105 protein-coding genes, 1 rRNA gene and 4 other annotated features (1 of these 110 cut by a window edge) are annotated in these 106,806 nt (G+C 45.0%); of the genes, 86 read left to right on the top strand and 20 right to left on the bottom strand.

Translation table 11 applies throughout. The annotated features are described in order from the left end of the window. Positions 1–46: 46 nt before the first annotated feature. From rrf to BW944_RS10885, 3 genes are all read left to right on the top strand, one after another. Positions 47–161: ribosomal RNA gene (gene rrf, locus BW944_RS10900) — 5S ribosomal RNA — on the top strand. Positions 162–723: 562 nt separating this feature from the next. Then, a complete protein-coding gene (locus BW944_RS10890) occupies positions 724–978 on the top strand; it encodes a hypothetical protein (protein ID WP_076559587.1) in 255 nt (84 codons plus the stop codon). An 85-nt stretch (positions 979–1,063) separates the two neighbouring features. Then, positions 1,064–2,266, top strand: coding sequence for an EAL domain-containing protein (locus tag BW944_RS10885; protein WP_084193721.1), 1,203 nt, complete (start codon positions 1,064–1,066; stop codon positions 2,264–2,266). On the opposite strand, the gene BW944_RS10880 is transcribed toward BW944_RS10885, so the two are convergent. Next, complete coding sequence (locus BW944_RS10880) at positions 2,263–3,522, bottom strand: BaiN/RdsA family NAD(P)/FAD-dependent oxidoreductase (protein ID WP_076559583.1); 1,260 nt, start codon at positions 3,520–3,522, stop codon at positions 2,263–2,265. The genes BW944_RS10885 and BW944_RS10880 overlap by 4 nt on opposite strands. Positions 3,523–3,615: 93 nt before the next feature. On the opposite strand from BW944_RS10880, the gene BW944_RS10875 reads away from it, so the two are divergent. After that, positions 3,616–5,235, top strand: a complete 1,620-nt coding sequence (locus BW944_RS10875) for a putative polysaccharide biosynthesis protein (RefSeq protein WP_076559581.1) — start codon at positions 3,616–3,618, stop codon at positions 5,233–5,235. 11 nt (positions 5,236–5,246) lie between these two features. Beyond that, positions 5,247–5,975, top strand: a complete 729-nt coding sequence (locus BW944_RS10870; protein WP_076559579.1) for a pseudouridine synthase — start codon at positions 5,247–5,249, stop codon at positions 5,973–5,975. Between the two features lie 42 nt (positions 5,976–6,017). Here BW944_RS10870 and BW944_RS10865 read toward each other — a convergent pair whose 3' ends face one another. Continuing rightward, on the bottom strand, positions 6,018–6,215 hold the full coding sequence (locus tag BW944_RS10865) for a DeoR family transcriptional regulator (protein ID WP_084193720.1): 198 nt from the start codon (positions 6,213–6,215) through the stop codon (positions 6,018–6,020). A gap of 172 nt (positions 6,216–6,387) precedes the next feature. Here BW944_RS10865 and BW944_RS10860 point away from each other — a divergent pair, with 172 nt between their 5' ends. The 5 genes from BW944_RS10860 to BW944_RS10840 all read left to right on the top strand — a co-directional run bounded on the left by BW944_RS10860 (position 6,388) and on the right by BW944_RS10840 (position 11,102). Next, positions 6,388–7,425 carry a potassium channel family protein gene (locus tag BW944_RS10860; RefSeq protein ID WP_076559575.1) on the top strand — a complete coding sequence of 346 codons (1,038 nt, stop codon included), beginning with the start codon at positions 6,388–6,390 and terminating at the stop codon, positions 7,423–7,425. Then, positions 7,415–8,758 (top strand): dipeptidase PepV, encoded by a 1,344-nt coding sequence (pepV, locus tag BW944_RS10855; protein ID WP_159438230.1) that lies wholly within the window; start codon positions 7,415–7,417, stop codon positions 8,756–8,758. The genes BW944_RS10860 and pepV overlap by 11 nt, the downstream gene beginning before the upstream one ends. Positions 8,759–8,791: 33 nt before the next feature. Beyond that, complete coding sequence (thpR, locus tag BW944_RS10850; RefSeq protein WP_076559573.1) at positions 8,792–9,304, top strand: RNA 2',3'-cyclic phosphodiesterase; 513 nt, start codon at positions 8,792–8,794, stop codon at positions 9,302–9,304. An 8-nt stretch (positions 9,305–9,312) separates the two neighbouring features. Further along, positions 9,313–10,212, top strand: a complete 900-nt coding sequence (locus tag BW944_RS10845; protein ID WP_076559571.1) for a hypothetical protein — start codon at positions 9,313–9,315, stop codon at positions 10,210–10,212. 104 nt (positions 10,213–10,316) lie between these two features. Beyond that, complete coding sequence (locus BW944_RS10840; RefSeq protein WP_076559597.1) at positions 10,317–11,102, top strand: phosphotransferase family protein; 786 nt, start codon at positions 10,317–10,319, stop codon at positions 11,100–11,102. 146 nt (positions 11,103–11,248) lie between these two features. Here the strand turns inward: BW944_RS10840 and BW944_RS15155 are convergent, their stop codons facing one another. Beyond that, positions 11,249–11,407: a hypothetical protein gene (locus BW944_RS15155; protein WP_200806516.1), complete on the bottom strand. Its 159-nt coding sequence runs from the start codon at positions 11,405–11,407 to the stop codon at positions 11,249–11,251. Between the two features lie 260 nt (positions 11,408–11,667). On the opposite strand from BW944_RS15155, the gene trmB reads away from it, so the two are divergent. Beyond that, complete coding sequence (gene trmB / locus BW944_RS10835) at positions 11,668–12,309, top strand: tRNA (guanosine(46)-N7)-methyltransferase TrmB (protein WP_076559569.1); 642 nt, start codon at positions 11,668–11,670, stop codon at positions 12,307–12,309. A gap of 57 nt (positions 12,310–12,366) precedes the next feature. Further along, positions 12,367–13,212, top strand: a complete 846-nt coding sequence (locus BW944_RS10830; RefSeq protein ID WP_076559567.1) for a YtnP family quorum-quenching lactonase — start codon at positions 12,367–12,369, stop codon at positions 13,210–13,212. Positions 13,213–13,412: 200 nt separating this feature from the next. Here the strand turns inward: BW944_RS10830 and BW944_RS10825 are convergent, their stop codons facing one another. Continuing rightward, entirely contained in the window at positions 13,413–13,730 is a 318-nt protein-coding gene (locus tag BW944_RS10825) for a PepSY domain-containing protein (protein WP_076559565.1), read from the bottom strand. A gap of 148 nt (positions 13,731–13,878) precedes the next feature. On the opposite strand from BW944_RS10825, the gene BW944_RS10820 reads away from it, so the two are divergent. Together BW944_RS10820 and BW944_RS10815 are read left to right on the top strand one after the other, a co-directional pair. Then, positions 13,879–14,946 (top strand): M42 family metallopeptidase, encoded by a 1,068-nt coding sequence (locus tag BW944_RS10820; protein ID WP_076559563.1) that lies wholly within the window; start codon positions 13,879–13,881, stop codon positions 14,944–14,946. Positions 14,947–15,037: 91 nt separating this feature from the next. Then, positions 15,038–15,541 (top strand): DUF84 family protein, encoded by a 504-nt coding sequence (locus BW944_RS10815; RefSeq protein WP_076559561.1) that lies wholly within the window; start codon positions 15,038–15,040, stop codon positions 15,539–15,541. Positions 15,542–15,583: 42 nt separating this feature from the next. Here the strand turns inward: BW944_RS10815 and BW944_RS10810 are convergent, their stop codons facing one another. Beyond that, positions 15,584–16,024 (bottom strand): YtoQ family protein, encoded by a 441-nt coding sequence (locus BW944_RS10810; RefSeq protein WP_076559559.1) that lies wholly within the window; start codon positions 16,022–16,024, stop codon positions 15,584–15,586. A gap of 136 nt (positions 16,025–16,160) precedes the next feature. Here BW944_RS10810 and BW944_RS10805 point away from each other — a divergent pair, with 136 nt between their 5' ends. The 14 genes from BW944_RS10805 to motS all read left to right on the top strand — a co-directional run bounded on the left by BW944_RS10805 (position 16,161) and on the right by motS (position 29,974). Further along, positions 16,161–17,189: a PTS sugar transporter subunit IIC gene (locus tag BW944_RS10805; RefSeq protein ID WP_076559557.1), complete on the top strand. Its 1,029-nt coding sequence runs from the start codon at positions 16,161–16,163 to the stop codon at positions 17,187–17,189. A 34-nt stretch (positions 17,190–17,223) separates the two neighbouring features. Further along, complete coding sequence (locus BW944_RS10800; protein ID WP_076559555.1) at positions 17,224–17,538, top strand: thioredoxin family protein; 315 nt, start codon at positions 17,224–17,226, stop codon at positions 17,536–17,538. Positions 17,539–17,557: 19 nt separating this feature from the next. Next, entirely contained in the window at positions 17,558–18,382 is an 825-nt protein-coding gene (locus BW944_RS10795) for a DUF1444 domain-containing protein (RefSeq protein WP_076559553.1), read from the top strand. After that, complete coding sequence (ytpR, locus tag BW944_RS10790) at positions 18,379–18,984, top strand: YtpR family tRNA-binding protein (protein WP_076559551.1); 606 nt, start codon at positions 18,379–18,381, stop codon at positions 18,982–18,984. The genes BW944_RS10795 and ytpR overlap by 4 nt, the downstream gene beginning before the upstream one ends. A gap of 222 nt (positions 18,985–19,206) precedes the next feature. Continuing rightward, on the top strand, positions 19,207–21,774 hold the full coding sequence (locus tag BW944_RS10785; protein WP_076559549.1) for a DNA translocase FtsK: 2,568 nt from the start codon (positions 19,207–19,209) through the stop codon (positions 21,772–21,774). Between the two features lie 82 nt (positions 21,775–21,856). Further along, positions 21,857–22,969, top strand: a complete 1,113-nt coding sequence (locus BW944_RS10780) for a nicotinate phosphoribosyltransferase (protein ID WP_076559547.1) — start codon at positions 21,857–21,859, stop codon at positions 22,967–22,969. A gap of 175 nt (positions 22,970–23,144) precedes the next feature. Further along, entirely contained in the window at positions 23,145–24,434 is a 1,290-nt protein-coding gene (gene murC / locus BW944_RS10775; RefSeq protein ID WP_076559546.1) for a UDP-N-acetylmuramate--L-alanine ligase, read from the top strand. A gap of 198 nt (positions 24,435–24,632) precedes the next feature. Further along, positions 24,633–25,037, top strand: a complete 405-nt coding sequence (locus tag BW944_RS10770) for a DUF948 domain-containing protein (RefSeq protein WP_076559544.1) — start codon at positions 24,633–24,635, stop codon at positions 25,035–25,037. 14 nt (positions 25,038–25,051) lie between these two features. Next, a complete protein-coding gene (locus tag BW944_RS10765) occupies positions 25,052–25,426 on the top strand; it encodes a YtxH domain-containing protein (protein WP_076559543.1) in 375 nt (124 codons plus the stop codon). Between the two features lie 149 nt (positions 25,427–25,575). Further along, on the top strand, positions 25,576–25,899 hold the full coding sequence (gene ytxJ / locus BW944_RS10760) for a bacillithiol system redox-active protein YtxJ (protein ID WP_076559541.1): 324 nt from the start codon (positions 25,576–25,578) through the stop codon (positions 25,897–25,899). Between the two features lie 125 nt (positions 25,900–26,024). After that, positions 26,025–27,101 (top strand): bifunctional 3-deoxy-7-phosphoheptulonate synthase/chorismate mutase, encoded by a 1,077-nt coding sequence (locus BW944_RS10755; protein ID WP_076559540.1) that lies wholly within the window; start codon positions 26,025–26,027, stop codon positions 27,099–27,101. A 168-nt stretch (positions 27,102–27,269) separates the two neighbouring features. Continuing rightward, positions 27,270–28,268 (top strand): catabolite control protein A, encoded by a 999-nt coding sequence (gene ccpA, locus BW944_RS10750; protein WP_076559538.1) that lies wholly within the window; start codon positions 27,270–27,272, stop codon positions 28,266–28,268. A gap of 49 nt (positions 28,269–28,317) precedes the next feature. Continuing rightward, positions 28,318–29,148, top strand: a complete 831-nt coding sequence (motP, locus tag BW944_RS10745; RefSeq protein WP_076559537.1) for a flagellar motor protein MotP — start codon at positions 28,318–28,320, stop codon at positions 29,146–29,148. Next, positions 29,138–29,974 carry a flagellar motor protein MotS gene (gene motS / locus BW944_RS10740; protein WP_076559535.1) on the top strand — a complete coding sequence of 279 codons (837 nt, stop codon included), beginning with the start codon at positions 29,138–29,140 and terminating at the stop codon, positions 29,972–29,974. The genes motP and motS overlap by 11 nt, the downstream gene beginning before the upstream one ends. Before the next feature lie 31 nt (positions 29,975–30,005). Here the strand turns inward: motS and BW944_RS10735 are convergent, their stop codons facing one another. The 4 genes from BW944_RS10735 to BW944_RS10720 form a co-directional block, all read right to left on the bottom strand. Further along, complete coding sequence (locus tag BW944_RS10735) at positions 30,006–31,172, bottom strand: acetoin utilization protein AcuC (protein ID WP_076559534.1); 1,167 nt, start codon at positions 31,170–31,172, stop codon at positions 30,006–30,008. Further along, positions 31,169–31,816: an acetoin utilization AcuB family protein gene (locus BW944_RS10730; protein WP_076559532.1), complete on the bottom strand. Its 648-nt coding sequence runs from the start codon at positions 31,814–31,816 to the stop codon at positions 31,169–31,171. Before BW944_RS10730 ends, BW944_RS10735 begins: the two co-directional genes overlap by 4 nt. Beyond that, positions 31,806–32,468, bottom strand: a complete 663-nt coding sequence (locus BW944_RS10725) for a GNAT family N-acetyltransferase (protein WP_076559531.1) — start codon at positions 32,466–32,468, stop codon at positions 31,806–31,808. The genes BW944_RS10730 and BW944_RS10725 overlap by 11 nt, the downstream gene beginning before the upstream one ends. A 98-nt stretch (positions 32,469–32,566) precedes the next feature. Beyond that, positions 32,567–35,743, bottom strand: a complete 3,177-nt coding sequence (locus BW944_RS10720) for a transglycosylase domain-containing protein (protein ID WP_084193716.1) — start codon at positions 35,741–35,743, stop codon at positions 32,567–32,569. A gap of 126 nt (positions 35,744–35,869) precedes the next feature. Then, positions 35,870–36,089 (top strand) — a binding site (T-box leader). A gap of 63 nt (positions 36,090–36,152) precedes the next feature. Between BW944_RS10720 and tyrS the strand changes: the two genes are divergently transcribed. Continuing rightward, a complete protein-coding gene (gene tyrS / locus BW944_RS10715; protein ID WP_076559529.1) occupies positions 36,153–37,421 on the top strand; it encodes a tyrosine--tRNA ligase in 1,269 nt (422 codons plus the stop codon). 51 nt (positions 37,422–37,472) lie between these two features. Here tyrS and BW944_RS10710 read toward each other — a convergent pair whose 3' ends face one another. Then, complete coding sequence (locus tag BW944_RS10710) at positions 37,473–38,633, bottom strand: DUF4317 family protein (protein WP_076559528.1); 1,161 nt, start codon at positions 38,631–38,633, stop codon at positions 37,473–37,475. Between the two features lie 204 nt (positions 38,634–38,837). Between BW944_RS10710 and BW944_RS10705 the strand changes: the two genes are divergently transcribed. Continuing rightward, complete coding sequence (locus BW944_RS10705) at positions 38,838–39,206, top strand: hypothetical protein (protein WP_076559526.1); 369 nt, start codon at positions 38,838–38,840, stop codon at positions 39,204–39,206. A 53-nt stretch (positions 39,207–39,259) separates the two neighbouring features. Here BW944_RS10705 and BW944_RS10700 read toward each other — a convergent pair whose 3' ends face one another. Together BW944_RS10700 and BW944_RS10695 are read right to left on the bottom strand one after the other, a co-directional pair. After that, positions 39,260–39,571, bottom strand: a complete 312-nt coding sequence (locus BW944_RS10700) for a hypothetical protein (protein WP_076559524.1) — start codon at positions 39,569–39,571, stop codon at positions 39,260–39,262. A 67-nt stretch (positions 39,572–39,638) separates the two neighbouring features. Beyond that, positions 39,639–40,688 carry an IS1595 family transposase gene (locus tag BW944_RS10695; protein WP_076559522.1) on the bottom strand — a complete coding sequence of 350 codons (1,050 nt, stop codon included), beginning with the start codon at positions 40,686–40,688 and terminating at the stop codon, positions 39,639–39,641. Positions 40,689–40,752: 64 nt separating this feature from the next. On the opposite strand from BW944_RS10695, the gene BW944_RS10690 reads away from it, so the two are divergent. The 3 genes from BW944_RS10690 (at position 40,753) to BW944_RS10680 (ending at position 42,069) form a co-directional block, all read left to right on the top strand. Further along, positions 40,753–41,211 carry a hypothetical protein gene (locus BW944_RS10690; protein WP_143525706.1) on the top strand — a complete coding sequence of 153 codons (459 nt, stop codon included), beginning with the start codon at positions 40,753–40,755 and terminating at the stop codon, positions 41,209–41,211. Between the two features lie 132 nt (positions 41,212–41,343). After that, positions 41,344–41,478: a helix-turn-helix domain-containing protein gene (locus BW944_RS15460; RefSeq protein WP_143525705.1), complete on the top strand. Its 135-nt coding sequence runs from the start codon at positions 41,344–41,346 to the stop codon at positions 41,476–41,478. 18 nt (positions 41,479–41,496) lie between these two features. Next, positions 41,497–42,069 carry a hypothetical protein gene (locus BW944_RS10680; protein WP_076559519.1) on the top strand — a complete coding sequence of 191 codons (573 nt, stop codon included), beginning with the start codon at positions 41,497–41,499 and terminating at the stop codon, positions 42,067–42,069. A 207-nt stretch (positions 42,070–42,276) separates the two neighbouring features. Here BW944_RS10680 and rpsD read toward each other — a convergent pair whose 3' ends face one another. Both rpsD and BW944_RS10670 read right to left on the bottom strand, forming a co-directional pair. After that, positions 42,277–42,879 (bottom strand): 30S ribosomal protein S4, encoded by a 603-nt coding sequence (gene rpsD, locus BW944_RS10675; protein ID WP_076559516.1) that lies wholly within the window; start codon positions 42,877–42,879, stop codon positions 42,277–42,279. 370 nt (positions 42,880–43,249) lie between these two features. Further along, positions 43,250–43,729, bottom strand: coding sequence for a GAF domain-containing protein (locus BW944_RS10670; RefSeq protein ID WP_076559513.1), 480 nt, complete (start codon positions 43,727–43,729; stop codon positions 43,250–43,252). A gap of 97 nt (positions 43,730–43,826) precedes the next feature. On the opposite strand from BW944_RS10670, the gene refZ reads away from it, so the two are divergent. Next, positions 43,827–44,408, top strand: coding sequence for a forespore capture DNA-binding protein RefZ (refZ, locus tag BW944_RS10665; RefSeq protein ID WP_076559511.1), 582 nt, complete (start codon positions 43,827–43,829; stop codon positions 44,406–44,408). Here the strand turns inward: refZ and hisJ are convergent. Further along, on the bottom strand, positions 44,374–45,192 hold the full coding sequence (gene hisJ, locus BW944_RS10660) for a histidinol-phosphatase HisJ (RefSeq protein WP_327291140.1): 819 nt from the start codon (positions 45,190–45,192) through the stop codon (positions 44,374–44,376). The two genes, refZ and hisJ, sit on opposite strands and share 35 nt — an antisense overlap. Positions 45,193–45,348: 156 nt before the next feature. On the opposite strand from hisJ, the gene BW944_RS10655 reads away from it, so the two are divergent. From BW944_RS10655 to BW944_RS10635, 5 genes are all read left to right on the top strand, one after another. Continuing rightward, positions 45,349–47,037: a septation ring formation regulator EzrA gene (locus BW944_RS10655; protein WP_076559507.1), complete on the top strand. Its 1,689-nt coding sequence runs from the start codon at positions 45,349–45,351 to the stop codon at positions 47,035–47,037. A gap of 11 nt (positions 47,038–47,048) precedes the next feature. Next, positions 47,049–47,363, top strand: a complete 315-nt coding sequence (locus BW944_RS10650) for a hypothetical protein (RefSeq protein ID WP_076559505.1) — start codon at positions 47,049–47,051, stop codon at positions 47,361–47,363. 205 nt (positions 47,364–47,568) lie between these two features. Continuing rightward, a complete protein-coding gene (locus tag BW944_RS10645; RefSeq protein WP_076559504.1) occupies positions 47,569–48,711 on the top strand; it encodes a cysteine desulfurase family protein in 1,143 nt (380 codons plus the stop codon). A 2-nt stretch (positions 48,712–48,713) separates the two neighbouring features. After that, positions 48,714–49,922, top strand: coding sequence for a tRNA uracil 4-sulfurtransferase ThiI (thiI, locus tag BW944_RS10640; protein WP_076559502.1), 1,209 nt, complete (start codon positions 48,714–48,716; stop codon positions 49,920–49,922). A gap of 107 nt (positions 49,923–50,029) precedes the next feature. Next, positions 50,030–51,613: an amidohydrolase gene (locus BW944_RS10635; RefSeq protein ID WP_200806515.1), complete on the top strand. Its 1,584-nt coding sequence runs from the start codon at positions 50,030–50,032 to the stop codon at positions 51,611–51,613. A gap of 69 nt (positions 51,614–51,682) precedes the next feature. Here BW944_RS10635 and BW944_RS10630 read toward each other — a convergent pair whose 3' ends face one another. Continuing rightward, entirely contained in the window at positions 51,683–52,486 is an 804-nt protein-coding gene (locus BW944_RS10630) for an NAD kinase (protein WP_076559499.1), read from the bottom strand. A 160-nt stretch (positions 52,487–52,646) separates the two neighbouring features. On the opposite strand from BW944_RS10630, the gene BW944_RS10625 reads away from it, so the two are divergent. Together BW944_RS10625 and BW944_RS10620 are read left to right on the top strand one after the other, a co-directional pair. Continuing rightward, positions 52,647–53,642 carry a class I SAM-dependent methyltransferase gene (locus BW944_RS10625; protein ID WP_076559497.1) on the top strand — a complete coding sequence of 332 codons (996 nt, stop codon included), beginning with the start codon at positions 52,647–52,649 and terminating at the stop codon, positions 53,640–53,642. A gap of 121 nt (positions 53,643–53,763) precedes the next feature. Then, positions 53,764–54,957, top strand: coding sequence for an acetate kinase (locus BW944_RS10620; protein ID WP_076559495.1), 1,194 nt, complete (start codon positions 53,764–53,766; stop codon positions 54,955–54,957). Between the two features lie 46 nt (positions 54,958–55,003). Here BW944_RS10620 and BW944_RS10615 read toward each other — a convergent pair whose 3' ends face one another. Continuing rightward, on the bottom strand, positions 55,004–55,468 hold the full coding sequence (locus BW944_RS10615) for a universal stress protein (protein ID WP_076559493.1): 465 nt from the start codon (positions 55,466–55,468) through the stop codon (positions 55,004–55,006). Positions 55,469–55,679: 211 nt separating this feature from the next. On the opposite strand from BW944_RS10615, the gene BW944_RS10610 reads away from it, so the two are divergent. From BW944_RS10610 to BW944_RS10580, 7 genes are all read left to right on the top strand, one after another. Further along, on the top strand, positions 55,680–56,192 hold the full coding sequence (locus BW944_RS10610) for a DUF4178 domain-containing protein (RefSeq protein WP_076559491.1): 513 nt from the start codon (positions 55,680–55,682) through the stop codon (positions 56,190–56,192). A gap of 13 nt (positions 56,193–56,205) precedes the next feature. After that, positions 56,206–56,877, top strand: coding sequence for a PspA/IM30 family protein (locus BW944_RS10605; RefSeq protein WP_076559488.1), 672 nt, complete (start codon positions 56,206–56,208; stop codon positions 56,875–56,877). A gap of 65 nt (positions 56,878–56,942) precedes the next feature. After that, the gene (locus tag BW944_RS10600; RefSeq protein WP_076559486.1) at positions 56,943–57,605 is read left to right on the top strand and encodes a DUF4247 domain-containing protein; all 663 of its coding nucleotides are present in this window, start codon (positions 56,943–56,945) and stop codon (positions 57,603–57,605) included. A 15-nt stretch (positions 57,606–57,620) separates the two neighbouring features. Further along, a complete protein-coding gene (locus BW944_RS10595) occupies positions 57,621–58,016 on the top strand; it encodes a DUF350 domain-containing protein (RefSeq protein ID WP_076559484.1) in 396 nt (131 codons plus the stop codon). Between the two features lie 57 nt (positions 58,017–58,073). Beyond that, a complete protein-coding gene (locus BW944_RS10590; protein ID WP_076559483.1) occupies positions 58,074–59,624 on the top strand; it encodes a polyamine aminopropyltransferase in 1,551 nt (516 codons plus the stop codon). 14 nt (positions 59,625–59,638) lie between these two features. Then, complete coding sequence (locus tag BW944_RS10585; protein ID WP_076559481.1) at positions 59,639–60,319, top strand: metal-dependent hydrolase; 681 nt, start codon at positions 59,639–59,641, stop codon at positions 60,317–60,319. Positions 60,320–60,977: 658 nt separating this feature from the next. Beyond that, the gene (locus BW944_RS10580) at positions 60,978–62,291 is read left to right on the top strand and encodes a DRTGG domain-containing protein (RefSeq protein ID WP_076559479.1); all 1,314 of its coding nucleotides are present in this window, start codon (positions 60,978–60,980) and stop codon (positions 62,289–62,291) included. Positions 62,292–62,316: 25 nt separating this feature from the next. On the opposite strand, the gene BW944_RS10575 is transcribed toward BW944_RS10580, so the two are convergent. After that, on the bottom strand, positions 62,317–62,610 hold the full coding sequence (locus tag BW944_RS10575) for a YtpI family protein (protein ID WP_076559477.1): 294 nt from the start codon (positions 62,608–62,610) through the stop codon (positions 62,317–62,319). A 91-nt stretch (positions 62,611–62,701) separates the two neighbouring features. Between BW944_RS10575 and BW944_RS10570 the strand changes: the two genes are divergently transcribed. From BW944_RS10570 to BW944_RS10430, 29 genes are all read left to right on the top strand, one after another. Beyond that, a complete protein-coding gene (locus BW944_RS10570) occupies positions 62,702–63,667 on the top strand; it encodes a DHH family phosphoesterase (protein WP_076559475.1) in 966 nt (321 codons plus the stop codon). A gap of 417 nt (positions 63,668–64,084) precedes the next feature. After that, positions 64,085–67,384 (top strand): DNA polymerase III subunit alpha, encoded by a 3,300-nt coding sequence (gene dnaE / locus BW944_RS10565; RefSeq protein WP_076559472.1) that lies wholly within the window; start codon positions 64,085–64,087, stop codon positions 67,382–67,384. 150 nt (positions 67,385–67,534) lie between these two features. Beyond that, positions 67,535–68,776, top strand: coding sequence for an NADP-dependent malic enzyme (locus BW944_RS10560; RefSeq protein WP_076559469.1), 1,242 nt, complete (start codon positions 67,535–67,537; stop codon positions 68,774–68,776). 103 nt (positions 68,777–68,879) lie between these two features. After that, positions 68,880–69,530 carry a FadR/GntR family transcriptional regulator gene (locus BW944_RS10555; protein WP_076559466.1) on the top strand — a complete coding sequence of 217 codons (651 nt, stop codon included), beginning with the start codon at positions 68,880–68,882 and terminating at the stop codon, positions 69,528–69,530. Then, complete coding sequence (gene accD, locus BW944_RS10550; protein WP_076559464.1) at positions 69,531–70,403, top strand: acetyl-CoA carboxylase, carboxyltransferase subunit beta; 873 nt, start codon at positions 69,531–69,533, stop codon at positions 70,401–70,403. Continuing rightward, complete coding sequence (accA, locus tag BW944_RS10545; RefSeq protein ID WP_076559462.1) at positions 70,387–71,349, top strand: acetyl-CoA carboxylase carboxyl transferase subunit alpha; 963 nt, start codon at positions 70,387–70,389, stop codon at positions 71,347–71,349. The genes accD and accA overlap by 17 nt, the downstream gene beginning before the upstream one ends. Before the next feature lie 202 nt (positions 71,350–71,551). Continuing rightward, entirely contained in the window at positions 71,552–72,511 is a 960-nt protein-coding gene (gene pfkA, locus BW944_RS10540) for a 6-phosphofructokinase (protein WP_076559460.1), read from the top strand. Positions 72,512–72,544: 33 nt separating this feature from the next. Then, positions 72,545–74,308 carry a pyruvate kinase gene (gene pyk / locus BW944_RS10535; RefSeq protein ID WP_076559458.1) on the top strand — a complete coding sequence of 588 codons (1,764 nt, stop codon included), beginning with the start codon at positions 72,545–72,547 and terminating at the stop codon, positions 74,306–74,308. A gap of 136 nt (positions 74,309–74,444) precedes the next feature. Beyond that, positions 74,445–74,837 (top strand): FxsA family protein, encoded by a 393-nt coding sequence (locus BW944_RS10530; RefSeq protein WP_076559595.1) that lies wholly within the window; start codon positions 74,445–74,447, stop codon positions 74,835–74,837. Between the two features lie 201 nt (positions 74,838–75,038). Further along, entirely contained in the window at positions 75,039–76,157 is a 1,119-nt protein-coding gene (gene citZ, locus BW944_RS10525; protein WP_076559456.1) for a citrate synthase, read from the top strand. A gap of 72 nt (positions 76,158–76,229) precedes the next feature. Then, positions 76,230–77,504 carry an NADP-dependent isocitrate dehydrogenase gene (icd, locus tag BW944_RS10520; RefSeq protein WP_076559453.1) on the top strand — a complete coding sequence of 425 codons (1,275 nt, stop codon included), beginning with the start codon at positions 76,230–76,232 and terminating at the stop codon, positions 77,502–77,504. A 19-nt stretch (positions 77,505–77,523) separates the two neighbouring features. Next, complete coding sequence (gene mdh / locus BW944_RS10515; protein WP_076559452.1) at positions 77,524–78,462, top strand: malate dehydrogenase; 939 nt, start codon at positions 77,524–77,526, stop codon at positions 78,460–78,462. 53 nt (positions 78,463–78,515) lie between these two features. Continuing rightward, positions 78,516–78,992, top strand: a complete 477-nt coding sequence (locus BW944_RS10510; RefSeq protein ID WP_076559450.1) for a MaoC family dehydratase — start codon at positions 78,516–78,518, stop codon at positions 78,990–78,992. Between the two features lie 88 nt (positions 78,993–79,080). Beyond that, positions 79,081–79,791 carry a response regulator transcription factor gene (locus BW944_RS10505; protein WP_076559448.1) on the top strand — a complete coding sequence of 237 codons (711 nt, stop codon included), beginning with the start codon at positions 79,081–79,083 and terminating at the stop codon, positions 79,789–79,791. Beyond that, entirely contained in the window at positions 79,778–81,211 is a 1,434-nt protein-coding gene (gene pnpS / locus BW944_RS10500) for a two-component system histidine kinase PnpS (RefSeq protein WP_076559446.1), read from the top strand. The genes BW944_RS10505 and pnpS overlap by 14 nt, the downstream gene beginning before the upstream one ends. A 205-nt stretch (positions 81,212–81,416) precedes the next feature. Beyond that, the gene (polA, locus tag BW944_RS10495; RefSeq protein WP_076559444.1) at positions 81,417–84,044 is read left to right on the top strand and encodes a DNA polymerase I; all 2,628 of its coding nucleotides are present in this window, start codon (positions 81,417–81,419) and stop codon (positions 84,042–84,044) included. Positions 84,045–84,074: 30 nt separating this feature from the next. Beyond that, a complete protein-coding gene (gene mutM, locus BW944_RS10490) occupies positions 84,075–84,899 on the top strand; it encodes a DNA-formamidopyrimidine glycosylase (protein WP_076559442.1) in 825 nt (274 codons plus the stop codon). Between the two features lie 95 nt (positions 84,900–84,994). Next, positions 84,995–85,603: a dephospho-CoA kinase gene (gene coaE, locus BW944_RS10485; RefSeq protein WP_076559440.1), complete on the top strand. Its 609-nt coding sequence runs from the start codon at positions 84,995–84,997 to the stop codon at positions 85,601–85,603. 94 nt (positions 85,604–85,697) lie between these two features. Next, entirely contained in the window at positions 85,698–86,732 is a 1,035-nt protein-coding gene (locus BW944_RS10480) for a glyceraldehyde-3-phosphate dehydrogenase (protein WP_076559438.1), read from the top strand. Between the two features lie 157 nt (positions 86,733–86,889). Beyond that, positions 86,890–87,258, top strand: a complete 369-nt coding sequence (gene speD, locus BW944_RS10475; protein WP_076559436.1) for an adenosylmethionine decarboxylase — start codon at positions 86,890–86,892, stop codon at positions 87,256–87,258. Between the two features lie 70 nt (positions 87,259–87,328). Then, the gene (locus tag BW944_RS10470; protein ID WP_076559434.1) at positions 87,329–87,703 is read left to right on the top strand and encodes a cytosolic protein; all 375 of its coding nucleotides are present in this window, start codon (positions 87,329–87,331) and stop codon (positions 87,701–87,703) included. Between the two features lie 34 nt (positions 87,704–87,737). After that, positions 87,738–88,202 carry a transcriptional regulator NrdR gene (nrdR, locus tag BW944_RS10465; RefSeq protein ID WP_076559432.1) on the top strand — a complete coding sequence of 155 codons (465 nt, stop codon included), beginning with the start codon at positions 87,738–87,740 and terminating at the stop codon, positions 88,200–88,202. Positions 88,203–88,376: 174 nt separating this feature from the next. After that, positions 88,377–89,723 carry a replication initiation and membrane attachment family protein gene (locus BW944_RS10460; protein ID WP_076559430.1) on the top strand — a complete coding sequence of 449 codons (1,347 nt, stop codon included), beginning with the start codon at positions 88,377–88,379 and terminating at the stop codon, positions 89,721–89,723. Between the two features lie 5 nt (positions 89,724–89,728). Further along, the gene (dnaI, locus tag BW944_RS10455) at positions 89,729–90,667 is read left to right on the top strand and encodes a primosomal protein DnaI (protein WP_076559429.1); all 939 of its coding nucleotides are present in this window, start codon (positions 89,729–89,731) and stop codon (positions 90,665–90,667) included. Positions 90,668–90,720: 53 nt separating this feature from the next. Beyond that, positions 90,721–90,946 (top strand) — a binding site (T-box leader). A gap of 77 nt (positions 90,947–91,023) precedes the next feature. After that, a complete protein-coding gene (gene thrS / locus BW944_RS10450) occupies positions 91,024–92,973 on the top strand; it encodes a threonine--tRNA ligase (protein ID WP_076559428.1) in 1,950 nt (649 codons plus the stop codon). Between the two features lie 94 nt (positions 92,974–93,067). After that, positions 93,068–93,192 (top strand) — a sequence feature (ribosomal protein L20 leader region). A 44-nt stretch (positions 93,193–93,236) separates the two neighbouring features. Then, positions 93,237–93,782 (top strand): translation initiation factor IF-3, encoded by a 546-nt coding sequence (gene infC, locus BW944_RS10445; protein WP_200806517.1) that lies wholly within the window; start codon positions 93,237–93,239, stop codon positions 93,780–93,782. Positions 93,783–93,812: 30 nt separating this feature from the next. After that, a complete protein-coding gene (gene rpmI, locus BW944_RS10440) occupies positions 93,813–94,010 on the top strand; it encodes a 50S ribosomal protein L35 (protein WP_076559427.1) in 198 nt (65 codons plus the stop codon). A 28-nt stretch (positions 94,011–94,038) separates the two neighbouring features. Beyond that, complete coding sequence (gene rplT, locus BW944_RS10435; protein ID WP_076559425.1) at positions 94,039–94,395, top strand: 50S ribosomal protein L20; 357 nt, start codon at positions 94,039–94,041, stop codon at positions 94,393–94,395. Between the two features lie 88 nt (positions 94,396–94,483). Further along, positions 94,484–94,747, top strand: coding sequence for a DUF1294 domain-containing protein (locus tag BW944_RS10430; RefSeq protein WP_076559423.1), 264 nt, complete (start codon positions 94,484–94,486; stop codon positions 94,745–94,747). Here the strand turns inward: BW944_RS10430 and BW944_RS10425 are convergent. Then, entirely contained in the window at positions 94,721–95,116 is a 396-nt protein-coding gene (locus tag BW944_RS10425; protein ID WP_076559421.1) for a sigma-w pathway protein ysdB, read from the bottom strand. The two genes, BW944_RS10430 and BW944_RS10425, sit on opposite strands and share 27 nt — an antisense overlap. Before the next feature lie 119 nt (positions 95,117–95,235). Here BW944_RS10425 and BW944_RS10420 point away from each other — a divergent pair, with 119 nt between their 5' ends. The 5 genes from BW944_RS10420 (at position 95,236) to pheT (ending at position 101,618) form a co-directional block, all read left to right on the top strand. Further along, a complete protein-coding gene (locus BW944_RS10420; protein ID WP_076559419.1) occupies positions 95,236–95,718 on the top strand; it encodes a dUTP diphosphatase in 483 nt (160 codons plus the stop codon). Between the two features lie 66 nt (positions 95,719–95,784). Beyond that, positions 95,785–96,870: a M42 family metallopeptidase gene (locus BW944_RS10415; RefSeq protein WP_076559417.1), complete on the top strand. Its 1,086-nt coding sequence runs from the start codon at positions 95,785–95,787 to the stop codon at positions 96,868–96,870. Between the two features lie 249 nt (positions 96,871–97,119). Further along, positions 97,120–97,845: a TrmH family RNA methyltransferase gene (locus BW944_RS10410; RefSeq protein ID WP_327291129.1), complete on the top strand. Its 726-nt coding sequence runs from the start codon at positions 97,120–97,122 to the stop codon at positions 97,843–97,845. A gap of 47 nt (positions 97,846–97,892) precedes the next feature. Then, positions 97,893–98,102, top strand: a binding site (T-box leader). A 42-nt stretch (positions 98,103–98,144) separates the two neighbouring features. Beyond that, positions 98,145–99,179, top strand: a complete 1,035-nt coding sequence (gene pheS / locus BW944_RS10405) for a phenylalanine--tRNA ligase subunit alpha (protein ID WP_076559414.1) — start codon at positions 98,145–98,147, stop codon at positions 99,177–99,179. A 12-nt stretch (positions 99,180–99,191) separates the two neighbouring features. Further along, positions 99,192–101,618, top strand: a complete 2,427-nt coding sequence (gene pheT / locus BW944_RS10400; RefSeq protein WP_076559412.1) for a phenylalanine--tRNA ligase subunit beta — start codon at positions 99,192–99,194, stop codon at positions 101,616–101,618. Positions 101,619–101,657: 39 nt separating this feature from the next. Here the strand turns inward: pheT and rnhC are convergent, their stop codons facing one another. Continuing rightward, entirely contained in the window at positions 101,658–102,584 is a 927-nt protein-coding gene (rnhC, locus tag BW944_RS10395; RefSeq protein ID WP_076559411.1) for a ribonuclease HIII, read from the bottom strand. A 140-nt stretch (positions 102,585–102,724) separates the two neighbouring features. Here rnhC and zapA point away from each other — a divergent pair, with 140 nt between their 5' ends. From zapA to BW944_RS10375, 4 genes are all read left to right on the top strand, one after another. Beyond that, complete coding sequence (gene zapA, locus BW944_RS10390; RefSeq protein WP_076559409.1) at positions 102,725–103,018, top strand: cell division protein ZapA; 294 nt, start codon at positions 102,725–102,727, stop codon at positions 103,016–103,018. Beyond that, positions 103,011–103,562, top strand: a complete 552-nt coding sequence (locus BW944_RS10385; protein WP_076559407.1) for a CvpA family protein — start codon at positions 103,011–103,013, stop codon at positions 103,560–103,562. Before zapA ends, BW944_RS10385 begins: the two co-directional genes overlap by 8 nt. A gap of 69 nt (positions 103,563–103,631) precedes the next feature. Next, entirely contained in the window at positions 103,632–105,356 is a 1,725-nt protein-coding gene (gene polX / locus BW944_RS10380; RefSeq protein WP_076559406.1) for a DNA polymerase/3'-5' exonuclease PolX, read from the top strand. A 14-nt stretch (positions 105,357–105,370) separates the two neighbouring features. Beyond that, positions 105,371–106,806, top strand: partial view of an endonuclease MutS2 gene (locus BW944_RS10375; protein WP_076559404.1) — the 5' portion only. It continues 904 nt past the right edge of the window; only the first 1,436 of its 2,340 coding nucleotides appear in the window; its start codon is at positions 105,371–105,373; its stop codon lies off the right edge, out of view.

Genomic DNA, 106,806 nt, shown 5'->3' with positions numbered 1-106,806 from the left:
TGGACAATATAATAGATTTTGTCCATAGAGAACAATTCATAAAAGATCTGGTGGCGATAGCGAAGAGGTCACACCTGTTCCCATGCCGAACACAGCAGTTAAGCTCTTCCGCGCCGATGGTAGTCGGGGTTACCCCCCGCGAGAGTAGGGCGCTGCCACATTAGCTCAGACCTTGAACACTGCGTTCAAGGTCTTTTGTATATCTTATGACATAATATGTGAAATAAACTGCTGCTGCAGTAGTAAAAGGAGAAGAGTTTCTATGCCTGTTTTGGAGCGTAAGCAAAATACATATTTAAATTGGAAGTATGCATGGTGCCTTCTTTTCATCCCTCTAGGTTTTTATTTTGTCTCTCGTCAGTCAGATATCCTGCCGTACCAACACGTATTTTACATAGCAATCACTGTAATACTGGGAATAGTAGGCGTATTTGGACTTACAAGCAAGTACGGGGCCATGAAAGTTTACGGAGGGTTATACCTCCTTGTTTCCATATTATTCGCTTACATGGGGCTGGTTTTTCTTTGGTGATGATTTCGAATCTTCTTCATGATAGAGGAGACGGAATAATAATAAATGTAAAGACTTGATCAGAACCAGCTGCCTGGTTTCCTGTGGAAGTGTCACTTATCTCTTCTCAATACCAATAAATAGCAACAAAAATAGTAAACGATAAAAAAACGACTATTACAAGAGGAACTATAACAAAGAGAGTGAACAAGATGGAATTGATCAGATGGAGTTATGCAAGAAGAAAAGTAGTCCGTGCCTATTTTGATAAATATCCGGTCAGCACGTTTTATTTCAGAAAAATCCGTTCCTATTATTACTTATATAGTTCAGAATGGAATGAAAACGACCCGGTTATCACTGGAGAAGACAAAGAGCAGATGCATCTGCTGATAAATGATACGTTAGGCAGAAGGCAGGCATATGAGAACAGAAAATCAGTACAGTATAAAGAGTCCTATCCCTGAGGACTCTTTTTGTATACGGATTGTATTAGATTTATGATTATATATCAGCAATGATATAATAAGTGAGTGAAAGTGGGGGAGAATAATGGATCCTTTAGAAATTATGGAACAGTTACATAAAGTGAAGCCTATGTACCACCCTATCGTAAGCGCCAGTAAGTTTGAGGTCATTGGTCATGAATTATTCGGAATATATGAAGATAATTATCGCTTGGACGAATTTTTTATAGATGAAAATGTACCGGAGGATTTCAAAACTGAGGTCTACAACCTGCTTCTTGAAGAAGCTCTTGATTCAGAAAGCTCGAGCGAGGATGACACCTATCTGTTCATTCATCGGAGTGCGCGACAACTACTCGAAGACAGAGAAGAGCAACTGCTTCAAAATCTATTCTCCTATGAAGAGAAGGGGGTCTCGATGGAACGCCTGGTCATAGAAGTGACGGAACATGATTTTGAGGAAGATTTCGAATCTCTGCATCATCTTCTTTTATATTATAAAACGTACGGGATTAAAATTGCAGTGCACTATACAGGTGCAAGCAGTTCGAATATAGACCTCATCCGTCAATTGCAGCCCCACATATTGAAAATAGATGCGAGACTCATCAGGCATCATTATGCGGATGGATTGCAGGATATTATGTACACGCTGCAATTATTGGCCAGAAGAATCGGGGCGGCATTGTTATTCCAAAATATTGAAGAAAGTTTCGAACTGCAGATAGCCTGGAAATATGGAGCGGATTATTACCAGGGAAATTATCTCGCAGCTCCGGATAGAACTCTTCAAAAAGTTTCGTTGAAAGATGAAATAGAACCGTCTATCTCTTCGTTCATTCATAGGGAACAGAGACTCATTGAGAAACGATTGATGTTTTTGAAGAATTGGGAAACACGCACAAAAAATCTCCTCCCGAAATGGGAAGGAGAAGAAAAGGTGGATGACTTTCTCAGTTTTCTCGGAGAAGCCTTTGAGGAAGAAAGTTTCCGTTTGTTTCTCTGTAATCAACATGGACAGCAGATTTCTTCCAATTTACGTAAAAGAAATGGAGTATGGAAGAAGGAGAATAGGGAGAAAGGTTCCAATTGGGCCTTCAGACCTTATTTCCTGGAAAACGTCATGCAAATGAAGACGTGGGAATGTGGACTGTTATCAGATACATACGCTGATATCGAAACGAAAGAATTGATCCGGACGTTCAGCTTTCCGGTCAGCGAAGAGTGTTTCATCTTCATCGATCTCAGCTATTCTTTCATTTTTGATAACGAAAGTTTACTTACCTAAGCCATCCCTTCCCACGCTGCGTTCATACCTGAAACATGGCCGGTGACGAGGGCGGAAGTGATGTTATAACCGCCGGTGTATCCATGGATGTCGAGAATCTCACCGCAAAAATACAGATGATGCATCATTTTGGATTGGAGTGTATTCGGAACGACCTCCTTAATGGATACGCCGCCTCCAGTAACGAAAGCTTTCTCGATCGGCTGTGAATCATGGACGAGGACATGAAAATGCTTCAGGTTTTGCAGAAATCCATGAAATTGCTCTTTCGATAAATGGGCGTTCGTCTGCTCGGCGGGAATGTCGTTGTTTTCCATTAGATAATCGATCATTCGTTCAGGAACAATGCCTTTGATTGTATTTTTCCATGTCTTCTTAGGGTTCTCTTCTCTTTTTTTCATATAAGTCTCAGTGAGCTGCTGCAGGGTTTGATCAGGAAGAGTGTCAATCTCGATGGTAACCGGCTTATGTCCTTTCATGAATTCTTTCACCGCATACTGGGAACACCGCAGGACTGCTGGACCTGAGATTCCGAAATGAGTGAAAAGCATATCCATTTTGTGAGTGATGATCGGTTTGTTCTTCTGATTGAGTACACTTACATCTACGTCGCGAAGAGAAACCCCCTGAAGTTTCTTTTCTTTGATGAATGAATCATCAGATAGGAGAGGCACCTCTGTAGGAAAAAGGGTGGTGATGGTATGCCCGGCTGTTTTGGCCCATTTATAACCATCCCCGGTAGAACCCGTGTGAGGTACTGCTTTACCCCCGGTAGCGATAATCAACGATTTCGTATGCACCGGTTCACTATCGGATAGATGAATGGTGTGATGATTTTCACCATATTGTATACCGTCCACTTTCGTCTGTTTCCTCACTTCTACATGTAAGGTATCGAGATACGTGAGAAGAGACTGCACGACGTCCTGAGCTTTGTTGCTTGCCGGGAACATTCTGCCGTGGTCTTCCTCTTTGAGGCCGACACCGAGTCTTTCGAAAAAATCGATGATATCATAATTATTGAAAACAGAAAAAGGGCTGTAGAGGAACTTTCCGTTCCCAGGGAGATGCCTGATAACTTCTTCTTCCGGAAGACGGTTCGTGACGTTACATCGTCCTCCGCCTGAAATGGCAAGTTTGGTACCGAGTTTTTTTCCTTTTTCGAGAAGTAATACAGAGGCGCCCTGCTCCGCTGCAGCAATAGCTGCCATCAGACCGGAAGGACCTCCTCCGATTACAGTTACGTGATAGGTCATGGTTTTGTCCTTTCTTGTGGTATATATTAAGAAATCAAGTGTGATAGAATGAATAGGGTTCATTCTACAATAATTGCAGAGGAAGATAAAGGTATGTCCAAAATTTTAAAAGGCACGATGATTCTGACCGGCGCCACTTTTTTATCTAAGTTTCTGGGTATGATTTATACGATCCCCTTTGAACAGATGGTAGGGCCGGAAGGGATCGAACTATATTTTTACGCTTATACACCTTACAACATTCTACTCAGTCTTTCGACGCTAGGGGTGCCGATGGCGGTTTCTAAATTCGTTTCCAAATACAATTCTCTTGAAGACTATGAGACGAGTCGGGAAATGTTCCGGTCCGGCATGTACTTAATGGCGATGACCGGAGTTATCGCTTTTCTGGTGTTGTTTTTCGGGGCGGAAACCATTGCCTCGTTCAGTTTGTCTGATGAGGATTCAGCGGCCGTCCTGCAGGATACGACCTATGTGATCCAAATGGTCAGTTTCGCGCTGCTCGTCATCCCTTCTATGAGTATTATACGCGGATTCTTCCAGGGGCACCAGTCGATGGCCCCCACAGGGGTATCACAGGTGGTGGAGCAGGTTATCCGTATTGCTTTCCTACTTGTCGGTGTATACATAGTCTATTATGTGATGAATGGTTCTCTTGCAGAAGCGATCGGGATGAGTACGTTCGCTGCTTTCATAGGAGGCATCGCATCTCTTCTTGTATTGCTTGCATATTGGAAAAAACGAAAGCCTCACCTGGACCGTCAGCTTGCACGACAGGGGACGTCCTATAACATCCGTAAGAAAGATATGTTCAAAGAACTGCTCGGTTATGCGGGACCGTTCATTCTTGTCGGAGTTGCGAATCCGATTTACCAGCTGATCGATCAATTCACATTCAAACAGGCGATGGCGGATGCAGGCCTTGCAGATGTCGCAGGGGAAGCTTTATCAGCTATTCATGTATTGAGTCATAAATTGGTGATTATACCCGTCACTCTAGGGTTGGGTCTGGCTCTTGCCGTTTTACCTGCCATCACCAGTTCGTTTACAAAAAAGGAATTCGAAAAAATGGATGGACAGATCAACCAGGCACTGCAAATTATCGCTTTGCTGATCATTCCTGCAGTCGTCGGGTTGTCTCTTTTATCAACAGAGGCTTATGGTACGTTTTATGGGGTGGAGCAGCTCGATTATTTCGGTAATCTGTTAGGCTGGTACGCTCCGGTAGGGCTGTTTTTTGCTTTGTTCACGGTCACCTCTTCCATACTCCAGGGTATCAACCGGCAAAACTTTGCCGTCATCAGTCTCGGAGTAGGACTTCTGATCAAAATTTCAACGAACTCACTGCTGATCGGAATGTTCGGAGCCAAAGGTTCTATCATTGCTACCGGACTCGCGGTTCTGGCAGCTGTCAGTCTCAATCTGTGGAAAATTCAAAGCAGCACCGACTTCTCCTATATGAAACTGTTTAAACGTAGCGCATTGATTTCCATACTGACGGTGATTATGGCTATCGTCGTTACGATCGTCAAACTCGTGGGAGGCGTATGGTGGAATCCGCTTGAAAATCGCGCCGGAGCCCTTGCGATACTTATTCTCGGTATCGGAGCAGGCGGAATCACTTATCTCGGGCTTGCTTATAAAACAACATTACTTGAACACGTGCTTGGAGACCGGGTGAAACGTATTGAGAGGTTATTCAAGAGATCCTGAGGAGGATTCATATGAGAATCGATAAATTACTTGCGAATATGGGATATGGCACGAGGAAAGATGTAAAGACATTGCTGAAAGGTGGCACTGTCCGGGTAAACGAAACGCCTGTGAAAAACGGGAAGGTCCATGTCGATCCTGATAAAGATCTTATTACGGTAGGTGAAGAAGAAGTCGAATACCGGGAGTTCATTTATTTAATGATGAACAAACCGGGAGATATCATCTCGGCTACAGTTGATGCCAACGAATGGACGGTCATCGACATTCTTCAGGAAGAGGATCAGATTTTCGAACCTTTTCCGGTGGGGCGTCTCGATAAAGACACGGAAGGTCTTTTGCTTCTAACGAATGATGGACAGTTGAATCACAGGTTGACTTCTCCGAAGAAAGGCGTAGGTAAAACCTACAAAGCCAAAGTGGCAGGGGAAGTCACCGAGGAAGACGTGAAAGCTTTCAAAGATGGGGTGACTCTGGATGATGGGTATGTGACCAAACCTGCTGAGCTTAGCATTTTGGAATCAGGAGCTGAATCAGAGATTGAACTCATCATCACCGAAGGGAAATTCCACCAGGTGAAACGGATGTTTGAAGCAAGAGATAAGAAGGTAACTTATTTGAAGAGAACGAAGATAGGTGAACTCGAACTTGATGAGGAATTAGAGCTCGGAGAGTACCGGGAACTCACTGAAAAAGAACTTGAATATTTGATGAATATAACGAATATGGATAGTCAATAGAGTTATAAAAAAAGGCACCCGCTAAAGACGGGTGCCTTCCCTTTACGAAACTTTCACTTTCTTTTCGGTCGTTTTCCATTTTCCCCTGCAAGGACTGCACACAAGGCCGTTATATTCCAATACGCGTAAATCTCTCTGGACAGTACGATCGGTGATACCGAATTCCTCAGCAACTTGAGTAGTCGACACCGTCCCTTCCGTTTTTATGAACAGATAGGTCGACTTGATACGATCAAGCATCCGTGTTGATGGGCGATTCAATAAATCACTCCTTCAGTAATAAGTTACTTGTGTGTCATATCCCGAGGGTTATACTTATTGTACAATAGAGTAAAAATGTCTTCTACCTTTTGAGACTGATTTAACAGAAAATTCATCAAATTTACTATGCATTCATAATGGGGGGAGCTCTTTGCATTATTTTATCAGACGCTGGTTTTCCAAAATGGCTGAGATCAATAATTCAACACTTTTCATATCAAGTATCGGAATCATTATTTTATTTTCCTGGTTGATCGTATTGGTTGAACCCGAGACATTCTCCACGTACTTTGAAGGTTTGTGGTGGGTGATGACGACAGTGACGACGGTAGGATATGGTGATTATTCTCCTGTTACAAGGGAAGGTCAGATCGTCGCCATATTGTTATACATGTTCGGTATCGGTCTTATCGGTGTTGCGATTGGGAAAATTTTAGAGGTGTTCAGTTCGTATCGTCAAAAACGGATAGAAGGTGATATTGTGTTCAACGGAAAAAATCATATTATTATAATCGGGTGGTCCAAAAAAGCGAAATTTGCAGTAGAAGAGATTTTGGAGACGGAAAAAGATATTGAAATCGTTCTGATTGATGACTTGAAAGAAGCACCGATGCTGAAGGAGAATATCTATTATGTCAGAGGCGATGCTTCTAAAGACGATGTACTCATCAAAGCGAATGTAAAAAAGGCTAAATCAGTGATAGTGTTCGCCAAAGACAGAGACTTCGGTAACTACATCTCCGACGGGGAGACGCTGCTTGTCGTTTCCACCATTGAATCGATTGCTCCTAATGTACATACGATAGCCGAGATTATGGATGAGGATCATATTCGTAATTTCAAGCATGCAAGCATCGATGAGTTCATCATTTCCAATGAAACGATTTCGACCCTGGCGGTACGTTCCGCTTTTCGTAAAGGGGTGTCTCATCTATACAGTCAATTATTAAGTCGTGGTACAGGAGATGATCTTTTCCATATTCCGATGAAAGAGCAATGGAAGACCTATGAAGATGCTTTCAATGACCTTCTGGAAGAAGGTGCTACATTGATTGCAGACGGGAGCGATTTGACCATCAATCGAAAATTGAAAGAGACGTTACCGGAAGATGCTGAATTGTATGCTATCTGTGATGAGCAAACGTATGAACGAATTTCCGGACGAGGAGCGAAGAAACGTGAGAAATAATGAAACGATGACTGAATTCGAACAGCGGCTGGAAAGACTTATCCGTATCCCCAGTGTGTATAGTGACGATTCCCCCCCTTTTGGGAAGAACGTTCAGGAAGTACTCAGAGAGTTCTTGAAAATCGGGGAAGAAGACGGGTTCATGACAGAAAATACAGAGGACTATGCAGGTCATATTGAATTCGGAGAAGGAGAAGAATTATTCGGTATACTCGCCCATCTTGATGTAGTACCTGCGGGCAACGGCTGGAGTGTACCTCCATTTGAATTGACGAAGAAGAACGGTTCCTTGTACGGGAGAGGGGTACAGGATGACAAAGGACCTCTTATCGCTGCTTATATGGCTATGAAATCATTGAAAGAGGAGGGATTCGTTCCTAAAAAAAGAGTGAGACTGATAGCAGGAACGGATGAAGAGCGGGAATGGAAGGGGATTGAATATTATTTCAAGAAGCAAGAGATGCCCGACTTCGGGTTTACCCCGGACGCCGTCTTTCCGGTGATCCATGCCGAAAAAGGTCTGCTTGATTTTCAATTGAAACTCGAAGTCAGCCCAGAAACCACGGAACAAACGACCTGTGTGCAGCAGATTGAAGCGGGCGAGCGGCTGAATATGGTGCCGGATACGGCCGAAGTCACGCTTTTACATAAGGGAGAAGAGACCCTCGAGTTTCCCGAAGCGGAAAAGGTGAACAGCAATGGTGAAGAGATAACAGTCGTATACAAAGGTGTCTCCGCTCACGGAAGCACCCCTCAAAGAGGGGAGAATGCCATTTTAAAAGCGATTGATTCTCTGAGCTGTCTTTCTTTACCTTCGGCTCAAAAAGAAGCGGTGCTATGGCTGAAAGAACACCTGGTGGAAAAGGATGGTGACGGCCTTGGTATCCGTTCGGAAGATGATGTTTCAGGAGAACTGACGATGAATCTCGGAAAGCTCTTCGTCTCAGGAGAATCCTGGGAAGCCGGATTGAACGTCCGTTACCCTGTCACGCGTTCATATGACGAGTTATTGACAAAGCTTAAACGAAACCTTCCTGATTGGATAACTTTCACTGAAACCGATCATATGCCCTCTTTGTTCGTCCCCCGGGAACATGCGGGGGTGCAGGCACTGTTGAATTCATATCGGCACGTGACCGGTCGCTCGAGTGGAGTGGAGGCGATTGGAGGCGCAACGTACGCACGGGTCCTGAAAACAGGAGTGGCGTTCGGTGCAATTTTTCCGGAAAGTCCCGATACCGCCCATCAGGCGGATGAGATGGTGCGAAGTGAGGATATGAGCCAGGCAATAGAAATTTACAAAAACGCGATATATGAATGGACGAAAGAATGAGAACCTATTATTACAGATAAGAGGATGATATAATTGAAATCAACTCATTATTTTATAGGACTCCCCGTAAGAGATGGACAGTTGATCGAAAAATTAGTCGAAAGGCAGCAGCGCCTGCAGGAACATATGGACTATAAGGTGTGGCCCGCCCCGGAGGATTTTCATGTAACGCTCCGTTTCCTCGGAGAAGTGGAGGACTTCACTTACTGGAAACAGAAAGTGGAGGAGGCTTCAACTTTTTCGTCCTTCCGGCTTCCGGTCGGGGGTGTAGATTTTTTCGGTAATGGACGCACTCCAAGAGTCGTGTATCAATCTATACCCCTCACGCCAGAACTACGGCACTTGTATGACCATTTTCAGGACGGAGCGCAGAAAAGCTTTCGTCCTCATATCACGCTTGCTAAAAAGTGGAGAGATGGGGTGCTGCCTTCTCTCGATCCGGAAGAGAGTTATCCTTGGGAAGTGAATAGTTGCGCTCTTTTCCGGATTCGCCCCGGAGAAAGCCCTAAATACGAACAGGTGGCGTCCGCCGTTCTCAGGAGATAGGTGAAAAGATGGCACAATTAATAAAACTCCAGGATTACATATCGCGTTATGAATCCAATATATACCAATATTCCAGTCAGTTCATTCAAATGAAAAAAACGAACTGGGAAGGACTCCAGAGCACCTGGAGACGCGGACAGCTGCATGAACCGGTAGAAGAAAAGGAAACACCTCCTCTGAATGAGGGATGGATGAAGCGGATGTGGAATAAAGTTAAGCCCGGCGAAGAAGAGGATATGTGGGAAAGACAACAGCGTGCTCCGAGCGAACCGGCCAACGAAGAAGAGTTGAAGCATTACTTTCTTGATCAGCTCCTCTCTTTTCAACTGAAATGGGCTTCGACGACCATACATGAAAAATCCTTTCTCGACCGTACGTATGAACAGGATGCGTTGTTGAAATTTTATCTGCAGCGATTCCCCGATACGTTTCTCCTTATGTATGAACCGCAAGTAGAAATGAAACGTGCAGTGCTTGGGCTTGATCAGTTGCTGATCGGGCCTCACGAACTCGATATCATTGTACACCTTGATGTCGAAAATGGGGTGAAGATATTTCCCGAAGAAGGGAAGAGCTGGTATGTGGAAGAAAGAGGAGTGAGGAGGAAAATACCTAATCCTCTCCTACCCCTTCAACGAGCAGAAACATACGTGCGAAGTGTGTTTCATTCGTATGGTCACACCTTCCCTTATCGTAAAGTTGTTCTGGCGCCGGAAGGGACTTTCAATAAGACGACGCGCCCTTACCAGACGGACTATATAGGAAAAGAAGAGTACGAGGGATGGATGAATGATAAACGGATGTTGAGAATGCCATTAAAACATATACAGTTGAAAACGGCACAGCTATTGCTGAAACATACCAGGACCACTTCTGTACGCAGGCCTGAATGGGAAGAGACAGAATAACTTGAAAGACGAGGTCCTTATGCGTTAATGTAAGAAAGTCTATATGACAAAAAAGAGTGACCGAAGAATACTCAACAGGAATTGAGGAATTGAAGGTGAACTGGTTGGAACAATTATTAGGGGATGAATGGTCTATTACTCCGGCAGGTGGGTCGACGGGGGAAGCATATTTTGCGAAAAAACAGGAAGGGAAGCGTTTGTTTTTAAAACGAAATTCTTCTCCTTTTCTGGCTGTGCTTTCTGCAGAAGGTATTGTGCCGAAACTCGTTTGGACAAAACGTCTCGAAAGTGGAGATGTCATCACAGCTCAAGATTGGATGGACGGACGCGAACTCGAACCGGAAGAGATGTCCCATCCGAGAGTGGCAGAATTACTCAGTAAGATCCACCATTCAAAAGAATTGCTTGATATGCTTATGCGGTTGGGAAAAACGCCGTTATCCCCCACAGATATAATGACTGATATAATGAACGATTTAGCACTCACTCCTCATCTGCGGCACCATACGGGTGTAGAGAAAGCGATTGTATATCTTGAACAGCACTGTTTTACAATCGAAGATACGGACTGTGTCGTTTGTCATTGTGATACGAACCACAATAACTGGTTGTTATCCAATAACGAATACCTTTATCTTATTGATTGGGATAACGCTATGGTGGCTGACCCCGCTCTTGACCTTGGAATGCTCTTATATTTTTATGTTCCGGAGTCGAACTGGGAAGAGTGGCTTAGTTATTATGGAATACAGGCTACCGATGAATTGTTTCGGAAAATGAAATGGTACGCTATTTCCCAGCTGCTTTCTTTCATCCAATGGCATGACATGCGGGGAGAAGAAAAAGAGGTGGAGGCACGACTCTGTCTGCTTGAAGAAGTGATGGATTAGAAACTCTCTTTCTTTCGGTTCAACTTAGCCGGGAGAAGGGGAGTTTTTATAATGGAAGAAGAGACTAAAAGGCTGTTCAAACGTAACAGAACCAATAAAAAAAGCTTGCAGATTGAGTTCTGCAAGCTTTTTATGACTGCTGGATTTTATAGTTCCGGTGCATATTTCAATTTATTTTCGCGAGCTTCTGCATTCGTTTTTTCAGCCAATACTTCCATCGGATATACAAGTACGCTGTAACCGACAAATAGTACTCCGAATGTTGCAAGAACTGTAAGATCGACGATACCACTTAGTAGATTCATCATTTCATCTCCATTTGATTAATAGTTTTTGTTCAGCACATATATAAGCATAGTGCAGGAAGCGCTTACAACCCAAGAGAAGAAGTAGTCTATTTATCACCGTTCATAAGCTTAAGAGGCCGTTGTAGTTATGCATCTCCTTCATATCATTGCATTAGTGTCTATACTTCTTTATACTTCCTCATAGTTCAAAATTGATGATTAATTTTTTTAAATGGGAAAACCGTGGTACGATATTGAAAGAAAAAGGAGGAGTTTTAGTGAGAATTCGTAACAAACCGTGGGCAGATGAATTTTTTGAGGAAAACAATCATATTATTCTTCAGGACCCATTTTCATATAAGGGAAACTGGAAGGAAGCTTTCACAGATAAAAAGCCGCTTCACCTGGAAATCGGCTCCGGCAAAGGACAATTTGTAGCAGGTATGGCTGCAAACTTTCCTGAAGCCAATTTCATCGGTATTGAACGGGTGAAGAGTGTAATGGTCGGGGCGCTTAAGAAAGTGAAAGCAGCCGAGGTTTCCAATGCTGTACTAGTGAATGAAGATGCCAAAGATTTACGTGATATGTTCAGCGAAAGTGAAATCGATCATCTTTATTTGAATTTCTCCGATCCGTGGCCAAAGACGAAGCACGCAAAACGCCGTTTGACTTATGAATCCTTTCTGGAACAATATAAGGAAATTTTGAAAGACGGAGGAAAGATCACTATGAAAACGGACAACCGTGGATTATTCGAGTATTCGCTGGCCAGTTTTTCTCAGTTCGGAATGGTGATCGAGGACGTCACTCTTGATTTGCATGAGTTGGAAGAGGAGAAGAACGTGATGACAGAGTATGAGGAGAAATTTGCCGAAAAGGGTCAACCGATCTACCGGTGCATCGTAATCAATATAAAGTGATAACGCTTACACTACCTCCAGAAGCTGTGCTACTATAGTAAGTAAGGAGGGATGATTATGGAGAAATTGATGATAGGAGAAGCAGTACTGACCTGGCTTGATGGAGGAAACAATCATCTGGATGGCGGCGCGATGTTCGGAGTGGTTCCTAAGCCGTTATGGAGCAAGAAATACCCGGTGAATGAGAAGAACCAGATTGAGCTTCGGACGGATCCGATTCTGCTCGAGCTGGACGGAAAGATACTGCTTATTGATTCAGGCATGGGGAATGGAAAACTTTCCGAGAAACAGTTGAAAAATTTCGGTGTCACTGAAGAGAGCCGAATCGACGAGTCTCTCAAAAAGTTGGGATTGGTCCGGGGGGACATTGACGTCGTATTGATGACCCACCTTCACTTCGATCACGCTTGTGGACTGACGGAAGAAAAGGATGGGACGTATCAGCCTGTGTTCCCGAATGCCAGAATCATTGTCAGTGAAATCGAGTGGGGAGAAATGAAACAGCCGAATATGCGTTCGAAGAATACATATTGGAGAGAGAACTGGGAAGCTGTTCAAAATCACGTAGAGACTTTCGGGGAACGTATAGAAGTACTCCCGGGATTGGCTATGGTCCACACGGGCGGTCATAGCAATGGTCACTCCGTTATCAGTTTCGAGCGGGGAGAGGATTCCTTCATTCACATGGCGGATCTCATGCCCACGCATGCTCATCAAAATAAGTTGTGGGCCCTCGCTTTTGATGATTACCCCGTTACCAGTGTTCATGAAAAAGATAAATGGATGGAGGAAGGGTACAAAAAAGGTTCGTGGTATACATTTTACCATGACGCATACTACCGTGCTCTTAAATTCGACGAAGAAGGAAAAATCGTGAATAAAGTGGAACGGGAGCGTAACTGATTTTTGTACCTCTCTATGTAAAAGGTTCTGTTATCGTTTATTGTTGATTTTCGTCTCTTCGGGTGGAAGCATTGCCCGCGGCAAGCGTCCGCCTGAATATTTATTTTCAGGGTAGCCATGTAAAAAAGAAAAATCCGATTTATCCAACATTCCTGAGAATATCGTGGATAAATCGGATTTTTTCTTGAAAAAACTTTCTGTTAGGATGCTTCCTCGGACACATCAACGATCGTACCAGTGGCACTGTCGATGAAGAACTCGTATTGAGAAGTCTCCCCGTCCTGATTGCGGGAGATTCCTCCGCGATATACATCATAGTTGATGCCGTTTTTGTTCAGTTGCTCAGGCTTCATGTAAATCCAGGAACCGCTGATCGGTCCTTGTTTTTTGAATGCTTCTTTCGCAATTTTCAAAGCTTTCTCAGGGTTGACCCCTTTTTTCGTCGCAATTTGTTCTTTTACTACATAACCGGCCAATACTCCGGCGCCTGTAGCAAGCGCTACTTTTTTCCAATCCATTATTATTCACCTCTACTAATTATGATATGTTCCATTATACTAAAGTATCCGCTGAAAAGAAAATCTAAACTTTGAGCGGGGAATTGTAGCAACCCGACTCATCTTTCGTTAAAATGGAAAGGAGAACTTAAAAAGGGGTTGTACATATATGGATCAAGAGACGAAGCGCTTGTTTCAGACATTGACGGAACTTCCGGGTGCACCTGGAAATGAACGGGATGTTCGTACGTTTATGAAGGAGCAGTTGGAAACATATGCAGATGAAGTGGTCCAGGATAAGTTAGGCGGAGTTTTCGGTAAAAAGCATGGAGAAGGCCCTCGAGTAATGGTAGCCGGACATATGGATGAGGTCGGCTTCATGGTTACGCAGATTACGGACAACGGCATGCTCCGCTTTCAGCCGCTTGGTGGCTGGTGGAGCCAGGTTCTGCTTGCCCAGCGGGTTCAGATTATGACAGAGAGAGGAGCGATCACCGGGGTGATCGGGTCCATCCCTCCGCATAATTTGACGGAGGAACAGCGGAAGAAACCGATGGAAATCAAAAATATGCTGATCGATATCGGGGCCGACGATAAAAAAGACGCTGAAAATATCGGTGTCAAACCGGGACAACCGATTGTGCCTGTCTGTCCATTCACACCGATGGCCAATGAGAAAAAGATAATGGCGAAAGCATGGGACAATCGCTACGGGTGTGGTTTGTCCGTAGAACTTCTCAAGGAGCTGCAGGGAGAGGCACTGCCGAACGAACTTTATTCGGGAGCGACGGTACAGGAAGAAGCTGGATTGCGAGGAGCTCAGGTCGCCGCGAATATGATCCAACCTGATATCTTCTATGCACTCGATGCTTCTCCGGCGAATGATATGTCCGGGGAGAGCCATGAATTCGGTCAGCTCGGTAAGGGGGCTCTCCTGCGCATATTCGATCGTACGATGATCACCCATCGAGGAATCAGAGAATTCATTCTCGATACAGCTGAATCCAATGATATTCCTTACCAGTATTTCATCTCCCAGGGAGGAACGGATGCGGGACGGGTTCATACAGCAAATGACGGAATCCCTTCTGCAGTCGTCGGAATCTGTTCACGCTATATCCATACCTCCTCTTCCATTATTCATGTCGATGACTATGCTGCTGCTAAAGAATTGCTGGTAAAGCTTGTAAAAACTACAGACGCCAATGCACTTGAACAGATCAAAAAAGGTGTATAATTTTAAAACGCTCAGCTTTAATTGTTTAGGCTGAGCGATTTTTTTGCTATAATGAGTAAATCATACTTTAAGAATAGTGTAGGTGGACGAAATGAAAATTTATGTAGGTTCTCTGAATCCTTCCAAACTGACCGCTGTCACGGATGCTTTTCCCGAAGACACGGTAGTTGAAATGGATGTGGATTCAAAAGTCTCTTCCCAACCTTTCTCGGATGAGGAAACACTCGAAGGTGCGATTCACCGTGCCAGAGAATGTGCGATGGCCCAGAAAGCGGATCTCGGTATCGGACTTGAGGGTGGAGTGATGGAGATCGACGATGATCTTTATCTTTGTAACTGGGGAGCGCTCGTCGACCAGCAGGAAAATATATATACCGCTGCAGGGGCAAGGATTCCATTGCCTGATGAAGTGCACGAACAGATGAACAAGGGTCTTGAGCTCGGGGAAGTGATGGAGAAGTACACACAGAAAAATGATGTGCGGAAACAAGAAGGAGCTATCGGGATCTTCACGAATGGAAATATGAACCGTGATAAAATGTTCGAGCATATCGTCACCCTTTTGAAGGGGCAGTGGGAGTATCACCGATTATAAAAGCGATCACGCCGGAGGCTGTGATCGCTTTTGTTCCGTTACTCATTCATAGACATACTGTAGTACGTCTATGGCCTGGTCGATCGTTTCTACAGTCACGGTCGCCTGATTCGAAAGCTCTTTAAGCGGGTGAATCAGATTTTCGTCCCTGATAAGAATGGTCGGTTTGCCAGCCTGGATAGCGATACCCGCATCCATCGCTGTGTTCCATTGTTTATAGTTTTCACCGAAATAAATGATGACGGCGTCCGAGCGTTCCATAAGTAATTTAGTCCGGAAGTTATTGATGGCAGAGGCTTTGTCATCTTTGGTCTCTTTATTTGGTTGGGGTCCGAGGATATCCTCACCGACATCATCGGAGCGGCTGTGATTCTCCTGAGGATGAACAAATTTCGCCTGAATTCCTTTTTCATCGGCTTTTTGTTTAACCTCATCCCTCCAGTTGTCATGAATTTGACCTGCTAAATATACTCTCAGTTCCATGAAACTCCTCCTTCTGATTTTTCCTCAGATAATATACCCCACAAACCCTTCTGATAATCCCTATCTTTTTCTGTAATTTCATTTACATATGTATATACACTGGTTTAAGATAAGTAAAGCAAAAGGGGGATTGTTCATGAAAGATTTTCTGAAAAAGAAAGATATTTCTCTCTCTCCGAAAGTATATTTCATCGATGCGTTGAGTTACATGGCTTTAGGGTTATTCTCTTCACTCATCATCGGGCTGATTATACAAACGATCGGAGAGCAGCTTCCGTTGGCATTCATATCCGATCATCTCATGAGGATGGGCGATCTGTTGATGAACGTAATCGTGTGGGGAGGCGCGATAGGCGTTGCCGTAGCTTATGGGTTGAAAGCCCCCCCGCTCGTGCTTTTCGCTGCGCTTTTCAGCGGAGCAATCGGTGCCGAGACCGGGGGCCCTGCCGGAGCATTTATTGCAGCACTGGTCAGTACAGAAATCGGTAAAATCATCAGTAAGGAAACCAGTCTTGATATTATACTTACTCCATTTTTGACCATTGTAACAGGGTATACGGCGGGGACCCTGATAGGGGTTCCGATTGGTTCATTTCTCCAGTGGTTCGGGGAAGTGATCAACTGGGCGACTGTCCAGGAACCGCTTTTAATGGGAATAGTCGTAAGTGTGCTTATGGGAATCGCTTTGACAGCTCCGATTTCAAGCCTCGCTATTTCACTCATGCTCTCCCTCGATGGTATCGCCGCGGGGGCAGCCGCTGCCGGTTGTGCAGCACAAATGATTTCTTTTGCCACAATCAGTTATAAGGATAATAGCTTCGGAGGAATCGTTGCACAGGCTATTGGCACATCTATGCTCCAGATCGGTAACGTTATCCGTAAACCCATCGTTCTGATTCCGCCGGTATTGGCAGGGGCAGTAGCCGGACCGGTAGCTACAGTAGTTTTCACTCTGGAAAATAATGCGGCAGGGGCCGGGATGGGGACGAGTGGACTCGTCGGTCAGATTATGACGATTGAAACGATGGGGTGGAGCACCAGTGTAGGTATCGCTCTCCTTGTCAGCCATTTGCTCGTACCTTTCACTATAAGCGTAATAGTTGGCGTATGGTTCAGAAAGAAACAGTGGATCAAGCCCGGAGATTTGGCGATTGAATCCAAATAGTGGTATGCTACAATGGTTTTTGGAGGGGTGACATATGGAAAACTTACAATCGCACGAACAATTTCAGCAATTGATAAACGAAAGAAATGTAGTGTTCATGTTTTCTGCCGACTGGTGTCCGGATTGTCGAGTGATTGAACCGGCGTTGCCAGAGTTGGAACAGGAAAACCCGGAGTGGACATTTATCCATGTAGACCGTGATGCATTCATCGATCTATGTGCTGATCACTCCATCTTCGGTATCCCGAGTTTCCTCGCTTTCAAAGACGGGGAAGAAAAAGCGAGATTCGTCAGCAAGGACCGGAAGACACCGGAAGAAATCCAGGCTTTCATCGACGAAGCGAAATGATTACAGAGGAGTTTTACCGATGAAAATGACAAGTATACAAATGAAAAGAAAATTGGAAGAGCGTCTCGATCATGATCAGTGGCGCACTTCTTTTAATAGAGATAAAGACACTTTTCGTATAGAGTGGGAAGAATCCGGAGAAGGGATTACGATAACGGTGCCGAATGTAATCTCCAAGTGGCAGCAGGACGGAGAGAAAGCCCTGGATGAACTGGAAGAACACATTCGTGAAGCACTACGTGTCATGAATGAGACGACAGAACTGGCCGGAAAAGAGAAGCAGATTTTTCCGGTTATTCGTGCCGCTTCTTTTCCTGTCGAGACCGAAAACGGGAAGAAGTTGATCTATTCGGAGCATACTGCGGAAACGAGAATCTTTTACGCGCTCGACCTGGGCAGGTCCTATCAGCTTCTCGACGAACAGAAGCTAGCCGAGGAGGGATGGACAGAGGAACGCATAAAAGAAGTAGCTTCCTTCAATGTGCGCTCTCTGGAAGTGAACCTGCGGAAAGATACCGTGTATGGCAACGATTTTTATTTCCAGTCTCTCAATGATGGCTACGATGCCAGCAGAATATTGAATGAATCTCTACTTGAGGAGATGAAGGCTGAATGTAAAGGGGAACTTGCCATCAGCATTCCACACCAGGATGTGATCATCTTCGCTGATGTCCAGAATGACGGAGGCTACGATATATTGGCTCAGATGGCAATGAAATTTTTTGCTGAAGGTATCGTTCCGGTAACATCGCTGTCCTTCTATTACGAAGATGGCAAGTTGGAACCTATCTTCATTCTTGCTCAGAAAAAACCGAAGGAACAAAAAGGAGACGATGATAAATGAATGTTTTTTACAATACCAAAGGAGTCGGGGACGTGCTCATGATCCCTATCAAAGAAGCGGATCGTAACAATCGTATGCATGAGAACCACGGAGATATCACAAAAATCAAAGATAAGACCGATGGTTCGGTCCTCGGCTATAACATTTTTCGTGCTTCCAGTCATTTTGATGAATTGGAACACGGACAGTTCCGCATGAATGAAAGAATGCTCACAACGATGAAAGATATCTTTTCAGCCCAGGGTTTGAAAGATAATTTGGACTTTGATCTGGAGCATAAATTCGTTGTGGGACATGTGGAAGATATCGATTCGCATGAAAATGCCGATAAGTTGAGCGTATGTCAGGTGAATCTGGGAGAAGAACAGACGCAAATCGTGTGCGGCGCTCCGAATGTGGATGCCGGACAAAAGGTAGTTGTAGCTAAAGTGGGAGCAGTGATGCCGAGTGGAATGAAAATCAAGGATGCGAAATTGAGGGGAGTCGCTTCAAGCGGGATGATCTGTTCCGCTAAAGAGCTCCAATTGCCTGATGCTCCTGAAGAGAAGGGTATCCTTGTATTGGAAGATTCTTATGAAACGGGAGAAGCTTTCCACTTCTGATTCCATCCACTGCTCAAGGCTTAGAGCGGGACGATCCCGAACGGACAATTTACAGAATCTTAGATGAAGCTTTACTAAACAAAAGACAACTCCAGTTGATTCAAAAGAGCAAAGAGCAAAGAGGAACCGCCCTCTTTGCTTTTTTAATGTTTTTGAAAAACACAATCCGGTCAAAAGCTGATACAATGGAAAGAAAAGCATGAAGAGAAAGAGTGAATAATTATGTGGAAACAATTTATCGATAGATGGAAACAGCTTTTTGACTCTGATGAGAGAGAAATTGCTGAAGATGAATTCAATGAGGAACGTAAAGAAACGCCGACATATCGAAGTTCTGAAGCGAAATCGAAGATGACGTACCATTATCCGAAAACAGGATCTTTCCGTTTTCCGGTTATACCCGATACATCAGTAACGGAAAATGCTACTCCAAAGGATGCTTCGAGCAGTTCCTTGAATAAAAATGCTTCCAGAAAGCAGCACGGCAAGGAAAATAACACTTCGGAGTATCGGAAAGAGCGAAGCAACTCCCGGTCTAAGAATTCGAGCGAAAAAAAACGTCCCACACCTTCGGAGGAACCGTTTGTACCTACTGTCGTCCCTTCCCCGATCTATGGCTTTCAGCATCAGAAGGCTTCCGAGGAACATAGCGGAGACTCTGTTTCAAAAGATACGGAGGTGCTCGAGGAGAATGAACTCACAGTCACTCCTGAACCGGAGAAAAAGCCATTTCATGAACAAGAGGATGATATAAAGCATCCTTTCCCGTCCATATCCGAAGAGGAAGAAGATAAAGAAGATACCGATGATATCGTTACAGAAAATCTGCACTTGTCCATCGAACAGGAGGAGACCCGACCTGTATCCGAACCAGTGACGGATCCGGAAGAAACGGAAACGGAGGAATCTGTAGAACCTGAGACGGTCACAGAAGCTGAAGAGCTTGTAGAACCTGAGGAAGATGAAGAAGTTATAGAAACGGAAGTCGTCCCTGAAACGGAAGAAGTAGTCCTGAACGACGAAGTGGAGATCGATTCATCAGATGAAGGAAGTGAAATCAAGGATGCTCCCCTTGTCGAGGAAGAGCAGCCTGGGTCAGCACGTGTGCAGAAGGATGAGGACGAAACTCAGGAGACGGTTGTCAAAAAGAAATCGACTCCTTCCGGAAGAAAGGAAAACAAGCAGAAATCGTCCGTGCCTTTCAACGTTATCATGACTCCAAGGGATAAACGTTCGAGAAGCAGAGCGCAAAAAACGGAGGACACCTCTGAAGCCCCGGCAGAGAAGGATGAGCCCGACCCTGCTCCTTCCGTAACCTCCTCGCATGAAAAAAGGGGAGAGGCTGAACATAAACTTTCAGCCCGGACGGAGTATCAGCTCCCGCTCCACCTTTTCAATGACCGGGTGACCCAGGAAGAGAATGAAGACCATATCATCCGTGAACAGATGGAACAGCTCGAAAAAACACTGCAGCAGTTCCAGGTGAAGGCGAAGGTGACGGATGCAATGAAAGGACCGGCAGTGACGAGGTTCGAAGTACAGCCGGAGCCGGGAGTGAAGGTGAGTAAAATCACCAAACTCTCGGATGACATCAAGCTCGGAATGGCTGCAAAAGACATAAGGATGGAAGCCCCGATACCTGGAAAACAGGCAGTCGGCATCGAGGTTCCGAACAAAAAATCACAGATCGTGGGCCTTCAGGAAATATTCGAGACAGACGATTTCACGAAAAGCGATTCCCCTTTGACAGTCGGACTGGGTCTTGATATCGCTGGCATCCCTTCGGTTACGAACCTGAAGGATATGCCCCACGGTTTGATTGCAGGAGCGACAGGTTCCGGGAAAAGCGTCTGTATCAATACGATTCTCCTCAGTCTTTTATACAAATCCCATTATGAAGATGTTAAGTTCATGCTGATTGACCCGAAAATGGTCGAGCTTGCTCCTTATAACGGGTTGCCACACCTCGTGTCCCCGGTAATTACGGACGTGAAGGCTGCTGCCACTGCACTTAAGTGGGCGGTCCAGGAAATGGAAGACCGATACGAAAAATTTGTGGAGTATGGAGTCAGGGACGTAGAGAAATTCAATGAGAAAGTGAAAAGAGAAGGGAAAGAAGAGGAAAAGCTTCCTTATCTCGTCATTGTCATTGACGAACTCGCCGACCTGATGATGACTTCTCCACAGGACGTGGAAGATGCTATTTGTAAAATCGCCCAAAAGGCGAGAGCTTGTGGTATACATCTGCTTGTGGCGACGCAGCGTCCTTCGGTTGATGTCATCACCGGACTCATTAAAGCCAACATCCCTACACGGATCGCGTTCAGTGTCTCCAGTCAGGCGGATTCAAGAACGGTTCTCGACTCCGGCGGTGCGGAAAAACTGTTAGGAAAAGGCGATATGCTGTTCATAGGAAACGGAGACCGCGTTCCTAAACGAATCCAGGGAGCTTTCGTTTCTGACGATGAAATAACCAGAGTTACCAATCATATGAAGAAGATTGCGCCTGCGAATTATTTATTTGAGCAGAATGACTTACTGAAACAGATCGATTCTGAAGAAAAAACGGACGTTCTATTCGATGAAGCAGTAGAATTCGTTCTTACTCAGAATGGAGCGAGTGCTTCACTCATTCAGCGCAGGTTCAGGGTTGGATATAACCGTGCCGCCAGACTCATCGATCAGATGGAACAGCACGGAATCATATCCGAACAAAATGGAAGTAAACCGAGAGAGGTTTTATGGAGTGAAAAGAAATTCGAAGAGTGGAGACACGGAGAGACCTCTTGAAACGCTCCCCTTGTGAAAAACTGTTCAATTCATTATGATAGAAGTGAAGTGATTACGATTTATATGGATAAGGAGTAAAGTCATGAAGGAGATATCCCAAAAACTGAACGGAGAAATCAATCGTCTTACGAATAAAACCTTCAAGTTCGATGAACGAATCGGTGAAGGTTGGTTTTCTGCCGTTTATTTTTTAAAAACCAAAAAAATAGTTCAAAATCATGTAGAGGATAATGAGATCACCATACAGTTCTTCCAGAAAAACAATGCCGTATTGTGTGGAACGGATGAAGCGATTGCACTTATTCATACGTTCGCTGATAACCCTGAGAGTCTCGATATCCACTCTCTGAAAGACGGAGACCGTGTGAATCCTTTTGAATCGGTGTTGACAGTAACCGGCCGATACCAGGACTTCGGATACCTTGAAGGCATCATTGATGGTATTCTTGCGCGGAGGACGTCAGTGGCTACGAATGTCTATAATGTCGTAAAAGCAGCCCGTACTTCAGGCAAACAAAAGCCTATCATTTTTATGGGAGACCGTGATGATCACTACACTCAACAGGCCGGTGATGGGTACGCCGCATTCATCGGAGGATCTACTGCCCAGGCCACGCATGCTATGAATGAATGGTGGGGGAAAGCAGGTATGGGAACGATGCCTCACGCCCTTTTACAAATGTTCGAAGGTGATGCCGTTGCAGCTACGAAAGCTTACAAGGAAGAATTCCCGGAAGATGAACTGACCGCTCTCGTAGATTATAATAACGATGTGATTACCGATTCGTTGAAAGTGGCCCGCGCTTTCGATAAAGACTTGAAAGGTGTTCGCCTCGACACTTCCCGGACGCTCGTCGACAAATACTTTCTGAGAAATGAACACCTTATGGGAACGTTCGACCCGAGAGGTGTGAACCCTGAACTTGTTTTCGCTTTGAGGAGAGCCCTTGATAAAGAAGGGTTCCATCACGTGAAGATCATCGTCAGTGGAGGGTTTACAGAAGAGCGTATCCGCCATTTCGAAGAACGGAAGGTTCCCGTGGATATGTATGGCGTCGGGGGCAGTCTGCTTAAGATCAATATAGGCTTCACCGGTGACAACGTAATGCTTAACGGTAAACGGGAAGCGAAACAGGGGCGCAAGTATTACCCGAACCCACGTCTTGAAAAGGTCGAATATACTTTTGCGGACTGAAATAAAAAGCACGGAATGTTTCGTGCTTTTTATTCATGGGGCGGAAAAACAGTTCTCCCTTTTGATTGATAAAGGAACGTGGTAAAATAATAAAGCATTCGTCTTTGAGGAAGACAGTTTCTCGGGAATTACATATGCTTTTAAATATATGGAAACACTTACGGAGGTTCTTTTTATGACTATTTACCACTTTGTTGGTATTAAAGGAACGGGTATGAGTGCACTGGCACAAATACTTCATGATTCAGGAGAGCGGGTCCAGGGATCCGATGTCGATAAATACTTTTTCACTCAAAAATCCCTTGAAGAAAAAGGGATAAAAATTATGCCTTTTTCCTCTGAGAATATTAAAGAAGAATACGTCGTCATTGCAGGGAATGCTTTTGGCGATGACCATGAAGAAATCAAACGGGCGAAAGAACTGGGGATCGATTATTACCGGTATCACGATTTCCTCGGAAAATGGATGGAAGGATATACTAGTGTAGCAGTCACAGGAGCACACGGAAAAACTTCCACTACTGGATTGCTCGCTCACGTCCTTGAAGAGAATCACCCTACTTCTTATCTGATAGGGGACGGGACAGGCAAAGGAGGAGAGGAAAGTAAGTATTTCGCCTTCGAGTCCTGTGAGTACAGGCGCCATTTTCTCGCTTACTATCCTGACTACGCGATCATGACTAACATTGATTTCGATCATCCGGATTATTTCACCAGCATCGATGATGTCTATGAAGCTTTTCAGCAAATGGCAATGCAAGTCAGAAAAGGAATCATTGCCTGCGGGGATGATGAACATCTTCAGCACATCCATGCAAACGTGCCGATTGTTTATTATGGTTTTGAAGACACGAATGATTTCCAGGCTAAAAATATCCAGGAAACGAAAGAGGGCACGACATTCGAAGTATTTGTAAGAGGGACGTATTTCAGTACCTTCACCATCCCGCAGTTCGGTTCGCATACCATTCTGAATGCTCTTAGTGTCATTGCCCTATGTGATTATGAAGGGATGTCTCCGAAAGAGATTGATGCTCTGAAGACTTTCACAGGGGTGAAGAGAAGATTCACCGAAAAAGAATGGAAAGATCAGATACTTGTAGATGATTACGCTCATCACCCGATTGAGATAGCTGCAACCATCGATTCTGCCAGAAAAAAATACAAAGAACGTTCCGTGGTGGCTATTTTCCAGCCCCATACTTTTTCGAGGACCAAAGCTTTTCTGCAGGAATTCGCGGATAGTCTTCAAGAAGCGGATTATGTATACCTGTGTGATATCTTCGGATCGGCACGTGAAAGCAAAGGGACTTTGACCATCGGCGATCTGCAGGAGCTGATTCCTCATTCTGAAATCCTATCTCTCGAAGATACCGAGATGCTACAACAGTACAGTAGCGGTGTGCTGTTATTCATGGGAGCGGGGGACATTCAGAAGTTCCAGAAAGCTTACGAAAAAAATTGAAACGGCCAACACCGGCCGTTTCTTACATATCTTCTGAAGAATAGTATTTCAAAAACCCGGAGAAAGTGTTATTCTTTTAAAAGGACTTCTGTTGTAAATAAAGAATAGTGAGTGAATGGGTATTTAGAGTTTATGTGCTCCTTGAGTGGGGTAATATGGTATAAGTACCATTTACATAAGGATAAAGGAGTGATGGCTATGGATATTCTTACTTATGCTGCAATCGGAATCGCAGTTCTTGCACTGATTATACTCGCCGTCTATGTTTTCAAAACTCTTTCTGTCGTTAAGCGAACGAACAATAAAGCGAACGACACAATTAAAGGAGTAGAGGAGAAGACGGAGGGGATAACAACAGGAATCACTTCTCTGCAGGAAAAGGGCGATTCTCTCACAGAAAAGTTGAATAGTCATAAAGAGCTCCTGGATCAGACTTTACAGCAATTCAAAGGTCCTTCAGAAAAAATGCAGGAGCTCGACAAATCCATTGAAGACATACCTACTTCCAGAGTCCGTGCTGACTCAAGAGAGGTAAATGAAGTATTTGGATGGGTGCATGCTGTACTGGATGTGTGGGGAATTTCAAAAAAGTATAATCTTTAGAGGAGGATTTGGAAATGGATCAGAACAATCAGAACCAGAATCAGAACAACAGCAAAGACTTTATTTTAGGTACAGTTATCGGGATTCTTCTCGGTGCCGCTACGGCGCTTTTCGTTGCTCCGAAGTCAGGGAAAGAACTGCGTGAGAATTTGAATGAAAATTCCGGAGTATGGAAAGAGAAAGCAGGAGAGTGGAAAGAGCAGGCAGTTTCCACGACTTCCGACCTTTCCAAAAATGTAACTGAAAAGTCTCAGGAACTGAGCTCGAAAGTCAAAGATAAAGTTCAGGGGAACTCCGAAGAAAAAGAAGCGGAGCAGGCGGCTCAAGAAGTAGCAGAAGCTATAGAAGAAGCGGCTCGTGAACTGGAGCAGGAACAGGAAAGAGGATAAGCCAATTAATTTCCGAAAAGACGAGGGAGAGTTCCCTTGTCTTTTTTCCTATTCATGCATAAAAAAGACGATTTTCAGTAAAATGACTAACGATTAGTGAACATTTAAGATGGACAGAACAGCTTCACCCAGAAAAGGAGTGCTAACGTATGAAACAGATCGTGACCGGAGAAGGTTTTCAGAATTTGTTACAGCAGGAGAACGAATTCATTCTATTGAAACACAGTTTAACCTGCCCGATCAGTGCTTCTGCCAAGACGGAAGTAGAGGGGTTTGAACAATCGACCGATCTGGGCGTGTATCTCATTCCCATACAGGAAGCAAGAGATGTTTCCCAGCTTGTCGCTGAACAATTGGAGATATCCCATGAGTCACCTCAGGCTTTTCATATAAAGGGTGCAGAAGTTAAATGGCATGCGAGTCATTTTGATATTACTAGAGCCAATCTCTCTCAGGCGGTTTCCGAGCAATAATAAGACCGTATCCTGTTTGCTATTAAGAATTTCTGCAATAAGGGTGACAATTCAAAAAATTTCAGCTATAATTGCCCTAATTATCGTAAGCACAATACTTTACGAAGCAATAAGGGGGATAAACGATGAGTAATCAACAACTCGATCAACTACGTACTGAACTGGATGATGTAAACGTAGAGCTATTAAATTTAATCAGTAAACGCGGTGATTTGGTAAAGCGAATCGGAGAGGTGAAAGAACAGCAAGGAATGAACCGATTCGATCCTGTCCGTGAGCGCGCTATGCTGAATAAAATTTCAGAGAAAAACGAAGGACCTTTCGAAGATTCTACGGTCACTCAATTATTCAAAGAAATTTTCAAAGCAAGCCTCGAGCTGCAGGAAGATGACCATCGTAAAGCACTGCTCGTCTCCCGAAAAAATAAATCTGAAGATACAGTTATAGATATTAAGGGTGAAAAAGTGGGAGCCGGAGAATTGACTCACGTTTTCGGTCCTTGTTCCGTAGAGAGTTACGAACAGGTGAAAGAAGTGGCTCAGGCTGTGAAGAAACAAGGAGGTAAGCTTCTACGCGGAGGCGCGTACAAACCTCGTACTTCTCCTTACGACTTCCAGGGACTAGGGGAAGAAGGTCTGAAAATTCTTAAGCGCGTTGCAGATGAAGAAGGTTTGGCTGTCATTTCAGAAATCGTCAATCCGGCGGATATTGAGAAAGCCGTCGAATATATCGATGTTATCCAGATCGGTGCACGTAATATGCAAAACTTCGAGCTTCTGAAAGCAGCCGGTTCTGTCAAAAAACCTGTCCTTCTGAAGCGTGGGATGTCAGCGACAATCTCTGAATTCATTAATGCTGCTGAATACATCATTTCCCGCGGGAATGACCAGATCATCCTGTGTGAACGTGGCATTCGTACCTACGAAAAAGCGACGAGAAACACACTGGACATCTCAGCAGTACCGATCCTGAAGCAGGAAACACACCTTCCTGTCCTCGTAGACGTTACACACTCTACGGGACGCAGAGATTTACTTCTTCCTGCTGCTAAAGCTGCAATAGCTATTGGCGCTGACGGCATAATGGCTGAAGTTCACCCTGACCCGGCCGTTGCATTATCCGACTCTGCTCAGCAGATGGATATTCCGACATTCGAGAATTTCATCAAGGAAATCAACAAGCAACAGCCCGTCAAATCATAAGAATCTTAAAAAGTCAGGCCGATAACGCCTGGCTTTTTAATTTGTTAGAAATTCGTTATAATGAATAAGGATACATGAATTGCAGCAATGGTATAAATATCGTATGATTATTAGTATTGTATATGTGAGTATAATAGTGATAACGAGAGTCTAGAGGAGGAAATGAATATGAATGTAACGATATATGATGTAGCACGTGAAGCGAATGTATCGATGGCGACAGTTTCACGGGTAGTGAACGGCAACCCGAATGTGAAACCGGCCACAAGGAAGAAAGTCCATGAAGCGATCGAACGTCTTGGCTATCGTCCTAACGCTGTAGCCAGAGGGCTTGCAAGCAAGAAGACGACGACAGTGGGGGTAATCATCCCTGATATCTCCAGCATCTTTTTCGCTGAGCTTGCCAGAGGAATCGAAGACATCGCGACGATGTATAATTACAACATCATTTTGAGTAACTCCGACCAAAACAAGGACAAAGAAATACATCTCATTAATACGATGCTCGGCAAGCAGGTCGACGGTCTCGTATTCATGGGAGGAGATATTACCGAGGATCATCGCCAGGAGTTCCGCAATGCTTCCGTACCAGTGACATTGGCAGCAACACTGGATGAATCGATGGAAACACCGTCTGTGAATATCGATTTTGAAGATGCTGCGTATGAGGCAACCAATCTGTTGCTTTCCCATAGCAAACGGGTGGCATACGTGTCCGGCCCGGACAATACTATTGTGAATACAAGAAAACTGAACGGGTACAAGAAGGCGATGAAGGAACATGGGCTTGGAATAGATGATGAACTTCTGGCTACGGGTGATTATTCTTATGACTCCGGTCTCGAAGCGGCTGAACAGCTGTTGGACCTTGATGAACGCCCGAGCGGTGTGTTTGTTTCGTCTGACGAGATGGCTCTCGGTGTTATCCACGGCTTCCAGGATCAAGGAGTAAGGGTTCCGGAGGATATTGAAGTATTTGGTTTCGACAACACGAGACTCGCCACAATGATCCGTCCGACACTGTCGACCGTCGTACAACCGATGTATGATATCGGAGCTGTGTCGATGCGGCTGTTGACGAAATTGATGAATAAAGAAGAAGTGGAAGAGACAAACGTGATTCTTCCTCATCGAATCGTGGAAAGAAACTCAACGAACGCTGAATAATGACGATACGTAAAGTATAAGTCATTTAGTTCGCTGAGGAGAGAGTTGTATGAGCAAAAGAGATATATTGACACCTATCGGTATTACGTTAGGTTTCATTATGATTATGGTTGGCATCACCTTTAATGGAGGGATCGGAGGGCTCCGTTCTTTCATACAGGCTACTTCTGTATTTATCGTTCTTGGAGGTACATTAGCGGCTTTATTGGTCAACTTCAATATGACCGATATTAAACTGGCTTACAAAGCCGTCAAAGTATCTTTCAGCAAAGATTCCATGGAACTTCCTGATCTGATCAAGCTGTTTGTTAAGTTATCAGAGAGAGCAAGGCAGGAGGGGCTTCTCGCTTTGGAAGCGGAAGTGGAAGAACTTGAAGATCCTTTCATCAAGAAGGGCATTCTGCTGTCGGTTGATGGGATCGAGCCGGAAGTTATCAACGATATTATGAGCGCGGAGGTCAGTGCTATGGAAGAGCGGCACCAAAGAGGGCGTTCCATCGTGGAAAAAGCGGGAGAATATTCTCCAGCCTGGGGTATGATAGGGACATTGATCGGTCTGATTCTTATGCTTGAAGATTTGAACGACCCTGCTACACTCGGTCCGCAAATGGCTGTAGCCCTGCTCACCACCCTGTACGGAACGTTTCTCGCAAACCTCGTATTTTTGCCGATGGCCGGTAAACTGCAGAACAAAACAGACCAGGAGATCTTCAAAAAGCAGGTAGTTATTGAAGGGGTGATTGGCGTGCAGTCCGGACAGAACCCGAAAATCCTTGAAGAGAAACTTAGCGCTTTCCTCTCTGATGAAGAAAAATCACGTCTTGCTGAGGAAGAAATGGAAGAAGAGGCACCGGAAGAGGAAGAAGCCAATGAAGCTTAGAAAAAATAAATCTTCAGAGAAAAAAGGCTCTCCGCGCTGGATGACTACATATGCGGATATGGTTACACTTATTCTTGTCTTTTTTGTTTTACTGTTTTCCATGTCTCAAATCAACGAAGTGAAATTCGATGCGGTCGCCGAGTCTTTCAAAAACCGGATGATTTTTGATTTTATGCCTTCTCCCGTGGAAAGCGAAAACCCGACCGAACAGACGGAAGTTCAGGAAAGCGGTCAGGAGAGTAGTGAATTCGAAGACCCTACAGAGGCTCCTCAGTCTGTTGCAGAATCGGAAAACAATGAAAGTGACGGGCAGAGTGAAGAGGGGACCTCGGAAGATCAGCTGAGTGAAGTGGTGGAAGAGGTCGATGATTTTCTTGAGAGTAATCAACTTCAGGATATAATATCGGCGGAACGGACAGAAAGAGGAATTGTCCTCGTTTTGCAGGAGCAGCTTTTATTTGAAACCGGTGGAGCTGAAATCCTGGAGAGTGGCCGACCTTTTCTCGGTAAGCTGAGTGAATTGCTTACAACGGTTCCGAACCATGTGAAAGTGGAAGGACACACGGATAATCGTCCTATTTCTACAGAGAAATTCCCGTCTAACTGGGAATTATCCGGGGCAAGAGCGGGTAGTGTCATCCGTTATTTGTTGAGAAATAATGAATCGCTTGACCCTGTGCGATTTACTGCAGCCGCTTACGGCTCTACAAGACCTCTTGCTCCGAATGATTCCGAAGAGAACTGGCGAAAGAACAGAAGAGTTGAAATAGTAATTCTCGACCCGGAATATGAAAGCAGTGAACAGGCACCACCATCTCCTTCCTGAGGAGTGGCGGTGCCTGTTTTAATGGAGTATTTTAGTTGTAGTGAATCTGGTTATCGATCAATTGCATGGCTGCCTGCAGCATCTTTTCATTCTTTTCGGTTATTTCAGGTTTTCTCGGTATTTCTTTGTAAGCACCCTTAGGGTCATGCCATGTGCTCGGCAGAGAGAAAGGTGCTTTTGGTTCCCATTGCTGGAGCCATCCGTCAGGGATCTTTCCTTTAAATGGAGTCTGATCCTTCATGATTTTCCAGAGTTGAGCCCATGCCCTTGGAACAACTCTCCAAATATCGTATCCTCCGCCGCCGAGGGCTACCCATTTTCCATTGCAGTGTTTATGAGCAAGTTCATGTGTGAGTTCAGGAATACGTTCGTATATACTCATCGTCGAACATAGGTGGGTCAGCGGGTCGTAAAAATGGGCATCCGCACCGTTTTGTGAAACGATAATATCCGGTTTGAAATAAGCGGCCACTTTTTTGAAAGCGGATTCGTAAACATGTAAAAATGATTCATCTTCTGTGAAAGCGTCGATAGGCAGGTTGAAAGAGTAGCCATATCCTTCCTTCAACCCTCGTTCATTGACATTGCCGGTACCCGGGAAGAGATATCTTCCTGTTTCGTGGATCGACAGGGTGCAAACGTCCGGATCTCCGTAGAAAGCCCATTGAACGCCATCTCCGTGGTGGGCATCCGTATCTATATACATGACGCGTTGCTTATATTTGTTTTGCAGGTATTTGATACCTACGGCGCCGTCGTTGTAGATACAGAAGCCGGAGGCTCTCCGTTCGAAGCCATGATGAAGCCCTCCTCCGATATTCAATGTATGATCAGTGCGTCCCTGCATCACTTCATCAATGGCTGAGAGTGTACTTCCTACGATCAAAGAAGCCGCCTCGTGCATTCCATCAAACATGGGAGTATCTTCTGTACCTATTCCGAATTCGATGCCTTCTTCTTCCGGCAGTTCGCCCCGACTCGCCTTTTTGACGGCATCGATATATTCTCTGCTGTGGAAAAGTGCCAATTCATCTTCGGTAGCATATCTTGGTGAAATCAAGTCTTGGGAATCCAGTGCTCCAGCGTGCTTCAGTAAATCGTAGGTCAATTCCACCCGCATCTGGTTGAACGGATGATCATCACTGAAGCGGTATGTCGAGTAGTCTTTGGAATATACAAATTTAGAGGCACAGGTCATAAAGACATCCCCGGAGCTTTTGGCCACAGCACATCATACTCAGATTTACGTAAATCTTCGATGATCGGGTTCGGATTCATCGTTTGTACGCGAAACACGATGACTTTGAAATGATTATCTGGTTTATAAGGATAAATCAAAATAGAACTGATATTCACCTTTCTTTTGCCGACGATACTCACTACTCCCGGCAGCATGCCGGGGCGATTCGGAACCTTCACTTCAATCTGTGAACTTTGAACGTTTGTTCCTGTGAGTTGTATGAGTGTATAAAGGAGGTCTTTCTCTGTAATGATCCCTACGAGCTTTTCGTTACTGGTTACGGGAACACAAGCGATTTCGTGTTCATAAAAGATAGTTGCCACCTCTTCAACGAAATCGAGAGGGTGGACCGTAATGACCTGTGTAGTCATGATGCTTCCCAGATTGTTTTTCAGCTCATCCACCGTTTCATCCTTATGAAAAACGGACGGACTCGCATCACGCACATCTCTATCAGAGACGATACCGATAACATGGTGGTTTTCATCGACGATAGGGATGTGGCGGATATGATGATTGCTGAGCATTATGAGCGCATCTTCAATCGTATCGTCGCGGTTCAGTGTATGAACGTCTGTTTTCATCATTTCTTCAATCAGCATTGATTGATGACCTCCTTTGTTCATTTCGATGTTTTGTCAAGAAGCGAAGGCGGTCAAACTGATCAATGTCTGATCCTCCGATATTTTTTCCGATCCGTACCATCAGACAGTTAGCTGGATGAGAGATGATTTCCGGGTCGTCCGTGGGCGCGGGTTTCAAGCCGCCCGCAGCCATCATCTTCTCCATCACTTTACGGTACTGCCATATACTGAGGCCGGTGCCTTTCAAGTCCCAGTGCCAGTAATATTCCGTGGAGATCACTATGTAATTCTCCATGTATTCATCGAGCATCGATATTTCCAGCAAATGGGAGCCGACGCGGTAGCCGCGGAAGCCAGGGATCACTTCAATAGCCCCGAGTTCGATGAGGTTCTCCATCTTCCCTTCTGACCAACGTTCTAAAGGGTCCGGATGCAGATAGGTCACATAGCCGACAATGTCTCCTTCGAAACGGGCGATAATGATCCGCCCCTCGGGGAGGTCAGCTATCCCCTTGATTGCTTCAAACTGCTTTTTGGGAGGACGAAAAGCAGTCAATTTTTCGTGAAAGGAATATTGGGAAAGTTCTTCGGATGTAAGAGGTCCCTCGATAGTGAGTTCACCTGTATCCGTTTTCAATTTTCGCTGGAAAAATTTCTTTTCATGTTCCACACACCCACCACCTGTAAAGAAAGTTTTCATTCTAGTTATATTTTACCTATAAAAATACTGTTTGAAAAGAAGTATCTCTTTTCAAACAGTATCAATGATTATTCTTCTGATCCCTGGGACCCGCTTTCGGAAGTGCCTTCTCCGGAAGATCCTCCGCTTTCACCACCGGAGGAACTGCCTTCAGAGCCGCTGCTTCCTGTACCGGAACTCCCATCACTGGAAGTTCCGCTATCAGTTTCTCCACTGCCGGAAGATCCGTCGGAATCGGTGCCGCCGGAGGAACCATTGTCATTTCCGGACTCACCTCCGGTAGACCCTCCATCTCCGGAAGATCCGCCGGAATTGGTGCCGCCGGAGGAGCCACTATCATTCCCGGACTCATTTCCGGAAGATCCACCGTTTCCAGGCGCATCCTGGCTTCCGGAGTTATTGCTACCGGAAGATTCCTCATCGGAGCCGCCCTGGTTCGGAGTAGGCTCCGGCTCCGGTTCGGGAGCTGGTTCAGGCTCCGGTTCAGGAGCTCCTGGATTCCCGATAGTCAACGGACTGGATAAGCCTGACTGCTGGCCGTAGTAGTCTACTGCACGTACAGCATAAAGACCTTCACCACCTGAGAAGCTGATCGATGTTGAAGTGGTGCTTCCAAGGAATGCGAAGCCGCTGCTCGGTGTGCTTGCTCTGTAGACTCTATAGCCCACGACATCACTGCTGGCTGAGGCTCCCCAGGAAAGGGTCGATCCGCTAGCGCTGACGCCTCCTGGTGCTGAAGGTGCGCCGCCGTCACTCGGAACACTTTGTGACACGCCGGCAGCTCCACCAGAAGGTAAGGCGACGTTCGACCATGCGCCTGCGTTCGGGATGAGGTGCTGTAGTTCTTCGGCTGTGTCGTAACCATTTTCTTCGAGAAATTCAGGTTTCAAGGTTACACCTCCGCCGTTTACAATGAACTCGCTCGGTGTACTTGCTCCTGCAATAGTAAGGTTGCCTTGGACACGGACAAAGTCTCCATTCATAAGGCTATCATCTCTTTGTGTCGGTACGTGTTCAGCGTTATAGATATCACTTTCTCCGAGTCCTACGGAAGCACAAAGATCGGATACCAATAATCCTGATGTTGCGCAGTAAGAACGGTTCACGATACCGGATGGACGCTCGAAATCCTGTTCAGGCGCCATGAGTTCCGGTCTGATCTCCGTAACTGCATTGACGACGTCTGCCCATAAGCCTGTATTTCTTGAGCTGTACCCATACCGGTTCAACTGCTCTTGAAAGTCATATCCCATCCACATGCTCATCGTTACATTCGGGTTCGTAGCGACGAACCATGTGTCTTTGTAATACTGGGAGGTACCTGTCTTTCCGGCCCAATCCACTCCAGGATTCGTAAGCTGGCTCTTGAGGCCTGCTGCTGTTCCGTAATCGAGCACGTCACGCATCATATCAAGCATCAGGTAAGAAGTCTGGTCGCTGAATACTTTCGTCGTTTCTTTTTTCTGTTCGTACAGAACTTCCCCGTCTTTCGTTACGATCTTATCGATCATATAAGCATCCACATGGGTTCCCATGTTTCCGAAAGTGGAATAGCCATTTGTATTTTCTTCAATGGTTACACCGTTATCTGTAGCACCAAGAGAGGCTGAAAGGTTCTCCTTGTCCGCTTGTGTCAAAGAGTCGAAACCCATCTTCTCCAAATACTTGCCGGCCGGGTTCTGGCCTACGATTTCACTATAGGCTTTGACCGCAGGGATATTATAGGACTTGGCCAGGGCTTGTCTTGCGGAAACGAAACCGCTATAGCCTCCCCCGTAGTTGCTCAGCTCTTTACTCGTACCTGGATAGGAGTAGGGAATATCCGCAAAAACGGCACCGGGCTGAACAGCCCCGAGCTCCATACCGGGTGCATATACGAGAAGAGGTTTCATCGTACTTCCATTGGAACGTCTCGCCTGTGTGGCGTGGTTCAATTGCTGGATATCGAAGTCACGTCCTGCAATGAAACCGAGGATAGCACCTGAAGAGTTCTCCTGAAGGATACTTCCGACTTCGACAGGAATCTCTTTTTCCACTTTGTTACCTGTCTCAGGATCGTCTACCAGCACTGTTCTCCACGTATCATAATTATCATAATTGTTCTTCACGCGTTGCATAACGTCATATACTTCTTTATCGATGGTAGAGTGTACCTTCAATCCACCCGTAGAGAGGCGTCTTTCCGCCAGTGTGGTGTACTCTTCCATCAATTTTTCATCATTCTCAAGGTCTTCCATCGTGTGACCGTCATTTTTCGCAAGCTGCTCCGTCAATACTTCTTCAGCACGGTCCTGGATGTCACGTGTGAGGTACGGGTAGTCGGAGCTGGCCAATGGTTCAGGGGAAGTGAGGTTAGCAGCAAGGTTATAATCGATCCCCTTTTCATATTCGCTTTCCGAAATGTACCCTTTTTCATGCATACGTTCGAGGACTTCCCTCATCCGGCTCAAACCTGCCTGAAGATTCTCCGTTTCTTTCATTCCCCCAGAATTCTTGAAGGGGGTGTAAGTGTATGGATTCTGAGGGAGGCCTGCGATAAACGCTGCCTGAGGTATGCTCAGTTCACTTACATCACTTCCGAAAATACCTTGAGCGGCACTTTGTACCCCTGCAATGTTCTGACCGTTCGCATTTCTTCCAAAAGGTACAATGTTCATGTACGCTTCAAGGATCTGGTCTTTTTCAAAGAAATGTTCGATGCGTAATGCGTTCAACACTTCTTTCGCTTTCCGTTCGAAAGATACTTCATTAGTAAGGATCTGGTTTTTGACCAACTGCTGGGTGAGGGTACTTCCCCCTGTTTTTGTATTTGAATTGGTCACCTGTTGAACCACTGCCCGCATCAGGGCTTTTGGCACAACTCCATTATGTTCTTCGAAATTTCCGTCCTCTGTAGCCACAACGGCATTCACCAGATGATTACTGACATTGTCGAGTTGTACTTCTTCTCTATACAGATCGGACCTGACATCTCCGAGGAATTGGTCCCCCTTGAAATATAATTCCGATGTTTCTTCATAGTTATAAATACTTTCCGTCAATTCCTGCTCACTACGTATCGGTTCGTCTTCTACAAGAGAAGCGAAATAACCTGCTCCTACGCCGCCGGCGAAAAACAGACCTATTATTCCGATGATAATGAAAAATAACAATATATTCCATGCTACATCATAGGTGATACGGGTATACTTGAAGATTGTTCCGTCCTGCCATCGTTCGCGGAAATATTCTTTGTTCCATTTCATGAATGCAGACCCCCTAAAATAACAATCTATATTATACCATACTCAACGGGTGAGATATAGAATCATACAAAAGAATAATTGCTTTCATGGAAAATTTGTGATAAAAATGAATACATAATTGAATCTGAAAAAGCGAAGAACGGTTGAAGTAGGATCTGCTTATCCTTTTACAGAGAGTCGATGGCTGGTGGGAATCGACAGGGAATCAGAACCGAATTACGCCCGGGAGCATCTTCTGGTATGAATCAGGAGACGGTTGCACGTACATACGCAGTCGTTAATCAAATGAAGTGGCACATGTGTGCAACCAGGGTGGTACCGCGATGATAAAGACCTCGTCCCTTTTCCGTAAGGGGGATGCAGGTCTTTTTTATTTTCAGAAATAAGTTGAATTGGAGAGATGAAAGATATGCATATTTTAGACGATTTATCTAAACGGGGATTAGTCAATCAGGTTACAGATGAAAAGGGGTTACGAAAACATTTGGACAGTGATCAGGTGACTTTGTACTGTGGATTCGACCCGACGGCGGACAGTCTCCACATCGGGCATCTGCTTCCAATATTGATGCTGAAACGATTCCAGAAAGCAGGGCACCGTCCCATCGCACTCGTCGGTGGCGGTACCGGCATGATCGGTGATCCGAGCGGACGTTCGACAGAAAGACAGTTGAATTCACAGGAAGTCGTTAAGGGATACAGTGAACGGATCAAAAATCAGATGGCGAAAATCCTCAACTTTGATGAAGGAGAAAACGCAGCTGTAGCCAGAAACAATTATGAGTGGCTATCTGAGATGACGATCATAGATTTCCTCAGAGATACCGGGAAACATTTCGGCATCAACTACATGCTTGCTAAAGATTCTGTAGAATCCCGGATCGAAGCGGGGATCAGCTACACTGAATTTTCGTACATGATACTCCAGTCTCTCGATTTTCAGAAGCTGTATGAAAAAGAGAACTGTACGCTTCAGCTCGGGGGAAGTGATCAGTGGGGGAATATTACCGCAGGTCTTGAACTGCTGCGTCGTTCAGCTGCCGGTGAAAAAGAAGTGGAAGCGTACGGAATGACGATGCCGCTCATCACTAAAGCGGACGGTTCCAAGTTCGGGAAGACAGCGGGTGGAGCTGTATGGCTCGACCCTGAAAAGACGAGTCCTTATGAATTCTACCAGTTCTGGGTGAACGTCGATGACCGTGACGTCATCAAATTCCTCCATTATTTCACGTTCCTTGATTTTGATGAAATCGAGGAGCTGAGAAGAGAAGTGGAGGAGCGCCCGGAACAAAGGAAGGCCCACAAGCGACTGGGGGAAGAAATGACGAAAATCGTTCATGATGAAAAAGCTTTGGAACAGGCACAAAGAATCACCGAAGCTCTGTTCAGTGGAGATATCACATCTTTGAGCGCTGAGGAGATTGAACAAGGGTTCAAAGGAGTGCCGAGTCACACTGTAGAAGAAGAAGGGAAGAAATTGGTGGACCTTCTTGTCGATGCCGGAATCTCTTCCTCGAAGCGTCAGGCGCGTGAAGATATTTCGAATGGTGCTATTTACATCAACGGGGAAAGAAATCAGGAAATCAATCATGAACTCGGAGAAGCGGATAAGATCGAAGGGAAATACACCATCATTCGCCGCGGGAAGAAAAAATACTTTTTCATTCAATATAGGTAAGAAAAAAACAGAGGGAGCGGTAGTGCAATAACTACCAGCCCTCTGCTTTTTTTATTCGAAATCTTCCGGGAGCATTTTGAATCCGTCGATTTCCGCATCTTCTTCCACTTCGATCATAATATACCGCTTGCCGTCTCTGTTCACCTGCTTCACGTGAGGGAGGTCTTGCGGGCTGATGGAAATGTTTGCGACTTTCGTATTGATCTTGATGGATTTCGAATTGTATTTTGGCAATATGCTACTAGCTTTCAATTCGTAGGATTCCTCATCGGTCACTTTGTGGAAGGCCGCTTTTACTTTTTCTTCTTCCACTTCCTGTCCGTTTTTGTTGAGGAAATTTCCGATATCTTTATAATCGAGTTTCGGTGGTTCTGCGCTTTCTTTGTCTTCAAGCGTGTAATTTATATCTTCGTATACGCTGGCCAGAGTGGAGGGGGCGAGACGATCGCCGACAACATCCTTCATCACTTCTTCGAATACCGCTTTGTCTTCTTTGGCGGTCATCGTTTTTTCTCCTTCCAGCACCTCTTCCATGAAATAGGTGTCCGGTTCATTCGGTTTGCCGGCGGAGTAGAGGACTTTATTGACGTCCCCCACGCCTTCGGTGATAGCCGGAAACAGGAAGCCGCCTAAAGGTTTTTTCAAGTCGATGACAGGATCGACGTCCACTTTGTATTTAAAGGTTTTTTCGACATAATCGAATTGGATCTCTCTTTCCGGAGGTTCCGTCTGATTGATGCTGCAAAGCATAAACTGACTGGAGAGCATAGTATCCCGGTCTGAATCTTCGGTTTCCGCAGATGGTTGTGTCGTTTTCAGGTACTCTCCTTTGACGAAGGTGATTACGATATCTTTTTCGTACGCCTGTTCGTGCATGATCTTCTCCGTCATCTGAAGCATCTGCTCTGTCCATTCTTCCGTGTCATTACTGAGCAGACTCTTATGTAACAGGAGCTGCGTCGGTTCTTCGGTATCGCGCTTGAATTTCAGTTCGAACAATTTCTCATCGAGCTGGCCGGAGAGAAGCTTTTTGAAATTCTGCATGAACAGCTCCTGCTGTTCCTCCTCGAGCATGTCGAATGTCTGGTGCTGGTAGTGGAATGGTTCCGATGTTTCCTTCATGATGTATACGGTGAAAAGGTCATTTATTTTCAGTAAATCTGTATCTGTTTTCAACTGTCTGCGCAGGGCAGCGATATCTTTTTTGTCCATATAATAAGCCTCCTGATAGTATTACACACATCCATCATTATACCTTGCGAAACTGGAATCAGTAAGGTGTTTTTATTTACTTCCTTTCATTTCGGAAATTATTTGGCTCTCCCTAATCAAGTGTGCTTGACATTGAAAAAAGCAGAATCTTCCTCTAATGTTTAAAGTGACGAAACCAAAACATTGATAGTGAGGAAGATCTGCTTGTACAAACAGTTTACTACAGATATCCTGCACCTACCAACCTTTATATTGAATGATGAGGGAGAACATGCTGATGATTTATTGAATGGAAATTTATTTATGAAAAATCTAAAATACTTTATAGATCTTGAGAAGAACACAGGAGAAAAGGGGAGAGGGGATAAAAGAGAAGCAGCTCACGTTATTAGATCACAGCATGTGAAAGTTATTGATCCAAAAACTGAGAAAGTAATAGCCACAGCAAATGAAGGTGAAATAATCGAACGGTACACCAATGCACCAAAAGTTCCTGTCTTTTGTTTCACTTTATTTAAGGCTCTGTTAAATGTTGGTGTTGATATTTATAGAAAAGAAAGGTCTTCCAAATAATTGGAAGACCTTTCTTGCATATTGTCTTATGAAAATCAAAACCCGTTGATTCATTAGTCAGCTTTTTTGAATAGAAAAAAAGCCCACCATACCAACAAAAACAAATAGCCAATCACTACTAGAATTGACCATATAGCACCTTGTTGCAATTGGCTAACTAAATGTTCAAATTCATTCATTCCTCTTGCCCTACCAATGCTATTTAATAGGCTGACTGTTGGGGCTATTATAGTAATCATAATAGCTACAACGGACAAACCTATCAATTCCCTTTTTCTAATGCTGAATATTGTTGCTCCTAATGTTATCAATAAAAACAAGTAATAGATTGCCCAAAACCAACTAGGCAAAGTCTCCCAATTCATTTCGCCCCTCCTTATCTTACTTCACTATTATTCAATATGCTTGCTCACTGGTTGGAAACTGCTCTGTTTATATTGTGAACTTGGATAATCTCAACCTCTCATACGTTTCTACATTAGATATCAAGTTTCCTTTTATCAGCATCTCGTTTTTTGTCACTTCATTTCTTTGATGCTGAAAACTTTCTAATGCCTGGAACCATGCAAGATAATTATCTAGGTACTTGGTCGCTACACCATTAAATCGCTGTATCCAACCCTTGAGCCTGCTGTGGTAGTTGTTGACGTTCTGAATATGATAGAGACCCTTTGTACGAATCTTCCCATCAGATTTGAACTGATAGATATCCATGCCATTTTCAAACGCATAGCTTTTGAAGGCACGCCAAGCATCGGTGCACAAAATATTCTCGCTGGAAAGTTTAGGTCCGATAGCTTCGTCTAATTGTTCTTTTGTCAGTCTGCCTGTCCCTAACGCTCGCGAAAAGGTTGCTTTGTCACGGTCTCTTGCCACCAGCACGCATACCTGCTCGTTACTGATACCACGCTTCTTAGCTTTCCTACCGCCTGTTCTCGGTTTTCTACCTGTGATTTTACGCTTCCCCTTTTCCGAGTACAGGAAATAGGTCTCGTCCATTTCGACGATACCTTGGAAAGTAGAAGGTTCTATTTGTTTCATGGAAGTTAACAACTTGTGTCTCCAATAAAACAAGGCGACGTAACTGATATTGCCAATCAATTCTGCAGATTTACGCAGAGAATACCCTTCAACCATGCACTCGATGAACTTTATCCATTGATGAAGGCGTCGAGTTCGATACAGGACGGTATTTGTGAAGTCCGTAAATGTTTTACGACAGGCTTTGCAACGATAGCGCTGTTTCTTCACTTCGTCTCCATCCACGATAGTAGTATACGTTCCGAATCGCACCACATGTTCCGCTTCACAATCGGGACATTGATAGCCGCTCTTGTTCTTACGTTCCGAGATTTCTTCAAGTACTGTTCCGGTCGAGGAGGAAGCAGTGAGAGCATCGATTAAATATTCACGTAACCTGTGTTTCTCTGCTGGATTCAAGGTCTGAATAGCTTTAAGAATGTCAGTTGCTCTCACGCTCATCACCCATTTCTGTTATATTATCCCCATTATAGAACACCTGTTCCTGGGGATCAATATATCAACATTGGCGTTTAACAGAGCCTTATTTAAAAGTGACTATTTTAATTTTGTCAAAGAAGAGAACGGAAAATATATATATGAATGGAACTTATCAGAAGAAGAAAAACAAATGTTTAAAGATTTTGGTGATAAAGCAGTTATTTTACCTGAAGATTTTGTTCAGAAGGTCGTGAAGAAAGCCGAGGGAGCTGGGAACGCAGCCTTCATCAAAGAAGTACAATACATAGACTACGACGTAGTAGATGAAAAGAGGAAACGCAGTTTTGATAACCAAGAGATTGATTTTTTCTTTTGGAAAGATAAAAATTTTAAAAGTCAAAGAGAGGTTCGAATAATTTTACCTGGTCAGCTTGTAGAAAATCATTTGAAGTATTATGTTCCTGAACTAGATGGTGGTAGTAATATCGTAGATACGGAAAACTTATTTAACAAATTAATGATCTCGATTGAAAAGAAAAAGTAAAAGACTGCCCTAAGCAGTCTTTTTAATACAGAGGGTCCGATTCTAATGCAATGAATATGTATTTTACTTATAGAAGCTACTGATAAGGAAATGGTCTTTTGGGATAGCAAAGAATTAATGAGAAGAACGTGCATGAGTTGGAACACAATGCAAGAACACTTCTTTTTCGATGAACGTTGCCCGAAAGTAAAGATCGGATCCAAATGGTATTTTCCGGCACAAGAAATGAAAGCATTTCTTCTGGAATGGATGGAAGAACAAAAGTAAATTTAGGAGGATTCAATAATGGATGCAGAACTACTTAAATTAAGTACGACATTAGCTGGTATGGTAAGCAAACACACGTCTCAACCTATTTACGATAAAATAAGAAAGTCGAAAGCGAAAGATGATGATGAGCAGACTATAAATGAACTGGAAACGATAATTATAGAATTAATTGGGGAGAAAAATCAAATTCTACAACTTGCTCAAGAATATGATGAAAAAATAGTGGCTCAAAAATTAAAAGATGAAGATATTGAATACATAACCGAGAATGTCATTCCTCTCCTTGAAAGTTTTGCGAAGAATGAAGGAGGGGAGAAAGCTAGGGAAATGGAGGATACTTTGGAGCAAATAAAACCGCTCTTATCAAAAGAGACGGTAAACATTTTGCAGTTGCTTGGTTTCAATTTTCAAAAAGCCTTGGGGCAGCCACTAACAGACTTAATCGAAGGAATGATATCTTCAAAAAATCCAAACTCAGGGAAGGAAGAAGTTCAGTTGGAAATTGCAAAAGAACAAAGAATTACGGAATATTTTAAAATGATTAATGACGAAACGGCCTATGCCAGGCATATCGGATTAAATGGTTAAACAAATTTCACCACACTCCATCTTCTAAGGTGGAGTTTTTATGTGTTCTATCCATGTGCCCACCCCGCGCAAATCTTGCCCGTTTCGTGCCCGTTTGAGGTTCATTTTCGTGCATTTCCCTGCATGACAGAAGATAAAAGAAAAAGCCTGAAAACACTGATATAACAGCATTTTCAAGGCTTTGTGTGTGTATTCATCCCGAATCTATTAACGGGAGTAGAATTCAACGATAAGTGCTTCGTTGATTTCAGACGGAAGTTCATTACGCTCAGGGAAACGAGCATAAGTACCTTCACGTTTTTCTTCGTCGAAAGTAAGATACTCAGGTACGAAGTTATTCGCTTCGAGTGCATCTTCTACGACAGTCAGGTTCTGGGATTTTTCGCGAAGGCTGATATTTTGACCAGGTACTACGCGGTAGGATGGGATGTCTACGCGACCGCCATCCACAGTAACGTGACCGTGAGTGACTAGCTGACGAGCCTGCGCACGAGTACGTGCAAGGCCGAGACGGTAAACGATGTTATCAAGACGGGATTCAAGAAGCGTCATGAAGTTAACACCGTGGATACCTCTCATTTTTGCAGCCTGGTCGAATAGGCGACGGAATTGACGTTCAGTCAGACCGTACAAGAAACGGAGCTTCTGCTTCTCCTGAAGCTGAGTACCGTATTCGGATTGCTTTCTGCGTTGGTTTGGACCGTGCTCTCCTGGAGCGTAAGGGCGTTTTTCGAGCTCCTTACCTGTTCCACTTAAAGAAATTCCATAGCGACGTGCTTTTTTCCAAGTTGGACCTGTATAGCGTGCCATAGGGATTTCCTCCTTTTTATATTTTATTTGCATAAAATAAAAACAGTGTGTGTCCCTCATCCATTGCGCATTATGTTTTCATGTACCATCGCCCCAGCAGCAAAGAGTTACTCGATACACCTCTGATCTCCAGAGGAACAAAATACAGACAATGACGGTTCACGTAGGCTGCTGTTTATTTTACACAAAGGATATTGTATCGTGAATGTGAGTGTGAGTCAACAGCGTGAGCAGAAGAATTTCAAGTAGTGGTGGGACATGAAAGAATAAATTACAGGACGTGAAGAATTGAAGAGGGAAGCTGTTTCCATCTATCAAAGGCAATTGAAAAGCTCCTCCCTGGACGTGGAGGAGCTTTCAAAAGAAATTCTCAAATATACTGTTCTAAAATGTGGGCGAATTCTTTCAGATACTTTTCGTCCGTTTCATCAAATCTTTCCTTATTAGGACTATCGATATCAAGCACCCCGTAAACTTCTCCGTTTTTCATGAGAGGAACGACAATTTCCGACTGGCTGGCGGCGTCACATGCGATATGACCCGGGAACGCATTCACATCTGCAACCCGCTGTGTCGCCTGCTCAGAAACTGCAGTTCCGCATACGCCTTTGCCAGGCTTGATGCGAACGCAGGCAGGTAATCCCTGGAATGGTCCGAGGACAAGTTCTCCGTCATTCATAATGTAGAAACCGACCCAATTTACGTCGTCAAGAAATTCATTCAATAGAGAGGAAGCGTTGGACAGGTTGGCAATCGTATTCGGTTCATCCTCGATAAGAGCTTTCAGTTGTTTTAAAACAAGATCGTAGTTCTGTTCCTTTGTACCGCTATAAGTGATAGATTGAAACATAGAGATTTTGACTCCTTTCATTCGGATAATAGTGAGTAAGCAGGAATTAATAGCTATTTCACGAAATAATAACAGGAGAGAGAGGAGACCGCAACTAATGAAAAAGCCATCCCCTACAAAAGACAAAGTGATCCAGGCTGCTGTGAACCTGTTTTTCCAAAAAGGGTATCATGCGACTTCCGTGCGGGATATTGCAAAAGAAGCGGAGATCAACATTTCTCTGATCAGTTATTATTTCGAGGGCAAACAGGGTCTGTTCGAAGCGATTGTGATCGATCACCTCGAAACGAAACTGAATCTGCTCCAGGATTGCCATGGGGAATCCTTTCATACAACAATTAAGAAGATCCTATACTATAAAATGGATAATTATCAACTCGCCTGTTTCGTACATAGGGAAATGATGATCGATTCCACCTTTTTGAGAGAAGTCCTCGTTACGTATATCGCTAAAGAAGATTATTTATGGGCAAGTATCCTTTTTCAAGTGGAAGATGTGTCCGATCTGAGTTATGAACAGGAAATGAAGCTTATTCAGCTCAAAGGGATGCTTCAGGCACCGTTCACTACCCCTTGGAATCAAAGGGATGAGAGAAGAACGAAGGATGCGAAGCGTTATTTTGTCGAAACATATACCGCTCATATCAATCGTTGCTATGGAGCAGATTCCCATCAATGAGTTCACTACCGGCATTCAGACCGGAAACGGTGTGGGCGTCGGAACCATAGACGAGCGGGATCCCTGTTTCATATGCTTCCCGGGCGATTGAAATAGGGGGATAGGTTTCCTTGCAGAACTCTTTAGTGCAGCCTGCCCCGTTATAGTCAAGAAACATCCCGGAACTCTTAATGACAGGAAGGGTGTCGGAAGCCATGGATTCCCAGTTCTCGGGAGAAGGGTATAGTTGATGAAATTTCCGGATCAGGGACATGTGGCCGATCCGTCCGGGCTTATATTCTCCGAGGTCCGCTCGTGCGGATAAAGCAATCTGCCGGAAATACTTTTCATATAGATTCCGGGTCCCTCCGACATCCTTGGTCGCTTCTTCAAACGCCGCAGGACTGAAGTCGATACAGTGCCATGCTGTCTCCCCTTGTAAAAAATGAACGGACAGGATGCTGTCTTCGAGATGAGGCCCATAATTGTTGAGAAAATTACGGGTCTGTTCTTCATAACCCTTGATGAAGTCTATCTCCAACCCGGTCAGAATAACGATGTCACGTTTATACTTTTCTTTTACGATTTCTACTGCCTTCAGGTATCTCTCCAGGTCCCTCATTGTCATTGCGCTATCTTTATCAGGCGCAGGATCGCTGAAGCCTTCCGGTAAAGGGGCATGTTCGGTGAAGGTCAACTTTGTATAACCTGATTGTAATGCGCTTTCCACATAGGCTTCCAGGGAATCATCACTTCCATGCGGGCAAAAGGGGGAGTGGATATGACCGTTTCTCAATAAGATCACTTCCTTTCATAAGTACGTGGACTCAAAAATTAGTAAGCGGGAATTTTCAATTATTTTAGCCATAAGTATCTAATTAATGGTATCATAAAATGTAGTGAAACTGTATGATACTGGTTCCGAACGTAGGTTCCTGTATGTGGTTAGGAGGGATTTTTGATGATGTATGTGGTAGGTGTAATTATATTGTTGATTGCTCTTATCATCGCGGGTTTTATTTGGAGAAAGCGCGTATATGATGAGATCGATCAGTTTGAAGCTTGGAAACTGGACATTATGAATCGGAATATTGCTGAGGAGCTGTCGAAAGTAAAGCAGCTGAATTTGTACGGGGAAACACAGGAGCGTTTTGAAAAATGGAGGGATCGGTGGGAACACATATTGACTCGCACCCTGCCTGACATGGAAGATGATCTATTCGACATGGAGGAAGCTGTCGACAAATTCCAGTTCCAAAAACTAAAGAAGTTGAAGTCTAATACAAGAAGTAAACTTGAGCATGTGGAAAAAGAAATCAAAGATATGCTGGAAGAACTCAATAATCTTCTGGATTCTGAGAAGAGTAGTCGTATTGAAGCAGAGGCGCTGAAACCTGAAGTGGAGCGTTTGAAGCAGCGACTTGTCAAAGACCGCTACAGTTATGGAGAAGGGGTTCATCATTTTGAAGAACGTCTCGATAATACAGAGGAGAAAGTGGTTCAATTCGAAAAGTTGACTGAAGAAGGGAATTATCTGGAGGCTGAAGAATTGATCTCCTCAGTCCGGGAAGATGTAGAGCAACTGGAGGAAGAAACAGCTCATTTTCCTGATTTGCTGCGCAAATGTAAGAAAGAATTGCCTCAACAATGTGCAGAACTTGAACAGGGTATCCAGGAAATGAAACTTGAAGGGTATAGAGTAGAGCATTTAGGATTTGAAGAAGAAGTACATAAGTTTCAGGAAACGCTACCTTCTTTTGTGGAAAAAATGGAAGAGGGAGAAAGCGTTGATTATGAAGCTATTTACGACATGGAATCCCGTATTGCTGAAATGTACCAACAACTGGAAGCAGAAGCGGTCGCTCATCAGGATGTGACCAGAAGGCACACGCCATTCTCCGAAGAACTTGATCAGCTGAAAATTCAGATACGTGAATTAGAGGAAGAGGTCAAACTCGTAAAAGAGACGTATCAATTCAGTGAAGAAGACCTCGAGGCATTCCGTCAGGTCAAGGGGACTTTAAATAATCTGATTCAAGCCGATGAAGAACTAAGGGCTCAGTTGGATGACGATTATACACCTTTTTCCAGAGTTGCTGATCAATTGACCAAGTGTGAAGAGGACCTGGAGCTGTTGAAGAAGGAAAAAGCTCATGTGGAATCCCGTTTGGAAGAATTGCGAAAAGATGAATGGAAAGCTACGGAAAAGATTGACACAATGGAGAAGACGATTCTGAAGACCAACCGAAAATTGAGAAGAAGTAACCTTCCGGGGATTCCGAATGAGTTATTCGAGACGATGGAGGAAGCTCAACTAGCTATTGATAAAGCTTATGAAGCAGTGAAAGAACAGCCTCTTGATATGTCCAGAGTGAATAAGCGTTTGGAAGAAGCGGAATCTTCGGTGCAACACTCAGTTGAGAATGCCAAAACCGTACTGGAATTGGCGAGGTTGACTGAACGTATGATCCAGTATGGTAATAAATACCGTACCTCTTACCCTCTTGTAGCTGCTGAACTTACAGAAGCGGAAAAGGAATTCCGTGCTTATGAGTACTCTCGGGCTTTCGATCGTGCTTCTGATGTTCTGGAACAGTTAGAGCCTGGTGTAGTGGATCGCCTCCGTGAACAGGAGGAGGTCACTGTTTAAGGAGAGGTGACATGAAAAGGAATTTAATTTACGGCATGGGAGCATTGACAGTTGTTACGTGGAGTGTGGCGATTGTTTTGATGCTTCCGAAAAATGAAGCTGAAGTGAGCGAGGAACACTCGACGATACGATCTCCTGTACTGCTCGAAGAAAATGTGGATTTTGCCGGTGTCACAGATCGTATAAACGATTTACGATCTGAGGATAAGGCAAGGACGGTTTTTGGAAAGCAAACCATTACGGATGAATGGGAAAAGGATATGGATGACAATGGAAGGGTCAGTATTGATACTCTGTTGAGTTCTCTCGATAGTGATGATTCCTGAATATCTTTATAAAGAAAGGTCCTGTCGGTTTATAACGACAGGATTTTTTTGATAGCTCTGTTCAAGCCTATTGTTGGTGATAGGAACGGAAGGTGGAGACGCTCCTGGAATTTTTTCATGTTCCCATCTCTTAAAGTGGAATTGCGCTCGCAGTTGTGTTAACATAATTCATTGCAATTATTGAGCGGAAAAAGGGGAATCTCCTATGATATATCTAGACAACAGCGCAACTACTCAGCCTTTTCTGGGTGTACTGGATACGTATACACAAACAGCGGAACGATTCTACGCTAATCCGTCTTCGATCCATTCCCTGGGAGGAGAGGCCGAACGGTTATTGGAAGCATCCCGCCAGCGAGCGCTTTCATTGCTTGGGGTCGAAGAAGGGACGTTTCTGTTCACTTCCGGAGGAACAGAAAGTAACAATTTGGCGATTAAAGGGACAGCATTGATGCATATGTCCCGTGGAAAACATATGATCACTACAAAAATCGAGCACCCATCGGTCCTTGAATCGTTCCAGGCCCTTGAATCATTCGGTTTCGAGATCACGTATTTGGATGTGGATGAATACGGAAGAGTGAAACCTGAAGAGGTGGAACAGGCCTTGCGTGAGGATACGACCCTTGTCAGCATCATGTCCGTGAATAATGAACTGGGAACAGTCCAGCCCATCGAAAAGATTGCTGAGGTATTGCGCCCTTACCCGAAATTGTATTTTCATGTGGATCATATCCAGGGGTACGGGAAGATAGATATCCCATTTGAAAAAACGAAAGTGGACCTTTGTTCGATTTCCGGACATAAAATACATGGCCTGAAAGGGACAGGGGCTTTATATAAAAGGGATCATGTCCATCTGTTCCCGTTGCATCATGGAGGAGGACAAGAAAAAGACTTGCGTCCCGGCACCGAAAATCTCCCGGGGGTTGTGGCTTTTACTAAAGCGATGCGGATGATTGAGGAAACGAAAACAGAAAAACGATTCACCTTACACGAGCATCGTGACTACGTTTACAATGAACTGGAGAAGATGGACGGAATTACAGTGAATTCCCCGAAAGACGGTGCACCGCATATCGTCAACTTTTCCATGCCCGGCTATAAACCGGAAGTGGTCATTCATGCTCTCAGCGAACGAGACATTTATATATCGACAAAATCCGCGTGCTCTTCCAGGGCCCCGGATAAAAGTGCTGTGCTTGAGGCTTGTCGAGTAAAAGAAGAGATAGCCACTTCGGCATTGCGTGTCAGCCTTTCTTACAGTACAACGATGGATGAACTTCAGAGTTTTCTTGAAGCGCTGAAAGAAGTCCGCGATTCTTTAATAAAAACTTCGGAGGTTTAACGATGCAATTTGATCATATTTTAATCCGTTTCGGTGAAATGGCACTGAAAGGAAAAAACAGAAAGCATTTTGAACGTCAGCTCCTTGAAAACGTTCAATACCGGTTGAAGCATTTCAAAAAGGTGATAGTGAAAAAGACGAGGGGGAGAATGTATGTCCTGTTGAACGGCGAAGACCCGCATAAAGTGATGGAAGCTTGTCAGCAGGTGTTCGGGATATACAGCCTCAGTTTTGCTATTCATACCGAAAATGATTTGGAATCTCTGAAAGAGGCCGTGCTATCGGCTGTATCTGTGGAGGAAAACGCCAAAACATTCAAAATCTCCGCTAAACGTGCGGATAAATCTTTTCCACTTAATTCGAAGGAACTGAATCCCGCTCTCGGGGGTCACATCTTAAAAAACAAGGATGAAATGAGTGTAGACGTCCATCATCCCGATGTCGAGCTGAAAGTGGAGATCCGTCATGAAGGGGCTTACGTCACATCGAAGGATTACCGTGGTGCTGGGGGACTTCCGATCGGGAGTACGGGGAAATCGATGATTATGCTTTCCGGTGGAATCGATTCTCCGGTCGCAGGATATCTTACGATGAAACGTGGAGTGGAAATTGAAGCCGTGCATTTCCATTCACCCCCATATACGAGTGAGCGTGCCAAGCAGAAAGTGTTGGATCTGACCCGGGAACTTTCAAAATACGGAAAGCGGATAAAGGTACACATCGTTCCTTTCACTGAAATACAACAGAAGATTCACCGGGATCTTCCGGATAGTTATGGTATGACGATTATGCGGCGTATGATGCTGAGAATAACAGAGAGAATTGCGAAACGTGAGGGGGCTTTAGCGATTACTACCGGGGAAAGTCTTGGTCAGGTTGCGAGTCAGACGATGGAAAGCATGAACACGATCAATGAAGTGACCAACTACCCGGTGATCCGGCCTCTGGCTACTATGGATAAATTAGAAATCATCGACATCGCTGAAAAAATCAATACGTACGATATATCGATTCGACCTTATGAAGACTGCTGTACGATTTTCGTGCCGAAAGAACCGAAAACAAAACCGAATCGCGAGAAGACCGTAGCAATCGAACAATCAGTCGATTTCTCGGAAGATATCGAGAAGGCTCTCGCATCAATTGAAACGGTACAGATTGATGGGGAAAATTCATCGGAAGAAAAAGGAAGTTTTTCTGAGCTGTTTTAGACAATTATTCTACCTGTAGGCTTCGTTCCTGTGTATAATATGACACAACGAAGTCGATAGGTGGAATTTTTATTTTGTAGGAACATCACTTAAGAGGAGGTTGGATGATGGAACTGTGGTTTGGAGGAAAAATTTATACGATGATTCAAGAAGGTGACTGGGAAGAAGCGGTGATTGTGCAGGAAGGAAGGATTGTAGAGACGGGGACTTCCAATCACCTACATACGAAATACAAGAAAGAGATCAAAGAGGAATATAACCTGAATGGAGCGGTTATGTATCCGGGTTTCACCGATAGTCATCTTCACATGATTATGCACGGAGAACGTTTGTTGCGGCTTGATTTATCGTTCATGAAATCCAAACATGAGGTTTTACAGGCATTAAAGCAGCACGCGGCTAGCACTCCGCCTGAAGAATGGGTGATCGGAGAAGGGTTCAACGAAAACCAGTGGGTGGAAAAAGAGCTTATCCACACAAATGAACTCGATGAAGTTACCGAGACCCATCCGGTTATGCTATCAAGAATCTGCCGTCACGCTTTAGCGGCAAACAGCAAGGCGATGGAGCTTGCTGGAGTGGACGAGAATACACCTGATCCTCAAGGGGGTAAACTCGAAAAAGATGAGAACGGTCTCACCGGTATTTTCCATGATGAAGCTCAGGAATTCATAAAGGCAGCTATGCCCGAAGTATCTTCTTCTTACTTGGAAAATGCCTTGACAGAGGCGGTGGAAGATATGTATGCCCGTGGTCTGACAGGAGGTCATACGGAAGATTTATACTATTACGGGGGTTTTCTCAAAACACTTCATGCTTTTTATAAAGTTATTGACGGAGTGGACCGAAAGTTCCGTACCAATCTGCTTGTCCATCATAAAGCGATGGACGAAATGGAAGAAGCGGGGCTATCATTCGGTGAAGGGACGGAGTTCGTAAAGCTCGGAGCTATGAAAATATTTTCTGATGGCGCTCTCGGAGGACGGACGGCTCTATTGACGGCACCTTATGAAGATGATCCTTCCCACCGGGGTGTCGCGATTCATAACGATGAAGAACTGGATGCACTTTTCCAAAAAGCAAGAAAGAAAGGGATGCCCGTAGCGGTTCATGCTATCGGAGACGGAGCTGTAGAGGCCGTCGTTGATCGGATGGAACGGTATCCTCTGGAGGAAGGGCACAGAGACCGTATCATCCATGCGCAGATTTTGAATGATCAACTGATTGAGCGACTGCAAAACCTCCCTGTAGTTCTGGATATCCAACCATCTTTCGTAGCATCGGACTTTCCATGGGTGATTGACCGGCTCGGGGAAGAACGCCTTAAGCGATCGTATGCCTGGAAAACCCTCCATGATAAAGGAGTGCTCATTGCGGGCGGTTCTGATGCGCCTATCGAAGAAGTGAATCCTCTGATGGGGATGCGCGCAGCTGTAGATCGCCGTTCAAACCAGGATTATAATGTATACCAGGAAGAAGAAAGGCTTTCCATCTATGAAGCCGTCTCTTTATATACGAAGGGAAGTTCTTATGCGGTAGGGAAGGAAAAGGAACTGGGGATGATACGGGAAGATTATGCAGCGGATTTTACAGTGCTGGATCGCGATCTGTTTTCCCTGTCTCCTCAAGAAATAACGGATGCAGTGGTGTTGATGACTGTAGTAGACGGAGAGATCATGTATAAAAAATAGCATAGAAAAGGCGGACCGGCAAAGGCTGTTTCCGGTCCGCCTGGTTGAATCAGTATATGTTGCAAGTGGTTACAGGAACGTACGCTGGACACGATGCCAGTAAGAGTTGCTTTTCAGTCGGGCCGTTTTGATTACTTTATCACTCAGGACCACGTCGATATCTTTAACGTTGCGAATGGAATAAGCTTCGTTGTCCATACCTATGATCGGGAAGTCGTTGCCATCCTGACGTACCCCGAGACGTAACTTCCGCTCTTTACTCAGAATGAAGGACGACCCGAGCGTACGGTACCGATTGTTATTCAAGGAAGCCAGTTCGCTTATTTGCATGGACGGGAGCAGCGGATCGACTACCGCTCCTTTCGTCGATTTGTTGTAGCCTGTACTTCCGGTCGGAGTGGAGACGATCAGACCATCACCTCGGAAGCGCTCGAATTCGAGGTCATCGATTTGAACGTCAATATCGATCGTTTTAATCAGGGAAGAACGGACGCTGCACTCATTGAGACACAGGAAGGTCGATTCATTATTCACAGTCACTTCGATGAGTGGGAAACGCCTCACTTCAATATCATCGTTCAACATATGTGTTACCATTTCTTCATGGTTATCAAGATCGAAATCACAGTAGAGTCCTGCCTCATCTCCTTCTCTGATTCCGAGATAAAGACAGTCCTGACGGAAGCCTGTCTTTCTTACTGCCTGCAGGAAAGTCCCGTCTCCACCTACGGAAATGATGATGTTCGCTTCCTGGGCATCTTCTACAATGGTGAACTTATTTTCAATAGCCAGCTGTTTCACTGGTTCTAATTTTTTATCCGTTTCCTCGTTCGGGGGATAATAAAAGTAAAGGTTTCTTCTTTGATCTGACATTGAGCTGCCTCCTTTGGATTATTTCGCAATTTCTATTTTATCATATAAATTTGAACCTTTCCCCCCTATGAATGTCCTCGTTTGAAAAGCTCGTACACATTCGATATTGTATACAAGGATAACCAATTACGCCTCAACTATATTTAGGAGGAACGCATTTATGGATCAGCAGAACGTAGAAAAATTGTTTACGCAAGTCGATGAAATGGCGACGGCTATTTCGGAAGGGTTGAATATCACTTATTTGGAATCTGTAACGGAAGCTCTGGATATTTTGTATCAGGGTCAGGTATTCGATGACTACCCGGAGCAGCTCCAGGTGGATATCCGCAACAAATGGCTCGGATTCAATAAAGAGCACTATGAAAATGAAGAAATCCGGAAAGCGATTCAGCTGTCAACGCTGAAGGGGATGAAGGGGGCGACTCAACAACAGCACCTTCTGACTCCTGATGCGGTAGCTACATTTATAGGCTATCTTGTCGGGAAACTGACGGAATTCCAGGACCAGGAGCTCAGGCTTTTCGATCCGACCTGCGGAAGTGGGAATCTCATCACCGCTATTATGAACGGAACCGATAAAAAGATTCATCCCTACGGAAGTGAAGTGGATGACACCCTTATCCAGCTTGCGGTAGTCCAGGCCAATCTGCAAAAGCATAATATTGAATTCTTCCATCAGGATAGCCTTCAGCCATTTCTGCTGGAGCCTGTCGATGTAGTAACTGCGGATCTCCCGATAGGTTATTATCCGGATGACGTCCAGGCCGCTAAATATGAATTGAAATCCGAAGAAGGTCATTCTTACGCCCATCATCTTCTGATAGAGCAGAGTCTTACGTATCTCAAAGAGGGGGGATACGGAATTTTCGTCGTGCCGAACTTCCTTTTTGAAAGTGACCAGGCTGAGCAACTGCAGAAATATTTGCGCGAACACGCTCATATCATCGGTATGCTTCAGTTACCGGAAGACCTGTTCAAAGATGAGAAATTCGCAAGAAGCGTATTCATCGTTCAGAAGAAGAAGGAAGGGTCGAAGCCACCGAAACAGGCTCTACTGGTAAAACTTCCTTCTTTCTCGAGTCCTGAAAAGACAGCCAATGTCATCGCCCAGGTGAACGACTGGTTCAGTGACTATCATACCGGCAAATTGTAAGAAAATAAGAAATATATCAGGTAACCGTTATCATTATTCTTTACGGTTGAAAATGAAAATGGCGGGTGGTTAAATGGTAGTAGATGGACGAAACGAGCCTATATTAAGGGGATGAGCAACATTGAATAAAGTCTTAGCTATTAATGCCGGTAGTTCTTCACTGAAATTTCAGCTCATTGAAATGCCTGAAGAAACAGTGAATGCTAAAGGTGTTATGGAACGAATCGGTTTGAATGATTCTATATTCAAGATTGAAACAGATGAAGAGGAAGACAAGACAGTCCAGGATATCAATGATCACCAGGAGGCTGTAGATATCCTTCTCGATACTTTGACCTCCAAAGGAATTATCCAGTCACTCGAAGACATTGATGGCGTCGGACACCGTGTGGTTCATGGAGGAGAGAAATTCAGTGAATCAGCACTTGTAACAGAAGAGGTCATCCAGGCGATCGAGGATGTATCTGAGTTGGCCCCGTTGCACAATCCGGCTAACCTCACTGGGATTCGTGCTTTTCAGGAAGTGATGCCGAATATCCCTCACGTGGCAGTATTCGACACAGCTTTCCACCAGTCGATGCCTGAGCAGTCGTATTTATACAGTCTCCCTTATGAGTACTATGAAGACTATGGCATTCGTAAGTATGGTTTCCACGGTACTTCACACAAATATGTATCTGAACGTGCGGCGGAAATGCTCGGACGTCCGGTGGAAAACCTGCGTCTCCTTTCCTGCCACCTTGGAAACGGAGCCAGTATCGCAGCGGTCGAAGGCGGCAAGTCGATTGACACTTCCATGGGTTTCACACCTCTTGCAGGTGTAACGATGGGAACGAGATCCGGGAACATCGATCCTGCTCTTATACCATTCATCATGGAAAAGACCGGGAAAACAGCGGACGAAGTGATGAATGTACTGAACAAAGAAAGTGGAATGCTCGCACTTTCCGGTTTCTCGAGCGATCTTCGTGATATCGAGGATAAAGCCGAAGAAGGGGATGAACGTGCAGAACTTGCCCTTGAAGTATTCGCTAACCGGATCCACAAATATATCGGTTCCTACGCTTCCCGTATGCACGGGATTGACGGTATCATTTTCACTGCAGGTGTAGGAGAAAACAGTGTTTCCATCCGCGAACGTATTTTGAAAGGATTGGAGTTCATGGGTGTGTACTGGGATCCTTCTCTTAACCGGATCCGCGGGAAAGACGCTTTCGTGAACTATCCTCATTCCCCGGTAAAAGTGATGGTAATCCCGACGAACGAAGAAGTGATGATTGCAAGAGACACAGTGGAAAAAGGACTTCAGAGCTGAATACCAATAAAAAAGACCTTCCGAACCGGAAGGTCTTTTTAAAAAACTATGCTTCTGTTGCTTCCGCATGATCGGTGTCGCGTACGACTAGCACATCGCATTTCGCCGATCGTGTGATATGTTCGGATACACTCCCGATGAAGAATCTTTCCATGGCATTCAAGCCGGTGGCTCCGCAGATAATCAGGTCTGCATTGTATTTGGGTGCGATGTCTTTGGTGAGTTTCACTTTTGGAGAGCCATACTCGATTTCAATTTCAATTTTGTCCAGTCCTGCTTCCTGGGCCTGCTTTTTGTAATCCTCGAGAATTTCATAAGCGTGTTTCTCCGCTCGCATAGCGAGGGAACGGTCGTACGCTTCGACTGTGGCAAAAGCTCTGGTGTCTACGATGTGGGATAAAATAATAGTTGCGTTGTTTCTGTTTGCGATATCGACCGCCTTGTGAAAAGCGTGTTCCGCTGTTTCTGACCCGTCGACTGCTACTACAATATTCTTGTATTCAAAAGACATCTTACCCACTCCTTTCTCTTTCTATTATACATATACCACGAACTGTTGTACATTAGACATGTAAGCGTTTCCCGAAAATGAAAAAGCTGTGAACTTTTGTCTGACGGTTTAAAAAGGTATACTATAAATAGAAAAAATTCAGCAATAAATGAAACCTTTACCGGAACGAATCGTAATAAGAGGTACAGGGTCATGAAAAGGAGAGGTTCACGTGGGTTTTTTGAAGCGATTGTTTTCGAAAAAGAAAGATACTGCTCCGGAAGTGAAAGAGCGTCACGCTCTGAATCTTGAAATCGGGGATATAGTTACGTATGACCTTGCAGATTACGAAGTCGTCAGCAAGCTGACGTACCGGGATGGAAGTTACGAATGGTACGGCTATCAGCTTCTTGAAGGCAGAAACACCAAATGGTTGTCCGCTGAGATGGATGATGAACTTGAACTCGGGATGTATGAGAAAATTCATCTTTCCGTTCAGAAACCTTTTCCTGCGAAGCTTGAGCATGAAGGAAGAACTTATCATAAGCAGGAAGAAGGGGAAGCGAAAGTATTCGGTGAGGGAAGAAGCAGTAATCTTCAGTGGGACCCGGTCCGTTACGGAGATTATTTGGCGGAGGATGAGGAGACGATGCTCAGCCTCGAAGAGTGGGGAAGTGAAATCGAAGTGAGTCTTGGAAGATCTTTGGAAGAATATGAACTGAAAATTATAGCAGGATCCAAATAAGGAGGAGATTCGATTGTTTAAATTTTTTAACAGAGTAAAGACAGTAGTAGGTTCTGAATTGAATTCGATGCTTGATAAGGCGGAGGACCCGGTGAAAATGCTCGAACAGTTCATGCGTGACATGGAGAACGATATCCGTGATGCGGAGAGCGCTGTAGCGAAACAGATCGCCAATGAGAAAATGTTGAAGCGTAAGTACGATGACGCTCAGGCAATGGTCGAAAAACGCATGAAACAGGCCGAGAAAGCCATTGAAGCCGGTGATGAAGACCTTGCACGCCGTGCTATCGAGGATAAGAACAGTCATCAGGAACAGGCGGATCAGATGAAAGAATCGTACGATCGTGCCAAACAGGATTCAGAACAACTTCGTACGAAACTGGATGAAATGAAGAAAGAATACCAGGAAATGAAACTGAAGAAAGATTCACTGAAAGCTCGTGCTGAATCAGCGAAGACACGTACGAAGATGAACCGCACTATGTCTGACATCGGTAGTGACGAGTCCAGACAGGGATTCGAACGTATGGAAGAGAAAGTCATGCAACATGAAGCAGAAGCGGAAACGAGCGAGGACCTCCGTTCAGAGAACCGTTCCCTCGATGATGAGTTCGATAACTTAGGAAAAGATGATAAAGTGAATGACGAACTTGCAGAATTGAAGAAGAAAATGAATAAAGAATAAAGGTGTTTACAAGCCTGGCGCAGCCGGGCTTGTAATTTTAGCATGAAAAGAAAGGGGGATCATCCGTGAAGGATATAGGCAGTGTCGCATTATTCACTATATTTGCTGCTTTTATCGCTTTCTTTATTTTCGACAGTGATGATAGTACAGGAAGCGGAATATCAGGTACATATGAACAAGGGTCCTATGATTCGTTACCCGAAGAACCCTCACGCGGAGAAATTGAAGAAACTTTGGAGAACCAGTCCTTCACGTCTGTCGAAAACATGATGGAGGAAACTTTTCCTCAGCTCGATACAGTTCAGACAGATCGAGGCCGCGCAGAAATTTATATGACGAGCGAATTCAACCTCCGTGAAGTGGAAGACCTGATTGTCGAAGAAGTGCCGCCGGAGGAAACAGGGGACAGGCAGGGGGATAAACAGGCATTGATTTATGACGAGGAGTTTGTCATATTGAAAGAGAGTGAAGAAGAAGCAGGGTTGGTACTGATTGAAGTGGCAGAAAAGGAATTTGTTCGGAATAATTATTCTCCATCCTTTTTTGATGGTATGCTTGCTTACGCTTTGTTGAATCAGGCTTTTGGTACGAATGACTGGCGCAACAGCCAGAGAAACAGATGCCAGAATGCCGGTGGATGTTACGGCGGGTATACGATGTATGGAGGAAACGGAGGATCATTCAGAGGTTCATCCAATAGAGGTGGAGGACCCGGAGCAGGAAAATAAAAGGAGGGGAAAAACATGGAACCATTTCTGGCAACAGTAGGATATTTTCTGATTGCAGTTGTAGTTGTTTTGATAGGATTGTTTATTTTCGAGGTAATGACCCAGAAGTATAAAGACTGGGAGGAAGTAAGTGCTGGAAATCAGGCGGTCGCAATGTCGATTGCCGGTAAGATCATCGGTATATGTATCGTTCTTTCGTTCGCTATCTATCATAGTTTCACTATTCTGGATACGCTGATCTGGGGCGGAGTAGGTGTTGCGCTTCAAATGGTTGCGTATTTACTGTTTGAATTATTCACCCGCAGATTTTCGGTGGAGCAGAAGTTGAAAGACAATAACACAGCGATCGGGATCATCTCCGTGGGAGTATCGATCGGGCTCGCATTTGTCATCGGAGCTTCGATTACATAAGGAGAAAGGAGACACTCTTTTGGAAGGGGTGTCTTTTCCTTTTAGGGAGAAATAGAAATGAATGAAAAACAAATCAGGCAAAGCAAATTGATTTATTGGGCCTCCGGTATCGTCTCCATCTGCGGGTTGATCTTTGAAGTGTTATTCGGCGCCCTCGGTTCGTATATACTCGGAGATGGAGTGAAGCAGTATACATTAACGATCAGTCTGTTTCTGACAGGCATGGGTGTGGGGGCGAGTTTGAGCGAAAGAGTCACCAGGAATCTCGTGGTCGCATTTATCTGGACGGAATTCATGGTGGCGATTATCGGCGGGTTTTCGAGTTTTCTCATGTTCGGTATGACCGCTTTTGCCCCGTCAGGATCGGATGCATTGTTTCTATATCTGATCACATTCACGGTCGGTGCCCTGACAGGTATAGAATTACCGGTCCTTATCCGGAAGGCGAATGACATCGGCGTCGAATTGAATAAGAGTACGGCGCGTGTCCTTTTTTCAGACTATGCCGGCGGTCTGATCGGCGGGTTGTTATTTGCCTTTTACCTCCGCCCGGAAATGGGGATGGTGAAGACCGCTTTTTTTGTCGGCGTGATTAATCTCGCGGTCGCTCTCCTCGTCCTGTTTTATTTCAAACAGGAGATCAAAAGGTTTTCAGTTCATCTCGGAAGCGGAATTTTTATCGGAGTTCTGCTTATCAGTGGGCTGTTCTTTGGAGAAGAACTTGCTTTCTCTTTTGAACAGAAGCTTTATAAAGATCCGGTCTTACACATGGAAGATACGGCTTATCAGAAAATCGTTCTTACAAAGGATCAGGAGGACGTTCGCCTTTTCCTGGATGGAGCACTGCAGTTCAGTTCTATAGATGAACACAGGTACCACGAAACGCTCGTGCATCTCCCGCTGGCTTACAAAAGCGAGGTGCGGGACGTCCTCATCTTGGGGGGCGGGGATGGCATTGCCGCGAAGGAACTGTTGGAGTACCAGGGATTGGATTCTGTGACTGTCGTCGACCTGGATCCGGCTGTCGTAGAGCTTGCTAATGAAAATCCTCATCTTCGAAAGCTGAATGAAGGAGCTCTTGAGGATCCGCTTGTTGAAGTTTTTCATGAGGATGCTTTCAAATACCTTGAAGAAAGTGAAGAACGATACGATGCGGTGCTTGTCGATCTTCCGGATCCCAACAATGAGAGTCTGAATAAATTATATACGAAAGAGTTCTACTCGCTCGTCAGGAATCATATGAAGCCGGATGGAATAATGATGGCTCAGGCAACCAGTCCGGTGTTCGCAACGGAAGTGTACTGGACGATTGATGAGACGATTCAGGCCACAGGGATGAATACGTATAATTACCATGTGGATGTACCGAGTTTCGGGAATTGGGGTTTCGTTATGGCTTCGAGGAAGGACATCGATACCGAAGAAGCGACAATCCGCACGGATACAGAGTTTCTGACGGAAGAAGTCATTTCTGCCTTAGCGGTGTTTGGAAAAGATGAAGACCGGGAAATCATTAACAGTGATGGGCAGGTGAAGAATCTGGAGCCCAATACATTAATCCATCCCAACCTTGTACAGAAATATGAGAAAGCATGGGAGCATTACTAAAGGAGGATGAAAATATGAAAGTATTTTATCATGGACACGCAGTTGTAAAAGTGGAGACGGACAAGCATACGATTCTCATCGATCCGTTCATTTCCGAAAACGGAAACACGGATCTGAAAGCGGATGAGACAGATGCTGATGTTATCCTTTTGACACACGGGCATAACGACCATGTAGGTGATACGTTTGATATCGCCAAGCGGAATGATGCCCAGGTCGTAGCTCCTTTCGAACTGGCTACGTATCTCGGCAACAAAGGTCTGAATGCACATCCGATGTACATCGGAGGCAGCCATGATTTCGATTTCGGTACAGTGAAATTCACTCAGGCTTTTCATGGTTCTTCTTACACGGAAGAAGATGGAACGATCGTTTATACTGGTATGCCGACAGGGATTCTTCTGACGATCGACGGCAAAACCATCTATCATATGGGAGATACCGGTCTGTTTTCCGATATGAAGATGATCGGTGAGAGAAATGATATCGATTTGGCTTTTGTTCCGATCGGTGATAATTTCACCATGGGGCCTGAAGATGCGCTTACAGCTGCTGAGTGGATCGGAGCTAAACAGGTGGTGCCGGTTCATTACAATACATTCGATCTGATCAATCAGGATGGCGATGCTTTCGCTTCCAAGGTGAAGCCCGGCAAAGGAGTCGCTTTGAAACCAGGGGAATCAATCGAATTATAAACAAGCGCTGCTTGCGCAAAGAAGATTTCCGGACATTCTCGGTGAAATGTCCGGGAATCTTCTTTTATTTATTTTCTCTAGGAAGGTGTGAACAAAGAAATTCACTTCTGGTTTTCATTCTCACTGAATAAACAACCGGCTATAACAGAGCCATAGTTGAATCAACCATTGTTTCATTTTTAAAGGCGACCCTGAAAATAATTATTCAGGCGGACGCTTATCCAGGAGCAACGCTTCAGCCTCCTCGTTTCCCTGAGGGGTCTTCAGCTGCCCGAGCTCCCACTGGAGCCGCCGCCTTTCTCTACTTCCATTCTAAAACACATACCATAAACAGCGTTCAGGAATTTTCATAGCTCTTGGTGCAAATGCTTTTGCATGAATGGCTCTGGTAAAGTCTGTTGTTGATTTTAGAACAAGGGGGGAGACGCCTGCGGGAATAGCATGAACTTAAAAATCACAGGAATCGAACATAGTGAGATTCCTGTAGTTGACGTCATGCCCGCGGCAAGCTTCCACCCGTAGAGATGAAAATTAACAATGAACGATAAGAGAGCCTTTTTAAAAAGGAAAACGATTGAAAATTGAACTCTAACTGTATCACTAGTATAATAACAATTATATTCAATAATACTAGTACAGTTGGGAAGTCGGTGAGAGAATGGCTACGAAGCATGAACAAATTTTGAAGCATATAGATTCTTTGGGGATAGGTAGTAAAATTTCTGTTCGACGCATTGCGAAAGAGATGCAGGTAAGTGAAGGGACAGCTTACCGTGCTATTAAAGAAGCGGAAAACCAGAACCTTGTCAGCACGATTGAACGAGTGGGCACGATAAGAATAGAACAGAAGAAAAAAGAGAATATCGAGCGGCTGACCTTCGCGGAAATTGTGAACATCGTTGACGGACAGGTGATGGGGGGAAGAAAAGGGCTTCATAAAACATTGAACAAATTCGTGATCGGCGCGATGAAACTCGATGCAATGATGAGATACACGGAAGCAGGATCACTGCTCATTGTAGGGAACCGTACCAACGCCCATGAACTGGCCGTACAGGAAGGGGCAGCTGTCCTTGTTACCGGCGGTTTTGACACCACGGATGAAGTGAAGCGTCTTGCAGACGAGAAGGAACTGCCTGTTATATCGACAAGTTATGATACTTTCACCGTAGCGACGATGATCAACAGAGCTATCTATGATCAGATGATCAAAAAGGAGATTGTTTTGGTCGGAGATATTTATACTCCGTTGGAGGAGGCGAAATTCCTCACTACTACGGATTCAATAACCAGGTGGTACGAACTCAATAAAGAAACGACCCACAGCAGATATCCGGTCGTCGATTCACAGAATCGTGTGTCGGGGATCGTAACCTCCAAGGATATTGTCGGGGAAGAGGAGCATACATTGATCGACAAAGTCATGACCCGTAATCCGATGACTGTGACCACGAATACCTCGCTTGCGAATGCTGCGCATATGATGGTATGGGAAGGTATCGAATTGATGCCAGTCATCAACTCTCTGAGAGAACTTCAGGGGATCATCTCCAGGCAGGATGTACTGAAGGCTCTTCAGAATATCCAGAAGCAACCCCAGGTCGGGGAGACGATCGATGATCTGATCACCAGTCAGCTGAGCCATATCACCGAAGAGGATGGTACTTATATTCTCCGTACGAAAGTCACTCCGCAAATGACGAATCAGCTTGGTACGATGTCCTATGGAGTGTTCACAGCGCTTATAACCGAAGCTGCCAGTCATCTGCTCACCAAACATAAAAAAGGGGACCTCGTCGTAGAGAACATCTCCACTTACTTTATCAAACCGGTCCAGCTTGAAAGTGAAGTGGAAATACACCCGCGTATTCTTGAAGTGGGAAGGAAGCTGGCAAAGCTTGACGTCGAAGTCTACCATGAGGGGAGTATCGTCGGTAAAGCGCTGCTCATGGCCCAGTTGATAGATAAATAAAAAGAAGCCGCTAGATATAGCGGCTTCAGGCTTCAGCGTGTTTGTAATACTCGTTTCTGTAGTGACGGGAAGCTTTCCAACCATGAGAAATCTGGAAAATTCCCGCTATCAAAAATAGAATACCGATGAAAAGAGAGACACGGGTTTCGTAAAACAGATACTGACCGGCACCAAAACTTGCAATGAATATGCCGAGGAAGAGTTTGGCCATACTATTGTAATAACGCTGAGTAATCGGGTGCGCTGTACGTGTAGTCATTACTTTGTTGTAAATGTATAGTACAATGGATACAATAACCAAAGCGACGAAGAGTAACATGAACATCATCCTTATGAAGTATTTGATACCGACTATTTTAGCTTGTTTCTAAAAAAAATGCCACCATGTTTGCATAAAGGAGTGTTTTTTCATGTATGAAAAGATAAAGGAACTTATCGAAGCACACCCGACTGTCATTATTCATCGCCATGTACGCCCGGATCCTGATGCTCTGGGATCACAGCTCGGTCTGAAGAAAATCCTTGAGGATGCCTATCCTGAAAAAAAGATCCTCGCAGTCGGCGAGGAGGACCCCTATTTCCATTTTCTCGGTTCTATGGACACGGTGAAAGAGGAGGATTATCGGGGAGCGGTAGTGATAGTCAATGATACAGCTAACCAGGAGAGAGTAGACGGGGATAAATATGAATCAGGGTCAGCTCTCATCAAAATCGACCATCATCCTGTCGTGGATGAATATGGAGATATCCAGTGGGTGGAATCAGACGCCAGTTCGACAAGTGAAATGATTTACGTCCTCGTGCGTGAAATAAAGGAATGGTCCTTCTCAAAAGAAGCGGCGAGGTTACTTTATGCGGGGATCATCGGGGACACCGGACGCTTTTTGTTTCCGAGCACCACAGAGAGAACCTTTGAAGCGGCTTCAGAGCTGATCAAATATGATTTTGATCGCCCTCATCTGTATGATAGCTTGTACAAGACCTCGTTGCGTCTGGCGAGGTTGAAGGGATATATACTGCAGCATATCACTGTCTCGGAAGAAGGCCATGCAGTTATTCCTCTTCCTAAAGATGTGCTGAAGAAATTCGGCATCGATCCTTTAGAGACGAGCCAGCTCGTAGGCGTACCGGGGGATATTGAAGGAATTTTATCCTGGGTGTTTTTCGTCGAAGAAGATAAGGAAATAAGGGTCCGTTTCCGTTCGAAAGGGCCGGTCATCAACAAACTTGCCGAAAAATACAGCGGAGGCGGTCACGCTATGGCTGCCGGGGCACGTGCAGCGGATTGGAAAGAAACCGAAATGATTGAGAAAGAATTACAAACGCTTTGTAAGGAATATACCAAACAGAAACTGGAAAGCTCTTCTTCCTACTGATTGCTGTTTTTATGAAGATGATCAGTTCTTCGTGAACGGAGGACTGATTCATTTATCATCTGCCGGTTGAGGCCGGAATCCCTTTAAACGATCCCTCTTCATTTCTTATCCCCTCCATTTCCCTCTCCTTCATTTCTATAGGCCCTTTTAAAGTCTGTTGTTGATTTCAAAACGAAAGGGTGAAGACGCCTGCTGTAGAAACATAAACGGAAAATAAGCCGAATCGATTTCAGAGAGATTCGGGTAGCCCGCGGCAAGCGTCTGTCTGGACATTTATTTTCATAGTAGCCTTTCTATAAAAAAGATAGGATGCTGCTTTTATGTATCGTGACTTGAGTTTGCCCGAAGCCGTTGTTGACAAGTGAAGGCAGGTAGCTGGAATATTCTTTAAAATTCAGGCAGAGGAAGGTGAAAAAGATGAGTTATACTCATATAGGAGTCAAAAGCGGCTATAGTCTGATGGACAGCACGATAAATATCGACGCACTAGTGGATAAGGTTAGTAGCCAAGGCGCGTCTGCGGTAGGTTTAGCGGATCTTGGAAGTGTCAGTGCATGGCTCACCTTTTATAATGCCTGCAAAAATGAAGGTATTACTCCCCTGCTTGGTGTAGAAGTTCCGTTAGTTTCAGCAGGTGAAAGTTACCCTGTAATTATGATTGCTGAATCAGAGCATGGCGTCGGGAATATCCTGGAAATTACGAGCTACCATCACATGAAAGGAAATGTGATTCTGGAAGAAATACAAGATCTTGGAGAAGATGTGACCGCCATTTGGAGAACGAGAGAGACCCCAGTAGCTCAAGCGGTCATGGAAGGGAGAGAGAGGGAAGTTTTGTCTGCTTATGACTCTTTCCGGGCGGTTTTCCCTTCTATGTACATCGGGGTCATGGCTACAGAGTATCGCCAGGAGCAGATGCTTCATGGATATTTGAAACAGTGGGAACGAAAAAACGGGATAAAATGTACTGCAATAAGTGACGTCCGTTTTCTCCAGGAAGAAGATAGGGAGACCTATGAAGTTTTACGTGCGATGAAAGCGGGGGCACCCTTCGAGAAAGGTGATTCACCACTGACGATTACTTCCTTACATAATCCGTCCGAAACAGAATCTTTTTTCGGGGATTGGCCGGAAGTGATTGAAAATAATGAAAAGATTGTCAGCAGGGCGCAAGTGGAACTGCAGTTGTCACGGTCTCTTCTTCCTTCCTATCCCCTGAAAGATCAAACCTCTGATGAGTATCTGAGAAAACTTTGTGAAGAGGCATTGAATGAACGCTACCGTGGTCATAATGAGGAAGCGTCGGAACGATTGGACCATGAGCTCGAGGTCATTTCCTCCCGTCAATTCAGTGATTATTTTCTGATTGTATGGGATTTTGTCACCTTTGCCAAAAACAGCGGAATCAAAGTAGGGCCGGGGCGTGGTTCCTCGGCAGGAAGCATCGTCGCTTACCTGCTTGATATAACTACTGTAGACCCGCTCGAGCACGGTCTTTTGTTTGAAAGATTTCTGAATCCTGAACGTCAATCGATGCCGGATATCGATATCGATTTTTCTGATCATCGACGGGATGAAGTGATTACATATGTCAGAGAAAAGTATGGAAGTGATCATGTTGCACAAATCTGTACATTCGGTACTTTTGCAGCGAGGAGTACGATCAGGGAGGTAGGAAAAGCACTTTCCGTGGAGGAAGGTGATATTGCTTACATACTTAAACAATTTCCCTCTGATCGCTCGATGGGATTGCAGCAGATTGTGAAACGTTCGGAAACGTTGAAATCTTTCATCCGCAGTTCGGAACAGATGAAACGGTTGTTCCGTATCGGATCGAAAATCGAAGGCTTGCCGAGACATGTGTCGACACACGCCGCCGGAGTCGTCATAAGTGATCATTCTCTCAGGAGATATACGGGGATGATGGACCATGATGGACCTGCATTGCTGACACAGATGGCAATGGGAGACGTCGAATCGCTCGGACTGGTGAAGATGGACTTCCTTGGATTGAGGAATCTTTCTTTTCTTGAAAATGTGGAAAAAAACATACAGAAATACAAAGATTCTTCTTTTTCCATCGAAGCTATACCAGCAGAAGATGAAAAGACGTTTGAACAGCTTGCAAAAGGCAGAACGAATGGCATTTTTCAACTGGAGTCGAAGGGAATGCGGAAAGTACTGCGCCAGTTGAAGCCTGAACGTTTTGGAGATATCGTAGCAGTGAACGCTCTGTACCGGCCGGGACCGATGGATTTCATACCGGATTACATTGAAAGAAAGCATGGAACAACTCAAGTTACGTATCCGCATAAGAAAGTGGAGCCGATACTGAGGGAAACATACGGAGTGCTCGTTTATCAGGAGCAGATCATGAAAATTGTTCAGATCGTAGCCGGCTATTCACTCGGAGAGGCTGACTTATTCAGGAGAGCGGTCAGCAAAAAGCAGGAAGAAGTGATTACACAGCAGGAATCCCGTTTTCTAAAGGGAGCCGGAGAGCGTGGGTTTGAAGAGGGAGTGGCGAAAGAACTGTTCAGCTGGATCGTACGTTTTTCGAACTATGGATTCAATAAAAGCCACGCCGTTGCCTATAGTTTCATTTCCTACAGACTCGCTTTTATCAAAACGCATTATCCGGAATATTTTCTGGCTGAATTGTTGAATAGTGCGACAGGTGACAAAGAAAAGATAGCCGATTACATTAGGGAGGCGAAGCAGGGCGGTCTTGCAGTGAAACCGCCGTATATGAATGAAGCTTTTCCGCAAAGCTCTGTAAGAGGAGGGAGTATCGTCCTCGGTTTTATGCTCATCAAAGGGATAGGGTATAAGGTGGGCCAATCGATTGTACAGGAGAGGGAGAACGGACGCTTCACGAACTTCTTCGATTTTGCTATGAGATGCGCTTCATTCCTGGACAGGAATGCTATCGAGGTTCTGGTCAAAGCAGGAAGTTTTGATCGGTTGCATTCGAACCGGGCCAGTCTTTTGGCGAGTATTGAGCAAGCTCTGGACCAGAGTGAACTTTTCAGGGAATTCCAGGGAGATACAGGATTTCTTGCAGAATGGAGTGGACAACTGGTCGAGAAAGACCCGCTCCCTTCGCTGAAACGGCTCAATCTGGAAAAGGAGGTTCTCGGTACGATTCTTTCTGCCCACCCGCTCGAGGAAGCCAGAAAATCTTTACAAAAGAGAGGCGTCGACTCCCTCTACGCGGCAACCCGGAGGAAAAGCGGGCAGATCTCCACAGCCGGTGTGGTTGATAAAATCAGAGAGATTCGCACGAAGCGTGGAGAAAAAATGGCGTTCCTTACTTTGAGTGATGAAAAAGATGAAATGGAAGCTGTAGTGTTCCCGGAAGTGTATCGGGATTGCAGCGCATGGCTCGAAGAAGAGATGATCGTGGTCTCACAGGGGAAAATCCAGGATCGAAAAGGCGAGAGACAGCTTCAGGTGCAAAAAATACGCCAGATGGAAGAAGTCAGGGAAATTTTCATAAAAACGGCTCAGGAGCAATATTGGGAAACCCTGGGAAGTGCGAAAAGCGTAGCGGAAGATTTTCCGGGGGAGCACGATATATTACTGTATGTTGAAGACGAGCAGAAAGCTTATAAAATGCCCGAAGGATACCGGGTCTCCCTTGGAGAAAACGTACAGCAACGATTCAGGCAGAAGTTCGGTGATACAAGAGTAGCCGTCCGGAAAAAATGGAAGTGAAATGAAGCGGGAAGCCTTTACACGAAGTAGTGATTTGTTATAATTGAGAAGTCGAATTTGGTGGTCTGACCACTATGGGGACGATAGGAATCTGCCTCTTTATAGTATAAAATAATAGTAGATGTTATTGAAGTGAAGGAGTGTGGTCTTTTGTCAAATTTGCGAGATGAAGCGTTGCATATCCACAGAGTGAATCAGGGGAAACTGGAGACGACTCCAAAAGTACCGGTCCGGAATGCCAGAGATTTGAGTCTTGCATATTCTCCTGGAGTGGCGGAGCCATGTAAAGAAATCTATGATCACAAAGAAACAGTGTTCGATTATACAATGAAAGGCAACATGGTTGCAGTGGTAAGTGATGGGTCGGCTGTGCTCGGCCTTGGAAATATCGGTGCGGAAGCTTCCTTGCCCGTGATGGAAGGGAAGGCTGCGCTATTCAAAAGTTTTGCAGGGGTGGATGCTTTCCCCATTTGCCTGAGCACGAATAATATAGATGAGATTGTGCAGACGGTCAAACTTATGGAGCCTACGTTCGGCGGGGTGAACCTCGAGGATATTGCGGCTCCGAACTGTTTCATTATCGAAGATCGTCTAAAAAAAGAAACAGACATACCTATCTTTCATGATGATCAGCACGGTACTGCAATTGTAACGGTGGCAGGTCTTATGAATGCTCTGAAAATCACCGGCCGTTCCTTCTCCGATATCAAGGTAGTGGCTAACGGGGCAGGGGCAGCAGGCATTGCTATTGTCAAGCTTCTCTATCATTTCGGTGTGAGAGATATCATTATGTGCGATTCCCGCGGGGCGATTTATGAAGGACGTCAGGAAGGAATGAATGATGTCAAAGAAGAAGTCGCTAAAATCACCAACAAAGACAAGGTCTCCGGAAAACTTGAAGAAGTGATGGAAGGAGCGGATGTATTCATTGGTGTTTCCGTAGGAGGGCTTCTTTCCAAAGAAATGGTGGAGAAGATGAACGACGATTCCATCATCTTTGCAATGGCGAACCCCGAGCCTGAGATCATGCCTGAGATCGCTAAAGAAGCAGGAGCACGCGTAATCGGTACCGGGCGTTCTGATTTCCCGAACCAGGTCAATAATGTCCTGGCCTTCCCCGGGATATTCCGAGGGGCGCTGGATGTACGTGCTACGAGAATCAACGAAAGAATGAAAATTGCTGCAGCAGAAGCGATTGCGGGTCTTGTGTCGGAAAGGGAACTTCATGATGATTATGTCATCCCGGCTCCTTTTGATTCCAGAGTAGCGCCAGCTGTCGCAGCAAGTGTCGCTAAAGCTGCAATGGAATCAGGTGTCGCAAGGAAACATGTAAACCCTGAACAGGTGGCTGAGAGAACTCGTCAACTAACTATGATTGATGAGGAAGATTAAGGAGAAGGGGGCTCCCCTTCTCCTTCGTTTTCCGCATTTCTTTCTCAAGACGTATCCTTCGTCTGCATAAGGAAACTTACATAGGAAAGGATCGATGTGAACTGTGTCTCCCACTAAACCGGAAAAGACAAAAGTGTATGAAGGTGTCCTTCATCAGTTGAAACAATTCATCGAAGATAAAGCTGTGAAGCCGGGAGACAAGCTTCCTTCCGAAAGGGAATTGAGCGAACAGTTGCAAGTAGGGCGCTCTTCGATCAGGGAAGCGCTGCGAGCGCTGGAGCTTCTAGGACTTATCGAAACGAGAAGAGGAGAAGGCACTTTTTTGAAGGAATACAAAGCTTATCATATGGTAGAGTTGCTTTCGACTTTTATTCTCAATAAAAACAGAACAAGAGAAGAACTCCGAATCGCCAAAAAGATGCTGGAGAAGGAGATCTTATTTTTGTCGCTGGGAAGATTGACATCAAGTGATATCGAAGCACTGGAAGAATGTCTTTTTCCATTTTGTGAATCAAGTCATGACTCTTTCTTCAAGAAAATGTACGTGCTTCAGAATCAGGAGTTGCTGTTATCTATGTGGCAACTGATCAGTTCTTATCTACAAACAGTCGAACAAAGCGAATATACTGCGGAGTGGCATGAAGAAGTGTTACGCGTGTTGGAGAGAGAAGAGAAGGAAAGTCTCCTTTCTCTGTTTGACGACACTGCAGGAGAGGAATACCCGAATAAAACAGAAGACGGAGGAGGGCCTTAAATGTTCAAGGATATGTTCGGAAAAAAGAAGCGTTATAAGCCCGTGCCGAATAATGAAAGCAAAAAAGAGGTTCCTGAGGGACTGATGCAGAAATGTGAAGGTTGCCAGAAAATATTCTACAGAAAAGAAATGAACAGAAATTTGTGCGTATGCCCTAACTGCGATTATCATATGAATCTGACTGCATATGAACGTATCGAACAGCTTTCGGATGGGGAGACCTTTGAAGAATGGGACGAAAACCTGGAAACGACCAATGTTCTGGGCTTCCCGGATTATGAAGAAAAGCTTGAAAAGGACAAAGCGAAGACGGATCTTAAAGAAGCGATTGTTACCGGTAAAGTTGAAATAGAGGGACTGCCGGTCGCTGTAGCTGTCATGGATTCCAGGTTCCGTATGGGGAGTATGGGGGCAGTTGTCGGTGAAAAAATAGCCAGAGCAGTAGAAAAAGCCCGGGAACAGTCCCTTCCTTTCATCATTTTCACTGCTTCTGGTGGAGCTCGGATGCAAGAAGGTGTAGTCAGCCTTATGCAGATGGGGAAAACGGCCATAGCTTTGGAACGGCATAATCGCTCGGGTCTTTTATTCATCTCGGTTATGACGCATCCTACAACGGGGGGCGTCTCCGCAAGCTTTGCATCGTTAGGTGATTATAATTTTGCCGAACCGAGAGCGCTTATAGGTTTTGCAGGAAGGCGGATCATTGAACAGACGATCAGTGAAAAACTTCCTAAAGATTTTCAGACTGCTGAATTTCTGTTTGACCATGGGCAGCTCGATCAGGTTCTTCACCGTCATGAAATGAAGCGTGTACTCGGAAATATACTTGATATCCATAGCACAGGAGGGGAAAGTGATGAAGCACGTTCTTGATTTTGAAAGGCCAGTCATTGACCTTCGTGAAAAGATAACGGAGCTGAAAAAGCTCACGGAAGAAAAGGACATAGATCTTTCAGAAGAAATTAAAACCATGGAGGAAAGGCTCGAAAAACTGGAACACGACGTGTATACGAATATGCAGCCGTGGGATCGGGTCCAAATGGCACGTCATCCCGCACGTCCTACCACTCTCGAGTATATCGATCATCTCTTCGATGGGTTTCTTGAAATGCATGGGGATCGTTTCTATGGTGATGATAAAGCGATCATAGGTGGCATTGCCAAATTTGAAGGCACGCCGGTAACTGTCATAGGTCATCAGCGGGGGAAAGATACGAAAGAAAACATTTTCAGGAACTTTGGCATGCCTCATCCGGAAGGGTACAGAAAAGCGCTGCGATTGATGAAGCAGGCTGAAAAATTCGGGCGTCCTGTCATCACGTTCATCGATACAAAAGGGGCTTATCCAGGGAAAGCCGCAGAAGAACGCGGCCAGAGTGAAGCAATCGCAAGGAACCTTATGGAAATGGCAGGGCTGGAAGTGCCGGTCATCTGTATTGTTATAGGAGAAGGAGGGAGCGGAGGCGCCCTCGGCATCGGTATCGGGGATAGAATACTGATGCTTGAGAACGCTACTTATTCAGTCATCTCTCCTGAAGGAGCTGCCTCCATTCTTTGGAAAGATGCAGCATATGCTCGTCAGGCGGCTGAATCCATGAAGATAACTTCCTACGATTTGCAGTCTTTGAACATCATAGATGAGCTGATCCCGGAAATCATGGGGGGAGCTCACAAAGATCTTCATCAGCAGGCGGAAATTCTCAAGCCTTATATCCGTTCCACCCTGGAAGAACTGAAGAAACAGAGCGTGGAGGAACGTCTTGAGAATAGGTACGAGAAATACAAAAGTATTGGCGAATATGCTACAATTGATATATAATGAAACCAGTTGAATTAGGGGGGGAAAGGTTCCAGTCGCACAAAAGTAGTGCGACTTTTGCCATCTTAAGGGGATGATAACGCTCTCATCATTTCAAGGGAGTTTGTACATATACCCCCTTTTTTGCAGGGCAATAATTTTGTTTAACCCCTCCTGAGATAAGGGAAAAGTGAGAGAAGTACTTAAACGAGGTGAGTAAGCAATGAAACGAATAGGAGTATTGACAAGCGGAGGGGACGCCCCAGGCATGAATGCGGCTATCCGCTCCGTCGTTAGAAAAGCCATTTACCATGGTATGGAAGTATATGGCATCAATTATGGGTTCCAGGGACTTATTGAGGAAGATATCAGAAAAATGGAGCTCGGCTCTGTCGGTGATATTATCCAGCGTGGAGGTACGATGCTTTATTCTGCACGCTGTGAAGAGTTCAAGACGGAAGAAGGCCAGTTGAAAGGAATTGAAACGCTGGAGAAATTCGGTATCGAAGGTCTGGTCGTCATAGGCGGCGACGGTTCATTCATGGGTGCCAAGAAACTGACGGAGAAAGGGTATCCTTGTATAGGAGTCCCGGGTACGATAGATAATGATATACCTGGTACGGACTTTACAATCGGATTTGATACAGCACTGAATACGGTTTCTGAAGCGATCGACAAAATACGTGATACCGCAACTTCCCATGAAAGGACTTATATTATTGAAGTGATGGGGAGAGACGCCGGAGACCTTGCCCTGTGGGCGGGACTTGCCGATGGAGCGGAAAGTGTGCTCATTCCGGAAGCGGAAGATACGATCGAAGACGTTACGGATCGTTTGAAGCGTGGACGCGAACGTGGGAAACGTCATAGTATCATCATCGTTGCTGAAGGATACGGAAGCGGTGTTGAATTCGCGAAGGAAATTGAAGAAAAAGTGGATCTGGAAACGCGAGTGACAGTACTCGGTCATACTCAGCGCGGAGGGTCTCCTTCAGCATCCGACCGCGTGCTCGGAAGCCGCCTCGGCGCAGCAGCTGTTGATTTATTATTGAAAGGTTCGGCCGGCAGAATGGTCGGGATCCTAAGGAACGAAATCGTCGATCATGATATTCTTGAGGTGCTGAATCAGGAGCATTCCATCAATATAGACATGTACCGTTTATCTAAAGAACTATCTATTTAAAGGAAAGTCGTTTTAACCAGAGGAGGACTAATAATGCTTAGAAAAACTAAAATTGTTTCAACGATAGGCCCGGCTTCCGAAAAGCCGGAAGTGCTTAAACAGCTGATAGAAGCAGGGATGAATGTAGCTCGCCTCAACTTCTCACACGGAGATTTTGAAGAGCATGGCTCCCGGATTGATAATATACGCAAAGCTTCGGAGGAGTCCGGAAAGACGATAGCGATTCTGCTTGATACGAAAGGCCCGGAAATCCGGACGGGAGATATGAAAGAAAAGGAAGTATTCCTTGAGAAAGACTCTACACTCTACGTCACTATGGACCCGGTCGAAGGGGATGCCGAACGTATATCGGTAACTTATCCAGGGTTGATCGATGATGTTCATAAAGGATCTAAAATTCTTCTCGATGATGGTCTTATCGAACTGCTTGTTGAAGAAATCGATAAAGATAATAATGAGCTCAAAACAACGGTTCTCAACAACGGCCCTATAAAAAGTAAAAAAGGTGTGAACGTGCCGAACGTAAGTGTCAACCTTCCAGGTATGACGGAGAAAGATGCCAGAGACATCGAGTTCGGGATTGAACAGAATGTAGATTTCATTGCTGCTTCTTTCGTGCGCCGTGCGTCTGATGTTCTTGAAATCAAAGAACTGCTCGAAAAGAACAATGCTTCTGACATCCACATCATCCCGAAGATCGAGAACCAGGAGGGTGTAGATAATATAGATTCTATTCTCAAGGTCAGTGACGGTCTGATGGTGGCTCGTGGAGATTTAGGGGTCGAAATCCCTCCTGAAGATGTTCCGCTCGTACAGAAGAAATTGATCACAAAATGCAACCAGGCCGGAAAACCAGTCATCACTGCCACACAGATGCTTGATTCTATGCAGCATAATCCACGTCCGACACGTGCAGAGGCTTCTGACGTAGCCAATGCCATCTTTGATGGTACGGACTCCATTATGCTCTCCGGAGAAACAGCTGCAGGTGATTATCCGGTTGAATCTGTTCAGACGATGGCGAACATTGCCTGGAAAACAGAGACAGGATTGGATTATGCGTCTATCCTCTCCGAGCGTACAAAACACACGGATATGACCATCACAGATGCAATCAGCCAATCAGTGACGCATACGGCTATAAATCTTGATGTGAATGCTATTATCACTCCTACAGAGAGTGGACACACAGCGCGTATGGTATCTAAATATCGGTCTCAATCACCGATTTTGGCTGTGACTTCCAGTGAAAAAGTGAACCGCAAGCTCTCTCTTGTGTGGGGCGTGCATGCCCTGATGGGTGAACGCGCAAGCTCTACAGATGAAATGCTCGAGTCTGCGGTTGAACAGGGTCTTGCTTCCGGCCTTGTAGAACACGGCAATCGAGTAATCATTACAGCTGGAGTACCAGTAGGGGAAAGTGGAACGACCAACCTTATGAAGGTTCATGTGATCGGTAATGTTATGACGACAGGTCAAGGTATAGGTCAGACAAGCGCTTCAGGTCGCGCGATTGTAGCCAAAGATACGGAAGATGCTCTTGGACGTGTCCAGGATGGAGACATTCTCGTCACTTTTGGCACAGAAAAAGAAATGATGCCAGCTATCGAAAAAGCAAAAGGTATCGTAACTGTAGAAGGCGGTCTGACCTCCCATGCCGCTGTAGTGGGACTCAGTCTCGGTATTCCGGTTATTGTCGGTACGGAAGAGGCTTTGGATAAAATCGACGATCAGTCTATTATTACGATTGACGGCGCTCAAGGAAAAATCTATAAAGGTCATACAGGTATCCTTTAATGAAAGACGGGGCTTCTCCCGTCTTTTTATTATGTGCTGGTGTGACGGTCGTGATAAAATGAAAGCATGATAAGACTATATGGTCAGAGTTGATGTTCTGAAACTAAAGGACGTTGATCAGAAAGGATCGATGAAAATGTTTAAGTGGCTGTTTTTGTTTATATTGGTGATACCGGCTCTTGAAATCGGTCTTCTCATATGGAGTGGAAACCTGATTGGTCCGCTTTGGGTGATTCTTTTGATTATTGCAACAGGAGCTTTGGGAGCATGGCTTGCGAAAAAGCAGGGTATGGAGACCATCCGTGATTTTCAGGAGTCCCTTCAAATGGGACAACCACCGCAGCATACGTTGCTGGATGGAGCATGTATCCTGGTTGGCGGAGCAGTTCTTTTGACTCCCGGTTTCATTACGGATGCGATAGGTTTTATGCTTCTTATTCCAGTTACGAGAGCGCCTATCAAAAAAGTAGTTATGAAAGCTATCGAAAAGGGTATGGATAAAGGTACTATCACTATTTACAGAAGATGATTCCGGGTGTAAACGGGAGTTATTTTTGGGAAGCATTGATATATTTGACAAGAAATTAACCGGTTTCAATTCACATTCTTTTTAAAATAATTTATAATTGTGCTTGGGGAAAGATCCTTATAAAGTTATGAATCTTTTTTTAAAATCGTTTTTCGGATGAAAAGAAACCGGCTTTTTAATCTTCTAAAGGGGGAAAGTTCTATGACATCTACTAAAGGACTTGAAGGAATTACGGCTACAGAATCAGCGATCAGCTCAATTATTGATGATAAACTCACATATGCAGGGTATGATATCGATGATTTGGCAACAAACTCCAGCTTTGAAGAAGTGATTTACCTGCTTTGGAACCAGAAACTTCCGAACAAAAAGCAGCTGGATGAACTTAAGGATGCTTTGGCGGAAGAGATGGATATTCCGGATGAAATCACTGCCCACTTGAAATCTTATGATTTGAAGTCAGTGAATCCGATGGCTGTCCTTCGTACATCTATTTCCATGCTTGGAATATTTGATAATGAAGCGGATGAAATGGAAGAAGAATCCAACAAACGAAAGGCAGTACGTATTCAAGCGAAGATACCTACAATAGTGACCGCTTTTGCCCGGATCCGTAAAGGCGAAGAACCCGTGAAACCTAAAAAAGATTTGAGTTTCGCTGCTAATTTCCTATATATGCTGAACGGTGAAGAGCCGGAAGACCTGGAAGTGGAAGCGTTTAACAAAGCTCTTGTTCTTCATGCAGACCATGAGTTGAACGCATCAACTTTCACGGCACGTGTATGTGTGGCAACGTTGAGTGACATCTACTCCGGTGTGACGGCTGCTATCAGTGCATTGAAAGGGCCACTCCACGGCGGAGCCAATGAACGTGTCATGGCTATGCTCACTGAAATAGGAGATGTGGATAACGCTATCCCTCACATAGAGAAAAAACTCGAAAACAAAGAAAAAATCATGGGTATGGGCCACCGCGTTTACCAACAGGGAGACCCTCGTGCTAAACATTTAAGAGAAATGTCGCGTGAGCTTACCGGCCTTACCGGCCATTCGAAATTCTACGATATGTCTGTAAAGATCGAAAAGTACATCAAAGAGAACAAAGGGCTACCTGCGAATGTGGATTTCTATTCCGCTTCCGTTTATCATAGCCTCGGTATCGATCATGATTTATTCACGCCGATTTTCGCAGTGAGCCGTACTTCCGGTTGGCTTGCACATATTCTCGAACAGTATAACGACAATCGTCTGATCCGTCCGCGTGCTGACTACACAGGACCGAAAAACCAGACGTACAAACCGGTAGAAGAACGTTCCTAAAGGAATGGACTTTTTCTTTCCATCATTTTCACGTATGATATGTAAGTGAATCAATTAACAGGAGGGAACATCATGTCAGAAGCAAAAAAAATCACAGTAGAAGAAAATGGAGAACTGAATGTACCTAATCATGCAATCATTCCTTATATCGAAGGTGATGGCACAGGGCCTGATATCTGGGCATCCGCAAGTCGCGTGATTGAAGCGGCTGTAGATAAAGCATACAACGGAGAAAAAGCGATTGAGTGGAAGGAAGTTTACGCTGGTCAGAAATCTTATGACAAGAGCGGCGAGTGGCTTCCGAACGAAACACTTGATACGATCCGTGATTACAAAATCGCTATCAAAGGTCCATTGACGACACCTATCGGCGGGGGCATCCGTTCTCTTAACGTAGCTCTGCGTCAGGAATTGGATCTGTACACTTGTCTCAGACCAGTTCGCTACGTGTCGGGAGTACCATCTCCGGTCAAGCGTCCGGAAGATACGGACATGGTCATTTTCCGTGAAAACACAGAAGATATCTATGCAGGTATTGAATGGCAGAAAGGATCCGATGAAGTTAAAAAAGTCATCGACTTTTTCCAAAACGAAATGGGTGTACATAACATCCGCTTCCCGGAAACCTCCGGAATCGGAGTGAAACCAGTATCTGAAGAAGGTACGAAGCGTCTCGTCCGTTCGGCTATCGATTATGCGTTCAATGAAGGTCGTCGAAACGTAACGCTTGTACACAAAGGTAACATCATGAAGTTTACTGAAGGCTCCTTTAAAGCTTGGGGTTATGAAGTGGCTGAAGAAGAGTACGGCGATAAAGTATTCACATGGGCTGAATACGACCGTATCGTTGAAAAAGACGGAAAAGAAGCAGCTAATAAAGCGCAGGACGAAGCAGAGAAAGCAGGGAAAATGATTGTGAAAGATGCGATTGCGGACATTTTCCTACAACAGATCCTTACACGTCCGAAAGAATTTGATGTTGTCGCAACGATGAACCTGAACGGTGATTACATTTCTGATGCACTTGCTGCTCAAGTAGGCGGAATCGGAATCGCACCGGGAGCTAACATCAACTACAACACCGGTCATGCGATTTTTGAAGCGACTCATGGTACAGCTCCTAAATATGCTGGAATGGATAAAGTCAATCCGTCATCTCTTATCCTCTCCGGTGTCCTTATGCTTGAGCACCTGGGATGGAGAGAAGCAGCTGAGCTTATTTCCAATTCCATGGACAAAACGATAGGCAGCAAAGTTGTGACATATGACTTTGCACGTATGATGGACGGAGCTACAGAAGTCAAGTGTTCTCAGTTCGGTGATGAACTGATCAAAAACATGGGCTGATCAATAGGAGGTATGAATGATGGGGATGAAACGACCGAAAGTTTCTGTAATTGGTTCCGGGTTCACCGGTGCCACCACTGCTTTGATGATTGCTCAAAAAGAGCTCGGTGATGTCGTGCTTGTCGATATCCCAGATCAGGAAGACCCGACGAAAGGGAAAGCGCTCGATATGTTCGAAGCTACTCCTGTTCAAGGTGTTGATGCGAAGATCAAAGGTACTTCTGATTATAAGGATACGAAAGGCTCGGACGTAGTTGTCATTACTGCTGGCATCGCCCGTAAGCCCGGGATGAGCAGGGACGATCTCGTCACCACGAACTCGAAAATCATGAAAAGTGTGACGAGTGAGGTCGTGAAGTATTCACCTGATTGCTATATCGTCGTTTTGACCAATCCTGTGGATGCAATGACTTACAGTGTTTTCAAAGAATCAGGATTTCCTAAAAACCGTGTCATCGGGCAATCCGGCATACTCGATTCCGGCAGGTTCCGAAGCTTTATAGCTGAAGAGCTGAATGTATCGGTGAAGGATGTTACCGGCTTTGTACTCGGGGGACATGGTGATGACATGGTACCTATGGTCCGCTATTCCAATGTCGGCGGGGTACCTCTCGACACTTTGGTCTCTGAAGAGAGACTGGATGAGATTATTGAAAGGACAAGAAAAGGAGGCGGAGAAATCGTCGGTCTTTTAGGAAGCGGGAGTGCCTATTATGCTCCTGCAGCTTCGATCGTCCAGATGGTCGAAGCGATTGTAAAAGACCAGCGTCGCCTTCTTCCTTCCATCGCTTATTTGGAAGGGGAATATGGGTATGACGGTATTTATCTTGGCGTCCCTACCATTCTTGGTGGTGACGGAATAGAAGAGATCATAGAACTCGACCTTATGGAAGAAGAGAAGAAACAGCTGGATAAATCAGCGGATTCCGTAAAGAAAGTTCTGGAGATATTGGAATAAGTTGAAAAGGTTCGGGGGCTCCCTCGGACCTTTTTTTAAAAGGAGGAATATGTATGCTCGATAAAAAAAGAAAACTCGGCAAAAAAATCGATGAATTGAGAATAGGGGATAAATATGAGACTTCCTGTGAAGTGAAGGATAAAGATCTACTGATTTACCTGGGGCTGACGGATGATGCCAACCCTTTATATCTTCAACACGACTATGCTTCCCAAACTCCTTTCGAGCGTCCGGTAGTTCCGACGGTCATGCTTCACGGGATGATTTCTTCTGCCGTGTCGATGCATCTACCCGGACCTGGCAGCCATATCACGTACGAGGAGATATCCTATCCCAAACATGTGCACCATTACGAAACCCTTTCTTTCTTCTATGAAATAAAACACATCGATGAAAAGAACCATCTTATTATACTTAGTGTGCGAGCTGCAGATTCCTCCGAAGAGGAGGTCATAACAGGAACGATTCATGTGATTCCTCCTTATGAACTGGAGTCTCTCAATTCCTTCTCCCTCGAAAACTTTTATTAATATTTTGTAAAGTTTCTCCTGAAAAGGGCGTATAAATTGAAGGAACACGTTACTATAGAAATAAAGGTAACGAAAAGGGGACATTTGGATGAGTGGGAAGATACTTATAGTCGACGATGAGCAATCGATTGTCACACTTTTGAAGTACAACGTGGAACGCGCGGGGTATGAAACGGAAGTCGCTTACAACGGAACAGAAGCTCTGGAGAAAGCTTCAAATCACTCTTTCGATCTTATTGTGCTTGATCTGATGCTTCCTGAACTGGATGGGATGGAAGTCTGCAAGCAGTTGAGACAGGAGCATATTGACACGCCGATCCTAATGCTGACGGCTAAAGATGAAGAATTCGATAAAGTCCTCGGCCTTGAACTCGGGGCTGATGATTATATGACGAAACCTTTCAGTCCGAGAGAAGTCGTGGCCAGAATAAAAGCCATTTTAAGACGGATAGAGAAAGTGGAACATATCGACAAAGATGAAGTGATAACCATCAAAGATCTTGTGATTTACCCCAGTCGATATGAAGCCACAGTTAAAGGGAGAATGCTGACGCTTACTCCAAAAGAATTCGAGCTTCTGTTGTATTTAGCCAGAAATCTGGGCAGGGTATTATCCAGGGATCAGTTGCTTCAATACGTGTGGAATTATGATTTTGCGGGAGATACGAGAATCGTGGATGTCCATGTCAGTCATTTACGTGAAAAAATCGAACCGGCAACCAAAAAGCCGACCTACATCAAAACAGTGAGAGGTCTTGGGTATAAGATGGAGGACCCTGGTAAGTATGAAATTCAATGAGCGCATATTGATCGTCTATGCTGTCACTGTCATTGTGCTGATGCTATCATTCGGTCTCGTCGTTGCTCAATACGCCCAGCAGTCAATCAGAGAGGTTCTCGGAGCGGAAGCGGATATCCAGGCCAACGAAGCATCGAGAAATATCTGGTTCATGACATTCATCATGATTTCTGTCATCATAGCTACGCTGATGATTATGAGCTACCAGATTTTCATTAAATATGTCGCCCCGGTCAGGAAAGCGACGGATACTGCCGAAAAGCTGATGCAGGGAAATTACCGGGCGCGCACTCACGAAAGTGCTTTTGGGGATGCTGGAAGGCTAGGTACCACAGTGAATGAACTGGCCAGACACCTGAAAGAACTTACAAGCACTCAAGGTATGCAGGAAACACGATTGCGGGCGGTCATTAACCACATGAGCAGCGGATTGATCCTCATCGATGAAAAAGGATACATCCAACTGGTGAACCAGGCTTTCGTATCGACTTTCCGTAACCAGAAACCTTACTATCTCGACCGTCTCTATCATGAAGTCATCCCTTATGAGGAAGTCACGGATGTGATCGAAAATGTATATATGTTCGAGTCCTCTTCCTCCCGGTTACTTACGATAGATAAAGGTATCGAAAAGAAATCCGTTCAGGTCAACGGTGCACCAATTTTTGAAGAGAACAGGAAATGGCAGGGTGTCGTCCTCGTTTTCCATGATATTACTGAATTGAAAAGACTTGAGCAGATGCGCAAGGACTTTGTGGCGAATGTGTCTCATGAACTTCGTACTCCGATCACTTCGATTAAAGGATTCTCGGAAACCCTTCTTGACGGTGCGATAGATGACCGAGAAATGGCTCAGGAGTTCCTTGGCATCATTCTGAAAGAAAGTTCGAGGCTTGAAACGCTGATCCAGGACTTATTGGAACTGACCAAACTCGAGCGTGAAGATTTCCAATTGACGATGCACGATCTTAATATGACTGAGCTTTTGCAAGAGACGATGACATTGGTTCAGGACCAGGCGGACAAAAAGAATTTAAAATTGACAGGTGATATTGATCCTGATGTTATATATAGGGGGGACGCTACCCGGATCCGTCAGGTGCTGCTCAACATTATTTCTAATGCAATCACTTACACACCAGAGGAAGGACAGGTGGACATTAAATTGAGAGACCAGGGTGACAGATTAACCCTCGACGTATCTGATAACGGAATTGGCATTCCTGAAGAAGAAATCACACGAATATTCGAACGCTTCTATAGGGTGGACCGTGCGAGAAGCAGAAATTCGGGGGGCACGGGTCTTGGTCTTGCTATTGTGAAACATATTATGGAAGCGCATGGTGGTGAAATCCACGTAACAAGTGAGCCCGGAGAAGGATCAGTGATGAGTCTGATCTTTTTCAGGGCAAAAAGATAGGTGGCGAAAGAAATACTTACGTCAGCCTTTAAGAAACTTTCATCTGCTCTTAATGTCAGTTTTACAAAAGTGTTCTATGATAGTAAATGAACCCTTTCATCCAAGGTGTTTGATTCGGGCAGAAGCTATATGCTTCTGCCCTTTTTTTGTTTACTGGCAGGGACGTGGTAAAATGAAAATAGAAAAAATGGGTAGGGGTGAATTTATGGGAAATAAATTGGTTTTGATTGATGGCAACAGTATTGCGTATCGAGCTTTTTTTGCTTTGCCTCTTTTGAATAACGACAAAGGTGTATATACGAATGCCGTTTATGGGTTCACGACCATGCTTTTGAAAATATTGGAGGAGGAGTCGCCGGATCATATGCTGGTTGCGTTTGATGCTGGGAAGACGACGTTTCGTCATAAAACATATGAAGAATATAAAGGGGGCAGACAGAAAACGCCACCTGAACTCTCTGAACAGTTCCCGGTACTTCAAGATCTTTTGGACGCTTTTGAAATCAAACATTATCAGCTTGATCAGTACGAAGCGGACGACATTATCGGCACTCTGGCAAGGGAGGCGGAACAAAGAGGCGATGAAGTGACGGTGATCTCCGGGGATAAAGATTTGCTTCAACTTGTTTCGGAACGGGTGACCGTACGGTTGACGAAAAAGGGGATCACGGATGTGGATACATACACTCCCGCGTCCCTGAAAGAAAAAATGGAAATAGAACCATCCCAGATTATTCATCTGAAAGCTTTAATGGGAGACAGCTCCGACAACATCCCTGGAGTCCCGGGGGTTGGAGAAAAAACAGCGGTCAAACTTCTGAAACAATTCGAAACGCTTGATAATCTTTATGAAGACCTTGAGGCTGTGAGCGGTAAGAAGCTGAAAGAGAAGCTTGAAGCTAATAAAGAAGAGGCCTATATGAGTAAAGAACTGGTGACTATTGAAATAAACGCTCCTTTACAAATGACACTCCAGGATACTTCATACAGTGGTTATGAGGCTTCTGCAGTCAAAGAACAATTTCAGAATCTCGGTTTTTCCTCCCTTCTTTCCCGTATCGAGGGTCACAAAGAAGAAGAGGTGGAAATGATCTCTGTCGATGTAAAAATAGAAGAGACGATCACGGAAGATATGCTGATGGATGAAACGGCTCTTATTGTAGAGATCCTGGAAGATAATTATCATACTTCCCCTATAGAAGCGGTAGTACTCTCGAATGAAAAAGGAGTGTTCGCCTTTTCTGTCGAGCAGGTTATGGAATCGGAAATTTTCAAAGCGTGGGCCGCTGATTCCTCGAAGCATAAGTGGGTATTTGATGCAAAGCGGACGGTAGTCGCTTTCAAACGTTGTGGGATCCCTCTTGAAGGGGTGACTTTCGATGTTTTGCTTGCATCGTATCTCGTCAATCCGGCTGTGAACAACCATGACATACCTGCTATCAGCCACAGGCTTGGTGAAACTGGTATCCCTTCCGATGAAGAAGTTTACGGAAAAGGAGCGAAACGTGGACGTCCGGAAGAAGATGTTCTGTATGAACATGCCGGGAGAAAAGCACTCATGCTTTATCGTCTGAAGTCGAACTTAGAAGATCAACTGAAGCAGAATAAACAGGAGGATCTTTTCTATAATCTTGAAATGCCCCTCACTGTTATCCTCGGAGAGATGGAACATACCGGGGTTCGGGTGGATACAGATCGTCTCAAGCGTATGGGGGAAGAGCTTGAAGGACGACTTGCAGAAATCGAAAAAAGAATATATGAACACGCCGGAGAAGAGTTCAACATCAATTCACCGAAACAGCTCGGTCCGATTCTTTTTGAAAAGTTGGGACTACCGGCTCTTAAGAAAACAAAAACAGGATATTCAACAGCAGCCGATGTTTTGGAACAGCTGTCCGATGAGCATGAGATCATCGACGAAATCCTTTTATACCGTCAACTCGGCAAGCTTCAGTCCACCTATATCGAAGGGCTGCTGAAAGTGGTCCACAAAGATACTGGTAAGGTTCATACAAGGTTCAACCAGGCTCTTACACAGACCGGGAGACTCAGTTCTACCGACCCGAACCTGCAGAATATCCCGATCCGTCTCGAAGAAGGAAGGAAGATCCGCCAGGCGTTCATACCATCCGAAGCAGGGTGGGTGATATTCGCCAGTGATTACTCGCAGATTGAACTCAGAGTCCTTGCACATATGTCCGGCGATGAAAAATTGATCCAATCTTTCAAAGACGGGGAAGACATTCACACCAAAACAGCTAGTGAAGTGTTCGGTGTTTCTCCTGAAGAAGTGAATGCGGATATGAGACGGCAGGCGAAAGCTGTGAATTTCGGTATCGTCTACGGTATCAGTGACTATGGACTTTCTCAGAGTCTCGGAGTAACCCGAAAAGCCGCTCAGACTTATATTGACGCTTATTTCAAAAGTTACCCGAAAGTCAAGGAATATATGGATGATACGGTACGCCAGGCGAAGGAAGAAGGATTCGTGGAAACATTGATGAATAGGAGACGGTATTTGCCGGATATGAACAGCCGGAACTTCAACCGTAGGAACGCTGCAGAACGAACGGCGATGAACACTCCGATTCAGGGAACAGCTGCTGATATCATCAAAAAGGCGATGATCGATCTCGCTGAGCGACTGACACAGGAAGACCTGGAAGCTACCATGCTTATGCAGGTGCATGATGAGCTGATACTCGAAGTGCCTGAAAAAGAGGTGGAGCACTTGACGAAGGTGGTCAAGGAAGTAATGGAGCATACGGTGGAGCTCGTCGTACCTCTTGAAGTGGATCACTCTTACGGCAATACGTGGTTCGATGCAAAATAAGACACAGATTTAGAGGAAGGAGGAGTAAGGATGCCGGAGCTTCCGGAAGTGGATGCCGTCAAAGAATCATTGAACAGACAGATTCGAGGGAAAACCATCAGACAAGTCACTGTCTATTGGCCTCCGATGGTAAAAGTACCTGAAGACAGAAAGCAGTTTGAAGAAATGCTTCAATCCCAGACCGTCCAAAATATATCCAGGATGGGTAAATTTATGATCATTCACCTGGATGATTACGCTCTCGTCTCCCATCTCAGGATGGAAGGGAAGTATTTTTTCATGGAGGAAGAAGGCCCGAAGGACAAACACACGCATGTATTGTTCCTCTTCGATGATGGAACAAGCCTGCATTATAATGACGTCCGGAAATTCGGCACGATGCACTTGTTTGACAAAGGCACAGAGAACGCCCATAAGCCACTGGTTCTTTTAGGTCCGGATCCAATCGACGACCGATTTTCTGCGGAATATATGCATGAACGCCTTCAGAAAACGACGAGGCGTATTAAGACGGTTCTTCTTGATCAATCCGTGGTGGCCGGGTTTGGAAATATATATGTAGATGAAACACTTTTCAGAGCGGGCATTCATCCGGAGCGGCTGGGCACTTCTCTTTCTGAAAAAGAGGTGGGCCGGATAGTTGACGAAGGGAGAAAAGTGATCAGGGAAGCTATGGGTGCGGGAGGTTCTACCATTCGTTCCTACGCAAGAAGCGATGGGGGCAAGGGTGAATTTCAAAACAGGCTGTTCGTTTACGGCCAGGAAGGGAACCCCTGCCCGAATTGTTCGCGCCCTATCACGAAGACGAAAGTGGGTGGGAGAGGTACTCATCTTTGTTATCACTGTCAGGAGTGATAACAAAGATGGAACTTTTTTCATGAGGAAGGAGCGGGCATAAAGAAAGGGCGTATGTTTTTCTTATCGACCCAGGTGTTCAAGGAGGGATGAATATGACGATAGTTATTGGATTGACAGGAAGCATTGCTACCGGTAAAAGCACAGTCTCACGTATGTTCGATGAATGGGATATACCGGTAATCGACGCTGACAGACTGTCGAGAGAAGTGGTGGAGCCGGGTGAAAAAGCTTATGAGGAGATCGTTGAGTTATTCGGAGAAAATGTATTGTTACATACGCGGGAAATCGATAGGAAGGCTCTCGGTAAAATCATTTTCGGAGATGAAGATAACAGGAAGAAGCTGAACGAAATCGTACACCCTGAAGTTCGAAAGCGCATGATAGAAAAAAGGGAATTTTACAAAGACGCAGGGGAAGAAGCGGTAGTACTCGACATCCCGTTGCTGTTTGAGAGCGGACTTACGGATTACGTGGATAAAACGATGGTCGTCTACACCGACGATTCTGTTCAGCTCCACAGGCTCATGGAAAGAGATGGTTCCAGTGAGGAAGATGCGCGTGAAAGAATACAGGCTCAGATGAAAATCAGTGAAAAAGCAACGCTGGCTGACGCTGTAATCAATAATAATGGATCCGAGGCAGAAACCCGTGAGCAACTGGAGGCGCTATTACAAAATTGGAAAGTTATAAAAAAATCCTGAAAAATTGTCAGGATTTTTTATTTTTCTCTAACAAAAGCGTTTCCAATATGATATACTACTTTTAAAATAGAATGTCACATTGGAGGGGTTTTTAATGGATAATGCGAAGGTGGCTATCAACGGACTTGGGAGAATCGGACGTATGGTGCTGAGACAGATGGTGGAGGATGAAACGGTAGACTTGGTAGCGGTGAATGCCAGTTATCCACCCGAGACATTAGCTCATATGATCAAATACGATAGCGTGCACGGTAGACTGAACGCGGACATCAGTTATTCGGAGGATGCATTATACATCAATAATAAGATAATAACTCTTTGCCAGGAGCGGGATCCGGAGCAATTGCCGTGGGGGACCCTGGAAATAGATATTGTGATTGAAGCGACCGGGAAATTCAAGGAAAGGGAAGAAGCTGCGAAGCATTTGAAGGCAGGGGCTAAAAAAGTGATCATAACCGCACCCGGGAAACAGCCGGATGCGACAATCGTGATGGGAGTCAATGAAGAAGCATACGACCACAGCATCCATGATGTAATTTCCAATGCTTCCTGTACGACAAATTGTCTCGCGCCTGTCGTGAAAGTACTCGAAGATGAGTTCGGCATCGTGGATGGGCTTATGACTACCGTGCACTCCTTCACTAATGACCAGAAAAATCTGGACAACCCTCATAAAGACTTGAGACGTGCTCGTGGATGTACTCAATCAATCATTCCGACTTCCACAGGAGCAGCAAAAACGATTTCCGAAGTCATCCCTTCACTGAATGGCAAATTGAACGGTATGGCATTGCGGGTGCCGACACCTAACGTTTCTCTGATTGACTTGGTTATCGATTTGAAGGAAGACGTTACGGAGGATATGGTGAATGAAGCATTCCAAAGAGCTAGTCAGAATGAAATGAAAGATATTCTTTCGTATTCTGATGAGCCGCTGGTTTCTATTGATTATACGTCCTCCCCTTACTCTTCGATCATCGATGGTCTGACTACACAAGTGATCAGTAATACGAAAATTAAAGTTTTGGCATGGTACGACAATGAATGGGGCTACTCTGCTCGAACTGTCGACCTTGCGAAAATGGTGGCAGAACAATTGATGAGTGAAAAGCGCCAAAAAGTTTCCTGACCTCAAAGCGACAGCTTTGAGGTTTCCTTTTTTTCAACGGGAATGTTACGCTTTTTACAGACGAGTGAAGAAGAGTTGTTATTCATGGAAATGAATTCGGGTTCTGGATAAGGACTCGGGCGTAGTACGTGATACAAATTCCGAAAAGGAGACGGCGATGAATACGTTTGGGACACATATAATCGGGGAGTTATGGGGATGTGAGCAACCTTTGTTGGAGAGCATTGAATATATAGAAGAACTGTTTGTCGATGCGGCGCTCAAAGCCGGAGCTGAGGTTCGCGAAGTGGCTTTTCATCAGTTCGCACCCCATGGTGTGAGTGGAGTCGTTCTCATTTCAGAGTCGCATTTGACCATCCACAGCTTCCCTGAACATAATTACGCCAGCATAGATATTTATACGTGCGGAGAACATTTGCATCCGGAAGAAGCTTTCAGAATTATCGTTGAAGGGTTGAAAAGTTCAAAATACGACTATAAAGAGCTGAAACGAGGACTACCCTCCGATGAAGAACATACCAGGTAGTTTCAGTACGGCGGGAATCATGTTAAAATAGTAGACAGATGACTACTCGAAAGATGAGGGGACGTTCCAGGTGAAACAGTTCATATCAAAATATTTTTCTAATCATACAGAAACAAAAGAAGATCACGCGGAGACATCTTTGCAGACACGATATTACAAGGCTAATAAAGATAAAGTATTCGAATCGGTAGAGAACCTTTTCGGGAACGGTTCCGAAATTGCGGGAGCTTCCAGGGAGCGTGGGGAGCTGTCGATCAATTACAAAGATGGAAGAAAGGCTTTCGTTGTCGCTACGATCATTATGGTACGTCCCTACAGGACTGCTGTAGATTTTTCTGTAACAACAGAGACTGGTCTTCCACTCGATTTCGGATATAGCCGTAAGCTGGTACGTTCTTTTTATGAGCGCTTGGACGAGCAGCTACCTGTGGTAGATAAGTCATAAGTACATATATTTCGATTAGTGGAGATGATGAATTGTGAAATGCCCGAACTGTGGCGATAAAAACACAAGAGTATTGGACTCCCGCCCGATAGAAGAGGGAGATGCAATCAGACGTCGGAGAGAATGTGATAAGTGCGACTTCCGTTACACCACATTCGAACGCGTGGAAGAGGTACCGTTGATCGTCGTTAAAAAAGAAGGAACGAGAGAAGAGTTCAGTCGGGAGAAACTGATGAGAGGTCTGATACGAGCCTGCGAGAAACGACCGGTAGCTGTAGAGGACCTTGAAGCCGTCACCCTTGATATTGAAAAAGAATTGAGGAATCGTGGCGTCTCCGAAGTGAATAGTAAAGAAATCGGGGAAATGGTCATGGCACACCTCTCTCAAATTGATGAAGTGGCTTACGTCCGTTTCGCTTCGGTTTATCGTCAGTTCAAAGATATCAATGTGTTCATAGATGAGTTGAAGGATCTAATCAAGCATGAAGAAAAAGAATGAGCCACAGCCGGCTCATTCTTTTTCAGCAGATAATATAATATTCCTGGTCATTTATATTTTAGGCGTGTTGAGGTTATTCACATTAATGAAACAATAAGCATGGACCAAGATGACAGACTCAGGATGGAAGACTGGAAAGAAGATAATCAAGTGTGACGGAAAGAAGTGAATACAATGAAAGAAAGAATTGGGGAAGTGACTCCAAAAGACTGTTATATTTCTCTGAGTGCTTCAGGGCTCGAAGACAGAACGATGGTCCTGTCCCATTTATATCAGCCGATTATCGGAAGAGAGGCTGTTTCGCTGTTTCAGTTTCTAGAAGGTGAAGCCCGACTATCCTCAGAAGAAGCGACCCATCATACACTCATGAGTTACCTCGGTCTTCCGCTTGACCGGATTTATGAGGCCAGGGTCCAGCTCGAAGCGATCGGTCTGTTGAAGACTTACAAAAAAGAGGAAGAGGATCGGATCGTTTATGTTTATCGACTGGTCCCTCCATTTTCCGCTTTTCAATTTTTCTGTGACCATATGCTTTCTCTTTTGCTTATTCACGAAGTCGGAGAAGAGAAATTCAAAAAACTGAAGAATTCTTTCGCATTCTCGACTATTGAAATGGATGGGTACGAAGAAGTGACCGCCTCTTTTGGTGATGTTTACTCTCCTGTAGCTTCTTTGCCTGAAGGTATAGATACCGAAGGGGAATCGCTCCCTCAGCAGGGAATCGTGTTGAACGATGCTCCGCTGGATCTTGAGTGGCTCGAGAAAGCACTGCAGGAACGCATGCTTCCGGCGAAGAAGATTCTTGGGAAAGAAAATAGTAAGCTTATGCAACAGCTGGCTGTGCTTTACAATATGAGTACAACAGATATGGAAAAAGCGCTCCTGTGGTCCGTGACTGATCAGAATGAATTGGATAAAGATGAGTTGAAAGCTTCCTGTCATGACTTGGGACAACAGACAAAAACAGTGAAGAAACCAGAAAACACCCCCAAGGAGTCTCCTGCTGAGCAGGGGGAAAGAAAATCCCCTTCTTCAAAGAATGAGAAATTCATTCATATGCTAGAAGACATTACACCGAGGGAATTGCTCGAAGATGTGTCTAATGGAAGCAGGGCGTCGGATCAGGATGTGAAGTTGATCAGAGACGTTATGACCGAACAGGGACTGCCAAAAGGCGTCATGAATGTACTTGTCCACTATGTACTTTTGAAAACGGATATGAAGCTGTCGAAGCCATATCTTGAAAAAATAGCGAGTCACTGGGCTCGTAAAAACGTGAAGACAGTAGAGCAGGCGATGAACATGGCGAGAGCAGAGCATAAGAAGTATCAGCAGTGGAGCAAGGAAAAACAGATGACGAAAAAGCGTACCACAGAGGTCCTTCCGGAATGGTACAAACAGCAGAAACATCAGGAAGAACAACAAGCTCCAGAGAAAACATCCGGAAAAGAGTCTGCAGCTTCAGAAGATGAAATTGCCGAGCGTATTCAGCGCATTACTCAGAAACGAAAAGGTAGGTGAGGAGCATGGAACCGATCCAGGAATCTTTGAAAAAGTGGATGAGAAACAATGAATCCTTCCAAAACCGGATGAACCAGGCACGGAAACAGGTGTTAGAAGCACCGGAAGTGAAGCGGTTGATCGAGGAGAAGGAAGGGCTGACGAGAACGATCGCTGAAAAGAACCTGATTAAACTTCATGAATATCAGAACCAGTCTCTAGCCTGTGAAAAATGCCCATCCCGTGAGAAATGCATCAATATTTTGCCGGGCTATGTTCCACGGGCAGAAGTGGACGGGGAAGAAATTAAAATAGCTTATGATAAATGTCCGAGACAGATCAAAAAGGAAAAAGAAGAAAAACAAAGGTCCCTGGTGAAGAGTCTCTACATGCCGAAGGAACTTCATGAAGCGTCTGTGGAACGGCTTGATTTCAGCGGTAGTGAGGAAAGAAATGAAGCTATCATGAAAACAGTCGCCTACATCGACAAACTCGGGGAAGAACTTCCTCAGAAAGGTCTTTATTTCCACGGCTTGTTCGGTGTCGGAAAAACGTATTTCCTCGGAGTCATCGCCAACGAACTGAGTAATCACAACGTAGAGACGATGGTCATCTACATGCCGGAACTTGTACGTGAGATGAAGGCGTCGATCAAAGACGATTCCCTTACGAGCAAAGTGGATGCCTTCAAAAAAGTTCCGGTGCTGATGCTGGATGATATCGGTGCTGAATCACAGTCTGCCTGGTTCCGTGATGAAATCCTCGGCTCTATCCTTCAGCATAGAATGATGGAAGGCCTCCCTGTATTCTTTACGTCGAACTATTCCCTCAAAGAACTGGAACAGGTGATGGGTTATACGAATAAAGGGGAAGTAGGGGCTTTGAAAGCGACCAGGATCATAGAAAGGATCCGTCAGTTGAGCGAAACGGTAGAAGTGAGCGGGCCGAACAGAAGAAATCAGTAACTATACTTGATTTAGCTCTTGGAGAAGGCTATAATGACGGAAGAATCAATTCGATAAAGGCAAGGAAGAGGACATGTTCGATAAGGAATCAAGGGTTTAGAGAGGGAAGTCGTGGCTGAGAACTTCCCCCTGTTGATTTATCGATCACCACCTCGGAGCTCCGGTTGTGAATCGTTAATAATAAGTAATGACCGGCGTACATCTGCGTTAAAGATAAATGAGCCGCTTTTTTTAGGCGGGAACATGGGTGGAACCGCGAGTACAGAACTCGCCCCTTTTGCGACAGCAATTGTGGGCGGGTTTTTTATTTTTGTATAAACTATTCAAGAAACCAACAAATAAAAGGAGTGTCAGAGATGGCTGAATCAATAAGTATACAATTTCCGGATGGCAATGAGAAAACATTCGAACAAGGAGTGACAGGCGAGGAAATCGCTCATTCCATTTCTCCTGGTCTTAAAAAGCAGGCTCTGGCCGTGAAGCTGGACGGTGAGATGTATGACCTGCGACGTCCCATCAATCATAACGGGGCAATTGAAATCGTAACGTACAAAAATCCGGAAGGCATAGAAGTGTTGCGTCATTCGACTGCTCATCTCATGGCTCAGGCTGTGAAACGTCTGTTTGATGAAGAAGTGAAGCTCGGAGTAGGGCCGGTTATCGAAGATGGTTTCTACTATGATATGGACCTCGAGACTTCTATTACACCGGAGGATCTTCCGAAAATCGAGAAAGAAATGCAGAAAATCGTCGATGAGAATCTGGAAGTGAAACGATTCGAATTGAGCAGAGAAGAAGCGAAACAGAAATATGAAGAACTTGGAGATGAACTCAAAGTTGAATTGATCGAAGATATTCCAGAAGGTGAGAATATCAGCTTCTATCAGCAGGGAGAGTTTGTAGACCTTTGTCGAGGTGTGCATGTACCTCAGACGAGTAAAATCAAAATTTTCAAGCTCCTCAACATTTCCGGCGCGTATTGGCGTGGAGATAGTGATAATAAAATGCTTCAGCGCATTTACGGTACGGCTTTTGAAAAACAAGAAGAACTTGATGAATATCTACGTCTGAGAGAAGAAGCGAAGGAAAGAGATCACCGTAAGCTCGGGAAGGAACTCGGTATCTTTACAGTGAGTCAGGAAGTGGGGCAGGGACTCCCGCTTTGGCTCCCGAATGGTGCGACCATCCGTCGTACGATTGAGCGTTATATTGTGGACCTTGAAGAACGACTGGGCTATAACCATGTTTACACTCCTGTTCTCGGTAGTGTCGATCTTTATAAGAAGAGCGGCCACTGGGATCACTATCAGGACGATATGTTCCCTACAATGGAAATGGATAACGAAGACCTTGTGCTCCGTCCGATGAACTGCCCGCACCACATGATGGTTTATAAAAATGAGTATTACAGCTACCGTAATTTACCGGTCCGTATCGCCGAACTCGGAACGATGCATCGTCATGAAATGTCCGGAGCTCTCGCTGGTCTGCAGCGGGTACGTGCTATGACGCTGAATGATGCACATATTTTCGCGCGTCCTGATCAGCTTAAAGATGAATTTAAACGTGTTGTGAGGTTAGTGCGTGAAGTTTATCATGACTTTGGCCTGAATGATTATTATTTCCGCCTGTCTTACCGGGACCCGGAAAATAAAGAAAAGTATGTGGATAACGATGAGATGTGGAATAAGTCCCAGGCAATGCTGAAAGAAACGATGGATGAACTTGACCTTGATTACATCGAAGCTGAAGACGAAGCTGCTTTCTATGGTCCGAAGCTCGATGTGCAGGTGAAGACGGCGCTTGGAAAAGATGAGACTCTTTCTACCGTCCAGCTTGACTTCCACCTGCCGGAACGTTTCGATCTTACGTATGTAGGAGAAGACGGGAAAGATCATCGCCCTGTAGTTATTCACCGAGGAGTGGTATCGACGATGGAACGTTTCGTAGCCTTCCTTATCGAGGAATACAAAGGGGCATTCCCGACGTGGCTGGCACCGGAACAAGCGCGTATCATTCCGGTTTCCGCGGATGTGCACCTGGATTATGCGAAAAAACTTGAGGACCGGCTGCGTGAAGCTGGTGTGCGTGTAAGTGTCGATGAACGTAATGAAAAGATCGGTTATAAAATCCGTGAAGCTCAGACCGGAAAAATTCCGTTCCAGCTCGTAGTCGGGGACAAAGAGATAGAAGGGGATGCTGTGAACGTACGACGGTACGGAGAACAGGATTCAGAAACAAAAGAAGTCACTACTTTCATTGAAGAAATCAGAAATGAAATCGATCAGAAACTGATAAGGAAATAACTTTTCAGGAGCGGAATTAATTCCGCTCCTGAAAACAGTTTGACATTCCCGTGAACCAGTGATAGTATGTATAAAGTAAATGAATGAACGGATCTGAGACAAGAAGAAGCACCCGCTTCTCACCTGATCGACGCTTTTCAGTAAGCAGTTGGCAGGTTCATTTTCCTTTTTCTTAGGGAGACGTGTGGGTGCATTATGTACCGACACTTTTTTTATGGAATCAACTACTTGTCGATGACAGATCTTATAAGGATTTTCCGAATATAAGTTGGAGGTGGCTAGATATTAGCAAAAACGATAAGACGTTAATTAATGAGAAGATTCGTGCCAAGGAAGTGCGTCTCATAGACGTAAATGGTGAGCAGCTTGGAGTTAAATCTCGTAATGAAGCGTTGGACATTGCTGCAAATGCAGAACTTGATCTCGTTATGGTAGCCCCTAACGCGAAACCTCCGGTATGCCGGATCATGGACTACGGGAAGTATCACTTCGAACAGCAGAAGAAAGAAAAAGAAGCCCGTAAAAAACAGACGACTATCAAAATCAAAGAAGTCCGTCTCAGTCCTGGTATCGAAGATCATGACTTCAACACGAAACTGCGCAATGCGCGCAAGTTCCTCTCTAAAGGGGATAAAGTGAAAGCTTCCATCCGTTTCCGCGGACGTGCGATTACACACAAAGAGCTGGGTCAGAAAGTACTTGACCGTATGGCTGATGAGTGTAAAGATGTCGCCCAGGTAGAAACGAAGCCTAAGATGGAAGGCAGAAATATGTTTATGATGCTTGCTCCGCTTAACGAGAACAAGTAAACGTAATTTAGTTAAAAGGAGGAAACGGATATGCCAAAGATGAAAACTCATAAAGGTTCTCAGAAACGTTTCAAAAAGACAGGTAACGGACATGTGAAGCGTTCTCACGCGTTCACAAGCCACTTGTTTGCTAATAAGTCCCAGAAACAAAAGCGTAAACTTCGCAAAGATGCTCTTGTTTCTAACGGAGACTATCGTCGTATCAAAAACATGCTTCCGAAAAAATAATTAAGTATTAAATCCAGGAGGGATTATTATGCCACGCGTTAAAGGTGGAACAGTTACACGTCAGCGTCGTAAACGTGTCTTAAAGCTAGCAAAAGGATATTATGGTTCAAAACATTCTCTATTCAAAACTGCAAAACAGCAGGTAATGAAGTCCGGTCAGTATGCGTATCGTGACCGTCGTCAGCGTAAACGTGATTTCCGCAAGCTATGGATTGCACGTATCAACGCAGCTGCGCGTACAAACGAGATTTCTTACAGCCGTCTTATGCACGGGCTGAAGCTCGCCGGAGTGGAAGTGAACCGTAAGATGCTTGCAGACTTGGCAGTGAATGATCAAGCGGCATTCACCTCTCTCGTCGATCAGGCCAAAGCAGCTCTTAAATAAGCAGAAGTTATTTCCATAACTTCTGAAAATGAAAAAGGCCATCTCCTTAGATTCGGGAGATGGCCTTTTGTATAAGGAGAAAAGATAAATGTTCTGGATTTTAGCAGGGGTAATGAGTATCGTTACATGGATGGTAATGGGGCTAGACAAGTGGAAAGCGATCCGAAAGAAACAGCGGATCGCCGAAAAATCGTTGTTCAGCCTGGCGATTGCAGGAGGAGCGACCGGGGGAGTACTCGGTATGATAATGTTCCGGCATAAGACACAAAAGAAATCATTCAAAATTCTTTTCCCATTTCTAATGGGAGTCCAAATGCTCTTGCTGTTATTCCTCGAAGGGCCGGTGCAGTAGCGTTTTCATCGGATGCTTCCATTCGATGGAGGCATACGGGTAACGGATCAGAATTTCTTTCTCGAGAAAATAAAGGTCTTCCCGGTCGATCCCTGTCAAGGTATTTGGTTCTTTTGCGGAAACTATGATTGATACTACTTCAAATGCTTCCTCTGTGGCACCGATATATTTTTCTCCTTCGAATACCGCGCCCTTGTAAGTAATGAAGAAGTTCTGTTTCGGGTTCTCATCATTATCCTGAAAGAAAAAGCTGCGGTTTTCTACGGCAGCTGTGAATTGGCGCCTTGGATCCTTGGCTATTTTTATCATCGTATATACTAAGAACAATATCGCAGCTAGTAAAAGTATACGGAATAATATGACCATCATAGTAATCGTCCCCTTGTTGGCTTATAGTAAGTATACGGCAGCAGTATGGCAAAGGTTTCAATTTTTTAATAATAAATGCTTGTACCATTTCTTTCAATAATTTCAAAAGGAGCATACCTATGGATTGGAAAGACTTATACCAGTATCAGCGTCAGCTTGATGAATTTATCGAGCAGAGCAAAAGCGTACAAAAAGAAACGATTCTCGATGATAAGACCCTCGCTTTTTATGTGGAACTTGGAGAGCTGGCAAACGAAACAAGATGCTTCAAATTCTGGAGCAATAAGCCGGCGAGTGACCGGGAGATCATCAAAGAGGAATATGTGGATGGTCTTCACTTTCTTCTTTCCCTCGGGATAGAAACCGATACTTACGTGAAGTCGGTCGATGCCAGCAAGCATTCTTCAAAGACAGAAGCTTTTCTAGCGGTTTACGGACGTTTGGAAGCGTGGAAGCGTAATCGATCAGTACAAACCTATCAGGAGCTTTTCGATTCTTATGTATCCCTTGCAAAAACCCTCGAGATTTCTGAAGAGGAAATGAAAGAAGCTTATTTGAAAAAGCATGAGGAGAATTACGAACGCCAGAACCGGGGATACTGAAAGATTTTGTTATTTTCCTGGCTTCGGTTTATAATAGATAGGGAATAATTTTTAGGAGGTTTTTAGATGTCTAAGAAAGATGAAACGCTTACAATGCTGAAAGACCTGACGGACGCACGCGGTGTCCCGGGTAACGAAAAAGAAGCGCGTGAGGTTATGGAAAAATACATAAAACCGTATGCTGATGACGTATACACAGATAACCTCGGTAGTCTGATTGCAGAGAAGCGCGGAAATAAGAAAGGTCCGAAAATTATGGTAGCTGGGCACCTGGACGAAGTAGGTTTCATGGTGACCCGCGTAGATGAGAACGGGTTCGTATATTTCCAGACGGTCGGAGGCTGGTGGAGCCAGGTCATGCTCGCTCAGCGAGTGACGATCATGACCGGCGCGGGAGATGTGACAGGAGTAATCGGCTCCAAACCTCCACACATCCTGACGGCTGAACAACGGAAGAAACCGGTCGATATCAAGGATATGTTCATCGATATCGGAGCGAGTTCCAAAGAAGAGGCAGCTGAATTCGGTGTGAAACCCGGAGATTCTGTCGTTCCATATTTTGAGTTCACTCAGATGAATAATGAAAAAATGCTTCTGGCAAAAGCATGGGATAACCGCATCGGTTGTGCAATTGCTATTGAGGTTCTCAAGCGTCTGAAAAAAGAGAGACACCCGAATGTCGTATACGGTGTAGGTACTGTGCAGGAAGAAGTAGGTTTGAGAGGCGCGAAAACATCTGCAAATCTGATCCAGCCGGATATAGCTTTCGGAGTCGATGTAGGCATCGCCGGAGATACACCTGGTGTTACTGCTAAGGACGCTCAGGCTTCCATGGGAGAAGGACCTCAGATTCTTCTTTACGATGCTTCGATGATTTCTCATAAAGGACTGCGTGACTTCGTTACAGATACAGCGGATGAGCACAAGCTCCCTTATCAATTCGATGCTTTGCCGGCAGGTGGTACGGATTCCGGCTCTATCCACTTGAGTCATGACGGGGTTCCAGCGTTGTCGATCACGGTGCCGACCCGTTATATCCACTCCCATGCTGCTATGTTACATCGGGATGATTTTGAAAACGCAGTTAATATAATTGTAGAGGTCATCAAAAAGCTCGACAGTAAAGCTGTTCAGAATCTCACTTTCAACTAAACTCAAGACCACTGGAAACAGGACCCGTTCCCTTCGCATGCGGGTCCTGTTCCTTCTGGACATGCAGACTGTGAGTCGGGTCAAATCGTAAAGAGACACTTGTTCTATGAAGGGTTGGGTGAGATTCGGTGAGGCGCGGACGTTGCTACCGTCTTTTCGGTGAACACAGCGTATTTTACCCGGCTTTCTCATAAGAAACTATGATCGTCTCGAGTAAGGGAATAGTGAGGAATAGAAATGATAACTTCCATGAAAAACCGAAAAGTAAAAGAATGGAAAAAACTTCATAAGAAAAAATACAGAGAACAGACCGGTATGTTCCTCGTAGAAGGATTTCATCTCGTGGAAGAGGTTCTCCACAGTAATTGGGAAGTGGAAGAAGTTATTCTTCTTGAGGAGACTCCTTTCCCCTTTTCCTATGAGGGAAATACAGAAACAGTCACGGATCAAGTGATGAAAGAAATTTCCCAGACGGAGGCGCCTCAAGGAATAATTGCCGTCGTGAAAAAAATCTCTTATCAGTGGGAAGAAGGGTCGCGTTTTCTGCTTCTTGACTCTATCCAGGATCCCGGGAACCTGGGTACGCTGATCCGGACAGCTGATGCTGCAGGTTTTGATGCGGTGCTGGTAGGAGAGGGAAGTGTAGATTGTTTCAATGATAAAGTATTGAGAGCGAGCCAGGGGTCTATGTTCCACCGTATGAAAGTAGTCGATGTAAGGTTGGAAGATGAAATGGAGAAGCTGAAGAGCTCCGGCTTCGCCGTATGGGGAACCGCTTTAGAAGGAGCGAAGGACTATACGGAGCTTGAATCACCTGACAAAGTCGCTCTGCTCGTAGGGAATGAAGGGAACGGAGTCCGGGAAGAGCTTCTTGCAACTGCGGATGAATTGGTGAAGATTCCTATGTACGGCGAAGCTGAATCACTGAACGTAGCTGTGGCTGCAGGTATTTTGATGTATGTGTTAAATCAATAGTTGCATTCATCCGGTATATTTCTTATAATTACTTATTAGTTATAAAGATAAAAGCTTGGATAGAGCAAAGTAAATAGTTACGGAATCGGCTTAAGGGAAGAAGCGCCAGGGACTGGGAGCGTTTCTGCCGTGGTGACTGTTGAAATTTCACTCTTGAGCTGACACCCAGGTGTCCGGATGATGATCCGTTATTCACATAAAGTGGGCACTTTAGTGTCAACAAGGGTGGTACCGCGACCATTAGCCTCGTCCCTTTTTCAGGGGGCGGGGTTTTTTGTATTTATAAGGAGGAATGGAAGATGAAGGAACGCTTAGAGGAGTTGGAGCAAGAAGCTATTCTGAAAGTGGAGAAAGCCGAAACGATCGATGCACTGAAGAATGTCCGTGTCGAATATCTTGGGAAAAAGGGTCCGATTACAGAAGTGCTTCGCGGCATGGGTAAGTTATCAAAAGAGGAACGTCCCGTGATCGGACAGCTGGCGAACGAAGTGCGGGAGAAGATTTCCGTCGCGATAGATGAAAAACAGTCGAAACTTGAAGACGAGGCACTTGAAGAACAGTTGAAGGACGAAAGCATTGATGTGACACTGCCAGGCCGCCCTGTCCAGGTCGGAGGTCCCCACTTGTTGACCTCGATCATCGAAGAAATAGAGGATTTATTCATAGGGATGGGTTTTGATATCAGAGAAGGTCCGGAAGTGGAAACCGACTATTACAATTTCGAGGCGTTGAATCTTCCGAAAGGTCATCCGGCCCGTGATATGCAGGATACATTCTATATTACCGAAGAACTGTTGATGCGCACCCATACGTCCCCTGTTCAGGCGCGGACGATGGGACAGAAAGACGGCAAGGAACCCGTAAAGATGATTTGTCCGGGTAAAGTCTATCGTCGTGATACCGACGATGCTACCCACTCCCATCAATTCACTCAAATCGAAGGGTTGCTCGTTGATGAAAACGTTCGTATGAGTGATCTGAAAGGGGTCTTGCAGACATTCGCCCATAAAATGTTCGGTGAAGAGCGGGAAATCCGACTTCGTCCGAGTTTCTTCCCTTTCACAGAACCTTCTGTAGAGATGGATATCTCCTGTAAGATGTGTGGAGGGAAAGGGTGCTCCGTATGTAAAGGAAGCGGCTGGATTGAAATTCTCGGAGCAGGCATGGTGCACCCGAATGTTCTGGAGATGTCCGGGTACGATTCGAAGAAATATTCAGGATTTGCATTCGGTATGGGACCGGAAAGAATTGCGATGTTGAAGCATGGTATTGATGATATCCGTCACTTCTATACGAATGATGTACGATTCTTAAGTCAATACCACAATGCGTAAGGAGGAATAAACGTGCTTATTTCATTAAACTGGTTAAAAGAACTCGTGGATATCAGCGGGTACAGTACAGAAGAACTTGCAGAGATCATAACGAAAACAGGTATAGAAGTAGACGGGGTATATGAACCGGAGGATTTACCTGAAAATATAATCGTGGGGAATATTCTGAGCTGCGAGCAGCATCCGAATGCGGATAAACTCTCCCTGTGTCAAGTGGATACCGGAAAGGAAACCCTCCAGATCGTCTGTGGCGCTCCGAACGTCCGGGCTGGACAGAAGGTAGCCGTAGCCAAGCCGGGGGCAGTACTCCCGGGTAATTTCGAGATCAAACAGACGGAACTCAGGGGAGAAGAGTCGAACGGAATGATCTGTTCCCTTCAGGAGCTCGGAGTAAAAGAAGAAGATGTTCCGGAAGCTTTCATTGATGGTATCTTCGTATTTCCGGACGAAACGGAAATAGGAGAAGATGCAGTGGAACTTCTGAATCTCGATGATTCTATTATTGAGCTCGATGTTACACCGAACCGGGCGGATGCGCTAAGTATGGCAGGTGTCGCTTATGAAACGGCTGCTGCTCTCGACCGGGAATATGAACTTGAAAGTCCTTCCTATGAAGAAACGAAGGAGAAAGCGAACGACTACGTTACCGTGAAAATAGAAAATGAAGAAGCGAACCCTTACTATGGAGCATTCGTCATTCAGGATGTGGAAGTGAAAGAATCTCCCCTATGGTTGAAAAACCGATTGATGGCAGCTGATACAAGACCGATCAATAACGTCGTTGACATTACGAACTATGTCCTTCTCGAATATGGTCAGCCGCTCCACGCTTTCGATTTCGATCGCTTCAACAGCGAGGAAATAGTTACCCGTTATGCTGAAGAGGGGGAGCAGATCAAAACGCTTGATGGAAAAATACGAACGCTTTCGTCACATCATCTTGTTATTACGAACGGAGAAAAAGCTCATGCAATGGCAGGTGTGATGGGCGGAGCCGAATCTGAAGTTCACGAAGGTACGACAACGCTCATTCTTGAAGCCGCTTATTTCGACCCTCGGGTAGTACGACAGGGAGCGAAAGATCATGAGTTACGAAGTGAGTCCAGTGTCCGTTTCGAAAAAGGACTTGATGTCAATCGCGTCCGTCAGGCTGGAGAACGGGCGTGTGAGCTACTGGAGAAATATGCTGGCGCCAGCATTTTAAAAGGAGTATCGGAAGAAGATCATCTGAACCGGGAAGAAACGAAAATCCGGATGGAAACACAACGACTGAATGATCGTCTTGGTACTTCCATGATTTCCGAAGACGTGAAGGAAATATTGCGTCGTCTGCAGTTCGGGTACGAAGAAAAGAAAGATGTTTTTGATGTGCAAGTACCGACCCGTCGCTTTGATATTGCGATCTTTGAAGATATGCTGGAGGAAATCGCACGTATCTACGGATATGATCGTCTTCCTTATACGCTGCCGAATAGCGCCCATCAGGCAGGAGGCTTAACCGAAGAGCAACGACTGAAGCGTGATGTGAAAACATATCTTGAAGGGGCTGGACTAAGTGAAACGATCACCTACTCCCTTACGGATAAAGTGTCCGCGGAACAAATGATCAGTCCGGAGCTGCAGGAGGAGGAACAGGGTGCGATCCGTCTCGCTATGCCTATGAGTGAGGATCACAGCCATTTACGTCTCAGTATTCTTCCTGAACTTTTGCGTACGCACCGATACAATTTAGCGAGACAGCAGCAGAATCTTGCTTATTATGAACTCGGGAAAGTATTCATCAGTGAAGATGAAGAACATCAGAAACAACCGAGAGAAATAACACGAGCGGCCGGGGCGATCTCCGGTAACTGGGTGACCCACCCCTGGCAGCAGGAAAAGAAGGAAGTGGACTTCTATGTGGTGAAGGGGATTGTAGAAGGTCTCGCTGAACGACTCGGGGTCACTTTCTCTTACATGAAAGGTGAACTTGAGGGGATGCACCCGGGACGGACGGCTCTTGTAGTGTGCGAAGATGAACCGGTAGGATTTATGGGGCAGGTCCACCCGCGCTACCAGAAAGAATGGGATCTCCGGGAAACATATGTATTTGATCTGAACCTTGATCGTCTTCTGGAGATCTATGAAAAAGAAGAAACGTTTGAACAAATTCCGAGATACCCATCTGTTTCCCGTGATATCGCGCTGGTAGTGGACGAAGAAACGTGGGCCGGAGATATTGAAGTGACGATCCTTGAAGCGGGCGCACCTCTTATCAAGCAGGTGAAAGTCTTTGACGTCTATCAGGGAGAGCATCTGGAGGACGGCAAGAAATCGTTGGCCTTTAATTTGCTTTATCAGGATCCGGAGCGGACGTTGAAAGACAAAGAAGTGGAGAAAGCTCACGGAGCTATCCTGGAACAAGTAGCAAGTCAGCATAACGCAAGTTTGAGACAATAAATGAATTTTGGTGATACAAAAATAGCACAGGAGAGGATGTTATCCTCCCTGTGCTATTTTTTTTGCTTTTTGCGTAGTCGCAAAATGCCATTTCGTTACATCCCGGAGCGCTTGCTCGCCGTATTCGTTCAATAAAGCTGCTGCTGCGCGGTCGACTTTCAAAGAGGCTCCTTTTGGTATCGTCATCCCGAATTGTTCGCTTAATTTGTTCATCTCTTTTACAAACAGAGATCGAGCGAGAATCGAGGCGGCGGCCACAGGGATTGAATAGCTTTCCGCTTTCGTCATGAAAAATGTCTCTGCTGTAAGCGAATAGCCCTCGGAACGAAGATGTTTTTTGTAGATTTCCGGTTTCGCGAATTCGTCGATCAGAATACCATCCGGTTTTATCGGCTCTATATCCTCGAGCAGTTTTGAAATCGCCTGGTGATGGAGAAGGGCTTTCATCTTCCCCTGGGACCACCCTTTTTCCTGCCACTTATTATACTTTTTATTGGATAAACGCAGCAGTCGATAAGGTATCTCCATAGCGACGATCTCCTGGGCGAGGGAGGTGATCTTTTCATCAGTCAGGTGTTTCGAGTCTTTGACTCCGATGGATTTCAGCCTTTCTATTTGGCTCCTGTCCGCATAAAGGGCGCAGACAGTGATCGGCCCGAAGTAATCACCGGTGCCGGCCTCGTCGGACCCTATGTGGGAAGAGGTAAAAAGGCTGGTGTCGGGCTGGTAGGGATGAGAAGCGGCCGATTTCTTTTCAGACGGGGGCTGTGTGTTCCACTGATCGGCTTCCTGTTCCGGCGTCTTACCCTGGAAGACGACTTTGCCGGATGTATAGGCGGTGATGGAAGCGAGAGGGGTTTTCGCCTGGAACTCTGCATATTGGGGGGGGTTGTTCAAATATTGGTTATAGTACTTTTTCATCTCCTGCATTTTTTTGGCATCGACTTTCAATACGACGGAAGGCATAAGCAACAAATTCCTTTCTTACTGTAATGTGTTCTATTATATCAGAGAGAACGCCTCATGAGCAGAAATACAGTGATTTTGCTTTCCTATTTGTTTCTCTTCATGTTAAGATATATTTTAGGATTGATAATCAGGAGGGAATGGACGTGTCCCACTCGGATCATGAAAAAAAGAAAACAACTGTTGAAATATATAACCGTTCCTACACAGTGGTAGGGGATGAGGATCCTCACCATGTTCGTGTGGTCGCCAGTCTCGTCGATCAGACGATGCGGGATATCAATGAGGCTAACCCTCGACTTGATACTGCGAAGCTTGCCGTTCTTACAGCGGTGAATACAATGAGTGATTACTTAAAACTAAAAGAGGAATGTGCGGATTTGATGAAACATATCGAAAAGTTAGAGAAAGAGGATAACCAAGGCCATGATTGATTTACTAATACTATTCATCTTATTTATCGGAATCATCAAAGGAATGAAACGCGGATTCGTCCTGCAACTCTTCCATATCGTAGGATTCATCGCTGCTTTAATAACGGCGATTCTCTACTATGATGACTTAGCTTCTAAATTGACATTATGGGTACCTTACCCAGAATTCCCGGAGAGCGAGGGCTGGGCTATTTTTATGGGGAACATGCCCCTTGAACAAGCCTTCTATAATGCTGTCGCCTTCATTCTGATATTCATGGCAGTTAAAATAGTGATCCAGATCATTGCTTCTATGCTCGATTTCGTTGCCGAACTGCCGGTTCTCAAATCGTTGAATCATCTGCTGGGTGGAGTGCTCGGTTTTGTAGAGAATTACATTGTGCTGTTCATATTCATCTATATTGCCGCTTTGACCCCACTGGTATTTCTGCAGAACAGTCTGGACAATTCATTTTTGGCCCCGCTGATCATTGAATATACACCTATCATTTCCGACCAGATTACATCGCTCTGGATGGAGCAGGTAGCAGGGTTTTTCATATAAAGATCGGGGAAGAGCCGCTGTGATTATTTTCATCATGGCGGTTTTTTTCTGTATGAAGGAGGAATCTCAATGAGTGAAATCAATAAAAAGAATGTAATCCAGTTATTGGAGAAAATAGCTGTTTACTTGGAGTTGAAAGGGGAAAACCCTTTTAAAATCTCCGCTTATACGAAAGCGGCTCAAGCGCTTGAACGTGATGAGAGAGCTTTATCTGAAATCGAGGACGTAACGAAAATGAAAGGAATCGGGAAAGGGACCGCTTCGGTGATTAAAGAGTACGTAGACACCGGGGAGTCGGAAACACTGCAGGAGTTGCAGCAGGAAGTACCCGAGGGGCTTATACCTCTGCTCGAACTTCCGGGGCTTGGTGGTAAGAAGCTTGCGAAACTGTATGATCAGCTAGGAGTGGTCGATAAAGCGACACTCCAAAAGGCGCTTGAAGAAGGAAAAGTGGAACAGCTGGAAGGGTTCGGAAAGAAATCCGCCGAAAAAATGCTCAAGGCTTTAGAAGAGCATGGTTCACGTCCGGAACGACTACCCATCGCTTTTATGCTCCCTCTCTCCAACAGGGTAAAGGAGCACCTGGATTCGATTGCATCCATCGACCGGTATTCTCTGGCTGGAAGTATGAGAAGAGTGAGGGAAACCGTCCGGGATCTGGATTTCATCATTTCCTCCGGCGATCCGGAAAATACGAGAGATGAACTTTTGAACCTCCCGGGTATAAAGGAAGTTATTGCTTCGGGGGACACGAAAGTCTCTGTTACAGTAGAAGAAAAATGGGATGTGAACATAGATTTCCGCATCGTGAAAGATAAGGAATTCGCAACGACGCTCCACCATTTTACAGGCTCAAAAGATCATAATGTTTTAATGAGACAGCTTGCAAAGAACCAGAATGAGAAAATAAGTGAATATGGAGTGGAGAATACAGAAACGGGAGAAGTACAGTCCTTCCGTACGGAAGAGGAATTTTATGCTCACTTCGGCCTCAACTTCATCCCTCCTGAAGTAAGGGAAGGAAAAGACGAGACGGATCTGTTCCGCCAACAGGTTCCGCTTGTGGCTATCGAAGATATAAAAGCCGATCTTCATATGCATACGACTTGGAGCGATGGGGCCCATTCGGTTGAAGAAATGGCGGAACGCTGCAGGGAGAAAGGGTATGAATATATAGTTATTACCGATCACTCCAAATACTTGAGAGTTGCAAACGGTCTCAATGAAACCAGGCTTCGAAAGCAGCGGGAAGAAATTCGTAAAGTGAACGAGAAATATTCTGATTTCCATATTTTCTGCGGGGTGGAAATGGATATTCTTCCGGACGGAACCCTCGATTTCAGCGATGAGTTTCTTGAAGATATGGATGTTGTCATCGCCTCGATCCACTCCAGCTTCTCTCAGCCTGAATCAGAGATAATGAAGCGGTTGAATGCGGCCCTTATGAACCGACATGTTGATATCATTGCGCACCCTACCGGTCGACTGATCGGGAAACGTGAAGGGTATGCAGTGGACATAGAGGAACTGATACAAAAAGCAAAAGAAACGAATACGGTGCTTGAACTGAATGCTAATCCGAATCGCCTGGATTTAATGGCGGACTATGTAAAGAAAGCTCAGGAGCACGGAGTGATGATCGCGATCAATACGGATGCTCATAACTTCCCTATGCTTGAAGATATGAATACCGGGGTCGGTACAGCACGTAGAGGATATATACAAAAAACGAATGTTTTGAATACGAAATCACTCGAGCAATTTAAAGAGTGGCTCAACAATAACTCACAATAAAGGGGTACTACCGCATGAATGAACGTATTTTGGGCGTCCTTGAGTATGGAAAAATCATTGAGAATCTCACTTCTTTTGCAGAGACATCACTTGGAAAAGAGGCAGCTCATAAACTGAAGCCCTCTTCAAATCTCGAAGAAGTGAAAAAACTGCAAGAGGAAACGGATGAAGCTCAGCAGATACTCAGACTGAAAGGTCATATTCCCTTAGGTGGGATTACGAACATCAAACCTCATCTGAAACGGACTTCGATCGGTGGGGTGCTGTCCGCTTCGGAGTGTCTTGACGTAGCGACTACGATTTATGGAGGAAAAGAACTGAAAAGGTACATCGAAGCGATGGAAGAACCGGAACTTCCTATCATCCGTGATATGATTGATACGATTCACCCGCTTCCTCTCCTTGAACGTCATATCAAAAACTGTATTGATGATAACGGAGTCGTCATGGACGGGGCTTCTGATGCTCTTCGCTCCATCCGCAGTAAGATCAATACTCTTGAAAGCAGACTGCGTGATAAAATGGAGTCCTATACAAAACAGCAGTCCGAGAAACTATCCGATGCCATTGTGACGATCAGGAATGAACGCTACGTATTGCCTGTGAAACAGGAGTACCGTGGTTCGATCAAAGGCATCGTCCACGATCAGTCTTCTTCCGGGGCTACGCTCTTCATAGAACCTCAGGCAGTCGTGGATATCAATAATGACCTGCAGGAGGCGCGTGTCCAGGAAAAACGGGAAATCGACAGGATTCTCGCTGAACTCTCGGAGGCGATTGAAGAGGACAGACCCATTTTATCTGAAAACGTCAAAGTCCTTGCCGGAGTCGACTTCATTTTCTCACGCGCAAAACTTGGTAGAAGTATGAAAGCAGCGATGCCTTTGATGAACAAAGAAGGGCGTATTGTGATGAAACAGGCCCGTCACCCCCTACTTTCTGATGAAGAGGTAGTTCCGAATGACGTGGAACTCGGTACAGATTTCACCTCGATCATCATCACCGGACCGAACACCGGAGGGAAAACCGTTACTTTGAAGCTGGTAGGACTTTGTACACTTATGGCTCAGTCAGGCCTTCAGGTTCCTGCGATGGATGGATGTGAGATGGCGGTTTTCGATAATGTCTACGCTGATATCGGAGACGAACAGTCGATAGAACAGAGCCTTTCGACTTTTTCCTCTCATATGACGAATATCGTGGATATTCTGGAGAAGGTGGATGACTCTTCCCTAGTTCTGTTTGATGAGCTTGGAGCAGGCACCGATCCTCAGGAGGGCGCGGCTCTTGCAATGTCGATTCTCGACGAAGTGGTGGAGAAAAATGCACGCGTGATTGCCACTACCCATTATCCCGAATTGAAAGCCTACGGCTATAATAAGGAGAATGTGACCAACGCCTCCGTTGAATTCGATATCGAAACACTGCAGCCGACGTACCGATTGCTGAT

This window comes from Salimicrobium flavidum, from assembly GCF_900156645.1.
In the GTDB taxonomy this organism is placed as follows: Bacteria; Bacillota; Bacilli; order Bacillales; family Halobacillaceae; genus Salimicrobium; species Salimicrobium flavidum.
This window is presented reverse-complemented; position numbering and strand designations above follow the sequence as displayed.

What these genes read in the sequence shown, in the direction of transcription:
- BW944_RS10415 (WP_076559417.1), top strand. Translation starts at nt 95,785, where the DNA reads ATGTCTAAGAAAGATGAAACGCTTACAATGCTGAAAGACCTGACGGAC.
- BW944_RS10630 (WP_076559499.1), bottom strand. Translation starts at nt 52,486, where the DNA reads ATGTCAGATCAAAGAAGAAACCTTTACTTTTATTATCCCCCGAACGAG.
- BW944_RS10785 (WP_076559549.1), top strand. Translation starts at nt 19,207, where the DNA reads ATGTGGAAACAATTTATCGATAGATGGAAACAGCTTTTTGACTCTGAT.
- pyk (WP_076559458.1), top strand. Translation starts at nt 72,545, where the DNA reads ATGCTTAGAAAAACTAAAATTGTTTCAACGATAGGCCCGGCTTCCGAA.
- rplT (WP_076559425.1), top strand. Translation starts at nt 94,039, where the DNA reads ATGCCACGCGTTAAAGGTGGAACAGTTACACGTCAGCGTCGTAAACGT.
- coaE (WP_076559440.1), top strand. Translation starts at nt 84,995, where the DNA reads ATGACGATAGTTATTGGATTGACAGGAAGCATTGCTACCGGTAAAAGC.
- icd (WP_076559453.1), top strand. Translation starts at nt 76,230, where the DNA reads ATGTCAGAAGCAAAAAAAATCACAGTAGAAGAAAATGGAGAACTGAAT.
- BW944_RS10575 (WP_076559477.1), bottom strand. Translation starts at nt 62,610, where the DNA reads ATGTTACTCTTCGTCGCTTTGGTTATTGTATCCATTGTACTATACATT.
- thrS (WP_076559428.1), top strand. Translation starts at nt 91,024, where the DNA reads ATGGCTGAATCAATAAGTATACAATTTCCGGATGGCAATGAGAAAACA.
- BW944_RS10615 (WP_076559493.1), bottom strand. Translation starts at nt 55,468, where the DNA reads ATGTCTTTTGAATACAAGAATATTGTAGTAGCAGTCGACGGGTCAGAA.
- BW944_RS10805 (WP_076559557.1), top strand. Translation starts at nt 16,161, where the DNA reads ATGAAAGATTTTCTGAAAAAGAAAGATATTTCTCTCTCTCCGAAAGTA.
- BW944_RS10635 (WP_200806515.1), top strand. Translation starts at nt 50,030, where the DNA reads ATGGAACTGTGGTTTGGAGGAAAAATTTATACGATGATTCAAGAAGGT.
- BW944_RS10865 (WP_084193720.1), bottom strand. Translation starts at nt 6,215, where the DNA reads ATGCTTGATCGTATCAAGTCGACCTATCTGTTCATAAAAACGGAAGGG.
- BW944_RS10875 (WP_076559581.1), top strand. Translation starts at nt 3,616, where the DNA reads ATGTCCAAAATTTTAAAAGGCACGATGATTCTGACCGGCGCCACTTTT.
- dnaE (WP_076559472.1), top strand. Translation starts at nt 64,085, where the DNA reads ATGAGTTATACTCATATAGGAGTCAAAAGCGGCTATAGTCTGATGGAC.
- motS (WP_076559535.1), top strand. Translation starts at nt 29,138, where the DNA reads ATGAAGCTTAGAAAAAATAAATCTTCAGAGAAAAAAGGCTCTCCGCGC.
- BW944_RS10505 (WP_076559448.1), top strand. Translation starts at nt 79,081, where the DNA reads ATGAGTGGGAAGATACTTATAGTCGACGATGAGCAATCGATTGTCACA.
- BW944_RS10580 (WP_076559479.1), top strand. Translation starts at nt 60,978, where the DNA reads ATGGCTACGAAGCATGAACAAATTTTGAAGCATATAGATTCTTTGGGG.
- BW944_RS10510 (WP_076559450.1), top strand. Translation starts at nt 78,516, where the DNA reads ATGCTCGATAAAAAAAGAAAACTCGGCAAAAAAATCGATGAATTGAGA.
- BW944_RS10385 (WP_076559407.1), top strand. Translation starts at nt 103,011, where the DNA reads ATGATTGATTTACTAATACTATTCATCTTATTTATCGGAATCATCAAA.
- BW944_RS15155 (WP_200806516.1), bottom strand. Translation starts at nt 11,407, where the DNA reads ATGAATCTACTAAGTGGTATCGTCGATCTTACAGTTCTTGCAACATTC.
- BW944_RS10795 (WP_076559553.1), top strand. Translation starts at nt 17,558, where the DNA reads ATGAAAATGACAAGTATACAAATGAAAAGAAAATTGGAAGAGCGTCTC.
- BW944_RS10655 (WP_076559507.1), top strand. Translation starts at nt 45,349, where the DNA reads ATGATGTATGTGGTAGGTGTAATTATATTGTTGATTGCTCTTATCATC.
- BW944_RS10530 (WP_076559595.1), top strand. Translation starts at nt 74,445, where the DNA reads ATGTTTAAGTGGCTGTTTTTGTTTATATTGGTGATACCGGCTCTTGAA.
- BW944_RS10410 (WP_327291129.1), top strand. Translation starts at nt 97,120, where the DNA reads ATGAAAAACCGAAAAGTAAAAGAATGGAAAAAACTTCATAAGAAAAAA.
- pnpS (WP_076559446.1), top strand. Translation starts at nt 79,778, where the DNA reads ATGAAATTCAATGAGCGCATATTGATCGTCTATGCTGTCACTGTCATT.
- pfkA (WP_076559460.1), top strand. Translation starts at nt 71,552, where the DNA reads ATGAAACGAATAGGAGTATTGACAAGCGGAGGGGACGCCCCAGGCATG.
- accD (WP_076559464.1), top strand. Translation starts at nt 69,531, where the DNA reads ATGTTCAAGGATATGTTCGGAAAAAAGAAGCGTTATAAGCCCGTGCCG.
- BW944_RS10695 (WP_076559522.1), bottom strand. Translation starts at nt 40,688, where the DNA reads ATGAGCGTGAGAGCAACTGACATTCTTAAAGCTATTCAGACCTTGAAT.
- refZ (WP_076559511.1), top strand. Translation starts at nt 43,827, where the DNA reads ATGAAAAAGCCATCCCCTACAAAAGACAAAGTGATCCAGGCTGCTGTG.
- BW944_RS10825 (WP_076559565.1), bottom strand. Translation starts at nt 13,730, where the DNA reads ATGGATTGGAAAAAAGTAGCGCTTGCTACAGGCGCCGGAGTATTGGCC.
- BW944_RS15460 (WP_143525705.1), top strand. Translation starts at nt 41,344, where the DNA reads ATGAGTTGGAACACAATGCAAGAACACTTCTTTTTCGATGAACGTTGC.
- BW944_RS10730 (WP_076559532.1), bottom strand. Translation starts at nt 31,816, where the DNA reads ATGCTGATTGAAGAAATGATGAAAACAGACGTTCATACACTGAACCGC.
- BW944_RS10425 (WP_076559421.1), bottom strand. Translation starts at nt 95,116, where the DNA reads ATGATGGTCATATTATTCCGTATACTTTTACTAGCTGCGATATTGTTC.
- BW944_RS10480 (WP_076559438.1), top strand. Translation starts at nt 85,698, where the DNA reads ATGGATAATGCGAAGGTGGCTATCAACGGACTTGGGAGAATCGGACGT.
- BW944_RS10735 (WP_076559534.1), bottom strand. Translation starts at nt 31,172, where the DNA reads ATGACCTGTGCCTCTAAATTTGTATATTCCAAAGACTACTCGACATAC.
- pheS (WP_076559414.1), top strand. Translation starts at nt 98,145, where the DNA reads ATGAAGGAACGCTTAGAGGAGTTGGAGCAAGAAGCTATTCTGAAAGTG.
- tyrS (WP_076559529.1), top strand. Translation starts at nt 36,153, where the DNA reads ATGCATATTTTAGACGATTTATCTAAACGGGGATTAGTCAATCAGGTT.
- rpmI (WP_076559427.1), top strand. Translation starts at nt 93,813, where the DNA reads ATGCCAAAGATGAAAACTCATAAAGGTTCTCAGAAACGTTTCAAAAAG.
- BW944_RS10890 (WP_076559587.1), top strand. Translation starts at nt 724, where the DNA reads ATGGAATTGATCAGATGGAGTTATGCAAGAAGAAAAGTAGTCCGTGCC.
- BW944_RS10755 (WP_076559540.1), top strand. Translation starts at nt 26,025, where the DNA reads ATGAGTAATCAACAACTCGATCAACTACGTACTGAACTGGATGATGTA.
- BW944_RS10815 (WP_076559561.1), top strand. Translation starts at nt 15,038, where the DNA reads ATGAAAATTTATGTAGGTTCTCTGAATCCTTCCAAACTGACCGCTGTC.
- BW944_RS10645 (WP_076559504.1), top strand. Translation starts at nt 47,569, where the DNA reads ATGATATATCTAGACAACAGCGCAACTACTCAGCCTTTTCTGGGTGTA.
- BW944_RS10460 (WP_076559430.1), top strand. Translation starts at nt 88,377, where the DNA reads ATGAAAGAAAGAATTGGGGAAGTGACTCCAAAAGACTGTTATATTTCT.
- BW944_RS10710 (WP_076559528.1), bottom strand. Translation starts at nt 38,633, where the DNA reads ATGGACAAAAAAGATATCGCTGCCCTGCGCAGACAGTTGAAAACAGAT.
- mdh (WP_076559452.1), top strand. Translation starts at nt 77,524, where the DNA reads ATGGGGATGAAACGACCGAAAGTTTCTGTAATTGGTTCCGGGTTCACC.
- ytpR (WP_076559551.1), top strand. Translation starts at nt 18,379, where the DNA reads ATGAATGTTTTTTACAATACCAAAGGAGTCGGGGACGTGCTCATGATC.
- BW944_RS10625 (WP_076559497.1), top strand. Translation starts at nt 52,647, where the DNA reads ATGGATCAGCAGAACGTAGAAAAATTGTTTACGCAAGTCGATGAAATG.
- polA (WP_076559444.1), top strand. Translation starts at nt 81,417, where the DNA reads ATGGGAAATAAATTGGTTTTGATTGATGGCAACAGTATTGCGTATCGA.
- speD (WP_076559436.1), top strand. Translation starts at nt 86,890, where the DNA reads ATGAATACGTTTGGGACACATATAATCGGGGAGTTATGGGGATGTGAG.
- thiI (WP_076559502.1), top strand. Translation starts at nt 48,714, where the DNA reads ATGCAATTTGATCATATTTTAATCCGTTTCGGTGAAATGGCACTGAAA.
- BW944_RS10780 (WP_076559547.1), top strand. Translation starts at nt 21,857, where the DNA reads ATGAAGGAGATATCCCAAAAACTGAACGGAGAAATCAATCGTCTTACG.
- zapA (WP_076559409.1), top strand. Translation starts at nt 102,725, where the DNA reads ATGGACGTGTCCCACTCGGATCATGAAAAAAAGAAAACAACTGTTGAA.
- ytxJ (WP_076559541.1), top strand. Translation starts at nt 25,576, where the DNA reads ATGAAACAGATCGTGACCGGAGAAGGTTTTCAGAATTTGTTACAGCAG.
- mutM (WP_076559442.1), top strand. Translation starts at nt 84,075, where the DNA reads ATGCCGGAGCTTCCGGAAGTGGATGCCGTCAAAGAATCATTGAACAGA.
- BW944_RS10810 (WP_076559559.1), bottom strand. Translation starts at nt 16,024, where the DNA reads ATGGAACTGAGAGTATATTTAGCAGGTCAAATTCATGACAACTGGAGG.
- dnaI (WP_076559429.1), top strand. Translation starts at nt 89,729, where the DNA reads ATGGAACCGATCCAGGAATCTTTGAAAAAGTGGATGAGAAACAATGAA.
- BW944_RS10800 (WP_076559555.1), top strand. Translation starts at nt 17,224, where the DNA reads ATGGAAAACTTACAATCGCACGAACAATTTCAGCAATTGATAAACGAA.
- BW944_RS10720 (WP_084193716.1), bottom strand. Translation starts at nt 35,743, where the DNA reads ATGAAATGGAACAAAGAATATTTCCGCGAACGATGGCAGGACGGAACA.
- BW944_RS10880 (WP_076559583.1), bottom strand. Translation starts at nt 3,522, where the DNA reads ATGACCTATCACGTAACTGTAATCGGAGGAGGTCCTTCCGGTCTGATG.
- BW944_RS10585 (WP_076559481.1), top strand. Translation starts at nt 59,639, where the DNA reads ATGAAAGTATTTTATCATGGACACGCAGTTGTAAAAGTGGAGACGGAC.
- BW944_RS10885 (WP_084193721.1), top strand. Translation starts at nt 1,064, where the DNA reads ATGGATCCTTTAGAAATTATGGAACAGTTACATAAAGTGAAGCCTATG.
- BW944_RS10770 (WP_076559544.1), top strand. Translation starts at nt 24,633, where the DNA reads ATGGATATTCTTACTTATGCTGCAATCGGAATCGCAGTTCTTGCACTG.
- BW944_RS10830 (WP_076559567.1), top strand. Translation starts at nt 12,367, where the DNA reads ATGGAGAAATTGATGATAGGAGAAGCAGTACTGACCTGGCTTGATGGA.
- BW944_RS10845 (WP_076559571.1), top strand. Translation starts at nt 9,313, where the DNA reads ATGGCACAATTAATAAAACTCCAGGATTACATATCGCGTTATGAATCC.
- BW944_RS10420 (WP_076559419.1), top strand. Translation starts at nt 95,236, where the DNA reads ATGGATTGGAAAGACTTATACCAGTATCAGCGTCAGCTTGATGAATTT.
- BW944_RS10820 (WP_076559563.1), top strand. Translation starts at nt 13,879, where the DNA reads ATGGATCAAGAGACGAAGCGCTTGTTTCAGACATTGACGGAACTTCCG.
- BW944_RS10650 (WP_076559505.1), top strand. Translation starts at nt 47,049, where the DNA reads ATGAAAAGGAATTTAATTTACGGCATGGGAGCATTGACAGTTGTTACG.
- accA (WP_076559462.1), top strand. Translation starts at nt 70,387, where the DNA reads ATGAAGCACGTTCTTGATTTTGAAAGGCCAGTCATTGACCTTCGTGAA.
- citZ (WP_076559456.1), top strand. Translation starts at nt 75,039, where the DNA reads ATGACATCTACTAAAGGACTTGAAGGAATTACGGCTACAGAATCAGCG.
- BW944_RS10430 (WP_076559423.1), top strand. Translation starts at nt 94,484, where the DNA reads ATGTTCTGGATTTTAGCAGGGGTAATGAGTATCGTTACATGGATGGTA.
- BW944_RS10570 (WP_076559475.1), top strand. Translation starts at nt 62,702, where the DNA reads ATGTATGAAAAGATAAAGGAACTTATCGAAGCACACCCGACTGTCATT.
- BW944_RS10870 (WP_076559579.1), top strand. Translation starts at nt 5,247, where the DNA reads ATGAGAATCGATAAATTACTTGCGAATATGGGATATGGCACGAGGAAA.
- BW944_RS10700 (WP_076559524.1), bottom strand. Translation starts at nt 39,571, where the DNA reads ATGAATTGGGAGACTTTGCCTAGTTGGTTTTGGGCAATCTATTACTTG.
- rpsD (WP_076559516.1), bottom strand. Translation starts at nt 42,879, where the DNA reads ATGGCACGCTATACAGGTCCAACTTGGAAAAAAGCACGTCGCTATGGA.
- BW944_RS10595 (WP_076559484.1), top strand. Translation starts at nt 57,621, where the DNA reads ATGGAACCATTTCTGGCAACAGTAGGATATTTTCTGATTGCAGTTGTA.
- motP (WP_076559537.1), top strand. Translation starts at nt 28,318, where the DNA reads ATGAGCAAAAGAGATATATTGACACCTATCGGTATTACGTTAGGTTTC.
- BW944_RS10670 (WP_076559513.1), bottom strand. Translation starts at nt 43,729, where the DNA reads ATGTTTCAATCTATCACTTATAGCGGTACAAAGGAACAGAACTACGAT.
- BW944_RS10765 (WP_076559543.1), top strand. Translation starts at nt 25,052, where the DNA reads ATGGATCAGAACAATCAGAACCAGAATCAGAACAACAGCAAAGACTTT.
- murC (WP_076559546.1), top strand. Translation starts at nt 23,145, where the DNA reads ATGACTATTTACCACTTTGTTGGTATTAAAGGAACGGGTATGAGTGCA.
- BW944_RS10680 (WP_076559519.1), top strand. Translation starts at nt 41,497, where the DNA reads ATGGATGCAGAACTACTTAAATTAAGTACGACATTAGCTGGTATGGTA.
- ccpA (WP_076559538.1), top strand. Translation starts at nt 27,270, where the DNA reads ATGAATGTAACGATATATGATGTAGCACGTGAAGCGAATGTATCGATG.
- polX (WP_076559406.1), top strand. Translation starts at nt 103,632, where the DNA reads ATGAGTGAAATCAATAAAAAGAATGTAATCCAGTTATTGGAGAAAATA.
- BW944_RS10590 (WP_076559483.1), top strand. Translation starts at nt 58,074, where the DNA reads ATGAATGAAAAACAAATCAGGCAAAGCAAATTGATTTATTGGGCCTCC.
- rnhC (WP_076559411.1), bottom strand. Translation starts at nt 102,584, where the DNA reads ATGCCTTCCGTCGTATTGAAAGTCGATGCCAAAAAAATGCAGGAGATG.